Source organism: Atlantibacter subterraneus (assembly GCF_007570865.1).
GTDB classification, from domain to species: Bacteria; Pseudomonadota; Gammaproteobacteria; order Enterobacterales; family Enterobacteriaceae; genus Atlantibacter; species Atlantibacter subterraneus.
Map to the genome: position 1 here is coordinate 1 of NZ_VLPS01000010.1, position 115,343 is coordinate 115,343.

Below are 115,343 nucleotides of genomic sequence, written 5' to 3' on the forward strand. Positions count from 1 at the left end.
AGAAGTGAAACGCCGTAGCGCCGATGGTAGTGTGGGGTCTCCCCATGCGAGAGTAGGGAACTGCCAGGCATCAAACAGGACAAAGGCCCAGTCGCAAGACTGGGCCTTTTGTCGTTTCAGATTTAATCTCTCCTAATCCGATAAACTCATTGCACCCACAGACACGGACTATCTTTAAAACGTCTGTTAAACCTGTAGGGGAGCTGTGGATGACTAAAAAAGAGTTCGACTATCAGCAGGATTTTTCGCAAATCGACTTTCGAAAGCACCCTGAGAAATATCAGGTTGGACGCGGCGAGCAAGGCGTACTGTTAGTGGAACCTTACAAAGGCGAAATCCTTCCCTGGTGGCGCTATAAAGATGAAGAATCAGCAGTCAAATCTGCGGAAAAAATCTACCAGCTCTTTGAAGCGTATCGTCAACAGGACGATTTTGTCGGAATGGATATGGCTCGTAAATTTATCCAGATGGGATATACCCGCGCGCGACGCTACGCCAATTATAAAGGCGGTAAAAAATACACCGAGGAGGGTGGCCTGCATGAGCGCGGCAACGATCCGGTAAAAGCGGCGGCCGCTGCGGTATTTAAAACCTGGTGGGATAAAATCCGTGCAGATGACGATTATTTAAAGCGCAAACGCGCGCATCAGGCGAAGTGGGGATAAACAACGATTACCGCGCAAGCTGCCATATGGAGTAGCCGGTCGCCGCGCCCGCCACATCCCAGGCAAAATCTTTCCAGCTCCAGCCACTCCCGGCTGGCCGACTGTCCCACAGCTCCTTCGATGCCCCAAGCCCCACCGAAAACATAAATCCAAATCCGGCACTGGCATCACGCGACCAACCCTGATGCTGCGCCATCTCATTACCGGCGGCGGACAGCATCGCGGAGGCGATAAAGTGCTGAGCCTTATCCTGCCCGCTCCATTGGTCATTCGCCATATGGCTACAGCCCGTCAGTAAAAAAAGCGTAATCAGTAAAACTCGGCGCATTAAATGACTCATAAAAAAGCCCTGCATGCAGGGCTATGATTCAAAGGATACGGCTGATTAAGCGATCGATTCGGATGCGTCGTAAACGACGGATCAGTTTACGCACCTTAACCGGATAATCGGCGATGCTTTCCAGATCCCGATAATGTTGAACCACAGTCGTATGGGTGCGGATCAACTCAAGCTCTTTATCGCGCTGTGCCGCCAGCTCATGTTTAGGATCGTGGATCAGAATTGCGTTTTCCAGATCCAGACGCCAGGCGCGTGGATTAAGATTGTTACCGGTCAGCAGCATCCACTCATCGTCGACCCACATCCCTTTCAAATGATAGGTATTGTCATCATCCTTCCACAGCCGTACGGTCAACTGCCCGGTATTCACGTAATACTGCAGACGGCTCAGGAAGCGGCGCAGGTTGATTTCGTATAAATAGGGCAATGCGCCAATAATTTTAAACGGCTGATCTTCCGGGATATAAAAGTCGTTTGCGGTTTTATCGCCGACGATGATTTCGACCTGTTTGCCATCGCGCAGTAGCTGAATGATGTTACGTACCAGAATGGCGGGCAGGTTGAAATAAGGCGTGCAAATCGTCAACTTCTGCTCGGCGCAGGGCATCAGATGGAAGATAGTTTTATTAAGCGGGCTGGATTTCCCCAGGCCTACCAGCGGCGTCACGGACAGCTGTTCGTTATCGGCATCGCCAGCGAAATGATACACCGCGTCGCGCAATTCCTGACGGAACAGCCGGACGTCATTTTTGATTTCCTGGCTTTTCGGACGTTCAGCCGTATCGAGCCGGTTCACCGCACGCCCCTGGATCAGATTATTGTTCACCCAGTCGTACATAATGTCGGCGAGGCGAGGGTTACGGATCGACTGATAGCGGTCGTAACGATACTTATCATGCTGATGCAGATAAACGTCGTTTAAACTCGCGCCGCTATATATGACGCTGTCGTCAATGATAAAGCCTTTAAAGTGCAAAACGCCAAGGGCTTCACGCGTATTAACAGGAATACCGTAAACCTGGATTTTAACGTCCGGGTTTTCCTGCGCCATACGGCAGTACCAGTCGGCATTGGTGTTAGAAGCGGCAGCGCCAATGCGGCCACGCTGTGCGCGGTGCCAGTCAACCAGCACGGAGACATCCAGCTCAGGACGCTGGCGCTTGGCTTCGTAGAGTGCTGAAAGAATGCCGTGCCCGCCATCATCTTGTTCAAGATAAAGGGCAATAATGCAGATGCGTTTCGTCGCGCTGGCGATCTTTTGCAGCAACGTGGTCCGGAAGTCGGCCGGAGAGAAATAAAACGCTACATCATCAACAGACTGAGAAAGCTTAGGTAGTTGGGCAAGGTGTTGTTGATGTTTGTTTCGTTTAAATTTAGACAACATCACAGTGCATATCTTCTCTATACAGTAGGTGGCCATCCCTGAGGGGCGGACGACGGTAGCGGTGGATAATAACATTACTGTTCAGGAATGTGAGTAACATTTCCAATACCTTACTCACGAATCCTGCGTTTTATTCAAGGCTAAGGTCAGTCCAACGATGCCATCTTCTAACTGGATGTCGACGTCAAAACCCAGTTTTCTCGCCAGCGCTACCATGCCTCGATTGTTGGGCATCGTAATGCCGTTCAGCCGCTCAAGACCATGATCTCGCGTATAAGCGATGAGTTTTTCAAGCAATTTTCGGCCTAATCCCAGGCCTTTGAGATCGGAACGAACCAGCACGGCAAACTCCGCATCCACGTTATCCGGATCGGAAATCGCACGCGTCACGCCCAGGATCTGTTCATGGCCTTCATGGGAAAATACCGCGACAAACGCCATTTCACGATCGTAGTCGATCTGGGTCATATTCGCTAAATCTTCATGGGTAAATTCATTGATCTCGCTGAAATAGCGATAGTAAAGATCTTCTTTGGTGACCTGGGAAATAAAGCGTCGCAGTTCCGGCTCATCCTCCGGTAGGATTGGCCTGAACAGGCAAGTTTGGCCGTTTTTAAGGATGACCGTTTCTTCAAGCTGATGAGGATAAGGGCGGATCGCCAGCCGCGCATCGGCATCGCCTTCAAAGGCTTCCAGCTCCAGCGTCACGTCCAGCGCGGTAAATTCGTTACCGGAAACCAGCAGTGGATGAATATCCAGCCGTTTGATTTCCGGGCAATCGACGATCAGGTTGGACACCTGAACCAGGAACTGACTCAACCCGGCAATATCCAGCGCCCGTAGCGCGCTACGCCCGCGGATAGTGCCGCTCTTGATTGCCTGAATCACCAGATAGCGTGCCAGATTCATGTTCAGCGGCGGCAGCGCGACGGCGGCCTGATCCTGACGCCACGCCATCCCGCCATCACCCAACATAATCAGCGGGCCGAATACCGGATCCTGCTCCACCACGACGCGCAGCTCCTGCGCCCCTGCACGGTTCGCCATGCTCTGCACCAGCAACCCGTGGATCCGCGCCTGAGGCCAGGTCATTTTCACCCGATCGAGAATAGCGTCAGCGGCCTGCTGGACTTCATTCGCCGTGCGCAGATAGAGCATCACCCCCTGAACTTCCGACTTATGGGGAATATCCGGTGAACGCAGCTTCAGCGCAACCGGATAACCAATCTGCTTAGCAATATGCACCGCTTCGGCGCTGTCGCTGGCTATCCAGGTCGGCAGGGTTTGCAAGCCATAGGCCTGAAGAATGGGTTGAACCTCGTGGGTGTCCAGATGCGTCGCGCCATCCTCCAGCGCCTGAGTAATCAACTGGTGCACTTCAGCGGTATTGGCGGTGAGGTTTGCCGGTAACGACGGCGTTTCACGCAGCTGCTTCTGGTTACGGCGGTACTCCACCATATGCATAAACGCCGTGACCGTACCTTCCGGCGTGCGATAGGTAGGAATACCGGCATCGCTGAACCAGCGACGCGCTTCCTGTGAAGAAAATTCACCGCACCAGTTAGTCAGCAGTGTCACGTAGCGTCCACGCGGATGACGCGCCAGCAACTCGATAATCGCTCGCGCGCTTTCGCTGCCCGGTGCGGCGGCGCTGGGGGAGTGGATAATCATCAGCGCGTCAAAATCCTGGCTATCGAGCAGAATTTCCAGCGTCTGGACATAGCGCTGAGTAGTAGCATCGTCGCGTAAATCCAGAGGATTGGCGGCGTTTACCCCCGCAGGTACCACGCCCGCGAGGCGGTTGATGATGTCTTCACTGAGGCTTGCCAGCTTGCCGTTTCGTAACCACAGCTCATCCAGCGCCAGGGCGGCAGGCGCTGCGCCGTTGCTGACAATCATCAGCCGCTCGCCGCGCAGCGGGCGCATATGGCTGAGCGTTTCGACAGCGGAAAACAGTTCATGGGTATCCTGCACGCGCAACAGGCCAGCACGCTGAATGGCGGCATCCCATGCGCCATCTAAACCGGTTTCTGCATTCAACAACTGGCGCGCTGATGGGCTGCGTCCGCTTTTAATAACCAGAATGGGTTTGTTACGTGAGGCGCTACGGGCGGCGGACACAAAGCGGCGGGCATCGCTGAGCTGTTCGAGGTACAGCAAAATCGCGCTGGTTTTGCTATCCCGCGAGAGATAGTCCAGCAGTTCATCGACATCAATATCCAGGCTGTCACCCAGCGCGATAAAATAGGAAAACCCCATTTCACGCTGCTGCGCCCAGTCCAGAATAGTATTGGACACCGCCGCCGACTGCGACACAAACGCCAGTTTACCCTTACGGATCGGCACCGGGGAAAAGCTGGCGTTAAGCCCTTGCCAGGGCGCAAGCAGGCCCAGACTGTTCGGACCCAGAATCCGCATTTGCCAGCGGTTGGCGCACGCCAGCAGCGCGGCCTGCTGCTCTTTCGGGGAGGAGAGAATGATGCAGGTCTTGCAGCCTTTTTCGCCGAGGGCGTTGAGCAACGCTTCGTTACGGCTGGGGTTGGTGCAAATCACCGCCAGATCGGGCGCGAATGGCAGGCTGGCGACGTCCGGCCAGGTCATCACGCCGCACACCGCTTTATAGGCGGGCGTAACGGGCAGCACCGGTCCGGAAAAACCGCCTGACAAGAGGTTCCTCATCATCAGGTAGCCCGCCCTGTCGGGCTTTACGGACGCGCCAATGACGGCGATGGATTTCGGTCGAAGTAGCGCTTCCAGCCCACGTTGACTCATATCATTCTCCCCGAGGATGTGAATGAATGATTTTAAACGCTTTCGGTCTCGGTTGCTGTGACGTTTCCCTGATGATGGGGTTTCCCCGCCAGATAACGCTCGCGGAACAGCGTGAAGTGGTCGGCCAGCCCTTGCGCCGCTGGCGTATCACCCGCCAGCTCAAGCAGTGCGATGGCGACTTCGGCGGTGCAATACTGTCCGTCGCCGTGCGCTTCACGCAGCCGGTATGCCGAGGTCTTGCTGAGATCGACCGAAATCACCGGCAACGCATCCAGATACGGGCTTTTGCGAAACATTTTACGCGCTTCGGTCCAGGTGCCGTCGAGCATAATAAACAGCGGCGGTTTGCCCGAGGAAGGCGGAGCGAACAGCACTTCCCGCTGCGGATCGGCGTAGGATGCCGGGAATACCACCATCGGCTGATATGCCGGATCGTTAACCAGCTCAATCAGCGCCTGCGGCGGTTCAGTGCGCGACCACTGAAAGGCGGCAGTATCCGGCAAAACATCGGCAATCAGACGCCCGGTATTACTGGGTTTCATCGGCTCGGTATCAAACATTACCAGGCAAAAACGGCTACGCGCGGTAGCGGGCTGTAATGTTTCGCACAGACACTGTTTCAACGGCAGCAAGCAGCGCTGGCAGCGGCGGATGCGGTTGCCTCGGGCAAGAAACGGACGGGTGGCGCGCGCCAGGCGTTCAGCGCGCAGTCGAAGGACGGCGTTTTCAGTCATCAGGGGAATTAATGTAAAAACGCTATTCTAGCGTAGATAGCAAAACGGGGCACCCGGAAGATGCCCCGTCGGCGGGAGGTTACAGGTTTTCGTTAAGCCAGCTATCGAACGGCGCTTTCGGCATCGCGCCGTTGAGCATATCCACCATCTGACCATTTTTGAAAACCATGATGGTCGGAATGCTGCGGATGCGAAAACGCGCGCTGAGCGCGGGTTCTGCTTCGGTATTCACTTTCAGAAAGCGTACCTGGCCGCTACGCTCTTCGGCAACATCTTCAAATATCGGCGCGAAGTTTTTGCACGGGCCGCACCAGGGTGCCCAAAAATCCACGACGACCGGCAGGTCATCCTGAAGATATTTATCCAGCGTCTGGCTGGTAGCGTTAATCACTTCGCCATCAAACAGCTCATGGCTACAACGGCCACATTTTGCCCCGTCATTAATACGGTTGTCAGGTATGCGATTTACGGCCTGACAGGAGGCACAAACGGTATTCATAACTAACCTCTAAAGTGCGGCGTCGGGATGTCGACGGGATAAAACTGTTTCGTAGATGTTAAATATTATCGGTTATTCATTGGATATCGACAACGAGATAACTCCAATGAATATGATAGTTCCTGACTTTTGACCGAAGTTGATGGCGAAGCGGCGTCACATCGGGTAATCTGCGCGCCACGCGGCAGCCAGGTGGAGAAGAGCATGAGCGAAGAATTTAAAGGTAAAGGCGGCAAGGTCAAAGTGATGTATGTCCGCAGCGATGATGACAGCGGAAAACGCACCGAGAACCCGCGTACCGGGAAGGGGGGCGGACGCCCTGCGACGTCGGGTAAAGGCGATCGTCGTCCGCGTCGTGATGATAAGCCTGGCGCTGGCCGCGACCGGTACAGCGATCGTGACGACGCACCCTCATCGTCACCGTGGCGTACGGTTTCACGTCCGCCGCGCGACTATAACGATGACGGTTCCACACAGGCTGAACCTGCTGAAAAAGGCTACGTCGACCGGGAAGTGATCCGTCGCCAGCGCGCTGAAGAAACGCGCGTTTACGGTGAAAACGCCTGCCAGGCGCTGTTCCAGAGCCGCCCGGATTCCATCGTGCGCGCCTGGTTTATCCAGAGCGTCACGCCGCGTTTCAAAGAAGCGCTGCGCTGGATGGCGGCTAACCGTAAGGCCTATCACGTAGTAGATGATGCCGAACTGGCGAAAGCGTCGGGCACGGAGCATCACGGCGGCGTGTGCTTTATTATCAAAAAGCGCAACGGTATGAGCGTTGAAAGCTGGCTGGAAAATGCCGGTGAGGATGATTGCGTACTGGCGCTGGAAGATGTCGGCAACCCGCATAATCTGGGCGGCATTATGCGCAGCTGCGCGCATTTCGGCGTAAAAGGTTTGCTGGTGGAAGATGCCTCTCTGCTGGAGTCCGGCGCGGCAGTGCGTACTGCAGAAGGCGGTGCGGAGCACGTGCAGGCGATCAGCGGCGACAACTTCAGCGACGGTCTGGAGCGCTTCCGTAAAGCCGGTTACACCATTGTGACCACCTCCAGCCATAAAGGCACCGCGCTGTATCAGGCGCAATTGCCGAAGAAAATGGTGCTGGTGCTGGGCCAGGAGCGTGACGGGGTGTCTGATGCCACGTTCGACAATGCCGATATGCGTATCGCAATCCCCGGCTCAGGTAATGTTGAAAGCCTGAACGTGTCGGTCGCAACCGGCGTGCTGTTAGCCGAATGGTGGCGACAGAATAAAGCCTGATAATAAGAAGCCAGCGTATGCTGGCTTTTTTATGCCAGCTATTCCGGCAGCACCGGCGTCCAGTCGATGGGCGTTTCGCCGCGCTGCGCCAGATAGTCATTGGCTTTCACAAAATGGCCGCAGCCAAAAAAGCCGCGATGGGCAGAAAGCGGGGAGGGGTGTGGTGCCTGTAACACATAATGACGCTGCCTGTCGATCATCGCGCCTTTCTTCTGGGCATGCGAACCCCACAGCATAAACACCACGCCTTCGCGATGTTCGTTAATCAGCGAAATGACCTTATCAGTGAAAGTTTCCCAACCGAGTCGGGCATGGGAATGCGCCTGTCCTGCGCGCACGGTCAGCACGGTATTAAGCAGCATCACGCCCTGGCGCGCCCAGCTTTCCAGATAGCCATGCGACGGGCGGGCGAAACCGGGGATTGAGCCTTCCAGTTCTTTATACATATTAACCAGCGACGGCGGCGGTTGAATGCCGGGGCGAACGGAAAAGGCCAGACCGTGGGCCTGATTTGGTCCATGATAGGGGTCCTGCCCCAGAATCACGACTTTGACGTTCCCCAGTTCGGTAAACCGAAAGGCATTAAACACATCTTTAGCTGGCGGATAGATGGTCACGCCAGCGGCACGCTCATCCTCAACGGTTTTCAGCGTATTAATAAAGTAAGGTTGCTGCTTTTCATCGGCCAGCACGTCGTGCCAGGTGAGAGTAGTGGTCATTTCGCTCTCCTGCGAAGGGTGATGACATAGCTTAACGTCTTATTTGCACGACACAAAATCCCGCGCCGGTTTTGTTCCGGAAAGCTAAAAAATTTTGAAAATTTACAAACTTTTTAACTCGAGATATATCGCGTAAGTTGATGTAAAACAAATAAATGGCGTCATAGCCCTATTCGCCATATGATTTTTATTGATTTAAATCAAAGAATCCCGGCCAGGCGATTGGTATACAGTACAGTAACGCAACAAAGGTTTTACCAATGAGCCAATGCAGGCCCAACGAGAATCAACAAAATTTGCCCATAGGGAGAAATACAATGATTACTGGTATCCAGATTACTAAAGCGGCTAATGACGATCTTCTGAACTCTTTCTGGCTGCTGGACAGCGAAAAAGGCGAAGCGCGCTGCGTCTGCGCTAAAGCCGGTTTCGCTGAAGATGAAGTGGTTGCAGTGAACGCACTGGGTGAATTCGAATACCGTGAAATTCCGATGGAAATCAAACCGGAAGTGCGCGTGGAAGGCGGTCAGCACCTGAACGTTAACGTACTGCGTCGTGAAACCCTGGAAGATGCGGTTAAGCACCCGGAAAAATATCCGCAATTGACCATCCGCGTTTCCGGTTATGCGGTTCGCTTTAACTCTCTGACGCCGGAACAGCAGCGCGACGTGATCGCCCGTACCTTTACCGAAAGCCTGTAAGATTATTTATTCGGTAAACAAAAACGCCAGCTTTCGCTGGCGTTTTCTTATTCTGCATTATCGACTTTCGCTTCGCTCGGTTTACGACGCTTACCGATATTTTTCTTATCGCGATGACGGACTTTAACGCGCGGTTTTTCTTTTTCCTGCTCTTTCTTCTTCTCTTCGCGTTTTGCTAACGCTTTCTTCGACGGCTTGCCTTGCAGCTTCTCGCTTGGCGCGCGGGTAGTCGGACGCAGTTCGTCAATCACGCGGGATTTCAGCGGCTCATTCAGATAGCGGCCCACTTTACCCAACAGCAAGTGATCGTGCGCTTCGACCAGCGAGATCGCGGTGCCTTTACGGCCGGCGCGACCGGTACGGCCAATGCGATGCAGATAGGTATCGGCGGTGCGCGGCATATCAAAGTTGAATACGTGGCTCACGTCGGCGATATCGATACCGCGCGCAGCAACATCAGTGGCGACCAGTACGTTAACGCGTCCATCGGTCAGACGATTGATGGCTTCGTTACGTTTAGCCTGCACCATTTCGCCTTCAATAAAGCAGTTAGGGATGCCTGCGTCGCGCAGCCAGCCCGCCAGCTCATGCACGCGCTCGCGCTTGCGCACAAATACGATAGCGCGCGTGGTTTCTGGCTGCTTCAACAGATGCACCAGCAGCGCGGTTTTGTGCTGGATATCGTCGGCGCGATAGTACCACTGGTGGATTTTTTTGCGTTCGCGGGTGGACGGTGAAGCGGAAACTTCTTCCGGCTCGTTAAGCAGGCGCTCGGCAAAATTCTTAATTGCATCGCCTTCCAGCGTGGCGGAGAACAGCATGGTCTGGTTGCGCCAGCGCGTTTCCCCGGCAATATGTTCGATATCCTGGGCGAAACCCATGTCCAGCATGCGGTCGGCTTCATCCAGAATCAGGGTTTCCACGGCGCGGCAATCAAAGTTTTCTTCTTTAATATATTGCAGCAGACGGCCCGTGGTAGCGACCACGATATCCTGGTTTTCGCTGAATACTTCTGCGTGGTTCATATACGCCACGCCGCCGGTAATGGTCGCGATATCCAGATGGGTGTGCGCCGCCAGTTCACGCGCCTGTTCCGCCACCTGCATCGCCAGCTCGCGGGTCGGCGTGAGGATCAGAATGCGCGGTGGGCCGGATTTTTTACGAGGAAAGTCGAGTAAATGCTGCAACACCGGCAGCAAATATGCCGCCGTTTTACCGGTGCCTGTCGGCGCAGAACCGAGGACATCACGCCCTTCCAGGGCAGGCGGAATGGCGGCAGCCTGAATGGCGGTCGGGCGAGTGAAGCCTTTATCCTGAAGGGCTTTCAGCAGGCTTTCATCAAGTTCTAGTTCGGAAAAAGTGGTTACTGTCATTTTCTACCTCAGTGTGGGCCGCCGATTATAGACGTTAAGGCAGCAATGTTCATCACTTAGTATGGTTATGCTCTTTTCCAGGGGAATACTTTACCCTATGCTACAACGGTTTCCCTGCCAGGTTGTAATAATGCCAACGACTAAAACGCTTCTTCGCCGCGATGGTTTCACTTTTAAACAGTTCTTCGTTGCCCACGATCGTTGTGCAATGAAGGTCGGGACTGATGGGATTTTGCTGGGCGCGTGGGCGCCGGTGGCGGGCGTAAAACGCATTCTGGATATCGGCACCGGCAGCGGGCTGATCGCCCTGATGCTGGCCCAGCGCGCAAATGAGGCGCTTATCGACGCGGTTGAAATGGATCCTGATGCCGCCAGTCAGGCCGCTGAAAATGCGCAGGCTTCTCCCTGGGCCGGGCGCATCCATGTTCATCAGGCAGATTTTCTAACCTGGACGCCGGACGCCTCTCATCGCTACGACCTGATCGTCAGCAATCCGCCGTTTTATGATAAAGGCGTGGAGTGCGGCAGTTCGCAGCGTGAACTTGCCCGTTATAACACCTCGCTGGAACATGAAGCGCTGTTACGCGGCGCGGCGCAGTTGATTACCGAAGAGGGTTGTTTCTGCGTAGTGTTGCCGGAAGCCACGGGCTCCGCCTTTACGCAAAAGGCGCAGGAGATGGGCTGGCATATTCGCCTGAGAACCGATGTGTGCGATAACGATACCCGGCTGCCGCACCGCGTACTGCTGGCGTTTTCGCCGACGCCGGGCGAACTGTTTATCGACCGGCTGGCGATCCGCGGGCCAGACCAGCGTTACTCCGATGCCTGGTGCGGCCTGACCCAGGATTTCTATCTGTTTATGTGAACCAGCGGAGAGAGCACCGACGGGCCTGAATTCTCCTGTAAATCCGGATAATCCAGGGTGTAATGCAACCCGCGGCTCTCTTTACGCATCATCGCACAGCGCACAATCAGCTCCGCCACCTGCACCAGGTTGCGCAGTTCCAACAGATTATTCGACACGCGGAAGTTGGCGTAATACTCGTCAATTTCTTGCTGGAGCATGGTGATGCGGCGTAACGCCCGCTCCAGTCGGCGCGTGGTGCGCACAATCCCCACGTAATCCCACATAAACAGTCTGAGCTCGTGCCAGTTATGCTGAATGACCACCAGTTCATCCGGATCTTCAACCCGGCTTTCGTCCCAGGCGGGTAGGGATTTCGGCTGGCGGGCGAACGGCAGACGTTTTTGAATATCTTCCGCCGCCGACCAGCCGTAAACCAGGCACTCCAGCAGCGAGTTTGATGCCATACGGTTGGCACCATGCAGGCCGGTATAGGTGACTTCGCCAATGGCGTACAGCCCGTCAACGTCGGTGCGGCCATTTTCATCCACCATCACGCCACCGCAGGTATAGTGCGCCGCAGGCACGATGGGGACAGGATCGCGGGTCAAATCAAGCCCAAGGCCGAGCAGCTTTTCATAAATCATCGGGAAATGCTGACGAACAAATTCCGCAGGCTTGTGGCTGATATCAAGATACATGCAGTCCGCGCCTAAGCGTTTCATTTCATGATCGATAGCGCGCGCCACGATATCACGCGGAGCCAGTTCGGCCCGTTCATCGAAATCGGGCATAAAACGCGTACCGTCCGGGCGCTTAAGATAGGCACCTTCGCCGCGCAGTGCTTCGGTCAGCAGAAAATTGCGTGCCTGTGGATGGAACAGCGCGGTAGGGTGGAACTGGTTAAACTCAAGATTGGCGACCCGGCACCCGGCGCGCCACGCCATGGCGATGCCATCTCCGGAAGAAATATCCGGGTTAGTGGTGTACTGGTACACTTTCGATGCGCCACCCGTTGCCAGCACGACGGCTTTCGCGCGGCAGGTTTCCACCTCTTCTTTATTGCGGTTCCAGATCCACGCCCCAACCACCCGGCGGGTGCCCGGCAGGCCGATTTTATCGGAGACGATAAGATCCACGGCGTTGCTGCGTTCGATAACCCGGATATTGGGATGCGCCAGCGCTTTACCGACCAGCGTGGTTTCGACTTCTCTGCCGGTAGCGTCGGCGGCGTGCAGAATGCGGCGGTGGCTGTGTCCGCCCTCGCGGGTCAGGTGATAGTTTTCTTCACCGTTGGGCTGCACTTCGGTATCAAACAACACGCCCTGATCGATGAGCCACTGAACGCAGCGCCGCGCATTGCTGGCGACGAACTCCACTGCATCGCGATCGCAAATCCCGGCTCCGGCGATAAGCGTGTCTTCAACGTGGGAATCGATGCTGTCTGTTTCATCGAATACCGCCGCGATACCGCCCTGAGCGTAGAGCGTCGAGCCTTCACTGACCGGCCCTTTGCTCAATACGATAACCTGACAATTATCCGCCAGGCGAAGCGCCAAAGAGAGACCCGCCGCACCGCTGCCAATAATCAAAACGTCACAATTCATTTCGGATGATGTGTTCATGCTGTGTGTTTAATTTACTAAACATTGTTGGCCCAGCATAGCACTCGAATTTGTCATTTAGCACACTTTTTTTGCATAACGTTGCAATGGCTAAACAAAGTACGCCACCAGGTGAAGCATTAACCGCCCAACAAAATCCAGAAAATTATTTGCGAAGCAGATCGTTAGCCTAAGATTAAAGAGTGAAAAAAAGGTGTGCTTGCGTTACTCTGCTGGCGGATTAGCAAGCTTGAATTATCAGCGCTAGCCTTACAGAAGCGGACCACCAATGAATCAAAATCAACGGTCCTGAAAAAGCTGACACAAAACAAAGGCGTAACGGAACTTTACCGGTCTATGGAAATCCAATCTCCTGCTTGCTCACGATGTGCGGCGTTTAGGTGGTTTTGATTACGCGAGGAAATTAGGTTTGGGGAGATATTACCTCGGATGAGCGAGCAGTTAACGGATCAGGTCCTCGTTGAGCGGGTCCAGAAGGGAGATCAGAAATCGTTTAACTTACTGGTGGTTCGCTACCAGCATAAAGTGGCGAGCCTGGTTTCTCGCTATGTGCCATCGGGGGATGTGCCTGATGTGGTGCAGGAATCCTTTATTAAAGCTTATCGCGCTCTGGATTCCTTTCGCGGCGATAGCGCGTTTTATACCTGGCTGTATCGTATCGCCGTCAATACAGCAAAAAATTACCTGGTTGCTCAGGGGCGTCGTCCGCCGTCCAGCGACGTCGATGCAATTGACGCAGAAAATTTCGAAAGTGCGGGTGCACTGAAAGAAATTTCGAACCCTGAGAACTTAATGTTGTCTGAAGAACTGAAACAGATAGTTTTCCGTACCATAGAGTCACTCCCGGAAGATTTACGCATGGCAATTACGTTGCGGGAGCTGGATGGCCTGAGCTATGAAGAGATAGCCGCTATCATGGATTGCCCGGTCGGTACGGTACGTTCCCGCATTTTCCGTGCGCGGGAAGCTATTGATAATAAAGTTCAACCGCTTATCCGGCGTTGACGATAGCGGGATACTGGAAAAGGTATTAGGCATGCAGAAAGAAAAACTTTCCGCTTTAATGGATGGTGAGTCTCTGGATAGTGAAGTGCTGAGTGCGCTGTCTAACGACAAAGAACTTCAGCAGTCATGGGAGAGCTATCACCTCATTCGTGACACCCTGCGTGGTGATACGGGTGATGTGATTCACTTCGATATCTCTGCCTGCGTCATGGCGGCGATCGAAAACGAGCCTGTACATCGGACTACACCACTCATTCCAGAATCACAACCAGCTCCACAACAGTGGCAGGCTATGCCGTTCTGGAAAAAACTGCGCCCCTGGGCCAGCCAGATTACGCAGATCGGCGTTGCTGCTTGCGTTTCCCTGGCGGTTATCGTCGGCGTTCAGCAATACAACGCGCCGAGCGAAGCGACTGGGCAGCCTGAAACACCGGTGTTCAATACCCTTCCTATGATGGGGCAAGCCAGCCCGGTAAGTTTGGGCGTGCCGTCTGAAGCCACCGGCGGTACTGGCCAGCAGCAAGTTCAGGAGCAGCGTCGTCGTATTAATGCAATGCTTCAGGACTATGAGCTTCAGCGTCGCTTGCACGCGGAGCAGCTTCAGTTTGAACAGGCCCAGACTCAGCAAGCCGCTGTTCAGGTGCCAGGAACACAAACGTTAGGAACGCAACCGCAGTAATGAAGCAACTTTGGTGTGCTATGTCTTTAGTGGCTGGCAGCCTGATATTTTCTGCAAACGCCTCGGCAGATCCGTCGACCGAGGCGTTGTTGCAGCAAATGAATCAGGCCAGTCAGTCGCTTAATTACGAATTGGCTTTTATCAGTATCAATAAGCAGGGCGTTGAATCGCTGCGCTATCGTCACGCGCGCCTTGATAATAAGCCTATGGCTCAACTTCTTCAGATGGATGGCCCGCGCCGCGAAGTGGTCCAGCGCGGTAATGAAGTCAGCTATTTCGAGCCAGGCCTCGAACCCTTCACGCTGAATGGCGATTACATCGTTGATTCCTTGCCTTCTCTGGTCTATACCGACTTTAAACGCCTGGCAGCGTATTACGATTTTATCGCTGTCGGGAGAACCCGTATCGCCGATCGCCTGTGCGATGTGATTCGGGTAGTGGCACGGGACGGAACGCGTTACAGCTATATTGTCTGGCTGGATTCGCAAACCAAACTGCCAATGCGCGTCGATTTGCTGGATCGTGATGGCGAAACCCTGGAGCAGTTCCGGGTGGTTTCATTTACGGTTAACGACACGCCGGGTACTGTGATGCAGAATCTGGCCAAAGCCACCCTCCCGCCGCTGCTTTCTGTTCCCGGGACTGAAAAAGTCAACTTTAACTGGGCACCGACCTGGCTACCGCAGGGATTCAACGAAGTCTCCGGCAGCCGCAGACCGCTTCCTGGTGTGGATGTGCCAATCGAGTCGCGTTTATATACCGATGGCTTATTCAGTTTCTCAGTAAACGTGAATCGCGCGAGTGCCACCAGTTCCAGCCAGATGTTACGTACCGGACGCCGAACGGTAAGCTCCGATGTGCGTAATAACGCGGAAATCACCATCGTGGGTGAATTACCTCCGCAAACGGCTAAACGTATCGCAGACAGCGTCAAATTCAGGGCTTCTCCGCAATGATGAAAGAGTGGGCCACGGTGATTTCGTGGCAAAATGGCGAAGCGGTGGTCAGTTGTGATGTCAAATCTTCCTGTAGCAGCTGCGCATCCCGTGCCGGTTGCGGCAGCCGCATCCTGAATAAACTTGGCCCGCAGACCAGCCATTCGATCACTGTCCCCTGCGATCACCCTCTGGTTGCAGGGCAAAAAGTTGAACTTGGCATCGCCGAGGGGAGCCTCCTGGGCTCCGCGCTGGTCGTCTATATGTCTCCGTTGGTGGGCCTGTTTATTGTCGCGGGTCTGTTCCAGATGTTATTTCATACCGATCTGGCCGCGATGGCGGGCGCTATTTTAGGCGGCGTGGGCGGGTTCCTGCTGGCGAAAGGGCTGGCTCCGGCATTAAGTCGCCGTGAAAGCTGGCAGCCTGTTATTTTAAGCGTTGGATTACCCCCCGACGCGCTACGAATTGACACATCATCCTCAACCGACAATGTCTGACAGACATTGTCCGGTTCCAGTTTAATTTAACTCCTCCTGTTTCTGCTGCCCAAAACTAAATTTAGCTAACCGCCACAATGAGCCGGCTTTAATAATGGGGTTGTTGGGTAAAATAACTGCACGCTATAAAGCGATATCTTTGATTATATTGACATGATCTTTTTACATCATCATTGAGACTCCATATCAGATAATGATTTAGCGTGCTTAAGCGAGGCAGTGCATCGGTGATCGCGCAATTCGCAAAAATTAATTTCTACTACCAAAACAAGTAGGTGCCAATAATGAATCAGAAACTTTAATACCGTCATATTAATGACATATAACGCTTTTTGATTAATGAACGGCAGGAGGCCAGGCGTGTAATAAAAGGCCATTAATTTACCTTAGGAAGGTATTTGGCAAAAGCGAATGTCAGATATTATTATCAGAATGTAAATTTAAAAGATTTATTTAGTTAACGGGTACTATTTTTTAATTATCCCTATTTACAGTTTAATAAATTACGTTGAGAATTCGCGAAACCGCTCGGACGCACACGTTTTATTAAAACTAATAATAATCTATTCAAAAAACTTATCGCACCCAGCCAGGGGATATATGAGTGAATTTCTATTGTTAAATGAGGACGGGCTATGAGAATAAACAATCCTGTTACTCAACATGAATATCTGCTTCCCGATGATGCGACATTAATGTCCACCACCGATACCCAGAGTTACATCACTTACGCCAACTCCGCTTTTATCGACTCCAGCGGCTTTAGCGAGGCGGACCTGATGGGGCAGCCCCACAACCACATTCGCCACCCTGATATGCCGCCGGAAGCCTTTGCTGACCTGTGGTTTACTCTTAAACAGGGCGAGAGCTGGACCGGGCTGGTAAAAAACCGACGTAAAAATGGCGATCACTATTGGGTGCGCGCCAACGTGACGCCGGTTTACCGCCATGACGCGCTTACCGGTTATATCTCGGTGCGTAATGTCCCGACGCGTGAAGAGGTGCAGGCCGCCGAGCAGTTATACCAGGCCGTTAATGAGAAGCGTGCCGGGAGTCTGCGCTTTTTTAAAGGTCTGGTAGTACGCAGTAAATGGCTTAGTCCGCTGTCGCTATTCCAGAAAATATCCGTTGCCTGGCGGCTGGCACTGCCGCTACTGGCTTTCACGCTGGTGACGCTGTTACTGCCGTTGGTAGGGCTGCACGCCGGGTTACAGGCGCTGATTACCGTAGCCGCCGCTTTGGCAGCGGGCGGATTTATGCACGCCCAGGTGGCGCGCCCGCTGAAAATTATCGTCAGCCAGATGCAAAAAATCGTGTCGGGCCGCAAAGCCGAACACCAGCATTTCAACCGGGTGGATGAAATCGGCAAAATGATGCGCCTGGTTAACCAGGCCGGCCTGAACCTGCACTCTCTGGTAAACGACGTCAGCGTACAGGCCAGCGGGATCAGCGAAATCAGCCAGCAACTGGAAGTTAACAGCACCGCGCTGAATGAACGCACTGACGAAACGTCCGCTCAGCTCCAGCAAACCGCGGCGGCAATTGAAGAAATCACCAGCGCAGTGCAGCAGACGGCGGCGACGTCGGAAATGACGATTGCGATGGCGGAAAAAACCAGCGTTGTCGCCCAGCAAGGCGCGTCGGTGATGGAAGAGACCATCGACGTGATGAAGTCGATATCGAAAATCAGCGACCAGATTGTCGATATTATCGGCGTGATTGACAGTATTGCTTTCCAGACCAATATTCTGGCCCTTAATGCCGCCGTTGAAGCAGCGCGCGCAGGCACCTCGGGGAAAGGGTTTGCGGTAGTGGCTGCGGAAGTCCGTAATCTGGCGCAGCATTCCGCTTCCTCGGCGAAAGAGATCAAAACGCTGATTGAACGTAACGTACAAAGCGTGCGTTCCGGCGTGGAAATGGTCGAGCTGGCTGAAAAACACATCAGCGAAATGGCGGGGGAAATCCGTCAGATGTCGCAGCTGATTAAAGAAGTGGGCCACGCCACCGGCGAACAGACCATGGCGCTGGGGCTGATTAATGAATCGGTCTCGCAAATTGAAACCATGTCAAAAAATAACGCTGAAATGGTGCACCATTCTGCGCAAATCGCCAGCGATCTCAACCGGCGCGGCAATCGGCTGACCAGCGCTATCAACGTTTTTGGTGGGTAAGGCCCCTTTGACCCCGCGGCTAACGGACTGGCCGCGCGCTGGCTTAAGGTTACATTTTTCCTGCCATAATCCGCTTACGCCTTCACGGCAAATCATCCTATGCTGACGATTTGGCCGCTACAGTGTAATATGCACGCCAATGTACGGATTGGCCGCTGCCACAACGTGTTAGCCGTTATATCCATAAACTGACAATCGCTCTGCGTTAGGGTTAAAAAATCCTCATTTATGAAGAACATAAGAAACTTCTCTATCATTGCTCACATCGACCACGGTAAGTCGACGCTTTCTGACCGCATCATTCAGATTTGCGGTGGCCTTTCTGATCGTGAAATGGAAGCCCAGGTGCTCGATTCCATGGACCTGGAACGTGAGCGCGGGATCACCATCAAAGCGCAAAGCGTTACCCTCGATTTTAAATCTTCTGATGGCGAAACCTATCAGCTGAACTTTATCGACACGCCGGGCCACGTTGACTTCTCCTATGAAGTTTCTCGCTCTCTGGCCGCGTGTGAAGGCGCGCTGCTGGTGGTGGATGCCGGGCAGGGCGTAGAGGCCCAGACTCTGGCGAACTGCTATACCGCCATGGAAATGGATCTGGAAGTGGTGCCGGTTCTCAACAAAATTGACCTGCCTGCCGCTGACCCGGAACGCGTTGCCGAAGAGATTGAAGACATTGTCGGCATCGATGCGACCGACGCGGTACGCTGCTCGGCGAAAACCGGGGTGGGCGTTCAGGACGTGCTTGAGCGTCTGGTACGCGAAATCCCTGCACCGCAGGGCGATCCGGATGCCCCGCTGCAGGCGCTGATCATCGACTCCTGGTTTGACAACTACCTGGGCGTGGTATCACTGGTGCGTATTAAAAATGGTACCATGCGCAAAGGTGACAAAATCAAAGTGATGAGCACCGGACAGGTGTATAACGCCGATCGTCTGGGTATCTTCACCCCGAAACAGGTTGACCGTACCGAACTGAAATGCGGGGAAGTAGGTTGGCTGGTTTGCGCGATTAAAGACATCCTCGGCGCGCCGGTAGGCGATACCCTGACCCAGGCGCGTAACCCGGCAGATAAAGCGCTGCCTGGCTTTAAAAAGGTTAAGCCGCAGGTTTACGCCGGTCTGTTCCCGGTCAGCTCCGACGATTATGAAAACTTCCGTGACGCGCTGGGCAAACTGAGCCTGAACGACGCTTCCCTGTTCTACGAGCCGGAAAGCTCAACCGCGCTGGGCTTTGGCTTCCGCTGCGGCTTCCTGGGCCTGCTCCACATGGAGATTATCCAGGAGCGTCTGGAGCGCGAATACGATCTCGATCTGATCACCACTGCGCCAACGGTCGTCTATGAAGTGCAGACCACCAGCAAAGAAGTGATCTATGTCGACAGTCCGTCCAAACTGCCGCCGCTGAACAACATCGACGAACTGCGTGAGCCGATCGCCGAATGTCATATGCTGCTGCCGCAGGAGTATCTGGGCAACGTGATTACGCTGTGCGTTGAGAAACGCGGCGTGCAGACCAACATGGTTTATCACGGTAACCAGGTGGCGCTGACCTATGAAATTCCAATGGCCGAAGTGGTGCTGGATTTCTTTGACCGTCTGAAATCAACCTCGCGCGGCTATGCGTCGCTGGACTACAACTTCAAACGCTTCCAGGCTTCCAACATGGTGCGTGTAGATGTGCTGATTAACGGCGAGCGCGTCGACGCGCTGGCGCTGATCACCCACAACGACAATGCGCCGTACCGCGGTCGTGAACTGGTTGAGAAGATGAAGGAACTGATCCCGCGTCAGCAGTTTGATATCGCGATTCAGGCCGCGATCGGCAACCATATTATCGCCCGTTCTACCGTGAAACAGCTGCGTAAAAACGTACTGGCGAAATGCTACGGCGGTGACGTGAGCCGTAAGAAAAAGCTGCTGCAAAAACAAAAAGAAGGTAAGAAGCGCATGAAGCAGGTCGGCAACGTCGAACTGCCGCAGGAAGCGTTCCTCGCCATTCTGCATGTCGGTAAAGACGGCAAATAATCTAAGGAGTTGGCATGGCGAACATGTTTGCCCTGATCCTGGTTATCGCGACAGGCGTGACGGGTATCTTGTGGTGTCTGGATAAATTTATCTTTGCCCCGAAGCGTCGCGAGCGTCAGGCTGCGGCGCAGGCGGCAACCGGTGATGCGCTGGACAGCAAAACCCTGAAGAAAGTCGGCCCGAAACCGGGCTGGCTGGAAACAGGCGCATCGGTCTTCCCGGTGCTGGCGATTGTGCTGGTGGTCCGTTCATTCATCTATGAACCTTTCCAGATCCCCTCCGGTTCGATGATGCCGACGTTGCTGATTGGCGATTTTATTCTGGTGGAGAAATACGCTTACGGCCTGAAGGATCCGATCTATCAAAAAACATTGATTGAGACCGGGCATCCGAAGCGCGGCGACATCGCGGTGTTTAAGTATCCGGAAGATCCGCGTCTGGACTACATTAAGCGGGTCGTTGGCTTGCCGGGCGACCGCGTAAGCTACGATCCCGTTGCCAAAGAAGTCACTATTCAGCCGAACTGCAGTTCCGGCCAGGCCTGCGGTAACGCATTGCCGGTGACCTATTCCGCCGTTGAGCCGAGCGATTTTGTCCAGACGTTCTCTCGCCGTACCGGTGGCGAAGCCTCCAGCGGTTTCTTTGAGGTACCGAAGAACGAAACCAAAGATAACGGCATTCGCCTTACCGAGCGCAAAGAGAGCATTGGCGACGTGACCCATCGCATTCTGACGGTGCCGATTGCCCAGGACCAGTTGGGAATGTATTACCAACAGGCTGGCCAACCGCTGGCGACCTGGATCGTACCGCCGGGGCACTATTTCATGATGGGCGATAACCGCGATAACAGCGCCGACAGCCGTTACTGGGGTTTTGTGCCGGAAGCCAATCTGGTTGGCAGAGCCACCGCCATCTGGATGAGCTTTGAAAAACAGGAAGGCGAATGGCCGACCGGCGTCCGTCTGAACCGCATCGGCGGCATCCACTAAATTGTATTTATGGCCGGTTAGCGCTTCGTTAATCGGCCTTTTTACCCTTTCCGGTAATGACAAATATTCATTCCAGCCATAAATAACCCTGTAATCCACCTTCCCTTAAATTATTTAAGTGATAAATCCGCAATCACTAACGACATCCCCTGGCGTTGCGTATAGAATATTCCCCCGAAGATTTCAGGTTAGCCTTTGTAGAAAGGGCTACGGCACACGAAACAGCTTTGGTTTTTTCAGCTCTGTTCCGTGTGCTGCATAGTTGACGCATTTATTAATTGGTATCGCATGAATCCCATCGTAATTAACAGGCTGCAGCGTAAGCTGGGCTACACTTTTCTTCATCAGGAGTTATTGCAGCAGGCGTTAACCCATCGGAGTGCCAGCAGTAAGCACAACGAGCGTCTCGAATTTCTGGGTGACTCCATTTTAAGCTTTGTTATCGCCAACGCGCTTTATCATCGTTTTCCTCGCGTGGACGAGGGCGATATGAGCCGGATGCGCGCCACGCTGGTGCGCGGCAACACCCTGGCGGAAATCGCGCGCGAATTTGAACTGGGCGAGTGCCTGCGTTTAGGGCCGGGAGAGTTGAAGAGCGGCGGTTTTCGTCGTGAATCTATTCTGGCCGATACCGTTGAAGCGCTGATTGGCGGCGTGTTTCTCGACAGCGATATTCAGACGGTTGAGCGACTGATCCTCTCCTGGTATCAGACCCGTCTGGATGAAATCAGCCCGGGCGATAAACAAAAAGATCCAAAAACTCGCTTACAGGAATATTTGCAGGGACGTCATTTACCGCTGCCGTCGTATCTGGTGGTACAGGTGCGCGGTGAAGCACACGATCAGGAATTTACTATCCACTGCCAGGTCAGTGGCCTGAGTGAACCGGTGGTTGGCACAGGTTCCAGCCGTCGCAAGGCGGAGCAGGCCGCCGCCGAACAGGCGCTGAAAAAACTGGAGCTGGAATGAGCGACGAAAAAAGCTATTGCGGATTTATCGCCATCGTTGGGCGTCCCAACGTGGGCAAATCGACCCTGCTGAATAAACTGCTGGGCCAAAAGATTTCTATTACCTCACGCAAGGCGCAAACCACGCGCCACCGCATCGTGGGCATCCATACCGAAGGGGCGCATCAGGCGATTTATGTCGATACCCCTGGCCTGCATATGGAAGAAAAGCGCGCCATCAACCGTTTGATGAACAAAGCGGCCAGCAGCTCCATTGGCGATGTTGAGCTGATTATTTTCGTGGTGGAAGGCACTCGCTGGACGCCGGACGACGAAATGGTCCTCAACAAACTGCGCGACGGGAAAGCGCCGGTGATCCTGGCCGTGAACAAAGTGGATAACGTTCAGGAAAAAGCCGACCTGCTGCCGCACCTGCAGTTCCTGGCCAGCCAGATGAATTTCCTGGATATCGTGCCGATTTCTGCGGAAACCGGGATGAACGTGGATACCATCGCTGGCATCGTGCGTAAGCATTTGCCGGAAGCGGTTCATCACTTCCCGGAAGATTACATCACCGATCGTTCCCAGCGCTTTATGGCGTCGGAAATCATCCGTGAAAAACTGATGCGTTTCCTGGGCGCGGAGCTGCCGTACTCGGTAACGGTGGAAATCGAACGCTTCCAGACCAACGAGCGCGGCGGTTACGACATCAACGGCCTGATTCTGGTCGAGCGCGAAGGGCAGAAGAAGATGGTGATTGGCAACAAAGGGGCCAAAATCAAAACCATCGGTATCGAAGCCCGTAAAGACATGGAAGAGATGTTTGAAGCCAAAGTTCACCTCGAACTGTGGGTGAAAGTGAAATCCGGCTGGGCGGACGACGAGCGCGCGCTGCGTAGTCTCGGCTATGTCGACGATCTCTGAGTAACCGCCTGATGGAAGGCTGGCAACGCGCCTTTGTGCTGCACAGTCGCCCCTGGAGCGAAACCAGCCTGCTGCTTGACGTATTTAGCGAAGAGTCGGGGCGGGTTCGCCTGGTTGCTAAGGGTGCCCGCTCGCGGCGCTCTAACCTCAAAGGCACGCTCCAGCCATTTACCCCCCTGTTAATTCGTTTCGGTGGCCGCGGCGAGGTGAAAACCCTGCGCAGCGCCGAAGCGGTTTCGCTGGCGCTGCCTCTTTCCGGCATTGCGCTGTACAGCGGGCTCTACGTCAACGAGCTGCTGTGCCGCGTGCTGGAGCAGGAAACCCGCTTCTCCGAACTCTTCTTCGATTATCTGCACTGCATCCAGTCGCTGGCGGGCGCAAACGCTTCGCCGGAACCGGCGCTGCGCCGTTTTGAACTGGCGCTGCTCGGGCATCTTGGCTATGGCGTGGATTACCTGCACTGCGCCGGGAGCGGCGAGCCGGTTAGCCCGGAGATGACCTACCGCTATCGTGAAGAGAAAGGTTTTATCGCCAGCCTGGTGGTGGATAATCTCTCTTTCACCGGCCATGAGCTGGAGGCGCTGGCCAGCCGGGAGTTTCCCGATGCCGCCACGCTGCGCGCAGCGAAACGCTTTACCCGCATCGCGTTAAAACCCTATCTCGGCGGTAAACCGCTTAAGAGCCGGGAACTGTTCCGCCAGTTCGTGCCTAAAAAACCGACGTCCTCCTCATCTTCCGACGCGGAATAACCGCTACCCGTAGCCACACTTTCCTTCCCGGGTGTAAACTGCCGCCACTTTGTGCTGATTATCGAGGATTGTCATGGCTGAATTACTGTTAGGCGTCAATATCGACCATATCGCTACGCTGCGTAATGCACGCGGTACGGCTTACCCCGATCCGGTTCAGGCTGCGTTTATCGCCGAGCAAGCCGGCGCGGATGGCATTACGGTTCACCTGCGCGAGGATCGCCGTCATATCACCGATCGCGATGTGCGCGTGCTGCGTCAAACCCTCGATACCCGTATGAATCTGGAAATGGCGGTAACCGAAGAGATGCTGGCGATCGCCTGCGAAACCAAACCGCATTTCTGCTGCCTGGTGCCGGAAAAGCGTCAGGAAGTCACCACCGAAGGCGGGCTGGATGTTGCCGGTCAGCGCGAAAAAATGCGTGACGCCTGCAAACGTCTGGCCGACGCAAATATTCTGGTGTCGCTGTTTATCGATGCGGATATCGAGCAAATCGATGCGGCAGTGGATGTCGGCGCGCCTTATATCGAAATTCATACCGGCTGCTACGCCGATGCTAAAGACGACGCTACCCAGGCAAAAGAACTGGCGCGCATCGCTAAAGCGGCGACCTATGCGGCCAGCAAGGGCCTGAAGGTCAATGCCGGGCATGGCCTGACCTATCACAACGTCCAGCCGATTGCCGCGCTGCCGGAAATGCATGAGCTGAATATCGGCCATGCGATCATTGGCCGCGCGGTAATGAGCGGCCTGAAAGAAGCGGTGTCAGAAATGAAACGTCTGATGCTGGAAGCCCGTCGCTAATGGCGATTTTAGGGCTTGGCACCGATATCGTGGAAATCGCCCGCATTGAGGCGGTGATTTCCCGCTCGGGCGATCGGCTCGCGAAGCGCGTGCTAAGCGCTAACGAATGGGCGCAGTATCAGGCGCATCAACAGCCGGTGCGCTTTTTAGCCAAACGCTATGCGGTAAAAGAAGCCGCGGCTAAAGCATTTGGTACCGGCATTCGTAATGGCCTGGCGTTTAATCAGTTTGAAGTGTTTAACGATGAACTGGGTAAACCAGGGCTGCGCCTGTGGGATGAAGCGTTACAGCTGGCGCAGCGTATGGGCGTCGCAGCGGTGCACGTCACCCTGTCTGATGAGCGCCATTACGCCTGCGCGACGGTGATTATCGAAAGTTAAATTTTATCGGCGTGGTGAAGAACAACAAATTTATCCCACAGTTGTTCTTCACTCTCCGGGTGGGCCGGATCTTTCAAAATCGTATTGGGGATCGGGCAGACTTTCTGGCAGGTTGGGGTGTCATAATGCCCCACGCATTCGGTACACCGGTCGGTGTTGATCTGATAAATACTCTCACCCATTGAGATCGCTTCGTTCGGGCATTCCGGCTCGCACATGTCGCAGTTAATGCATTTTTTGGTGATTAAAAGAGCCATTTATTTCTTTACCGCTATATCTGATTCAGGCACGTATAACGCGCTGCAAGCCTCATCAACGAGACGCTAAATTATCAGATTGATTTACAAAGAGAATACATCATTGCAACAATGCCATATTGCTGCGTCAATGATGATGCTGAATGGCGGCACTTTAGCACATTCGCGAGGTTCGCCCAATACGAAGCGCCTGATTTCGGTCCGTAAAGTCAAACGAGGCGGTGAGAATCTCAGGTCATAATGCGCCAGGGTAATGGCGCATATTGTTACTTATTTAGCTTCGCCATACAGGATATTTGCCGCTTCATGCGGCCACTTTTGCAGAAGGCCGCAGTCATAGACTTCCGGGCCGAGTGCAAGAGTATAGTTGGCTTCCTTTTTGTCATTCATCGCACTACCCCAGACAATTTCAATTTCTGGTTTTTCTTCTTCGATGAAATTCTTTGAAAGATTATCGAAATGCACCGGGATAAACTTAGTATATTTCAAGTCAACGCTAACAGGTTCCTGCGATCTAAATAGATCTCTGCTCTGCGTTTTATTATTCACAAGCCCAATGAGTAAGAAATTGTCACTGAGTTTTCTTATTTGCACGTCAATGCTTTTTCCGCAAACCTGGTGGCTCTCTGCTTTGCCATCGCCCAATACCGGGATTTCAGCAGCATATGAAATACCGGTGGTGAATAATAAATACAAGAATAACAATGGATTATGCTTCATTTTCGCGTCCCTTATGAGTGGCCCAATGAGGGTCTCCTTTATTAAAATAGCCCGTAAGGCGTGGGGATTATATTATCCTGGGGGCTGCTGACAAGCATGTTGATGGATTGTTGTGCGTCAGGTAAAAGTTAACATCCAGTATCGGCGTTATTCTACTGACTGTTTCTGTTTTTAAAACATAAAAACTATTTATCATTTTTTAAATTATTATTTACTGCCACAGCTTAATTATCTGTGCATGCCTGCGCGGCAGTAGGCCGCGCAACCTGATTATTTACACCAGTTTCTTCACCAGCGCTTCACTGTGCCGAATACGCTCTGGCGCTTTTTCAAGGTCCTGCTGTACCAGAGCCATAAATAATAAATCGGTAAGCATCATTTGCGCGCTGGTCGAAGAGATAGCGGCACTGCGCGTCGCCTGTTCTTCTGCGATGGTATAAAGACAACGCGTCGCGCGCTGCTGTAAAGCGTTAGGGGTAAAACCCGTAATGGCGATGATTTTTGCTCCGGCGCGTAACGCTTCATCTGCCGCCAGATTTATTTCCCGCCGTTCCCCTGAGTAAGAAATCGCCAGCATAACGTCTTTTTCATCTAACGCCTGGACTGCCGCTAACAGGGCATGCATGTCCTGTTCCGCCACCACATTCAGGCCGATTTTCATCAGCTTCCAGGAAAAGTTTTTCGCTACCAGCCCGGATGCGCCGATCCCGGTTAAGACAATGCGCCTGGCATTGCGCAGTAGTTGTACGCACTCCGCCAGTTTGTCTTCGCTGTTAATATCCAGCGAGGCATGCATCGCCGCGATATTATCTTTGATCAGCTTTTCGCCAACCAGCAGCAGCGGGTCATCGCCCAGAATTTCATTATGCACCGGGATGGAGTGAGGGTTGGGATTGCCAGCCAGCGCATCGCTAATTGCCAGTTTCAGTGCAGGGTAGCCTTTATATCCCAGTTTCTGGGCGAATTTCACTACGCTTGACTGGCTGACGCCCGACGCTTCCGCCAGCTGTTGAGAGCTTAAGTGCCTGGCTCTGTCGGGATGAGTCAGGATGAATTCGGCCAGACGGCGATCGCTTTGCGCAAGGTTAGGATAACGCTGACGAATACGAATCAAACAGTTCATGAAAGACTCCGCAGGCTCGCGCCGCTCAGAAGAAGAGAAGGTCATTCACTCGCCTTAACGAATTATATATTCCATTATTACTTATTATTATGAATTAAATATTCTGAGGCGCAACCTGGATTATGGCTACGCCAGGCAAGCGGCGCAGCAGGTAACCGGAAAAATCAGGCGCTATCTGTTAGGCTAATAAGATGCAGTTACGTGACAGGCCCAGGAGCTAACAGTCCAGAGGAGCGAGGTTTGGCAAATAATGAACGTCGGGTAGTGTTTTTCGATCTGGACGGCACCCTGCATCAGCAGGATATGTTTGGCACATTTTTACGCTTTTTATTACGCCGCCAGCCGTTAAATTTGCTGATTGTCATCCCCTTATTGCCGGTCATTCTGATTGCGCTGGCAATCAAAGGGCGTGCGGCGCGCTGGCCCATGAGTTTGCTGCTGTGGGGATGTACCTTTGGGCACAGCGAAGCGCGCCTGAAGCAGCTTGAGCAGGAGTTCGTTGCCTGGTTCCGCGGCCAGGTGATCACCTTCCCGGTAGTACATGAACGCCTTACCGCCTATCTGGAAAGCTCGGACGCCGACGTCTGGTTGATTACCGGCTCGCCGCTGCCGCTGGTGGAGCAGGTTTATTTTGATACCCCCTGGCTGCCGAAAGTGAAAATCATCGCGAGCATGATCGACCGTCGCCACGGCGGTTGGGTGCTGACGCTGCGCTGCCTGGGCCATGAAAAAGTGGCGCAGCTTGAGCAGCAAATCGGTACGCCTCTGCGCCTGTACAGCGGTTACAGCGATTCGCGCCAGGATAACCCGCTGCTCTATTTCTGCCAGCACCGCTGGCGCGTGACCCCGCGCGGCGAGCTCCAGCAACTGGAATAATGCGCATCGGATTGCGTCTTGCGCATGCACGCCAACGGATTTTCGGTATAATGCGCCCGCTTTTTTTCGCCTGGAGTGCAGCGTGTCAGAGACTGAATTTTCCCATGAATACTGGATGCGCCATGCATTAACCCTGGCGCAGCGGGCCTGGGATGAAGGGGAAGTGCCGGTCGGCGCGGTACTGGTGCAGGATAATCGCGTCATCGGCGAAGGGTGGAACCGCCCCATTGGCCGCCACGATCCCACCGCCCATGCGGAAATCATGGCGTTGCGCCAGGGCGGCATGGTGTTGCAAAACTATCGTCTGTTAAATACCACGCTATATGTGACCCTTGAACCCTGCATCATGTGCGCCGGGGCGATGGTGCACAGCCGTATCGGCACTCTGGTGTTCGGCGCGCGTGACGCTAAAACCGGCGCAGTCGGATCGCTGATGAATATTCCAGCCCATCCGCAAATGAATCACCATATGCAGATTATTGAGGGGGTGCTTGCCCCAACGTGTTCGGCGTTGTTAAGCGAGTTCTTTCGGGTACGACGGCTTGAGAAAAAGGCCCAAAAGGAAGCATTGCGAAAGGATTAGCGGGCATCTCTCCCGGCAGCGCGACGGGGTAAGCCTCCGCGAGCTGGCGCTGCTGTTCGGCCAGCTTCTCTTTCTCCATTAAATATCCCACCAGGCTGATTTGATATTTACGGATGTTTTCCACATACGCGTAGGCTTCGTGACCGCGCGCGTAGCCGTAGGCGGTTTTCGTGTAGTACGGCTTCTGGCTGAGCAGCGGCAACCGCTGCTTCACATCGGCCCAGCTATCCGGATTGCCCTTCTGCTTCGCCGTCAGGGTGCGGGCGTCCAGCATATGGGCATAACCCATATTGTACGCCGCCAGCGCAAACCAGATGCGCTCCTCTTCGGGCACGCTTTCCGGCACTTTACCCATCATATCTTTTAAATAGCGCGCGCCGCCGCTGATACTTTGCTCCGGATCGAGCCGATCGGATAAGCCCAGACTCTGCGCCGTATTGCGGGTGAGCATCATCAGGCCGCGCACCCCGGTGGGCGAGGTGGCCTGCGGGTCCCAGTGGGATTCCTGGTAAGAGATGGCCGCCAGCAGTTTCCAGTCAATGTCCGTGGCGTATTTTTCAAACAGCGGCTGGAGGTCCGGCAGAATGCTGTCTACCGCCCGTAAAAAGCTGCGGGTATCGACATAATCAAAATCATCGCCATGCCCAAGGTATTTTTCTTCCAGCCGCGCCAGAGTGCCGTCTTCGGTGATCCGATCGAAGAAGTCGAGCAGGGCGGCGGACAGCGTGTTATCTCCATCGCGCAGGCTGAACCAGGTGACCGGCTGCTCGTCGGTGATATCCAGCGCCACCGCAATTTGCGGATGCACGCGCTGGAACAAATTAATCGCAACCGAATCGGCGACAGTGTAATCCAGCGTCCCGTCTGCGACTTTCCCCAGCAGGGCGTTACTGTTGCTGTGCTCATCCACGCGCCAGCTTAAATCGGGGTATTTACTCTCTTTGAGCGCCTGGAGATCGTTGGCGGCGACGTGTCCGGGCGCGATAGTAAGCTGCGTATCATTGATATCGGCCAGCGTCTTAGGCCGTGTATTGCCCACCCGGTACACCAGCTGTTGTGATACCGAATAATAAGTCGGGCCGGGCTGATAGTTTTTGCTACGCTCCTGGTTATAAACCAGGCCCGCGGCCAGGATATCGGCATTACCGTTATCCAGATCGTCGAACAGCTTGTTGATGGTGGGACGTACGGTAACTTGCAGCTTCACGCCCAGATAATCGGCAAAGCTTTGGGCGAGTTCATAATCCAGCCCCACCACTTTGTCATTCACCCGGTTATAAATTAGCGGGCTGGACAGGGTACTGACGCGTAATACTCCCCGAGCTTTAATCGCGGCGATACGATTCTCGGCTTTATCAAACCATGGAATGGAGGGCCAAAGCGCCACTGCCAGAAGCAAGGTAACGATGCCGATAAACAGATAATTAATCTTTAATTTTTTCAAATAGTTAATTCTCTGTGCTGGAAAATGTCTCAGCTAAATATCGTCATGAACGTGCGGTTTTTATTGTTGAATGAGCGGCATTTTGCTTAATAAAACCGCACGAGGCAACTTATTCACGCTTTCAATCACATTTATAGGCGCTATCGATTGACGATTTTATTTCTACGCAAACGGTTTCGTCGGCGTGCCGGATTCTTTATAATGACGCCCGTTTTCCCCCTTGCGCCCCTGTGAGCGCCGCTCACGCCCGAAGACGAGAGAGTTTTGATGATGGAAATTCTGCGTGGTTCGCCCGCTTTGTCGGCATTTCGTATTAACAAACTGCTGGCCCGCTTTAACGATGCTCACCTGCCGGTGAGTGACATTTACGCCGAGTATGTTCATTTTGCTGACATCACCGCTCCACTCACTGCTGAAGAACACGCGCAACTCGAACGCCTGTTAAAATATGGCCCGAATCTCAGCAGCCATGCGCCGTCAGGCCGCCTGATTGTGGTCACGCCGCGTCCCGGCACCATCTCCCCCTGGTCTTCCAAGGCCACCGACATTGCCCACAACTGCGGCCTGGCAAGCGTTAAGCGCCTTGAGCGCGGTGTGGCGTACTATGTCGAAGCCAGCACCCTGACCGAGGCCCAGTGGCAGCAGGTTGCCGCCGGGTTGCATGACCGTATGATGGAAACCGTGTTTACCTCGCTGGACCAGGCGGAGCAGCTGTTTGCCCATCATCAGCCTGCGCCGGTGCAGAGCGTCGATCTGCAAGGGCAGGGACGCGCCGCGCTGGAACAGGCCAACATTCGTCTCGGCCTGGCGCTGGCCGAAGATGAAATCGACTATTTGCAGGATGCGTTTACTAATCTGGGGCGTAACCCGAACGATATCGAACTGTATATGTTCGCTCAGGCCAACTCCGAACATTGCCGCCATAAAATCTTTAACGCCGACTGGGTGATTGACGGTGAACAGCAGCCGAAGTCGCTGTTCAAAATGATCAAAAATACCTTTGAGAAGACTCCGGACCACGTGCTGTCGGCTTATAAAGACAACGCGGCGGTAATGGAAGGTTCCGAAGTGGGGCGTTTCTTCGCGGACCACCAGGCCGGTAAATATGATTTCCACCAGGAAGCCGCGCATATCCTGATGAAGGTCGAAACCCATAACCACCCGACGGCGATTTCCCCATGGCCGGGGGCAGCCACCGGTTCAGGCGGTGAAATCCGCGATGAAGGCGCGACCGGGCGCGGTGCGAAACCGAAAGCGGGGCTGGTGGGTTTCTCGGTATCCAACCTGCGCATCCCGGGCTTTGAACAGCCGTGGGAAGAGGATTTTGGCAAGCCGGAGCGTATTGTCAGCGCGCTGGATATCATGACCGAAGGCCCGTTAGGCGGCGCGGCGTTCAACAACGAATTTGGCCGTCCGGCGCTGAACGGCTACTTCCGTACCTATGAAGAGCAGGTCAACAGCCACAACGGCGTTGAGCTGCGCGGCTACCACAAGCCGATCATGCTGGCGGGCGGCATTGGCAACATCCGCGCCGATCACGTTAAAAAAGGTGAAATACCGCCGGGCGCGAAGCTGATCGTACTGGGCGGCCCGGCGATGAATATCGGTCTGGGCGGCGGCGCGGCGTCATCGATGGCCTCCGGCCAGTCTGATGCCGATCTGGATTTCGCGTCGGTACAGCGTGACAACCCGGAAATGGAACGCCGCTGCCAGGAAGTGATCGACCGCTGCTGGCAGCTGGGCGACGCTAACCCGATCCTGTTTATTCATGACGTTGGCGCGGGCGGTCTGTCCAACGCCATGCCGGAGCTGGTCAGCGATGGCGGGCGCGGCGGGCGTTTCGAACTGCGCGATATTCTGAACGACGAGCCGGGCATGAGCCCGCTGGAAGTCTGGTGTAACGAATCCCAGGAGCGCTACGTGCTGGCGGTCGCACCAGAGCAGCTGGCGCTATTCGACGAGCTGTGCCGCCGCGAACGCGCGCCGTATGCGGTAATTGGCGAGGCCACCGAACAACAGCACCTGACGCTCAACGACAGCCACTTTGACAATCAGCCTATCGATATGCCGCTGGACGTGCTGCTGGGCAAAACCCCGAAAATGACCCGCAACGTCGAGCGCCTGCAGGCGACGGGCGAGGCGCTGGACTGCGCTGCTATCTCCATTGCCGATGCGGTTAACCGCGTGCTGCATCTGCCGACGGTGGCAGAGAAAACCTTCCTGGTGACCATCGGCGATCGTACCGTGACCGGTATGGTGGCGCGCGACCAGATGGTTGGCCCGTGGCAGATCCCGGTTGCGAACTGCGCGGTGACCACCGCCAGCCTCGACAGCTATTATGGCGAAGCGATGTCCCTCGGCGAACGTGCGCCGGTGGCGCTGCTGGACTTCGCCGCCTCCGGTCGCCTGGCGGTCGGGGAAGCGCTGACCAACATCGCGGCGACCCAGATTGGCGATATCAAACGCATCAAGCTGTCGGCGAACTGGATGGCCGCCGCAGGCCACCCTGGCGAAGACGCCGGCCTGTACGATGCGGTGAAAGCCGTGGGCGAAGAGCTATGTCCGCAGCTGGGCCTGACCATTCCGGTGGGCAAAGACTCGATGTCGATGAAAACCCGCTGGCAGGAAGGCAATGAAACCCGCGAAATGACCTCTCCGCTGTCGCTGGTGATAACCGCCTTTGCCCGCGTAGAGGATGTGCGCCATACGGTGACGCCGCAGCTTTCCACCGACGATAACGCCCTGTTGCTGATCGATCTGGGCGAAGGACATAACGCGCTGGGTGCCACCGCGCTGGCGCAGGTATACCGTCAACTGGGGGATAAACCAGCTGACGTGCGCGACCCGGCGAAGCTGAAAGGCTTCTACGACGCCATCCAGGCGTTGGTAGCGCAGCGTAAACTGCTGGCCTACCACGACCGTTCCGACGGCGGCCTGCTGGTAACGCTGGCGGAAATGGCCTTCACCGGCCACTGCGGCGTTGAGGCGGATATCGCCACGCTGGGCAACGATCGTCTGGCAGCGCTGTTCAACGAAGAGCTGGGTGCGGTGATCCAGGTGGCGGCAGCGGATCGCGCAGCGGTTGAGCAGATCCTGACAACCCACGGTCTGGGCGATTGCGTTCACTATCTGGGTAAAGCGGTAGCCGGGGATCGTTTCACCCTGACCGCCGACGGCCATGCGGTGTTCAGCGAAAGCCGCACCACGCTGCGTATGTGGTGGGCGGAAACCACCTGGCAGATGCAGCGCCTGCGTGATAACCCGACGTGTGCGGATCAGGAACACGACGCCAAAGCTAACGACAGCGATCCGGGTCTCAACGTAAAACTCAGCTTTGATATCGCGGAAGATATCGCCGCGCCGTTTATCGCCACCGGGGCGCGTCCGAAAGTGGCGGTGCTGCGCGAGCAGGGGGTTAACTCCCATGTGGAGATGGCGGCAGCGTTTTATCGCGCAGGCTTTGACGCCATCGACGTGCATATGAGCGACCTGCTGGCGGGCCGCACCGGACTGGGATCCTTCCAGGCGCTGGTGGCCTGTGGCGGTTTCTCCTACGGCGACGTGCTGGGTGCGGGCGAAGGCTGGGCGAAATCGATTCTGTTCAACACCCGCGTGCGCGACGAGTTCGAAACCTTCTTCCATCGCCCGCAAACGCTGGCATTGGGCGTCTGCAACGGTTGTCAGATGATGTCCAACCTGCGCGAAGTGATCCCGGGTAGCGACCTGTGGCCGCGCTTTGTGCGTAACCACTCAGACCGCTTCGAAGCGCGCTTCAGCCTGGTGGAAGTCACCTCCAGCCCGTCGCTGCTTCTGGACGGTATGGCCGGGTCGCGGATGCCGATTGCGGTTTCTCACGGCGAAGGCCGCGTGGAAGTGCGTGACGATGCCCACCTGGCGCAGCTGGAAAGCAAAGGCCTGGTGGCGCTGCGCTATGTGGATAACTTCGGTAAAGTTACTGAAACCTACCCGGCTAACCCGAACGGCTCGCCGAACGGGATCACCGCGGTTACCAGCGAAAGCGGTCGCGTAACGCTGATGATGCCGCATCCTGAGCGCGTCTTCCGTACCGTCAGCAATTCCTGGCATCCGGAAAACTGGGGAGAGGACAGCCCGTGGATGCGTATCTTCCGTAACGCACGCAAGCAGTTAGGTTAACGTTCGGCAGGTTGAACCCGTTCTAACTTCCCGTAACTGAAGCTGTCGCTAAACCGCGACAAAGCGGCAGATGAAGCGTCTCCAAATGGAGACGCTTATTTTTTTGATTTCTATAGTAATTTTATTTGGGGCCAGGGTGTGTTTCCTTTTGACGACAAATCTGATACGAAAGTACCAGTGCGGTTAAAAGTTGTAATCTCCTAAAAACATCTATTTATCAGTATCGTAAAATCTCATCTCGCTTTTTGGCACGATACCTGCATAATATAAGTCAGTGGCTCATTCACCTTCTTATGTCAGCCCCACGTGAGCGCTACATAAACCTCGAATGACGCACAAACAGGTGCCTGCCGTCCAACTATTGATAACAGCATTGCTTTATCTGACCCCGGGCGACACGTTGAGTAAGGCACCGCCTATTTCGTGACAAAGGCAGGGATTTTTCCCTGCCTTTGTTGTTTCTGCGTTTCGGGCTTTCCTGCACCCGCCGCGTCGGCTAGCATCCGGGTATCACTTCACGATACGAGAATCCTGGTGAAACGCTGGTCCCTTTTTCCCCGCTCGCTGCGTCAACTGGTCGTTATGGCCTTTTTACTGATCTTGCTGCCCTTGCTGGTGCTGGCCTGGCAGGCCTGGCAGAGCCTGAACGATCTCAGTGAACAGGCGGCGCGCACCAACCGTACCACTCTGATAGACGCGCGGCGCAGCGAAGCCATGACCAACGCTGCGCTGGAAATGGAGCGCAGCTATCGCCAGTATTGCGTGCTGGATGACGCCACCCTCGAAAAGGTCTATCAGGTTCAACGCCAGCGTTACGCGCAGATGCTCGAATCCCATGCATTGGTCCTGCCGGACAAAAGCCTTTATCAGCGGTTAAAAACCAATCTTGATGCGCTGGCGCAGCTGCAATGCAAAAACAGCGGCCTCGCCGATGCCGCTGACGATAATCTGGAAGCCTTCGCCAAAGCCAATACCGAACTGGTGCAAACCACCCGCAGCGTGGTGTTTTCCCGTGGGCAGCAGTTGCAGCAGGACATCGCTTCGCGTGGGCAATTTTTTGGCTGGCAGGCGATGATCCTGTTTTTGGTGAGCCTCGGTCTGGTGATGCTGTTTACCCGCATGATCATCGGCCCGGTTAAGGGCATTGAGCGAATGATTAACCGGCTGGGGGAAGGGGAATCGTTGGGCAATACGGCGATGTTCAAAGGCCCGCGCGAACTGCGTTCCGTAGGGCAGCGGGTGGTCTGGCTGAGCGAGCGCCTTTCCTGGCTTGAATCCCAGCGCCATCAGTTTTTACGCCACATCTCCCACGAACTGAAAACACCGCTCGCCAGCCTGCGTGAAGGCACCGATCTGTTGGCCGATCAGGTTGTAGGGCCGCTAACGCCAGAACAGCAGGAGGTGGTGCAGATCCTCGACGCCAGCAGCCGTAATCTGCAAAAACTGATCGAACAACTGCTTGATTACAACCGCAAACTGGCGGATGGCGTCATTGAACTGGAGAACGTTGAGCTGGAGCCCTTAATCGATATGGTTATCTCCGCCCACAGCCTCCCGGCCCGGGCAAAAATGATGCGTACCGATCTGGCACTGGAAGCCGCCGCCTGCCAGGCTGAACCTATGTTATTGATGAGCGTAATAGATAATCTCTATTCCAATGCGGTGCACTATGGGAGCGAATCCGGTAACATTTATCTTCGCAGCCGACAGGTCGGCAACCGGGTGCGGATTGATGTGGCCAACAGCGGCACGCCGATCCCCGCCGCTGAACGCGACATGATTTTTGAGCCATTCTTTCAGGGAAGCCATCAACGAAAAGGGGCGGTTAAAGGCAGTGGCCTGGGGCTGAGCATCGCCCAGGATTGTATTCGACGGATGCATGGAGAACTTCATCTGGTGGACGATAAGACCGCCGATGTCTGTTTCCGCATTGAATTGCCTGTCTGTGACCCGGAAAAATCGTCATCATGAATTTATTTTTTAGCAGCCTATGGCGGCGCGCGGCGTCGTCTTTGAATCCCGTTTTATTGCGGCCTGTGGCAGGCAGCACGCTGGCTGTTCTGCTGCTCAGCGGCTGCGTCCCGGACGCGATCCACAGCAAAATAGACAAACATCAGCATACCTACCCTGAACGCCAGGTGGCGGATTTCCTCTCTACAGATTGTCAGGAGATCTGGTCGCTGTCAGGACGTGACAGCGACAGCAATCCGCTGTACTGGCTGCGTGGAATAGACTGCGCGGAGCGTCTCGCTCCTGCCGACGCGCGCGCCGAAGCGCGGGCTTTACAGGACGATACCTGGCAGGCCACGTTCAAGCGCGGCATTCTGCTTTCCAGCGCCAAAATATCGCCTGGTGAACGCCGTCGTTATGTCACCCGTTTAGATGAACTCTCGGCAGATATCCCTGCGCAAATCCGTCCGCTGTATCAGGTGTGGCGAGACAACCAGGCTGCACAGTTGCAGCTGGCTGAAGAGCGCAGTCGCTACGCCAAACTGCAGCAAACCAGTGATAGCGAACTGGATACCCTGCGCGAACAGCAGCAGCACCTGCACAGCCAGCTGGCGCTGGTTACCCGGAAGCTGGAAAATCTGACCGATATCGAACGCCGGCTCTCTTCACGCAAAACGTCGGGTGGCGAACTGCCTGACGCCACGCATCCGGCGGCTGCACCAGATGATAAGGACCCCCCCGCCGATACGCAGGAGGCAAAACCATGACGCAACATAAACCGGCGCGCTTACTGCTGGTGGATGACGATCCCGGCCTGCTCAAGCTGTTAGGTTTACGCCTGACCAGCGAGGGCTACAGCGTGCAAACCGCCGAAAGCGGCGCGGAAGGCTTAAAAGTGCTGGGCCGTGAGCAGATCGATCTGGTGATCAGCGATTTGCGCATGGATGAGATGGACGGCATGGCGCTGTTCAGCGAGATCCAGAAAGTGCAGCCCGGTTTACCGGTGATCATCCTTACCGCTCACGGCTCGATCCCCGATGCGGTGGCGGCGACTCAGCAGGGCGTGTTCAGCTTCCTCACCAAACCGGTGGATAAAGACGCGCTGTATCAGGCCATTGACGACGCGCTGGCGCACAAGAGCGTCGGCGGTGATGACGAATGGCAAAACACCATTGTTACCCGCAGCCCCATTATGCTGCGCCTGCTGGAACAGGCGCGGATGGTGGCGCAATCTGACGTCAGCGTGCTGATCAACGGCCAGAGCGGGACGGGTAAAGAGGTGCTGGCACAAGCCATCCACAACGCCAGCCCGCGGGCCAAAAAAGCCTTTATCGCCATTAACTGCGGCGCGCTGCCGGAGCAACTGCTGGAGTCGGAACTGTTCGGCCATGCGCGCGGCGCGTTTACCGGCGCGGTGAGCAGCCGGGAGGGCCTGTTCCAGGCGGCGGAAGGCGGTACGCTATTTCTTGATGAGATTGGCGATATGCCGATCCCGTTGCAGGTCAAGCTGTTACGCGTATTGCAGGAGCGCAAGGTGCGCCCGCTCGGCAGCAACCGCGACATTGATATTGATGTGCGCATTATCTCCGCCACCCACCGGGATCTCCCCAAAGCGATGGCGCGCGGCGAATTCCGCGAGGATCTGTATTACCGCCTGAACGTGGTGAGCCTGAAAATCCCCGCGCTCAACGAACGGGCGGAAGATATTCCGCTGCTGGCAAACCATCTGCTGCGCCAGGCGGCGGATCGCCATAAACCTTTCGTGCGGCGCTTTTCCACCGAAGCCATGAAATACCTGATGGCGGCAAGCTGGCCCGGCAACGTGCGCCAACTAGTGAACGTGATTGAGCAGTGCGTGGCGCTGACCTCCGCGCCGGTGATCAGCGAAGCGCTGGTTGGCCAGGCGCTGGAAGGGGAGAACTCGGTGCTGCCGACCTTTGTCGAGGCGCGTAACCAGTTTGAACTCAACTACCTGCGCAAGATTTTGCAGATCACCAAAGGCAATGTGACCCACGCCGCGCGAATGGCCGGGCGCAACCGCACCGAGTTCTACAAACTGCTTGCCCGCCATGAACTCGATGCAAATGATTTTAAAGAGTAGTTTTGCTGCCAAACCGGCCTCAACATATGGTACGGTGAGCAACCGATTACGCGTAGATAACTGTGCCTCAGGCGAGATGAGTTAAGGGTTCACCATGAAAAAGATCGATGCAATTATTAAACCTTTCAAACTGGATGATGTGCGCGAGGCGCTGGCTGAAGTCGGCATCACCGGGATGACCGTGACCGAAGTGAAAGGTTTTGGCCGCCAGAAAGGGCACACCGAGCTGTATCGCGGCGCGGAATATATGGTGGATTTCCTGCCGAAGGTGAAAATTGAAATCGTGGTCACCGACGATATCGTCGATACCTGCGTGGATACCATTATCCGCACCGCCCAGACCGGCAAAATCGGCGACGGCAAAATCTTCGTATTTGATGTGGCGCGCGTGGTGCGTATCCGCACCGGCGAAGAAGACGACGCGGCAATCTGATTCACCGGCCTCTCCTGCAACGTTACCGGCAGGAGAGGAGACTTACTCTGCTTTCTCCGCTTCCCGCTGCTTACGCAAAAAATCCTGCCGCACCATTTCCAGCGCGCTTAACGCCGTATCCGGCGCAATGTTGTGCGTTTCCAGCAGCATAATTAAATCCACCGCCAGTTTGACGTCATCGGGGGCGTTCTCAAGGGACACGGTTTTCTCCTGTGGGTTAACGCGTTTGCCGCGCCAGCGCGCGCTCAATGCCAGCCAGCGCATGGCGACAGCGCGCCAGACGGCCATCGAGCGCCTCAATCTCTTTATGTAATCGCTGCTGCGCCTGTAGCGTTTCGACGTTACGTAACTGGGCTTCGCGCTGCTGCTTCATCGCCAGCAGGCGGCGCTCATATTCCTGATGCTGCAACAATTGCGCGTGACGGCGGCCCGCAGGCAGATGGGCGCTGTCATAGTGGCGCAACGACCATGTCGCCCCTTCGCGAGCCAACGCCTCCATCTGGGCAACAAGATGCTCCGCCAGCCAGGCGACTTGTTCAGTTTTTTGTTCCCGAACGTGCAGGGTTAAGGCGTCCAGGTTGTGCCAGCACTCCTGCAAATAATCATTGATAAGCGTAGAGCGGGTCTGGAAAAGCTGCTGGTCAAAGCGCGCCGACAGCGTGCGGTGCTGCGCCAGCGGTTCAAGGGTTTGACAAAGTTGCTGTAACTGCGTTTGTAGCGATTGTAATAATCGGTCGGTTTTCATTCGCTCTCCGCTGTGTGTCGTGCGCGCTGTGCTACAGTAGCCGACGTGACTCTGTGGAAGCGACTATGCAACGACTTATTTTAATCATCATTGGCTGGATTGCGGTAGTGCTCGCGACGCTTGGCGTGGTGCTCCCTTTGCTTCCCACAACCCCTTTTTTACTGCTGGCGGCCTGGTGCTTTGCTCGTTCTTCGCCGCGTTTTCACCACTGGCTGCTGTACCGCTCCTGGTTCGGCGGCTATCTGCGCTACTGGCAGCAGCATAAAGCGATGCCGCGCGGCGCTAAGCCCCGGGCGATTGCGTTTATTCTTGTTACATTTGCCGTGTCGCTATGGCTGGTAAAAATGTTCTGGGTGCGTATTTTGTTATTAACCATCCTCGGCTGCCTGCTGATCTTTATGTGGCGCATCCCGGTGATTGACGAAAAGCAACAAAACTCCTGAACCCGCATCTGAGTGGTTGCATTTCGATGGCTCAGCCAGTACATTCTGGCGTTTTCGGCAACAGACACGCCCTGGTTAACGCTTAAGCAAAACCGCGTTTGACCCCTTTGGCGTGCCTTGTGAGTCAACCCGTTTTAATCAGGCATGTAATTATGACCGCGACTGCACAGCAGCTTGAATTTCTTAAAGACAGTATTAAAAGCATCCAGGATTACCCGAAGCCGGGCATCCTGTTTCGTGACGTTACCAGCCTGCTGGAAGACCCCAAAGCTTACGCGTTAAGTATCGAACTGCTGACCGAGCGCTACAAAGATGCCGGTATCACCAAAGTTGTCGGTACTGAAGCGCGTGGTTTTCTGTTCGGCGCGCCGGTCGCGCTGGCGCTGGGCGTCGGTTTTGTCCCGGTACGCAAGCCGCGTAAACTGCCGCGCGAAACCATCGCAGAAAGCTATGAGCTGGAATACGGCACCGATCAGCTGGAAATCCACGTTGATGCGATCAAGCCCGGCGATAAAGTACTGGTAGTTGACGACCTGCTGGCCACCGGCGGCACCATTGATGCCACCGTGAAGCTGATCCGCCGCCTCGGCGGTGAAGTGAAAGACGCCGCGTTTATCATCAACCTGTTTGACCTCGGCGGCGAGCAGCGCCTGCAACAGGCGGGCATCGACTGCTTCAGCCTGGTTCCGTTCCCCGGTCATTGATATTCGCCCCCCGACAGCCTCGCCGTACAGGTGGGGCTGTGTTAGCATTACCCCTCTCTATTCACCATCCAGGCATTTCAGAGCCAGCCCATGAGTTATCAGGTCTTAGCCCGTAAATGGCGCCCACAAACCTTTGCAGACGTTGTCGGCCAGGAACATGTACTGACCGCGCTGGCGAACGGATTATCCCTCGGGCGTATCCACCACGCGTACTTGTTTTCCGGCACGCGCGGCGTCGGGAAAACCTCGATTGCCCGTCTGTTAGCCAAAGGGTTGAACTGCGAAACCGGCATTACGGCGACCCCGTGCGGCGTGTGCGATAACTGCCGCGAAATCGAGCAGGGGCGTTTTGTCGATTTAATCGAAATTGACGCCGCGTCGCGTACCAAGGTGGAAGACACCCGCGATCTGCTGGATAACGTGCAGTACGCGCCCGCGCGTGGCCGCTTCAAAGTTTATCTGATTGACGAAGTGCACATGCTCTCGCGCCACAGCTTCAACGCGCTGTTAAAGACGCTGGAAGAGCCGCCCGCGCACGTTAAATTCCTGCTGGCGACCACCGATCCGCAAAAGCTGCCGGTGACCATCCTGTCGCGCTGCCTGCAATTCCATCTCAAAGCGCTGGACGTTGAGCAGATCCGCGATCAGCTGGAACATATTCTCACCCAGGAAAAAATCGACCACGAATCCCGCGCCCTGCAACTGCTGGCGCGCGCGGCGGAAGGTAGCCTGCGCGACGCGTTAAGCCTGACCGACCAGGCCATCGCCAGCGGCGACGGGCAGGTCAGCACCGCGGCGGTGAGCGCCATGCTGGGTACGCTCGACGACGCCCAGGCGCTGGCGCTGATTGAAGCGTTGGCCCGCGCCGAAGGCGAAACCGTAATGCGCCTGATTAACGAGGCGCACTCGCGCGGCGTCGAGTGGGAAGCGCTGTTGGTGGAAATGCTCAGCCTGCTGCATCGCATCGCGATGGTCCAGCTTTCTCCCGCCGCTATCGGCAGCGATATGGCAAATATCGAACAGCGCCTGCGTGAGCTGGCGCGTACGCTGTCGCCAGCGGACGTGCAGCTCTACTACCAAACGCTGCTGATTGGCCGCAAAGAGCTGCCCTGGGCACCGGACCGCCGGATGGGCGTTGAGATGACGCTGCTGCGCGCGCTGGCATTTCATCCCCGCGCGCCGATAGCGGAGCCGCAACCGGTACAGACCGCGATCCCGGCGGTGGCGGCACAGCCTGTCGCCCGCGTGGAAGCACCGTCTCCGGTCGCACCGCAGCCGCCCGCATCGAACGTCCCGCTGCCCGACGCTACCAGCCATCTGCTGGAAGCCCGCAGCCGTTTGCAGAAAGCCCAGGAGGGCAGCAAAGCAAAAAAGAGTGAACCGGCAGCGCCAGGTACCGCGCGGCCGGTGAATAACTCCGCGCTCGAACGACTGGCATCGGTCACCGAACGGGTAAAAGCTAAACCGGCGAAAGCCCCGCAGGAGAGCGCGCCGGCCAAGCCGGAAGCCTACCGCTGGAAGGCGCAAAACGTGGTGGAAGTCACGCCGGAACCGGTCGCCACGCCGAAGGCGCTGAAAAAAGCGCTTGAGCACGAGAAAACCCCCGAGCTGGCCGCGAAGCTGGCCCAGGAATCTCTGGAGCGCGATGAGTGGGCGCGTGATGTAAGCTTATTAAAACTGCCGAAGCTGGTAGAGCAGGTGGCGCTGAACGCCTGGAAAGAGCAGGACGGGCCGAAAATTTGCCTGCACCTGCGCACCACCCAGCGTCATTTAAATTCGCCGGCGGCGCGGCAGACCATCAGCGAGGCGATGAGCCAGCTGTACGGTATGCCGATTGAACTGACTATCATTGAAGATGATAATCTCGCCCAGCGTACGCCGCTTGAGTGGCGTCAGGCGATTTATGAAGAGAAGCTGGCGCAGGCGCGCGAGTCGATCATCGCGGATGCCAACATCCAGACTCTGCGTCGTTTCTTCGATGCCGATCTGGATGAAGAGAGCATTCGCCCCCTTTGACGGGCAGGCCTTCTGCCTGTTGTAAACCCGGTATCGCTGAGCGGATAACGCCCGGCGAGCCCCTAAGTAAAGAGAGATGCATATGTTTGGAAAAGGCGGTCTGGGTAATCTGATGAAGCAAGCCCAGCAGATGCAGGAAAAAATGGCGCAGATGCAGGAAGAGATCGCGCAGCTGGAAGTGACCGGCGAATCCGGCGCGGGCCTGGTGAAAGTGACCATCAACGGCGCGCACAACTGCCGTCGCGTGGAAATCGATCCGAGCCTGCTGGAAGACGACAAAGACATGCTGGAAGATCTGGTTGCCGCTGCGTTCAACGATGCCGCGCGTCGTATCGAAGAAACCCAGAAAGAGAAAATGGCTTCTGTGTCTTCCGGTATGCAGCTGCCGCCAGGCTTTAAGATGCCGTTCTGATGCAAACCAGTCCTCTGCTGACCCAACTGATGGAAGCGCTGCGCTGCCTGCCGGGCGTAGGCCCGAAATCGGCGCAGCGTATGGCCTTCACGCTGTTACAGCGCGATCGCAGCGGCGGCATGCGTCTGGCGCAGGCGTTGACTCGCGCCATGTCGGAAATCGGCCACTGCGCCGACTGCCGCACCTTCACCGAGCAGGAGATCTGCCATATTTGCGCCAACCCGCGCCGTCGGGAAAATGGCCAAATCTGCGTAGTGGAAAGCCCGGCGGATATCTATGCGATTGAGCAGACCGGGCAGTTTTCCGGCCGCTACTTTGTGCTGATGGGCCATCTCTCTCCGCTGGACGGAATTGGCCCGCAGGACATCGGTCTGGATCGCCTTGAGCAGCGTCTGGAAACGGAATCGCTGAAAGAGGTGATCCTCGCCACCAACCCCACGGTGGAAGGCGAAGCCACGGCCAACTACATCGCGGAACTGTGCGGGCAGTACGGCGTTGACGCCAGCCGCATCGCCCACGGCGTGCCGGTCGGCGGCGAACTGGAAATGGTGGATGGCACCACGCTGTCTCACTCGCTGGTGGGCCGCCATAAGATTGTTTTTTAATCATTCGGAGCGTGTCTTCACACGCTCCGCTTGAAATTCCCTTCCGCTATCCCCATTTCTCCCTCAACGTTTTACCACCCCATTAAATGGCATTGTTGAGGTCGACTTAAATGAAAGGACAAGAAACCCGTGGTTTCCAGTCAGAAGTAAAACAGCTTCTGCACCTGATGATCCATTCCCTGTATTCCAACAAAGAAATTTTCCTGCGCGAGCTGATTTCCAACGCCTCCGATGCGGCAGACAAGCTGCGTTTCCGCGCGCTGTCTAACCCGGATCTGTACGCGGGGGACGGCGATCTGCGCGTGCGCGTTTCTTTTGACAAAGCCAATCGCACCCTGACTATTGCCGATAACGGCATCGGGATGACCCGCGATGAGGTGATCGATCACCTGGGTACCATCGCCAAATCCGGCACCAAAGCGTTCCTGGAAAGCATGGGCTCCGATCAGGCGAAAGACAGCCAGCTGATCGGCCAGTTCGGCGTGGGCTTCTACTCCGCGTTTATCGTGGCGGATAAAGTTACCGTGCGCACCCGCGCCGCAGGCGTTAGCGCTGAAGAGGGCGTGTTCTGGGAATCGGCGGGCGAAGGCGAATACACCGTTGCAGACATCAATAAAGCCGATCGCGGCACCGAAATCACCCTGCACCTGCGCGAAGGCGAGGACGAGTTCCTCGACGACTGGCGCGTGCGCTCGATCATCAGTAAGTACTCCGATCATATCGCGCTGCCGGTTGAAATCGAAAAGCACGAAGAGAAAGACGGCGAAACCATCGTCAGCTTCGAGAAAATCAACAAAGCGCAGGCGCTGTGGACCCGCAGCAAATCTGAAATCAGCGATGACGAGTACAAAGAGTTCTACAAACATATCGCCCATGACTTCACCGATCCGCTGATCTGGAGTCATAACCGCGTGGAAGGTAAGCAGGAGTACACCAGCCTGCTGTATGTGCCGTCCCAGGCACCGTGGGATATGTGGAACCGCGATCATAAGCACGGCCTGAAACTCTACGTGCAGCGCGTGTTTATCATGGATGACGCCGAGCAGTTCATGCCGAACTACCTGCGCTTTATCCGCGGCCTGATCGACTCCAACGACCTGCCGCTGAACGTATCGCGTGAAATCCTGCAAGACAGCACCGTGACCCGCAACCTGCGTAACGCGCTGACCAAACGCGCCCTGCAGACCCTGGAAAAACTGGCCAAAGACGACGCGGAAAAATACCAGACTTTCTGGAAGCAGTTCGGCCTGGTGCTGAAAGAAGGCCCGGCGGAAGACAACGCCAACCAGGAAACCATCGCCAAACTGCTGCGCTTTGCCTCCACCCATACCGATTCTTCCGAGCAGACCGTGTCGCTGGAAGAGTACGTGGCGCGGATGAAAGAAGGCCAGGAGAAGATCTACTACATCACTGCCGACAGCTACGCTGCGGCGAAGAGCAGCCCGCATCTGGAGTTGCTGCGTAAGAAAGGCATTGAAGTGCTGCTGCTTTCCGATCGCATCGACGAGTGGATGATGAGCTACCTGACCGAATTCGACGGCAAAAAATTCCAGTCTATCGCCAAAGCGGACGAGTCGCTGGACAAGCTGGCGGATGAAGTGGACGAGCAGACCAAAGAAGCGGAAAAAGCCCTTGAGCCGTTCGTTGAGCGCGTGAAAACGCTGCTGGGCGACCGCGTGAAAGAGGTGCGCTTTACCCACCGTCTGACCGACACCCCGGCGATTGTGACCACCGACAACGACGAAATGAGCACCCAGATGGCGAAGCTGTTTGCCGCTGCGGGCCAGGCGGTGCCGGAAGTGAAGTACATCTTCGAACTGAACCCGGACCACGTGCTGGTGAAACGCACGGCGGATACTCAGGATGAAGCGCGCTTTAAAGAGTGGGTAGAATTGCTGCTCGATCAGGCGCTGCTGGCCGAACGCGGCACCCTGGAAGATCCAAACTTGTTTATTCGCCGCATGAACCAGCTTCTGGTTTCGTAACGCCGATTTTTCCCCCTCTCGTTACGTTGAGAGGGGGAAATTCCCGTCATTCTGTGTTTTATTGCGCCTCCTCAGATGCTTGAAAGCATTCACCAGCCCCACGTTTCTTGTCGTAGTACTGCCTTTAGTGGTATGGTTTTGGCCTCGCAACTTCCAGTAATAATCAAATCGTATGGGGAATTACGCAATGCGTATTATTCTGCTCGGCGCTCCGGGCGCAGGAAAAGGTACTCAGGCACAGTTCATCATGGAGAAATACGGCATTCCGCAAATCTCCACCGGTGACATGTTACGCGCCGCGGTAAAATCCGGCTCTGAGCTGGGCAAACAGGCTAAAGACATCATGGACGCCGGCAAACTGGTGACCGATGAGCTGGTGATTGCCCTGGTAAAAGAGCGCATTGCTCAGGAAGATTGCCGCAACGGTTTCCTGCTCGACGGTTTCCCGCGCACCATTCCGCAGGCTGACGCCATGAAAGAAGCGGGCATCAAAGTGGATTACGTGCTTGAGTTCGATGTACCGGATGAGCTGATTGTTGACCGTATCATTGGCCGCCGCGTACACGCTGCATCTGGCCGCGTTTACCACGTCAAATTCAATCCGCCGAAAGTGGAAGGTAAAGACGACGTGACCGGCGAAGAGCTGACCACCCGTAAAGACGATCAGGAAGAAACCGTGCGTAAGCGCCTGGTGGAATACCATCAGATGACCGCGCCGCTGATCGGCTATTACCAGCAGGAAGCGCAGGCGGGCAACACCCAGTACGCGAAAGTTGACGGCACCAAAGCGGTCAGCGAAGTTCGCGCAGAACTGGAAAAAATCCTCGGTTAATTCCTCGCCGCATCATCCAGAGCCAGCGCTTTTCTTTCCCGAAGAAGGGAGTTGGCTCTCATATCAATAGATTTATCCTGCCAGCTTTTCAGCTACAATTATCAGCCATTTAGTCAGGTAAGGGCGGGTAATGCGTTTCGATAAAACAGGTATTTTACTGGTCAATCTCGGTACTCCGGATGCCCCGACGGCCCCGGCGGTTAAACGCTATCTACGCCAGTTCTTAAGCGACAAACGCGTTGTAGACACTTCTCCGCTGCTGTGGTGGCCGCTGCTGCGCGGTGTGATCCTGCCGCTGCGTTCGCCCCGCGTCGCCAAACTCTATCAATCGATCTGGATGGAAGAGGGCTCGCCGCTGCTGGTGTATAGCCGCCGCCAACAGCAGGCGCTATCGGCTCGCTTGCCCGATATTCCGGTGGTGCTGGGCATGAGCTACGGCAGACCGTCGCTGGATAGCGCTGTGGCGGAACTGGTGGAAAACGGCGTTACCAATATCATCGTGCTGCCGCTTTATCCGCAATATTCCTGTTCCACGGTGGCTGCCGTATGGGATGAGCTGGCGCGTATCCTCACGCTTTATCGCCGCATTCCGGGCGTGAATTTCATTCGCGACTATGCCGATCATCCGGCGTACATCAACGCGCTGGCGGGCACCGTGCGGCAATCCTTCGCGCAACACGGGGAACCGGATTTGCTGCTGATGTCCTATCACGGCATCCCGCAGCGATACGCCGATGAGGGCGACGACTATCCGCAGCGCTGCCGCGATACCACCCGCGAGCTGGTAGGCGCGCTGGAAATCGCACCGGAAAAAACCATGATGACCTTTCAGTCGCGCTTTGGCCGCGAGCCGTGGTTAACGCCGTACACCGACGAAACCCTGAAAATGTTGCCGGAAAAAGGCATCAAACATATTCAGGTGATGTGCCCGGGCTTTGCGGCGGACTGCCTGGAAACGCTGGAGGAGATCGCCGAGCAGAACCGCGAAATTTTCCTGGAAGCGGGCGGCGAGAAATATGAGTACATTCCGGCGCTGAACGACGATGCGGCACATATCGAAATGATGGTGCAACTGATCTCGCGCTATCGCTGATCGAGTTGCGTCAGCAGATACCGCGCCCCATCACGTAGCGCATCGTCAGCCGTTTTCATCATGCGCGAATAGTGCAGGAACGCATGTAACGTCCCCGGATACATTCGGTACTCACAAGGCTGACGGTGGGCCTGCAATGTGTGATACAGCGCCCGGCTATCATCAATCAGCGGGTCGTACTCCGCACTGGCGATAAAGCAAGGCGGTACGTCGCGAGCCAGATCGTTATTGAATATACAGTACCAGGGCGACTCCCGGTCCTGGTCAGTTCTCAGGTAAGCCTGCTCATAGGCGACCAAATCATTACGGGTTAATCCATCCCATTCCCCGCCATATAAACGTCGGCTGGCGGAATCCTGCAAGCCATAAAGGCCGTACCACAACAGCACGCTGGTTATCTTTCCATAACGAAGGCCGCGATCGCGTAGCCAGAGTGCGACAGATATCGCTAACAATGCCCCCGCTGAATCCCCGCCGAAGCTCATCTGAGACATATTGAGGGCGAACCGCTGGCCGTGACGATAAAAGAATTCGCAGACCGCGACGGTCTCCTCTATCGCCTGGGGATAATGTGCTTCCGGCGAGAGGGTATAGTCCACGCCAATCACCGCGCAGCGGGTGTAATGCGCCAGCAAACGCATGATCCGGTCATGCGTATCCAGATTGCCGAGTATAAATCCGCCGCCATGCAAGTAGATTAACGTGGCCGGGCTTTCGGGTTGTGGGTAATAAATGCGGGTATTCACAGAACCATAAGCGGTTGGCACAGATTGCGTCAGGGTATGCTGCATCGGCGGCGCATCCGCATTCCAGAATTGACGCTCCTGCTGATAATAGCGGCGCTGCACGGCGAGCGGCGAATCGCCAAGCCAGGGCGGCAAATCTGGCTGCTGATAAGCCACCACGGCGCGCATCTCATCGGAGATGCGTTCCAGAACCTGAATTTTGTTTTCCCGTTTCATGACATCCTCCTTGTGATTACGGGCTATTTTATGACCCGTGGGGTGGGAAACTGCGATCTGCGCCGTCACTATTGAACCTGCCCGGCAATGGCGGAGTGTGTTACCATTCTCCGCCTGATTAGCCACCGATCCACATCCCATGAAATTTCCCGGTAAACGTAAATCTAAACACTATTTTCCCGTCAGCCTGCGCGATCCGTTGCTGCTGCAACAGGCCCAGCCCGATAACGAAGCCAGCCCGTCATGGGTAGTGGGCATTGACCAGACGCTGGTGGATATCGAAGCGCGCGTCGATGATGCGTTTGTGGAACGTTATGGCTTAAGCCTTGGTCATTCGCTGGTGATTGAAGATGATGTAGCGGAAGCGCTTTATCAGGAACTGGTACGCGAAAACCTCATCACCCACCAGTTTGCCGGCGGCACCATCGGCAATACCATGCACAACTATTCGGTGCTGGCCGATGACCGTTCCGTGCTGCTGGGCGTGATGTGCAATAACATTACGCCGGGTAGCTACGCGTATCGCTATCTGTGCAACACGTCCAGCCGCACCGACCTGAACTATCTTCAGGGCGTGGACGGCGCAATTGGCCGCTGCTTTACGCTGATCAGCGAGCAGGGCGAACGTACTTTTGCCATCAGCCCTGGCCACATGAATCAACTGCGTCCGGAAAGCATTCCTGAAGCGGTGATCGCCGGGGCATCCGCGCTGGTACTGACCTCCTATCTGGTGCGCTGTAAGCCGGGCGAACCGATGCCGCAAGCCACCATGACCGCCATCGGTTACGCCAAAAAGCACAATGTGCCGGTGGTGTTGACCCTGGGCACCAAATACGTGATTGCCGATAACCCGCAATGGTGGCGTGACTTTCTGAAAGAGCACGTGTCGATTCTGGCGATGAACGAAGAAGAAGCGCTGGCGTTGACCGGGGAAAGCGATCCGCTGCTGGCGTCTAATAAGGCGCTGGACTGGGTCGATCTGGTGCTGTGTACTGCCGGACCGGTAGGCCTGTATATGGCCGGTTATACCGAGGAAGAGGCGAAGCGCAAAACCCAGCATCCCCTGCTGCCGGGGGCGATTGCCGAGTTCAACCAGTATGAGTTTAGCCGCGTGATGCGCTTGCAGGACTGCCAGCAGCCGCTGCGTATTTTCTCGCATATCGCGCCGTATATGGGCGGCCCGGAAAAAATCATGAACACCAATGGCGCAGGCGACGGCGCGCTGGCGGCATTGCTGCATGATATTACCGCCAATAACTACCATCGCAGCAACGTGCCGAACTCCAGCAAGCATAAATTTAACTGGCTGACCTACTCGTCGCTGGCCCAGGTGTGCAAATACGCCAACCGCGTGAGCTATCAGGTTTTAAACCAGCACTCCCCACGCCTGACGCGCGGCCTGCCGGAGCGTGAAGATAGCCTGGAAGAGGCATACTGGGAGCGGTAAGCGAGCGCCCAATAAAAAGGCGGGTCAGTGATGCTGACCCGCCTTTTTTATTGATGAAAGTGATTAACCGGAATTACCCCGTCACCGCCTCATCCAGCTGCGATTTACCCAACAGCGCCAGCATGGTGTTGGCGATTTCACGTTCGCCCATCACCACCTCATTAGCACCGCGTTCACTGATGTAGTCCACTTCATCATCGTAATGGGCGCGGGCGATAATCTCGATATCCGGGCATTTAGTGCGGGCGGTTGCCACGATCTCGCCCGCCTCGTAGCCGTTGGGAATGGTCAGCAGCAGCCAGCGTGCGCAGTCCAGATGCGCCAGGCTCAGGATCTCTTCGTTGGCGGCATTACCCAGAACAGCACGAATGCCGCGCGAGCGTAATTCATCTACCCGCGTGCGGGACGTTTCGACCACCACCAGCGGAATGCCTTGCTCCATCAGCTTCTCGCCCAGCAGGCTGCCGACGCGGCCATAGCCCACCAGCAGCGCATGGTTGCAAATATCCACCGGATGTTGCTGCTCTTCTTCCAGCGCCTCTTCAAGCGTCTGCTCTTCCAGGGTCTCGGTTTTATCGAGATATTTTTCAAGAATGGCGAACAGGATCGGGTTGAGCATAATCGACAGGATTGCCCCCGCCAGCACCAGATTCTGGCCCTCCTGCGGCAGCAGGTCGAGCGCCATGCCCAGGCCCGCCAGGATGAAAGCAAATTCGCCAATCTGCGCCAGGCTGGTAGAAATGGTTAATGCCGTGCGCTGCGAGTGACCAAACAACCGTACCAGGGCAAACGCCGCCAGTGATTTACCGAAGATAATGATGATAACCGTACCCAGCACCGCCAGCGGCTGCTGAATCAAAATCAGCGGGTCAAACAGCATGCCGACGGAAACAAAGAACAGCACCGCGAAGGCATCACGCAGCGGCAGCGTGTCGTGGGCGGCGCGATGGCTCAGTTCCGATTCGTTGAGCACCATCCCGGCGAAGAACGCGCCGAGGGCAAAGGAGACATCGAACAGTTCAACCGCACCAAAGGCAATGCCCAGCGCCAGCGCCAGCACCGACAGGGTAAACAGTTCGCGGGAACCGGTCGCCGCGCTGCGCGCCAGGATCCACGGTACGACGCGACGGCCTACCAGCATCATCAGGGCGATAAACGCCACCACTTTGCCGATGGTGATCCCCATATCCAGCGACAGAGAGGCCAGCCCGACGTTGCCTTTTTCCAGCATTCCTGCCACGGCGGGCAGCAACACCAGCGTCAATACCATCACCAAATCTTCGACAATCAGCCAGCCGATGGCGATTTGCCCGCGCTGGCTGTCGATTAACTGCCGTTCTTCAAGCGCCCGCAGCAGCACCACGGTACTGGCGGTGGAAAGACACAAACCAAACACGATGCCGGTCATAATTGACCAGCCAAGCGTCCAGGCAAGCCCCATCCCCAATAGCGTCGCCACCGCAATCTGCGCGATGGCGCCCGGGATGGCTATCGACTTTACCGCCATCAAATCCTTAATCGAGAAATGCAATCCCACGCCAAACATCAGCAGGATAACCCCAAGCTCCGCCAGCTCTGGCGCAAGTTTGGTGTCAGCCACAAAACCCGGCGTAAATGGCCCTGCTAAAACCCCAGCAAGCAAATATCCCACCAGCGGTGATATACGTAACCTGTTGGCCAGCATGCCCAGCAAAAAAGCGAGCACGAGGCCGCCGACAATGGTGGTGATAAGCGGGGTGGCGTGATGCATTCCGTCTCCTTTCGTATTCAGTGGCTCCCGACCTGGTTAAAACCAAGCCTCCTGTAAATAGTTTATGACAATTTCATACGTCTCGTTTATGAATAATTGTTGAATTTTGAAGAAAAATGGCATTTGGACGAGAAAACAGCACCAGAGAGTGGATTTCCGTCTTTATTGAGCATAAAGCGTGAGGATATGCGGGGTACAGCAGCGGCCAAAACAGGGCTTTGGCCGCATAACGTTACGCTTTGCGGCGTGTATCCGGCAGGAATACCGTCAGTATCCCCAAAAGCGGCAGGAAAGCGCAGATTTTATAAACCAGAAAAATACTGGTCTGGTCAGCGACGAAGCCAAGCACCGCTGCGCCAAGCCCTCCCATGCCGAAGGCGAAGCCGAAGAACAGCCCGGAAACCATGCCAATGCGCCCTGGCATCAGTTCCTGGGCATACACCAGAATGGCCGAAAACGCCGAGGCCAGAATGAAGCCGATGATGCCCGTTAATACTCCCGTCCACCATAAGTTTGCGTAAGGCAGGATCAGTGTAAAGGGCGCGACGCCGAGGATGGAACCCCAGATGACCAGTTTGCGACCAATCTTATCGCCCACTGGCCCGCCGATGACGGTGCCCGCCGCCACGGCGAACAAAAAGCCAAACAGGTGAAGCTGGGCGCTTTGCACCGACAGGCTGAACTTCTCCATCAGATAGAAGGTGAAGTAGCTGCTGATACTCGCCATATAAAAGTACTTCGAGAAAATCAGGATCAGCAGCACGCTAATCGCCTGAATCACCTGCGGGCGCGGCAGCGGATTTTCGATTTTCACCGCCGGGCGGCTTTTTGCCAGCCGATGCTGCGCGGCATACCAGCGGCTCACCTGCGCCAGCACCACAATCGCCAGCAGCGCGGCCAGCACAAACCAGCCCACATTGCCTTTGCCATAAGGCGCGATAATGATGGCCGCCAGCAGCGGGCCGAGAGAGCTGCCGAAGTTGCCGCCAACCTGGAACAGTGATTGAGCCAGGCCATGACGACCGCCGGAGGCCATACGCGCCACGCGCGAGGATTCCGGGTGGAACACCGACGAGCCGGTGCCGACCAGCGCCGCCGCCAGCAGGACCATCGGGAAACTGCCCGCCATCGCCAGCAGCACCAGCCCGCACAGGGTAAAGCACATACCAATCGGCAGCGACCAGGGCATCGGGTATTTATCGGTATAGTGACCGACCACCGGTTGCAGTAGCGACGAAGTGAGCTGGAAGGTCAGGGTTATCATGCCGATCTGCACAAAGCTCAGGGTAAATTCAGCCTGCAATAGCGGATACAGCGCCAGGATCAGCGACTGGATCATATCGTTTAATAAATGTGAAAGGCTGATTGCGCCTAAAATGCCGAACGACGTGCGGCTTTTTGGCGGCAAAGCCGGTTGCCCGGTTATCGACTGGGTTTGTTCACTCATGCCATAGATTCCAAAAATAACGGTTTTATTATTTGCGGATAACGCAGGTAATTATCCGTGAGGAGAATAGTTACCTTGCTAACATACAGCGCATCCCGGAACGAGGAAAGTCGCAAATCTGAAAAGGAAGTGGTATAGGGTGGCTTACCGCTATACTTTTTGCGTAAAAGTAATTTTAAAGGGAGCTTTGACATGGGGTTAGCCAAATCTGGCCTGGCACTGACATTGTTTATGGCCTTCGGGATGCTGAGCGCGCCCGCGCAGGCATACCAGCAAGATAAAACGTATAAAATCACCATCCTTCATACCAACGATCACCACGGCCATTTCTGGCGTAACGAATACGGCGAATATGGACTCGCCGCGCAGAAAACGCTGGTGGACAGCATTCGGCAGCAGGTCGCCGAACAGGGTGGCAGCGTGCTGTTACTTTCCGGCGGCGATATCAATACCGGAGTGCCGGAATCCGATTTACAGGACGCCGAGCCTGATTTCCGCGGGATGAATCTGATTGGCTACGACGCGATGGCCGTCGGCAATCATGAATTTGATAATCCGCTTACCGTTTTACGCCAGCAGGAAAAGTGGGCCAAATTCCCGTTCCTTTCCGCCAATATTTACCAGAAAAGCACCGGTGAACGGCTGTTTAAACCCTGGGCGCTGTTTAAGCGTCAGGATTTAAACATTGCGGTCATCGGCCTGACCACCGACGACACCGCGAAAATCGGCAATCCGGAATTCTTCACCGATATCGAATTCCGCAAACCGGCGGACGAAGCGAAGCTGGTGATCCAGGAATTACAGCAAACCGAAAAGCCGGATGTGATTATCGCCACTACCCATATGGGGCACTACGATAACGGCGAACACGGCTCCAACGCGCCGGGTGATGTGGAAATGGCGCGCAGCCTGCCGACAGGCGCGCTGGCAATGATTGTCGGCGGCCATTCGCAAAATCCGGTGTGTATGGCGGCGGAAAATAAAAAACAGCAGGACTACGTGCCGGGTACGCCGTGCGCGCCGGATCGCCAGAACGGCATCTGGATTGTACAGGCCCACGAATGGGGCAAATACGTAGGCCGCGCGGATTTTGAATTCCGCAACGGCGAGATGAAGCTGGTGAATTATCAGCTGATCCCGGTGAACCTGAAGAAAAAAGTCACCTGGGACAACGGCAAAAGCGAGCGCATTCTTTACACCCCGGAAATCGCCGAGAACCAGAAAATGCTCTCGCTGCTGTCGCCGTTCCAGAGCAAGGGCAAGGCGCAGCTTGAGGTGAACATTGGCAACGTCAACGGGCACCTGGAAGGAGACCGTAGCAAAGTTCGCTTTGTACAGACCAACCTCGGCCACCTGATCCTGGCGGCGCAGATGGCGCGTACCGAGGCTGACTTCGCGGTGATGAGCGGCGGTGGTATCCGCGACTCGATTGAGGCGGGCGACATTACCTATAAAGATGTGCTCAAGGTCCAGCCTTTCGGCAATACTCTGGTATATATCGATATGCCGGGCAAAGCCGTAGTGGAATATCTCACCGCCGTGGCGCAGAAAAAGCCGGATTCCGGGGCTTACCCGCAGTTTGCCAACGTGAGTTTTAGCGCCTCGGGCGGCACCCTGAGCGACTTGAAAATCAAAGGCGAGCCAGTGGATCCGAATAAAACCTACCGCATGGCGACGCTGAGCTTTAACGCCACGGGCGGCGACGGCTATCCACAAATCGATAACCAGCCGGGCTATGTGAATACCGGATTTATTGATGCGGAAGTGCTGAAGCAGTACATCCAACAGAACTCGCCGCTGGATGTGAATACTTACGAACCGAAAGGCGAAGTGAGCTGGAAATAGGGCTCAGCGAACCGGGGCGATGCAGCCCCGGTTTTTTTATGGGCGCTAATCGCGACGGGCGATATCCGCAAAGGTAGCGTTGAGTAGCGACGCCAGATCCCCGGCAGCCAGTTCGATATCCAGGCCGCGCTTGCCGCCGGAAATATAAATGCTCGGGAAATCCTGCGCGGGCGCGTCAATCAGCGTCGGCAGGCGTTTTTTCTGGCCTAACGGGCTGATGCCACCCACCAGATATCCGGTGGTGCGCTGCGCCACCATCGGGTCGGCCATATCCACTTTCTTGGCACCCAACGCTTTGGCAACTTTTTTCAAATCCAGCTGCGTGGCCACCGGGGTAACCGCCACCGCCAGCTGCTTGCCGTCGCCGTTCATTGATACCAACAGCGTTTTATAGACCTGGTCGGCATTGAGCCCCAGTTTGCGCACCGCCTCGTCGCCAAAATTGGTGTCGTGGGGATCGTGATCGTAGGCGTGAATTTTGAAAGGAATTTTGTTTTTTTCGAGCAGTTTGACCGCGGGTGTCATGGTAATTACCTGATTGTGGTTCAGTCATCAGAAAAGGTTAAAAGCTAAGGCAGCGGAAAAATAGAACAAAATTGCGCATCCGCTACGGGTTCTTCAGCAGGGCCGGCACATTGCCTTCGCCATACAGGTGCAGCGCGCCCACCGCCACCACGTAACGGCCTGGCGGGAGGTTATGAAGAAATTCGCACCATGCCTGGTTGCGCTGATGCATCAGCACGTCATAAAGATCGTGCGCGAAAGTATTGGGCAGAGAGACGTGGCTGTCGCGTGGCGGGTTACCGAGCCACCAGCCAATCATTAACTGCAACAGCCGTGCATTGGTGTGCCAGTGGGTGAGGGTGTCCTGCAGCAAACCCAGCCCCTGTTCAGGCAGCTGGCGCAGCAGGGCAATCTGGCTGTCTGCGCCTTCAAGCTCCATTACCCGGGTGTTATTGGCCTGAGCGGCCTGCAACAGCTGATAGTCGATGCCGTATTCCGGGCGCAGCCCGAGGCTTTGCGCCTGATGGGCCTGTAACATTAACGCCACCTGCCAGGCCGGCTGATGATCCAGACGCGCGAGGGGAATCGACAGCTCGCTGGCGATTTTTTCAATTTGCTCAAGGCTGGACGCATCCAGACGCTCAGCCAGCGGGCATTCAGACTGATCAAAGCCGAACGGCGAACCGCCTTCGCGGATATCCGCTTCGACGATCAAGGCATCGGCGCGACGCACCTTATCAACCAGGCGTGCTGAAAGCGGCGACATATCCCTGGTGCCCATATGGATGCTGCCGACCAGGTGAAGATAGCGTTTTCCGGGCAGCGTTATGTCGATGGCGGGCCAGGGATTGACGGGAGAAAAGCTCCCCAGCAGTGCGCGCAGACGATCGAACAAGCCCATAAATGCGTTCCCGGTAAAAGAACTCATGCTAACGCGCTGAACAGAAAGGTGCAAATAAGCCCGGGAAAGGCTCCCGGGCGAATCATCAGGCTTTGGGTTTAAAGCGCAACAAGCGGTTGGCGTTGCTGACCACGGTAATCGACGACAGCGCCATCGCCGCGCCGGCTACCACCGGGTTTAACAGCGTCCCGGTCAGCGGCCACAGAATACCGGCGGCAATCGGGATGCCCAGGGTGTTGTAGATAAACGCGCCCAGCAGGTTTTGCTTCATATTGCGCAGCGTGGCTTTGGAAATCGCCAGCGCATCGGCGACGCCCATCAGGCTATGGCGCATCAGCGTGATGGCGGCGGTTTCAATCGCCACGTCGCTGCCGCCGCCCATAGCGATACCCACATCCGCCTGGGCCAGCGCAGGGGCGTCGTTAATTCCATCGCCGACCATCGCGACCTGACGGCCTTCGCGTTGCAGTTTGGCAATCGCCTCCGCTTTGCCATCCGGCAGCACGCCCGCAATCACCTCATCAATACCCGCTTCTCTGGCGATGGCCTGAGCGGTGATGGCGTTATCGCCGGTTAACATCACCAGCCGGTAGCCCTCGCGATGCAGACGGGCCAGCGCGTCGCGGCTGTCTTCGCGCAGCGGATCGCGGATCGCCAGCAGCGCAGCGGCCTTACCGTCAATGGCGAGCAGCACCGGCGTCGCGCCTTGCTGGGCCTGGCGTTCAATTTCCGCATCCAGCTCACGGGTATCGACCTGCTGTTCATGCAGCAGCGCCTGGTTACCCAGCAACAGGGAATGGCCTTCGGTTTCGCCGCTGACGCCCAGCCCGCGCAGGGTTCGGAATCCGTTCACCGGCGGCAGCGACATCGACTCCGCTTTATCGAGGATGGCGCGCGCCAGCGGATGGCTGGAACCCTGTTCCAGCGCGGCGGCCAGACGCACTGCCTGCTGCTCGTCAACGCCCCCGGACGTCACCACGGCAACCACCTGCGGTTTGCCTTCGGTCAGCGTGCCGGTTTTATCGAACACCACCGTGTCGAGGGTGCTGGCGCGTTGCAGCGCATCGGCATCACGCACCAGCGCGCCAAACTCGGCGGCGCGGCCTACACCGGAGATAATCGACATCGGCGTGGCCAGGCCTAGCGCGCAAGGACAGGCGATAATCAGTACCGTGGTGGTGATCACCAGGGTATACACGATTTGCGGTGCCGGGCCGAAGAAGTACCAGATAGCGCCGCTGAGCAGCGCAATCAGCACCACGACCGGGACAAACACCGCGGAGATGCGGTCGGCGAGTTTGCCGATTTCCGGCTTACTGCTCTGGGCCTGGCGCACCATGCGAATAATGCGCGACAGAGTGGTATGGTTGCCGACGGCGCTGGCGCGGAACAAGACGCTGCCATCCTGCACCACGGTCCCGGCGTGGACGCTTTCGCTGACGCCTTTTTGCTGCGGTATCGGCTCGCCGGTCAGCATCGCTTCATCAAGCCAGGCTTCACCCTCGGTGATTTCGCCATCGACCGGAACGCGATCGCCGGTAGTCAGGCGCAGCGTCATGCCAGGCTGCACTTCCGCCAGTGGCAGCGTTTGCTCGCCGTTTTCGGTGACCACGCGCGCGGTGGGCGGTGTGAGATCAAGCAGCCGTTCCAGCGCTTTTGACGACCGCTGGCGCGCCCTGGCTTCCAGCATATGGCCGAGGTTAATCAAGCCGATAATCATGGCGCTGGCTTCGTAGTAAAGATGGCGTGCTTCCATCGGGAACCACTGCGGCCACAGGTTGACGCTCATCGAAAACAGCCAGGCGGCCCCGGTGCCGAGTGCCACCAGGGTATCCATGGTGGCGGTGCCGTTCATCAGGCTTTTCCAGGCGCTGCGGTAAAAGTGGCCGCCCGCGAAAATCATCACGCCCAGGGTGATCGCGCCGATAACCAGCCACAATGAGCGGTTATCCTCGGTGACCATCATATTGTCGCCGAACATGCCCCAGATCATCACCGGTACGCCCACGGCCAGCGCGAGGGCGGATTGCCAGCGAAAGCGTTTCATTGCCGCCTGGGCGGTTTGCTGCTGGCGCTCGCGGCGCTCGTTATCATCTTCAATCGCTTCAGCGCCGTATCCGGCTTTCTCAACCGCGCTGATTAACTCGCTTGCGGAAGCGCTACCCATCACTAACGCGGTGCGCTCCGCAAGATTCACCCGTGCCTGGGTCACGCCGGGCACGCCTGACAGCGCGTTTTGCACCCGGCTTACGCAACTGGCGCAGCTCATGCCGTCGATCAGCAGCTGTTGGCTGTCATCGTACGACGCGTCTGCCGGAAGCGAGGTAGGCGCCGCTGTCAGTGCTTCCGACGGGATTGATGACTCTGCCAGCGGATCAGCCTTTGGGTGGCTTAACTCCGCCCCGTATCCGGCTTCTTTTATGGTGTCGATTAACGCCTCGGCAGACGCGCTGCCGGTGACCTGAGCGGAAGTAATGGTGACTTCAGCGGTGTCAACATCAGGGCGTTTTTCCAGACTTTCTTTTACTCGTTTAACGCAATGGCCGCAGGACAGACCATCCAGGGTGAGATCAATCGTATGAGACATGGTGAAACTCCTTCTCGGTGAGCCAAAGCTGATTGGCTTTGGTGACGTTATAGAAGGGTAAACCTTCCATCAAGGGGAAGGTCAAGGGGGATCGTTTAGAAGCGAAAAACTATTGGATAGTGTCCACGAATACATTGCCCGGAAAGCAAAGTTGATATTAATCAGAGCGCATAAGAAAAGTTAAATTCAAGATAAATTTTTTTTATCAAAACCTATTTATGGCTGAAGACGGATTTTATTACGGCATGGAAGGCCGGCTGCAACGAGAGCTTCAAAAATACTTATTCCTCATTCAGTACCAGGCCTTGCTTCGGATGACACAGGTGACGTTATGTATTATGAGAGCGCTTTATGAGAATCCCCAAAACAGCGCGTTTAAGGTCATTAACGGATATTCCAGCGATAAACGCCGAAAAATGCCTGGCGAAAACGTGGTTTGATCAGCAAAGCATTCGCCAGCCCGGACGAAACGTTTATGAGCACAGTGTCATTGTTGGCAGCATTGCTCGGGAATTAATCCTTCGTTTCCCTCCGGCGCTGCGCAACACACTTTTTTTACCAGGCAGCGCACTGGTGGCTGCTTGTCACGACGTAGGAAAGCTCTCTCCAACATTTTATCTGCGCCTCCATATTGCACTTAATCTCCCTGTTACCTCACTGGAGCACGCCTTATTAACAGCGCTCGGCCTGAGCCCTCATCCTGACCAGATCCGTAACGTTGAGTCTCGCTGGAGCGGTCACCCCGGCATCAGCGCGTTGACCATTATGGCGATTACTGGCGATAAACAACTGAGCACTATTGTTGGGCAACATCATGGATGTCGAGCCACGGGCTTATCGGGGAATGCGCATGGGGAAATATTTGGCGGAGTAGTCTGGCAACAGGAGCGGCAGCGACTGGTGCAATCGCTACAGCGAATCTTTGGTGACGTATGGCCAGAAAACCTCTCATCGGGGCAACGCCTGCTGTTGGCTGGATTGACATCGGTGGCGGATTGGATTGGTTCTGGCCCGAAGTTCGACGACCCGACCGTCGACTGGCGGGAACCGCTCGTCGCTGCGCTGGAAGACGCCGGGCAAAATCCGCCACAGTTTGTGCCTGATCTGGAGTTCGGTGATTTATTTCATAATGCCAGCGGAGAGCCTTATCACCCTGACGAAGCGCAAACGCTGTTACATGCGACAGTGACCGGGCCAGGTATATATGTGCTGGAAGCGCCGATGGGTATGGGTAAAACAGAAGCGGCGCTGTACGCGGCGTATAAAATGCTGACGGCGGGCGAGGCGCGTGGCGTCTATTTCGCACTGCCGACGCAATTAACATCAGACAAAATTCATCAGCGCTTTGGTGCATATCTTGAATCAATTCTTGCGGCGGACAGCCCGCATCGTCAGGCGTTACTACTGCACGGTAAAGCATATTTGCATCAGGAAATGGGCGAAGAGGGTAAGCCCGGTGGTAGTTGGTTTACGTCAGGCAAGCGCGGGCTGCTGGCACCGTTTGCTGTTGGAACGCTGGACCAGGCTCTTTTAGCCGCCATGAATGTAAAACATGGCTTCGTACGCGCGTTCGGCCTGGCGGGCAAAGTGGTTATTCTGGATGAGATCCACAGCTACGACGCTTATACCGGAGTCATCGTTCAACGTCTGGTCGACATTCTGCGCGAGTTACGCTGTACAGTAATTATTCTTAGCGCCACGCTGACGCAAAGCCGACGCGAATCTCTGTTGAACAGCGGCCCCGGCGGACATAACACGCAGGCGTATCCTTTAATCAGCGCGCAAGCATACGGTAAACCTGATGTCGAAAGCCTGCCGTTAACTCCTCCTCCATCAAAACGGGTAGCGTTGGCCTTTTCTCAGACCGACGCCGCCATTGAAGAAGCGTTATGTCGCGCCGAGTTGGGGCAGCAAATCCTGTGGATTGAAAATACCGTAAACGATGCGCAAAACCTCTATGCCCGTCTCGCTGCGCGCTGCGCTGATATGGGGCTGGAATGCGGCCTGTTGCACTCGCGTTTTACCTCATGCGACCGGAATCAGAATGAGTCTCGCTGGGTCAGTCTTTACGGCAAAGAGGGCTGGGCAGAAAGAGTTGATAAAGGACGCGTGTTGATTGGTACACAAGTTCTTGAACAATCGATCGATATTGATGCCGATTTTCTGATCGCGCGTTTTGCTCCCACCGATATGTTGATGCAACGCCTCGGGCGTCTTTGGCGTCATGCACAAACGCCGCGCCCGGTTGGGGCGCGCTGCGAGGCATGGCTTTTAGCGCCTGAATGTTTTCCTGCACAGACCGATCCTTACCGGACATTTGCATCAAGCGCCTGGGTTTATGCCCCTTATTTATTGTGCCGCGCTCTTGAGGTCTGGCGGGAACGCGACGTTGTGGCGATCCCTACGGATATCCGTCCGATGCTGGAGGCAACTTACGCTGACCGGTCAGAGGAGGGAACCATGAAACAATGGAAAGATGAATTACTCAACGGAAAAAAAATGCGTTCAGGTTCCAGGCTGGGTGTGAACGCGCTGCAACAACTGGCGCGTCTGACGCTTTCCAGCGATGCGCAAACGCTGCCGGAAAGCAAAGCGCAGACGCGTTATAGCGAACAGGACGATCGCGCTTTTCTGCTGTTACAGGCGGTGGAATGCGATAAACACGCCAAAGTCACTCGAGTACAGTTACTGAACGGAGACTGGCTGGCGATCCCATGGCAGCGTAAACAGCTGAATGAACCTGAATGGCGTGAACTGGCGCTGCGGCTGGAAAATCAGCGAGTCTCGTTACGGTCATTTAAGTTTCCCCAAAAAGATGAAAGCGATCGGTTATGGAAACAGGGGCTGGAGCATCTCTTCTACGCCGGAAATCCGGCTCTGGAGGAATTGCCTGAAGTAATGGTGGCTATCGTTGAGGCATCAGGTGATTTACGTGGAGTAGACGGAGCGTTTCGAACCACGGCATATCGCTACAACTACCGGAGCGATAGGGGTTTAGGAATAACAAAGAAGGAGTGTTAGATGGAGGAGTCAGTTAACCGCTTTAATTTAATTGATGAGCCATGGATACCGGTGGCGGACGTTGGGCGCGTCAGCCTGAAGCGACTGTTCAGCGATGCAGAATTACGGGCGCTGGGCGGCAACGCTGCACAGAAAATCGCCCTGATAAAACTGTTTCAGGCTATTTGCCAGGCCGCAGCCACACCACAAGATGATATGCAATGGCAGACTCTTGGACCAAATGGCCTGTGTAGCGAGGTGCTGTCATATCTGGAGCGATGGCGCGATCGTTTCTGGCTCTATGGAGATAAACCCTTTCTGCAGATGCCTGCCATAGCGCGTGCGGAGCTGAAATCATATGGTGTCGTCTTGCCGGAAATCTCCACTGGCAATACCACAGTACTTACGCAGAGCCAGAGTGAAAAAATGCTGGACGATGGGGATAAAGCGCTATTGCTCGTCGTGCAAATGAGTATGGCATTGGGAGGGAAAAAAACCGACAACAGCGTGGTACTGACGCCAGGCTATCGCGGAAAAACCAATGATAAAGGCAAACCTGCAACGGGAAAGCCAGGTCCGGCGCTGGCGTTTATGGGGTTGATGCACAGCTTTTGTATAGGTACAACGCTGGCGGAAACCTGCTGGTTAAATCTATTTACCGCTGAAAACATCGCTGCATTAACCCAGTATCCATCCGGTCTGGGAACGGCTCCGTGGGAGCGCATGCCGGAAGGGGAAGATTGCGCCACTGCGCGCGAACTGAAGCAAAGCCTGATGGGGCGACTGGTGCCGGTTAGTCGTTTTTGCCTGCTGGCGCAAAACGGTCTGCACTACAGCGAAGGCATCAGCCACAGCAACTACAAAGAAGGGCTTTATGACCCTTCGACGCTGGTCAACAAAAAGGGTAAAGAGCTGAAAATGCAATGGGTCGATCCCGCCCGGCGACCCTGGCGTGAACTGCCTGCGCTGCTCTCTTTTATTAATGCTGAAAAACAGTCGGAGTATGAATGCGAGCAACTGCATGCTGGCATTGTAAAAGCACAGCTGGCAGTGGGTGAATTTGGCATTTGGTGTGGTGGGCTGCGGGTAAGTAGTAATGCGGGAGAACAATATGTTTCTGGTGCTGATGATGCGGTGGAGTCTACGTTTTGGCTCGATTCGGCAGTATTTAGCACGGTCTGGTTCAACCATTTTAATGCCGAGATGGAGGAGTTAGATAAGCTGGCCAGACGGTTATATGGCTGCGTCAGCGCGTGGTGTAGGGAAATGAAGTTGGAACCAAAAGATATTGCGGCACAAGCCACTGAAATGTTCTGGCAACTTTGCGAAAAACAAGCTCAGGCGCTGTTGGACGGTTCTGGCGATCCGGTCTCTCGCGCTCAGCTTCGTAAGCGTTTTGCAGGATATATCCATCAGGTATTCAACCATTATTGCCCGCGTGATACAGCCCGTCAGATGGAGGCATGGGCGAAAACCCGACCTAACACAGCAGACTATTCAAGGACCGTGTTATCTGAGAAGGAGAGCGTATGAGCACGACCGCGGAACCTATCAATCGTAATAAAAAATTTATCGATCACTTATTTAAACGTTGCCAGGAAGACAAAGGTTTCGCCGCAAGGTTGCGGCGCGCCAATAATCCGGCAACGGAATATCAGAGCTGGGAGGTTCTGGGCGCTTTTGGCGTCGATCTTGAGAAAAAGCATGAACGCCAGGCTTATGCCACGGTAGCTGCCGCGTTGGCAAACAGTCGTGCCCAGCAAAATGGTTCGCTGACGCTCGGAAAAGCCATTGCAATGAGCTTTCCAGATGGCAATGAAGACAAACAGGCCATAGCCCGACTGCGTCGACTGTTAGCCTGTGATTCCATCCCGGAAACCTGCCTGGTTTTACGACCATTACTGTCGCTGATCCAAAGCCGTGTCACACAAGCGCTGGATTATGAGCAATTGCTTGGCGATCTCTTGTGGTTCGGCGAGCGCACCCGGGCGCGTTGGGCGCAGCAATTCTATGCCCGGTCGGAGCAGAAGGAAGATAACCTATGACGCTCTACATTAGTGCGCTGAACCTCGACGCCAGAGCGCATCGACGACTTAATATCACTGACAATTACAGCCTGCACCGGGTGGTATACAGTCTGTTTGACGATGTGCGAAGCGAGCAACAAAAACAACGTTCAGTCGCCAGCGGCATCCAGTGGGTGGATAAAGGCGGCGATATGCGCGGGCGTAGAATTCTAATCATGGCGGACCGCGCGCCCGGGGAGCCTGAAGCTGGCGAGCTGGAAACAAAAATCCTGTCAGAAACCTTTCTTACGCATCCGTACTATCGCTTTTCCATTTGCCTGAATCCGACGCGACGCAATAAACATACCGGTAAACAAATACCGGTGATCGGTCGGGAAGCCATCTGCGCATGGTTTTGTCAACGAGCAGCCGGATGGGGATTTGATGTCCAACCGGGCCAGGTGCAAACAGAAAGCATCAACGTACAACAGATGAAAATAGCGGCAGGCAAAATCATCACGCTTCAGCAGGCCACATTAAGCGGGCGTCTGACCGTCACGCACCCGGAAATCTTTAAAAATAGCTTTATGCATGGCATTGGCCGAGGCCGCGCTTTTGGCTGTGGATTACTGCAAATTGTTCCTCTCCCCGAAATCACTTTTTTTGAATAAGACAAGGAATGCACAATGAAAAATTTAAAAAACACCCGTATCGAATTCCATATTCTGCAATCTTTCCCGGTTACTTGTTTAAACCGCGATGACGTCGGTGCGCCGAAAAGCGCGGTCGTTGGCGGAGTCACTCGCGCACGCGTCAGCTCGCAATGCTGGAAACGTCAGGTGCGCATGGCATTACCTGAATTTGGCGTCAGGCTTGGCATCAGAACCAAAAAAGTTAAAGAACTGTTAGAACCAGAATGTATCGCGCTGGGGGCGAGCGAAGATCAGGCGCAGACGTGCGCCCTAAAAATTGCAGAACTGTTAAGCGACGATACGCTGCTGTTTATCAGCAATGCAGAGGCCGCTGCTTTCGCTGCATATGCGCAAGAGAAAGCCTTCGACGCCGCCGCGATTAAAGATAAAGAACTGGCGAAGGTTGCCAAAAAAAATCTCAATGCAAATCTGGATGCATTGGATATTGCATTGTTTGGTCGCATGGTCGCCAAAGCGGCGGAAATGAATGTAGAAGCGGCGGCCTCGTTCAGCCATGCGATTTCTACGCACAAGGTCAGCAACGAAGTCGAGTTTTTCACCGCGTTAGATGATAAGCAGCAGGAGCCGGGATCGGCCCATATGGGCAGCCTGGAATTTAATGCCGCCACTTACTATCGCTATATCAGTCTTGACTTAGGCCAACTAGCGCAGACGCTTGGGCAAGATGATGAACCTGCCAGCGTAGAGCAGCTACAGCAGGCGGTTGCTGCTTTCACCAAGGCGCTATATGTAGCGCTGCCAGCCGCGCGACAGACCACACAGTCGGGCGCGAGCCCCTGGGAATTCGCGCGTGTGCTGGTACGTCAGGGGCAGCGTTTACAGGTGCCATTTGAAACTGCGGTTAAATGGAAAGAAGGCGGTTATTTGCAGTCCAGTATTGATGAACTGAATCACTATCTGGGTAAAAAAGAGAAACTCAGTGGCTCATTGTTTGGCAAACAGGGTGATTACCGTTGGGGCGATGATGAAAATTATTCTATCGACAACCTGATCCACGATTTGCAAAGCCATCTGGAGTAAACGATGAACGAGCGTTATCTGCTCCTCTGGCTCGAGGGGCCATTGCAAAGCTGGGGGCATGATTCCCGCTTTGGTCGTCGGGATACGCTGCCGTTTCCCACTATGTCTGGCGTATGCGGCATCCTTTGCGCTGCGCTGGGGGCTGGCGGTGAACAGCGCCAATTACTGACAAAATTGACTGGCGGACATTGGCAAACGCGGGCTTTTGCCCGCATGGATGAGCGTTATACGTTGCCGCCGTTGCGTGATTTTCAGATGGTCGGTAATGGTTATGATGAGAGCGATCCCTGGCAACTATTACTGATTCCAAAAACCAGCGAGGGCAAAAAAGCGGTAGGTGGCGGAACCAAAATGACCTATCGCTACTATCTTCAGGACTGCGCTTTTGCCGTAAGCATCGGTATGGAGGCTGAACTGGCGCAACGGCTTAATGATGCACTGTCTGCACCAGTCTGGGAGCTATCGCTCGGGCGAAAAAACTGTGCACCTACGGAATTTATTGGGCAGGGAATTTATGACAACGAAGCTTCTGCCTGGTTGCGTAGTGAACAACTGGCGGCAGAGAAGAAGCGCCTACGTAGTTTTGATGTGTTGCCCGGAGCGGATGGAGAAAACGGTGAAGTGTTGACGCTAAATGATGTCCCTATACAGTTTGGCGTGGATAAACGTTATCGCGACCGTCAAGTAACAATTATTCCGGTATAGGGAGTTTTTATGGCTAACGGACAGCGGCTATTTGTTAAAATTACCCGTGAATCGCTGCCTCAGGTAAAAGATAAATATCCATTTATTTACCTGGAGCGCGGAAGACTGGAAATTGATGGCAGTAGTCTCAAATGGCTCGATTCGGAAGGCAACGTGGTTCGTTTGCCCGTTGCCACAATAAACACGCTGCTACTTGGGCCAGGAACATCTATTACTCATGAGGCGGTTAAAACCGCCTCTGCAGCCAATTGTTCGTTATGTTGGGTCGGAGAAGATAGTTTGTTGTTTTACGCCGCTGGATTCCAGCCCACGGCAGACAGTCGTAACCTTCGACGTCAAATGGAATTGGCTTGTGATAAAAAGCGTTCGCTTGAGGTGGCACGCGCTATGTTTGCCAGGCGTTTTCCGGATGCTGAGTTGAATAATAAAAGCCTTAAGGAAATGATGGGCATGGAGGGTAGCCGGGTACGCGCGTTATATCAGGAAAAAGCGCAACAATATGGTGTCGGCTGGAAAGGCCGCCAGTTTACGCCGAATAAATTCGATCTGAGCGATACTACCAATCAAATTCTTACCTCCGCGAACGCCGCGCTCTATGGCATTTTGTGTTCCGCTGTTCATGCCATGGGCTACTCCCCACATGTCGGTTTTATTCACACCGGCTCGCCATTACCGTTTATTTATGATCTGGCCGATCTTTATAAGGCGGAGCTGAGTATTGATTTGGCATTTGCGCTGAATAAGGAGATGGCGGGGCAATATAACAAGCATCTGCTAGCGAAACGTTTTCGTGAACGGGTTATTGCAATGGATCTGCTTACCATTGTGGCGCGAGATATTACGCAATTGCTGGGTGAGAATAAAAAATGATTGTCGTGGTCGCTAACAATCTACCGCCCGCAGTCCGTGGGCGGATGAAGTTGTGGTTTGTTGAACCGCGGGCAAACGTTTATGTTTCCGGCGTCAAAGATGCAGTAGCTAATCACGTAGTGGATTATTTATTAAGTCATTGCTCCGCCGAAGCCGGAGGAATTATTTTTAAAAGCCTGCCATGCCCGCCTGGCTATGAAATTCGCACTATCGGATTACCTGATAAAAAACTTTGCGAAATATCCGGTCTACAACTGGTGATTGAAAAAATACTGGAGAGTAATTAACGCTATATCACAATCTATAGATTGTGATTGCCGTTCTTTAACAATATATTGGGGTCTTCTCCACGTACGTGGAGGTGTTTCCGATTTCAGGCGCGCAATGTCAGCCTTGCGGAAGTCTTCTCCACGTACGTGGAGGTGTTTCTCCGGCGTTTTTCACGCACGCCAGGTTTATTGAGTCTTCTCCACGTACGTGGAGGTGTTTCCGGCGTTGAAGTCGTGCTGTGGTCTGAAATCCAGTCTTCTCCACGTACGTGGAGGTGTTTCTGAAAATTCCTGCTTGCGCGGTGCGCCAAACGCGTCTTCTCCACGTACGTGGAGGTGTTTCCGGAGTATTCCCCGTTACCCACGGTTAGCGGAAGTCTTCTCCACGTACGTGGAGGTGTTTCCGGATAAGCAAGGCTACCAGCAGCTACCTATGGGTCTTCTCCACGTACGTGGAGGTGTTTCCCGCACGCTGTTCGTTCACCCATGCGTCCGTGTGTCTTCTCCACGTACGTGGAGGTGTTTCTCAGGATACGCGGCAGGTGATCAACAGCGCCTAGTCTTCTCCACGTACGTGGAGGTGTTTCCACGGTGCATGGCATCTTCCCGAAAGGCCAGAAGTCTTCTCCACGTACGTGGAGGTGTTTCTCCTGGCTGGTGTGCAACAGCGACAGGTGGAAGGTCTTCTCCACGTACGTGGAGGTGTTTCCGCGCTCGTCATCATCGATCACAAACAGGCGATGTCTTCTCCACGTACGTGGAGGCGTTTCTAACGGCATTGCGTCTAACGCAGTGCAACTTCAGTCTTCTCCACGTACGTGGAGGTGTTTCTCATGCCCACGCTGATGCGGTGCATGTGTTTTGGTCTTCTCCACGTACGTGGAGGTGTTTCCGGCGATGATTTCACGAGGTCCGGGCAGCCGAAGTCTTCTCCACGTACGTGGAGGTGTTTCTCTGGCAGTGATTACCTCTGACGATTTGAACGGGTCTTCTCCACGTACGTGGAGGTGTTTCTCTGGCAGCTTGAGCAGGGCTAGCAGTGGCAGAGTCTTCTCCACGTACGTGGAGGTGTTTCTGTTGAAGCAAGGATATTGGTCAAGGAGCAGTCGTCTTCTCCACGTACGTGGAGGTGTTTCCACTGACCGGGCTGGAAAACCGCGCGCAGCAGCGTCTTCTCCACGTACGTGGAGGTGTTTCCTGCCGACGCATACCTGCACGCCTCAGCAATGGGTCTTCTCCACGTACGTGGAGGTGTTTCTATGGCGAGCGCTGGTCCGTGGCCACGGTCGAGGTCTTCTCCACGTACGTGGAGGTGTTTCTCTACGCCATTCAGGCAAAATCCGCCGGTGAGTGTCTTCTCCACGTACGTGGAGGTGTTTCTCATTCCCGCCGCGAGGCAGTGGCATGGGCAAAGTCTTCTCCACGTACGTGGAGGTGTTTCTGCTCAGGCTGGCCGGGGCGGTGGTACGGTTAGGTCTTCTCCACGCACGTGGAGGTGTTTCTTTGAGAGTTCTATGGCCGACGTGCGCAAAGTCGTCTTCTCCACGCACGTGGAGGTGTTTCTAAAATAATCCCCATGCTCTTTACGGAAATAACGTCTTCTCCACGCACGTGGAGGTGTTTCCGCGACGACTATATCCGGATCCGCGATGAATACGTCTTTTCCACGCACGTGGAGGTGTTTCCCCGGTTCGACATATCCGCGTACAGTTCATAGTGTCTTCTCCACGCACGTGGAGGTGTTTCTCAGTGGGTGTTTCATTTCGTGACTATCAGCCTGTCTTCTCCACGCACGTGGAGGTGTTTCCGTCCAGTTGCAGACCAGCCCGGATAACTCCACGTCTTCTCCACGCACGTGGAGGTGTTTCCCCGCTGATTGATCGCACATTCTCCATCATGGTGTCTTCTCCACGCACGTGGAGGTGTTTCTCGCGTTGGTCTGCTTAACCTTGTAGATTTTGCGTCTTCTCCACGCACGTGGAGGTGTTTCCCTGGTAGCCTGGGTATTGTCGGTGGTTCGGCGGTCTTCTCCACGCACGTGGAGGTGTTTCTGCGCTGGACGGCATTCACCGCGTCTTTGCGCTGTCTTCTCCACGCACGTGGAGGTGTTTCTCTCATAGAGTTCATCCGAACCCTGCCTGTTAAGTCTTCTCCACGCACGTGGAGGTGTTTCTTACTGAACCCGAAAGAGGTCACTGTTACTGACGTCTTCTCCACGCACGTGGAGGTGTTTCTGTGGCGTTAAACACGCTACAAACCGCGCAAGCGTCTTCTCCACGCACGTGGAGGTGTTTCTCAGGACCTCATCAGCACGATTATTCTGTATAAGTCTTCTCCACGTACGTGGAGGTGTTTCTACAGTACGCCAGCGAACAAATTAAAAATTGTGGTCTTCTCCACGTACGTGGAGGTGTTTCCGGGAAGGAGTTTGGGGGCTGGACGCGCGTCAGGTCTTCTCCACGCACGTGGAGGTGTTTCCGCAGTACCGCACTGGCGCGCCTCGCCGCAGTAGTCTTCTCCACGCATGTGGAGGTGTTTCCACGCTCCCGCTGAACGGGATGGACGTCGTCGAGTCTTCTCCACGCACGTGGAGGTGTTTCCAGAAGCCTGCACCGTCGGCGACGACGGGACCGGTCTTCTCCACGCCCGTGGAGGTGTTTCCGGGTTCTTAAGGTTTACGGGAGAGTGCAGGCAGTCTTCTCCACGCCCGTGGAGGTGTTTCCGGGTTCTTAAGGTTTACGGGAGAGTGCAGGCAGTCTTCTCCACGCCCGTGGATGTGTTTCCTCGACTTGGTTACCAGCCCGGAACTGCTGGAGGTCTTCTCCACGCACGTGGAGGTGTTTCCCTGCCGCGCGTTGTGGGTGCGGGCATTGTTTAGTCTTCTCCACGTACAGTGGAGGTGTTTCCCGCCCGGCGGCATTGGCCACACGCCCGGCAAGGTCTTCTCCACGCACGTGAAAGTGTTTTAGTCAGTTTCTTATTCCCGAATCTTCCACTAAAGTTTTCTTCGCGCGTGTAATAGTGTTTTGCGTGAGAATGAACCAAATAACACGCTGCATATTTATCGCTGACAGAGATGAATATGTTTCTTTACTCCTCGATTTTTTTTCTGTGCTCCAGTATAAACTATCCAAACCTTCCACCCAAAGGAAGGTTCCGGAGGACACAATGAACATAAGTGATGTCGCAAAAAAAACCGGTTTAACCAGCAAAGCGATTCGTTTTTACGAAGAGAAAGGGTTGGTCACGCCGCCGCTGCGCAGTGAAAACGGCTACCGCAGCTACACCCAAAGCCATCTTGATGAACTGACCTTATTGCGCCAGGCGCGTCAGGTGGGGTTTAACCTGGAAGAGTGTAAAGAGCTGGTGCACTTGTTCAACGACCCCGGGCGTCGTAGCGCGGATGTGAAAGCGCGTACCCTACAAAAGGTGGCGGAGATTGAAAAGCATATCGTCGAGCTTAACGATATGCGCGCGCAGCTGCTGGCGCTGGCGGAATCCTGCCCAGGCGATGACAGTGCCGATTGCCCTATCATGGATAATCTTTCTGGCTGCTGCCATCGCCGCGCGAAATCCCAGCAATAAAAAACCTGCCGACGCAGCGCGTGGGCAGGTTTTATCCACCACAATTTACTGAGAAGAAGGGCGAACCCGCAGCGTAATCCCTTCAACGGCAATCACCTCAACTCGCGTTCCGGCCGGGATGTCCTCATGAGCCATCACTGGCCATGTGCCGTCACCCACTCGCATATGCCCGCGCCCGTTAACTAACGCAGTATCCAGTATAAAGCGTTGACCGATAAGCTGCTGGCCGCGTTGGTTTAATACCGCATCGGCACGCGGCTGGGGTTTGCGCGCCAGCCAGCGTGACCACAGCAACGCGGCAATAACCGTTAATACCGCAAAACAGAGCCCTTGCCACTCCCAGCCAAGCGGAAACAGCCACACCAGCAGCCCGGTGATCACTGCCGCCACGCCGCTCCACAGTAAATAACCGCTTCCCCCGAGCATTTCTGCGGCCAACAGCAGGCCGCCAAGGCTCAGCCAGAAGGTATGAGGATGCACCAGGAAAAAGGCCATCATGGGCGTTTACGCTCGCTGCTTTCTTTCACCAGTTCGCTAATGCCGGCAATTGAACCCATCAGACTGGTGGCATCCAGCGGCATCAGCACCACTTTACTGTTATTGGCAGCGCCGATTTGCTGGAGCGCATCGGTGTATTTTTGTGCGACAAAGTAGTTCACCGCCTGAATATCCCCGGCGGCGATAGCCTCTGAAACCATTTTCGTTGCGCGGGCTTCTGCTTCTGCTGAACGTTCGCGCGCTTCAGCCTGCAAGAATGCCGACTCGCGCTCCCCTTCGGCTTTCAGGATCTGCGATTGTTTATCGCCTTCAGCCTTGAGGATCTCCGCCTGACGCACGCCTTCCGCTTCCAGAATGTAAGCGCGCTTGGTACGTTCCGCTTTCATCTGCGCGTTCATAGATGAGATCAGTTCAGCCGGTGGGCGGACATCGCGGATTTCAATACGCGTAATCTTAATCCCCCACGGATTGGTGGCTTCATCGACAATATGCAGCAAGCGCGTATTAATGCTGTCACGCTGGGAAAGCATCTCGTCGAGTTCCATTGAACCCAAAACGGTACGAATGTTGGTCATCGTGAGGTTGATGATGGCGTGTTCAAGGTTACTCACTTCATACGCCGCTTTCGGCGCATCGATAACCTGAATAAAACAGACCGCATCGATGGTAACGTTGGCGTTATCTTTGGAAATAACTTCCTGAGAAGGAATATCCAGCACCTGTTCCATCATATTGATTTTACGGCCAATACGGTCCATGAACGGCACCACCAGGCTTAACCCTGGCTGGAGCGTTTTGGTATAGCGCCCGAAGCGTTCTACAGTCCACTGATATCCCTGAGGGACGATTTTTACGCCAGCACCCACAATCACGAGTGCAACGAAGATTAATACCGGGATCACAATAAGCATCAAAAAACCTCCTGTGTTTTGGTGCGAGTCTTGACGTCTTGCCACATGTCCGTGACAGGCGGCCAATGGCCATCATCCCCGCTTAAGATTAATAAAGCAACGAACAGAGGTGTAGGCCAGTGGGATAGGGGAAGAGCAGATAAAAAAAAGCCCCACGGGTAGGGGCGGACAAAATGCAAAAAAGCAAAGAGTAGAACTATGGCTTAAGTGATAGGGCAGACTCTCTTAAAAGATTACTGTGCCAATAGTCTTTCAAGAGTGTCCGGACAGCGAACACTCCTTTTTGTTTTTGACTGTCGGCAAAAGCCGCCAGGTGGCACGCAATAAAGGGATTCGCTGATGCTCCAGCTCTTTATGCTGCGCATTGTGGAAGGTTACAACCCCACCATTCCACCAGGGTTATGAAACGACACCACTCTCAATCAGCATCGACAGCTATGAATGCTTTGATGGTTAAACTCTACACTATGACATCATAAAGTAAAAGTTAATTTTTCACTAAAGTCATTGTAAAAGACTATACTAAGTCAGTTGTGAGTTAATAATGCGATTGCTGCGGAAAGCTAAAAGTAAAGTCAGCAATATACTGCTCGCCCGCCTGGTTAATCGCTTGCGAAAGTGCCTGGTAATAGCGCTCCGGGCCTAACGCGTCGATTTGCTTTAACTGTTCCCGGATAGGTGCGCAAAACAGCGCGGCGTTACCGGCTTCCACGCGTTTATTATTAGGAGGTAGTTCACCCGTGATGGCCTTAAACCAGGTGCGCACCGAGCCTTTAAGGGTGTTCGGCACTTTAGCGAGATCGTCGTGGCCGGTTAATATTTGCAATGTAGGGAAGCGGTTGTTTTTTACCGCCTCCCCAAGACGCGCATAAAATTGGGTAAATATTTCCGGTGAGCCCAGATCGGCAATTTTAGGCTTAGTGGTGATGCGATTTCTGTTCCCCGCTTTGCGTACCGGGGCAGGCTGGGCAGAACCCGACGTGGCGCTGTCCATTTGCAGATCGAACAGCAGATTGCAGTGCTCGCGGCGCTCTTTCACATTGGGGAATTTAGCGATAAACGCGTTGATAAACTCTTTGGTTCCAAAGTTAGCCAGTTGATGGTTATTCAGCCACTGGCCGCGTGCAAAATCATTGGGAGAAATAAACCAGGCAGGCGTCTCGGTAAAGCGTCTGGATTTACCTTTGGCGTCAAACTCAACAAATTCTGAGCCTTCATTAAACGCAAAACGGCAGTTTTTAAAACTGGTGATAGTCGTATTAACAATCAATGCGTCATTAACAAATTTGACCACTTCTGGGCTGATGACAAAAGCGGTTTGTTCTTCAGATCGGATAACATTCATTAAAGCCTGTACGTCTGGTACTCCAGGCTTTAATGAGTGAAATTCAAGAAATAAATGGTGCATTTTTATGTCTTCCCGGGCATTTTTTAGCACAGCGTAGCAGATCAAAACGTTAACAACCAGTGAGCCAAAAGTCAGTCAGCAGAATGTTTTTATAACGGGGGATTCCCCGGCTGCAAGACTTATGTAAAGCATAACAAAATGCCAGCCTGATGGCTGGCATTAATCTGTGCTGATATGGGCAGTTTAGCCGTATCAATACAGCAGAGAATAAAGCTGACGACGATATTTAGACGCCAGCTGATCGCCAGTACCCAGCGCCGCCAGGATCTCCTGCAGCATTTTGCGTACCTGGCCATCGCCCGCACCAAGATCCGATTTCAGATGGGACCATAGCAATTCAAGGGCTTCTTCATTACGCCCAACCTGATGCAGTTGCAGCGCCAGCTGTGCGGCAAGCTGCGCGTCCTGCGGGTTTTGCGCCACCTGCTGCTGGAGCTGTTGGATCTCAGGCGTATCGGCTGCCTGGCGAAGTAAATCGATTTGCGCCATCAGCCCCTGATAGCGGGTGTCCTGATCCTGTAGCGGAATGGTTTTCAGCACCGCTTCGGCGTCTTCGCTGCGCTGCAGCGCGATTTGGGTTTGCGCCAGCAGCAGGCCGATTTCGCTGTTCTGGCCGGAGATCTGCCAGGCGTCTTTCAGCAGCGGCAGCGCTTCAGCGTGTTTGCCTTCTTCAATCAGCGCCATCGCTTCCTGAGCTTTCAACTCTTCTTCGCGCGGCAGGACTTTATCGAGCAGGGCGCGAACCGCTTCTTCCGGCTGCGGGCCCTGGAAGCCATCCACCGGCTGGCCCTGCTGGAACAGATACACCGTCGGGATGGCGCGCAGGCCAAACTGCGCGGCGACGCGCTGCTCGGCATCGCAATCCACTTTAGCGAGGATAAACTGGCCGTGGTACTGGTTCGCCAGCTTCTCCAGCATCGGCGTCAGTTGCTCGCAGTGCGGGCTGCGCGGCGACCAGAAGTAGAACAGCACCGGCGTGGTCATTGACTGCTCAATCACCTGGTGCAGGTTCGATTCGTTAATATCAAAAATTGATTCCAGGGACATGTGTCACCCTCTTTTGTCGATTTGTTTTTTTACATGGGGGCAGAAGGCGGGGCTTCAACTCAGCCCTGCAAAATTTTGTCCATCACTCGCCCCGGCAACAGGCGTTTTAGCAGCCCGACGGCGTAGGTCACCAGCGTCACCGGATAACGCAGTTTAGGGCGTTCGCTCTCAAAAGCATGGCGCACTTTTGCGACTACCGCCTCCGGCCCCAGGGTAAACCGCGCGGCGATGCCGGGGTTTTCCACCGGTTTATCGGACTGGGTTTGGTTAACGTTGTCGGTAAAGCGGGTGCGGATAGGGCCAGGTTCGATCAGGCTAACTTTGATCCCACTGTAGCGCAGCTCCATACGCAGCGCGTCGGACCAGGCTTCCAGCGCATATTTGCTGGCGGCATAGGCCCCGCGCCCGGGCGTGGAGATCAGCCCCATCACCGAACTGGTGTTAACGATGCGTCCTTCATTGTGCGGCAGCATGGCGGGCAGCAGCAGCATGGTCAGCTGGTGCGCGCCGAAAAAGTTGGTGGAAAACTGCTGCTCCATCTGGGTGCGGCTGATGGTGGTGAGCGGCCCATAAACCCCGTAGCCGCCATTATTGAAAATGCCGTACAACCGGTTGTTGGTCAGGGTGATCACCTGCGCGGCAGCGGCCTCGACGCTTTGCGGATCGTCGAGATCGAGCAATACCCCGGTAAAGCCGAGCGCATTCATCTGATCGACATCGGCAGGTTTACGGCAGGCGGCGAGCACCCGGTAGCCGAGACGCTGTAATTCGTGGGCGCTGGCCAGGCCAATCCCGCTGGAACATCCTGTTATTAAGACTGATTTTTGCATAACTTTACCCGCTCATGCCCCCGATGGGTTATGAGTCGTGTTTAACTAAAGGAGCCAGTCGCGTTTCCATCCAGTCCGCGATAAACGGCTGTGCGTCACGATTGGGGTGAATACCGTCGTCCTGCATCCATTGCGGTTTGAGATACACCTCCTCCATAAAAAATGGCAGGAGCGGGATATCAAACTCTTTGGCAAGGTCAGGGTAGATGGCGCTGAACGCTTCATTGTAGCGGCGTCCATAATTGGCGGGCAGGCGAATCTGCATAATCAGCGGTTCGGCATCTGCCGACTTCACCTGAGTAATAATCTGGCGCAGGGTAGACGCGATGGCGTTCGGCTGGAAGCCGCGCAAACCGTCGTTGCCGCCCAGCTCCACCAGTACCCAGCGTGGCTGGTGCTGTTTCAGCAGCGTCGGCAACCGTGACAGGCCCTGCGCGGCGGTGTCGCCGCTGATGCTGGCGTTGACGACGTTAACGTCGCGCGACTGCCACTTGTCATTCAGCAGCGCGGGCCAGGCGGCGTTGGCCGACATCCGGTAGCCGGCGCTCAGGCTATCGCCCAAAATTAATAACGTGTCCGCTGCGGCGGCGCGAAATGTCATTAAAGCCAGTAACAGGAAAGGCCAATGCCAGCGGAAAACATTATTGAAGTTCATCATCTTAAGAAGTCCGTCGGTCAGGGGGAACACCAGCTTTCCATCCTTACCGGAGTTGAGCTGGTTGTCAAACCGGCCCAGACCATCGCGCTGATTGGCGAGTCGGGTTCCGGTAAATCCACGCTGCTGGCAATCCTGGCAGGGCTTGACGATGGCAGCAGCGGCGAAGTACACCTGCTGGGCCAGCCGCTGCACAGTATGGACGAAGAGGCGCGCGCCCGGCTGCGCGCCAGCCAGGTAGGATTTGTGTTCCAGTCGTTTATGTTAATCCCCACGCTCAACGCGCTGGAAAACGTCGAGCTTCCGGCGCTGCTGCGCGGCGAAAATGACAAAACCGGGCGCGAGCAGGCCAAAGCGCTGCTCGAACAGCTTGGCCTCGGCAAACGTCTCGACCATCTTCCGGTCCAGCTTTCCGGCGGCGAGCAGCAGCGCGTGGCGCTGGCACGCGCCTTTAACGGCCGCCCGACGGTGCTGTTCGCCGATGAACCCACCGGCAACCTCGACAGGCACACCGGCGATCGCATTGCCGATTTGCTGTTTTCCCTGAATCGCGATTACGCCACCACTCTAATTCTGGTGACTCACGATGAACAGCTGGCGGCGCGCTGTGACCGGCGGTTGCGGCTGTGTGAAGGCCAACTGGTGGAGGAAGCATGATTGCGCGTTGGTTCTGGCGCGAATGGCGCTCGCCGTCGCTGCTGATTGTCTGGCTGGCGCTGAGCCTGGCGGTGGCCTGCGTGCTGGCGCTCGGCAATATCAGCGACCGGATGGAAAAAGGCCTGAGCCAGCAAAGCCGGGAGTTTATGGCGGGGGACCGCGCGCTGCGCAGCGCCCGCGCGGTCGATCCCGCCTGGCTTGCCGAAGCTGAAAAAGACGGGCTGCGGGTCAGCCGCCAGCTCAGCTTCGCCACCATGACCTTTGCGGGCGATACGCCGCAGCTGGCGGACGTCAAAGCGGTGGACGGCCTGTACCCGATGTATGGCGATCTGCAAACCGATCCGCCGGGCTTAAAACCTGAACCAGGCAGCGTGCTGCTGGCCCCGCGCCTGATGGCGCTGCTGAATTTAAAACCGGGCGATACCCTCGACGTTGGCGACGCCACATTTACCATCGCCGGTACGGTGGTTCAGGAGCCTGACAGCGGGTTTAATCCGTTCCAGATGGCACCGCGCCTGATGATGAACCTGGCGGACGTGGAAAAAACCGGCGCGGTTCAGCCGGGCAGCCGCATCACCTGGCGCTATAAATTCGCCGGTCAGCCAGCCCAGATTGCCCAGTACGAGTCCTGGCTGTTGCCGAAGCTTAAGCCGGAGCATCGCTGGACCGGCATGGAGCAGGACGACGGCGCGCTGGGCAAATCGCTACAGCGCTCCCAGCAGTTTTTACTGCTCTCGGCTTTACTGACGCTGCTGCTGGCGGTGGGCGCGGTGGCGGTGGCGATGGGCGACTATTGCCGTAGCCGCTACGATCTGGTGGCGATCCTCAAAACCCTCGGGGCAGGGCGGGCGCAGTTGCGTAAGCTGATTATCGGCCAGTGGCTGATGGTGCTGGCGCTCAGCGCGATAACGGGCGGCGTGGTAGGGCTGGCGTTTGAAAAAGTGCTGATGCACCTGCTGAAACCGGTACTGCCTGCGGAGCTGCCAGCCGCCAGCCTGTGGCCGTGGCTCTGGGCGGTGGGCGCGATGGTGGTGATCTCAATGCTGGTCGGTCTGCGGCCTTACCGGCTGCTGCTGGCGACCCAGCCGCTGCGCGTGTTGCGCCGCGATGTGGTGGCCAACGTCTGGCCGCTGAAATACTATTTGCCCGCCATTGTGATAGTGGTTGTGGCGCTGCTGGCCTGGCTGATGGGCGGCAAAATGCTGCTTTGGGCGGTGCTGGCGGGTACGGTGGTGATGGCGGCGCTCTGCGCGCTGGTTGGTTGGGCATTGTTGCAAGTTTTAAAACGCCTGACGCTGCGCCAGTTGCCGGTTCGCCTGGCGGTGAATCGCCTGCTGCGCCAGCCCTGGGCGACGCTCAGCCAACTGGCGGCGTTTTCGCTGTCGTTTATGCTGCTGGCCCTGCTGCTGGTGCTGCGCGGCGATCTGCTGGATCGCTGGCAGCAACAGCTGCCGCCGGAAAGCCCGAACTACTTCCTGATCAACATCGCGCCGGAACAGGTAAGTGAAGTGAAGGGATTTCTGGCGGAGCACCAGATAATCCCCGAGTCGTTCTACCCAATCGTGCGGGCGCGGTTAACCCAGATTAAAGGCGAGCCGACGGTCAGCAGCCAGGATGAGTCCCTCAACCGCGAGCTCAATCTTACCTGGCAGGACCATCGTCCTTCTCATAATCCGATCGTTGCCGGAAGCTGGCCGCCGAAAGCGGGCGAAGTCTCAATGGAAGAGGAGCTGGCGAAGCGGCTCAACGTCAGGCTCGGCGATACGCTGACCTTTACCGGCGATACCCAGGACTTCAGCGCCAAAGTCACCAGCCTGCGCCACGTGGACTGGGAAAGCCTGCGCCCGAACTTCTTCTTTATCTTCCCGCCCGGCGCGCTGGACGGTCAGCCGCAGAGCTGGCTGACCAGCTTCCGCGCCAACGGCGATACCGGGATGATCGCTCAGCTTAACCGCGAATTCCCGACGGTGAGCCTGCTGGATATCGGCGCGATTTTGCGTCAGGTCGGGCAGGTGCTCCAGCAGGTTAGCCGGGCGCTGGAGGTGATGGTAGTACTGGTGACCGCCTGTGGCATCCTGCTGCTGCTGGCACAGGTGCAGGTGGGGATGCGCCAGCGCCATCAGGAACTGGTGGTGTATCGAACCCTGGGGGCGGAAAAGCGCCTGCTGCGCACTACGCTGTGGTGCGAGTTCGCTATGCTGGGGCTGGTGTCCGGGTTAGTGGCGGCTATCGGCGCGGAAACCGCGCTGGGCTTCCTGCAAACCCGGGTATTTGACTTCCCCTGGGAACCCGACTGGCGGCTGTGGGTAGTGCTACCGGTGTGCGGCGCGCTGCTGCTGTCCGCCTGCGGCGGCTGGCTGGGCGTGCGCCTGCTGAAGGGTAAAGCGCTGTTCCGCCAGTTTACCGCGCAGTAACGCCGCCGCGCCTGTCGTCAAGCCAGGCCGCCACGCTGTGATAATCGCCGCGAAAGCAAATTTTCGCGGCTTTTTTCTCCAGCTGATAGCGGTACATCGGATCGTAATAACTCTCCAACAACGGCAGCAGCCACGCGAAATGGCCGTCAGTGTCGCCGCTGCGCTGTTGTTCTTCCAGCGCAAGACGCTGGCGCTCTGCGAACAGGGCATAACGCTCCAGCCCAAGCCGACGGCGGATGGCGTACAGGCCGTGATGCAGATAGTCGGCATAGGCCCGCCAGCCCTGTTCTTCGCCATACGCGGCGCAATAGGCCTGCTGCATATCGATAAAGTATTCGCTGCGCAAGCGCGCCAGACGGTGATCCATCGGCTCCTCCACCACGGCGACTGGCGCAAGGTTCATCTGCTCACGCAGCCGCTGCGGCAAATGGTTAGCGCCAATCATCTGTCCTTCATCTTCCAGCAGCCAGAAAGCGTGGCGATGATGTTGCCAGGTTAACTGGTTACGTAACAGCGTCGCGGCCAGCGCGTTCTCAAAACTGGCCTGGGAAAGCTGCGGCGCGAGGGTGCGGCCAAACGACGATCCGCGATGATGCGCCAGGCCTTCCAGGTCGACGCCCAGCGGTTGCGCCTTGACCAGCCCGGTTTTGCCGCTGCCGGTAAAGCCGCCGACCAGCATCATCGGCAATGTCGAAAGACTGTCTATTGCCTCAATCGCCGCCTGGCGTAGCTGCTTATAGCCGCCTTCCACCCGAGGATATTCCACACCCGCTTCGCGTAGCCACTGCTGGGTGATTTTGCTGCGCAGCCCGCCGCGCGCGCAGCATAGATAGCCGTTCGGATAGCGCAAACAGGCTTCCCGCCAGGCTTCAATCCGCGCAGTGCGCGTATCACCAGCCACTAATTGATGGCCTAACGCCAGCGCTGCCTTCTGGCCCTGCTGCTTATAACAGGTACCTACCGCCGCACGTTCAGCGTCATTCATCAGCGGCAGGTTGATAGCGCCGGGCACAGCGCCCTGGCTAAACTCCACCGGTGCGCGGACGTCGATAATCGGAATATCGTTAGCCAGCAGCATCCGCCAGTCGCGGGTATCAGGAGTGTTAGTTACAACATACTTCATGGCAGGGCCTTTTCAGTGCGAAAACCTGGGCATTGTACCCCTGGGATCGCAAGGTGAGTAAGCGCTACATGCGGCAGAAAAAGGCAGGGCGTCTTGCGACGCCCTGATTCGGATTATACAGCAGAGTTTAACGTAATTTTACCTGCGCCCAGGCGATGCCGCTGGCGTATTCCGGCGGCAGCAGCGGGACCAGCGCTTCCAGCGAGGCGTCCAGCCTGCCGGTGTCGGTATCCGATAAATTCAGATGCCCAACCTTGCGCCCTGGCCGTACTTCTTTGTCATACCAGTGCAGATGCACCAGCGGCAGTTGCAGCCAGGCCTCATTCAGATCGCTGCCGATCAGGTTCACCATCACCGAGGTGCTGGCGATCGCCGGCTGCGGCATCGGCAGATTGAGGATCGCCCGTAGGTGCAGTTCGAACTGGCTGATGGACGCGCCGTTCTGCGTCCAGTGGCCGCTGTTGTGTACGCGCGGGGCCAGTTCGTTAATCAGCAATCCGCCGGGGGTAATAAAACACTCCATCGCCATCACGCCGACGTAGCCCAGCTCGTGCATGATCGCGCCGAGCATGTTTTCAGCCTGCTGCTGCTGGTCGATATTGCTGTGCGGGAACGCCACGCTGGTACGCAGGATACCGTCCTGGTGCAGGTTGTGGGTCAGCGGATAAAATACCGTCTCGCCGTTGTGGCTACGTGCGCCGACCAGCGACACTTCACCGGAAAAGTTGATACCCTGCTCGACGATGCATTCGCCGTAGCACGCCTGCGGCAACTGCGCGGTGTCATCGGCGCGCAAACGCCACTGGCCGCGTCCGTCATAGCCGCCGGTGCGGCGTTTGACGATCGCCAGCTCGCCGAGCGTCTCAAAAACTGCAGGCCATTCGCTTTCGCTGGATAACAGCTGCCACGGCGCGGTGGGCAAATCGAGTTTGTCGAACAGCTGCTTTTGGGTCAGGCGGTCGGCAATTATGGGGAACACATCGCGGTTAACGAATGCCGGGTGACGCGCCAGTTCGCGGGTTAACGCGGTTTCCGGCCAGCGCTCGATTTCTGCGGTGATCACGCTTTGCTGAAACGGCACGGCCTCCGGCTCGGCGTCCAGTCCCACCGGCCAGACCGCAATGCCCAGCGGCTCGCCGGCCTGGCGTAGCATACGGCCTAGCTGACCGTTACCCAACACGCACACTTGTTTCATGCCGCACCCCGTGGGTCCGGATTATCCAGCACCTCGTCGGTTTGCGCTTTGCGCCATGCCGCCAGACGCGCCAGCAGCGCATCGTCATGCTGGGCGAGGATCTGCGCCGCCAGCAGTGCGGCGTTTGCAGCACCCGCTTTGCCAATCGCCAGCGTCCCTACCGGAATGCCGCGCGGCATTTGCACGATAGAGTAGAGGCTGTCCACGCCGCTCAGGGCCGCGCTTTGCACCGGCACGCCTAAAACCGGCACCAGGGTTTTCGCGGCGATCATGCCCGGCAGATGCGCCGCACCGCCTGCGCCAGCAATAATCACCTGATAACCGTTGTGCTGCGCGGATTCAGCAAAGCTGAAAAGCTTATCAGGCGTGCGGTGAGCGGAAACCACTTCAACATGGTGAGGAACATCAAGGGCATCAAGAATTTCAGCGGCATGCTGCATGGTGGCCCAGTCGCTTTTAGACCCCATCACAATGGCGATACGCGCCGGATTTTGGCTTAAAGACATGCGTCTTAAAACTCCTGTGAGTGCGAAAACAAGGTGCTTGTCGTTCAGAAGGGCTCAAAGAATAACATGGAAAAACCGCAAGGAAAACGGTTGCGTCGGCGCGGGTATGGGGTTTTTAGCCGTGACGCGCCCGCACAATTTCAATATATCGTGTTTTTTGTCTACGCTTGAAACACGCCAACGCAGCGTACTGTCCTTCTATATCTGAAATTCAAATGACATTCCTTTACGCCATCAGCCAGGGCCGCGCTGTTTTCAGCAACGTTTGTTTCCACTGAGAGGTTAAGAATGAAATTCAATCGGATAGCTGTAGGTCTCGCACTGGCTGGTTTTCTGGCTTCTTATTCACTCCCCGGCCTGGCCCAGGAAGCCCCAAAAGAGGCAGCCGCCGCCACGCAACAGGCAAATAACGCGCTGTTTAATCAACTCCCTTTCTCTGATACCCAGGATTTTACCGACGCCCATAAAGGGTTTATTGCGCCCATTCCCCAGGAAGTGATCAAAGGTGAGCAGGGTAACGTCATCTGGGATCCGACGCAGTATTCCTTTATTAAAGAAGGGGATAAAGCGCCGGATTCCGTCAACCCCAGCCTCTGGCGACAGGCGCAGCTGATTAATATCAGCGGGCTGTTTGAAGTAACCGAAGGGGTTTATCAGATCCGTAACCTTGATCTGTCGAACATGACCATTATCGAGGGGAAAGAGGGGATCACCGTGGTCGACCCGCTGGTATCAGCGGAAACCGCCAAAGTGGGGATGGATCTGTATTATAAAAATCGCGGCACCAAACCGGTGGTGGCGGTGATCTACACCCACAGCCACGTTGACCATTACGGCGGTGTGCGTGGCGTAATCGACGAAGCGGACGTCAAAGCCGGAAAAGTGAAAATCTACGCCCCGGCGGGCTTTATGGAAGAGGCGGTCTCGGAGAATATCATGGCGGGCAACGTCATGAGCCGCCGCGCCAGCTATATGTACGGCAACCTGCTCAAGCCTGATGTGAAAGGCCAGGTCGGTGCCGGGCTGGGCACTACCACTTCCGCCGGTACGGTGACGCTGATTGCCCCAACCAATTACATTACGGAAACCGGCCAGAAAGAGGTGATTGATGGGCTAACGTACGACTTCCTGATGGCTCCGGGCTCCGAAGCCCCATCAGAAATGCTGTGGTATATCGAAGAGAAAAAACTGATCGAAACCGCCGAGGACGTCACCCATACGCTGCACAACACCTATTCCCTGCGCGGGGCGAAAATCCGCCAGCCTCTTCCCTGGTCGAAATACATTAACGAGGCGCTGAATCTGTGGGGCGACAAAGCGGAAATCATTCTCGCTCAGCACCACTGGCCGACCTGGGGCAACGATAATGTGGTTAAGCTGCTGAAGAGCCAGCGCGATTTGTATCGTTACATCAACGACCAGACGCTGCGCATGGCTAACCAGGGCCTGACGCGTGATGAAATCGCCGCTAATTTCAAGCTTCCCCCTTCGCTGGCCAATACCTGGGCTAACCGGGGTTACTACGGGTCGGTGAGCCACGACGTCAAAGCCACCTACGTGCTCTATCTCGGCTGGTTTGACGGCAACCCGGCAACCCTGGATGAACTGCCGCCGGAAGAGGGCGCGAAAAAATACGTTGAATACATGGGCGGCGCAGATGCCGTTCTGCAAAAGGCGCAGCAGGATTTCGACCAGGGCAACTACCGTTGGGTGGCTCAGGTGGTCAGTAAAGTGGTGTTTGCCGATCCGAATAACCAGGCTGCCCGTAACCTGGAAGCCGATGCGCTGGAACAGCTGGGATATCAGGCCGAATCAGGACCGTGGCGTAACTTCTACCTGACCGGCGCACAGGAACTGCGTAACGGCGTGCAAAAACTGCCAACGCCCAACACCGCCAGTCCGGATACGGTACGCGCCATGACGCCGGAAATGTTCTTCGATTATCTGGCCGTACACATTAATGGTGAGAAAGCGGCGGACGCCAAAGCCGTGCTTAATTTCGATTTCGGTAGCGATGGCGGTAAATATAAGGTTGAACTGGAAAATGGCGTACTTAACCATTCCGCCAATATGGAAGACGCAAATGCGGACGCAACGATTTCGCTTTCCCGCGATGCGTTAAACCGCATTGTGCTGAAAGAAGAGACGCTGAAAGAAGCCACCGATAAGGGCGACGTGAAAATTACCGGCAATGCCGAAAAGCTAAATGAGCTGCTGGGATATATGGATAATTTCGAGTTCTGGTTCAATATTGTAACGCCGTAAAGCGTTCGCGAACGGGCGAAATTATTCGCCCGTTTTTTTGCCTGAAGGGATCTGCATCGCAATGAAACCGGTTAATAATGAGCAGCGGCTTGTCGCTACGCAAGAAATAGCCTGGGCCCGCCGGGAGGATATGGTGTATCGGGGGCTGGTGACCAGCATCCCATGGATGGCACTGGTCAATCTCTGCTTCGCAGTCATGGTCTATTTCCGCAATATATTGTTTAACCAGATAGATGCGCAGTATTCCGTTGCGCCGCAGCTGGCAAGGATGATGGATATTTCCATGCTGGGTATTTGTCTGCTTTCTTTAAGTTTGATTGTTGCAGCATGGCGAAAATTCCGTTGGCTAAGTGGCCTATTAATTCTGCTCAGCCTTATCTGGTCCGTCAGTTGCTTTTACTTTATTGTCCACTGGCGTTTACCTTTTTCATGGCCGCTAATTACCATTTTAATGCTGACCGCACTGTCGGCTCTGTACTTTTATCCACGCGGGTTACTGGCGTATTTACTTCCGCTGTGGATCACTCTGCCGCTGGCAAGCTATTTCCGTAATCAGGGTTTCAGTATTAATTTTTTCGCTGTCTGGGCGATATTCACTTTAATACTGGTCTGTGGCTACTTTGTTCTGCGACGCTGGTTTGATGAAGCATGGCGACGTAATCAACAGAATAAAATACTTATTGCTCGCCTGGACGCATTAGCACATCAGGACGTTTTGACAGGAACCGCGAATCGTCGTGCGCTGGAAATCCTTCTCAACCAGGCATCCGGACAAAACGCGGCCTTTTCGTTGATGATGCTGGATGTCGATTATTTCAAACGCTACAACGATCGTTACGGACACCAGGCGGGAGATGAATGTCTTGCGCGCGTGGCGCAGGCGCTGAAAAACGCGGTACGTTCTCCGGACGATATGGTTGCTCGCTATGGCGGCGAGGAATTCGCTATTGTGCTGTTTGATGCGACAGATAACGCCTGTGAGGATGTGGCGCGACGTATTCAGCAGGCTTTATTACAGGCGGCCATTCCCCATGAAGATTCCAGCGTCAGTAAGTTTGTGACCGTCAGTACGGGGATTGCTGCATATCGCGCAGGTCAGAATGCACAAAATATGCTGGCGAAAGCCGATGAAGCGTTATATCGGGCAAAAGAAAAGGGCAGAAATGGTTGGTCCCGTTAAGAGGGATTTCTCTCTGGCAGGAGCATGCCGATTCTTTAAGGGTGTTAATTACATCGCCTGCGAATAAATAGCGGGACAGGGAAATGGGATATTGAATTACATGGATGAGTCTTATCTCAGACGGAATACCACTCCGGTTAACCGGAGTGGTTTGCAGAATAGATTATTTTTTCTTATATATATTCGCCGTGCCATGGATCTTATTGTCGGTATTGGCAGAGGTAATTACCACCACGTCTGCCCCTTTTTCCTCTGCTTTATCAAGAAGTTCTTTCTTAGCATCAGAAGCGGAGAGCTCTCCGGAGGTCGAGATACTGCCAATTTTCTCATACTGAGATTCGACTTTATGGAAGTCATTTTTTTCCATTATTTCAGCGGCAAAAGCGTTGGAAGCAAACAGAACGGCGGAGCCCAGCAGAATAGCAGTCGTCTTTTTCATAAATGAATTCCTTGCAGAATTGAAATGCTATCAACGGTAAACCCGCCTGAGTAAGCGGGTATTAATAGCATGGTAGACAACCTCTGAAAAAACCATCTGCTGGCGTATTACTTTTTATCGCTGTTTATTGTGCATAAAGGCTGCAAGGTTATATACCCGTCAATACGGGAAAAACAGTAACTCGATATCGGTGTGACTGACTTTTATCATCGAACCTTCATGATGCCATGCGCCGAGTACATAGCGGCGGGCAGGATGGTGCTCAATGTCGAGTTCATGGATCGCCGGACGATGCGTATGCCCGTGGATCAGATGATGAACGTGGTGGCGGGTCATCACATCGATTACGGCCTGCGGATTGACGTCCATGATCGCCTCGGATTTGGTTTGATTGGACGCTTTGCTGCCGGCGCGCATTTTAGCGGCGATACGCTGGCGAATAAACAACGGCAGAGCGAGAAACAGCGTTTGCAGCCAGGGTTGATGCACTTTGGCGCGAAACCGCAGATAGCCGATATCGTCGGTACACAACGTGTCACCGTGCATAATCAGAATACGTTTGCCGTACAGGGTGAGCACTTGCTCTTCAGGCAGCAGGATCATACCGCTCTGGCGCGCAAAACGCTTGCCGACCAGAAAATCACGATTGCCATGGATGAAATAGCAGGGAACACCACTATCTACCAGTGCTTTTATCGCGCTGGCGATTTTTGCGTGCAGCGGATTGGGATCGTCATCGCCGATCCAGGCTTCAAACAGGTCGCCAAGAATGTACAATGCGTCCGCTGCGCGCGCTTCGCCCGCCAACAAACGCAGAAAACCGGCGGTAATCGCCGGTTCTTCGGTACTTAAATGGAGATCTGCGATAAACAGCGTCGCCACAGATTACTCGCTGACGGTCACGCGCTCGATGATGACGTCTTCTTTTGGAACGTCCTGATGCATGCCGCTGCGGCCAGTGGCGACCGCTTTGATTTTATCGACCACATCCATGCCTTCAGACACTTCAGCAAACACGCAATAACCCCAACCCTGCAGGCTTTCACCGCTGAAGTTCAGGAAGTCGTTATCCACCACGTTGATAAAGAACTGTGCGGTTGCGGAGTGCGGTGCCTGGGTACGCGCCATGGCGAGGGTGCCACGGGTGTTTTTCAGGCCGTTGTTAGCTTCGTTCTGAATAGGATCTTTGGTCGGTTTCTGGCGCATGCCCGGTTCGAAACCGCCGCCCTGTACCATAAAGCCATTGATTACGCGGTGGAAAATGGTGTTGTCGTAGAAACCTTCGCGGCAATAGTCCAGGAAGTTTTTAACCGTTGCCGGGGCTTTATCATCAAAAGTTTTGATTACGATATCGCCGTGATTGGTATGAAAAGTAACCATGCTTGCATCCTGTTCTGTTTAATGGGTGCTGTAACCTGCTGTTCAGGCCACACCGAGGAGGTTGTTATAGCATAACTCACCGGGAACGATCACCTTGCAAAGTGTGCTCCTTCCGGTTTGAATTTTGGGTTAATATACTTTTTTACCTGTAACCACACACTGACACGGAATCGCCTGATGTTAAAAATCTTCAATACCCTTAGCCGCCAGAAAGAGGAATTTAAACCAATACATGCCGGGGAAGTCGGGATGTACGTGTGTGGTATCACGGTTTACGACCTCTGTCATATTGGCCATGGGCGGACCTTTGTGGCGTTTGACGTGGTAGCGCGTTATCTGCGTTTCTTAGGCTACAAGTTAAAGTACGTACGGAACATCACCGATATTGATGACAAGATCATCAAGCGCGCCAATGAGAACGGCGAGAACTTTACCGCGCTGGTGGACCGCATGATTGTTGAAATGCATAAGGATTTCGACGCGCTGAATATTCTGCGCCCGGATAACGAGCCGCGCGCCACCCAGCATATTCATGAAATCATCGAAATTGTTGAACGACTGATTGCCCGGGAACACGCCTATGTGGCGTCCAACGGCGATGTGATGTTCGCAGTAGAAACCGATGACGATTACGGCCTACTGTCACGCCAGGATCTGGACCAGTTGCAGGCAGGCGCGCGGGTTGAAGTGGCAGATGTGAAACGCAACCCAATGGATTTCGTGCTGTGGAAAATGTCCAAGCCGGGCGAGCCGAGCTGGCCGTCTCCGTGGGGCGAAGGGCGTCCGGGCTGGCATATCGAATGTTCCGCCATGAACTGCAAACAGCTGGGCAGCCACTTTGATATTCACGGTGGCGGTTCGGATCTGATGTTCCCGCATCATGAAAATGAAATCGCCCAGTCTACCTGCGCCCATGATGGCGAATACGTGAACTACTGGATGCACTCCGGCATGGTGATGGTTGACCGCGAAAAGATGTCTAAATCGCTGGGCAACTTCTTTACCGTGCGCGACGTGTTGAAATTCTACGATCCGGAAACCATTCGCTACTTCCTGATGTCGGGTCACTATCGCAGCCAGTTGAACTACAGTGAAGAAAACCTCAAGCAGGCGCGTTCCGCGCTGGAGCGTTTGTACACCGCGCTGCGCGGCACCGACATTAACGCCCAGGCGGCAGGCGGCGAAGCCTTTGAGGCCCGTTTTGTCGAAGCGATGGATGACGATTTCAACACGCCGGAAGCCTATTCGGTGCTGTTTGATATGGCGCGTGAAGTTAACCGCCTGAAGTCCGTGGACGCGGCGGCAGCCAACCAGATGGCGGCGCATCTGCGTAAGCTTTCTGGCGTGCTGGGCCTGCTGGAGCAGGACCCGGAGCAATTCCTGCAAAGCGGCGCTCAGGCGGATGACGGCGAAGTGGCGGAAATTGAAGCGCTGATCCAGCAGCGTCTGGATGCCCGTAAAGCCAAAGACTGGGCGGCGGCGGATGCAGCCCGCGACCGGTTGAACGAGATGGGCATCGTGCTGGAAGATGGGCCGCAGGGCACCACCTGGCGCAGGAAGTAATCCACTAATACGAATAATAAAGCGGCGAAAGCCGCTTTTTTTTGCCCGTGATTTAGCGGCGGCGCAAGCGCCAGAGCACCAAAGCCATCAGCACGCCCGGCAGCCATACCCACAGCAGTTCAGAAAGGATGACCTGATGCCCTTCGGGAGTCAGGTATTTTCGCAGGGCGAAGGGGGCGACTTTAATCACCTGCCATGGCGCGAAAAAACGTTCATCCGACCAGGGCCACAGCCAGCCCACGCCTTTCCCTCCGGTGGTGACTGAATCCAGCAGGCTGTGCGACAGCAGCGATACCGTTAAAAACAACCAGCAGCGCACCAGCCCGGTTTGAAACCATCGTCGGGCAATCAGCACACACAGCAGCGGCACCACAAATGCGAACAGCAGCGAGTGAGTAAATCCGCGATGACCAAAAACATTGCCGTATTCCACGCCGAGGCGGAACGAAAGCACATCCGCATCAGGCAACATGGCGAGCGCAATGCCCGTTAATAGCAGACGGGGCGGAATGATTTTACTGCCCAGGCCGAGCCCAAGGCAGAGCGGAACGGCGGCGTGGGTAACAATGGTTGGCATAACAACTTCCACGGTAAAAGGTTGCGGCAAACTATAGCTCAGCGCAGGTCCATCGGGAGCAGGAGGTTATCTGAAACCAGAGGGGGAAGGGTGCCAGGATGACGCGCGGACTTGGCGTTTGATCACATTTTTAAACTTTTTTATTTGTCCTAAAAACAGTGTCTTAGAAACGAATCCCGGTTATCGACTTGCGATGTGCCCACAGACTGCCAGTCTTAAATCAGTCACTTAACGCAGCATTGCAACATAAACAGGAGGTTACATGGCACGTTTTCAGCAGAAAGTGGTGGTGATCACTGGCGCAGGGTCCGGGATTGGCGAAGGGGCGGCGACGCGCTTCTCCAGTGAGGGAGCCAGCGTTGTGCTGGTGGGCCGTACGCCGGAAAAACTGGAAAAAGTGGCGGCTAAATTACCGCAGGGTAAGCATCTGGTAGTGCCATGCGATGTATCGAAAGCCGATGAAGTTGAAAATCTGGCACAGCGCGTGGTGGATGAGTATGGCCGCGTGGATGTGCTGGTGAATAACGCGGGCGTGATCGTGCAGGGCCGCATTGATAAAATTACGTTGAATGACTGGGAAACCGTGATGGGTACCGACCTGAACGGCGTGTTCTACTGCACCCACTATTTCATGCCGGAGTTACTGAAGACCAAAGGCAATGTCGTGAATATCTCTTCTGTTTCCGGCCTGGGTGGAGACTGGGGGATGAGCGTATATAACGCCGCTAAAGGCGCTATCACCAACTTTACCCGCGCGCTGGCGATGGATTATGGTGCCGACGGCGTGCGGGTTAACGCCATTTGCCCTGGCTTTACCTTTACCGAACTGACTGAGGATATGAAGCAGAATGAGCCGCTGCTGCAAAAATTCTATGAGCGCATTCCGCTTAAACGCGCCGGAGAGCCGGAAGATATCGCCGATGCTATCGCGTTTATCGCCAGCGATGATGCCCGCTACATTACTGGCGTAAATCTGCCAGTCGACGGTGGCCTGACGGCATCGAACGGGCAGCCACCGCAGGCGTAATGCATCAGGCGGAACCGCGGACAACCAGCTGGCCGGACAGCGTAATCCGCTGGACCGGTAAATCGGCGGTTTTTAGCTTGCGAAGCAATAACTGCGCCGCTTGCCGCCCAGTTTCTTCACTGGCAGAAGAGACATAGGTGAACGACGGCGTAGTTAAATTAATCATCAAATCTTCAAAGCCGATCAGCGACACCTGCTGGGTAAGAAACACATCTTTACCCACGGTGCGCCCTACCTGGTTGATGGCGTCTATACAGCCGATTATGGCGTTGGGCGAATGGCAAAGCAGGGCAGTGATTTTGTTATTGCTTTCCAGCAGCTCTCGTACCACGGCGCTGGCGGCCTGAGTATCCTCCCGGCAGGCAGGGGTAAAGTCTTCACGGGGCAATAACCCATATTGCGTGAGCGCGGACCGGTAGCCGGAAAGCCGTTCGTGACGAATTAAACAGCGCGCATCGCCGCCAATATAAGCAATGCTACGATGGCCACGCTCAATCAGATAACGCGTGGCAAGGCTTCCGGCCTGGCGATTGTCGCGCATCACCAGATCCCGCTCGCAATTGAGGGGCGATTGTGAGACCACCACCATCGGCAAAGGGCTTTCGCTAATCGCTGCGGGTACACTGTCGGTTTTGGATTCCGCGTCTAAATAAATCACGCCTGCAACGCCCTGACGGGTAAACGCCAACAGGCACTGTTCGAGACGTTCAATATTGCCCTGCGGCTGAGCCAGCACCACCATAAAGCCTTGCTGTTCCAGTTCGTGGACAATGCTCGACGTCACGCGAACAGCGAAGGGATCGTTAAAGTCATGAAGAATAAGGCCGATGAGATTAGAGGTATTGGCGCGGAGATTCGCGGCGGCCACGTTATGGACATAGCCCAGATCGTCGATGGCGGCCTGCACCTTTTCGATGGTAGCCTGAGATATTTTCCCTTTCTGGCGTAACACCAATGAGACGGTAGAAACTGAAACTTCTGCCCGCTTTGCCACATCAATAATGCTGACCTTTTTCATCGCTCTCCTGATAAGTCCTTTTTTCTGCGGAATAACAACGCCTCCCGTAACATACAGGAGGCGCAGCAGAAAATCGCGATCACTTACCAATCATAGTGGAAATGGTTTGAGCGATAAATTGCGCCCGCGCACCAAATATCACCTGTACGCCGCTGTCTCCCACAAAGACCACACCGCGAGCGCCCACGCTGTTTAAACCATCGCGATCGACCAGCGAAGCTTTATCCACTTCCAGACGCAGGCGGGTAATGCATGAACCCACGCTGTCGATATTTTCCGGGCCGCCCAGCAGGTTAATGATATCGGTCGCCAGTTCGGTGTCGGTTTTGTCATCGGCATTCACTGCAATTTCCGCACGGCCCGGCGTTTTCACATCGAAGCGACGGATCACGTAGCGGAAAGTGAAGTAATAGATCAGACCCATCGGCACGCCGACGATGACAGCATTCAGGAAATTGGTTTGATAGCCGTTAAACGACGGCAAAATCCCGAATGAAATGTAATCGATGAGCCCAGCCGAGAACGATTTGGCGATATGCGCATGCAGCAAATACATGCACATATAGGATAACCCGGCCATCACTGCATTAAATACATACAGGATCGGTGCCACAAATATAAAGGTGAACTCAACCGGCTCGGTAATGCCGGTTAAAAAGCAGGTCAGGGCCGCAGAGAACAGGATGCCGGAGGCGATCTTTTTGTTTTTGGTATTGGCTTCGTGATACATGGCCAGACAGGCGGCGGGTAGCGCGAATAACATCAGCGGGAATTCGCCCTGCATAAACTTGCCTGCGTTATGGTAGGTATCGCTGCTGAAGCTTTTCACGCCTTCTTCCAGCATTTTGAACCAGATTGTCTGATCGCCGTGGATCACCTGGCCGGTGGCGGTAGTGTAATCGCCAAAGGAATACCAGAACGACGGATACCAGATATGGTGTAAGCCGAGTGGGATTAGCGCACGCTCGACCAGGCCAAAGATAAAGGTGGACGCCGCCTGATTATCGCCGTTAACCACTAATGACAGCGCATCAATTCCCGCCTGGATATGCTGCCAGACGTAGGGCAGGGCGAGGCCGAGGATAAACGATAAAAACGCCGTAGCGATGGCGACAAAACGTTTACCCGAGAAGAAACCTAAAAACTCCGGCAATTGCATGGTATGGAAACGGTTATAGCACCACGCGGCCAGGATGCCGCAAATCAGACCGCCAAAAACACCCATCTGCAACGTGGGGATACCCACGACCATGGCGTATTTACCGCCGCTGGCCGCCATTTCTGGCGTAATGCCCAGTACAGTACCGATAGTAATATTCGTGATGAACACCGATACCGCCGCGGACAGCGCCGCGATCCCGGATTCTGACGCTAATCCTACCGCAGAACCAATAGCAAACAGCATGGGGAGATTGTCGAAGATGACTCCTCCGGCATTCATCATTAACGGCAAATGGAACTTATCACCAAACGCCAGCAGTAAACCCGCCGCAGGCAACAGCGATATAGGCAGCATTAATGCGCGGCCTATCATGGATAGCTTTGAAAGCGACTTAACCAACCCTGACATCAGACTCATGCTGATTCCCCCAAGTAGACCAGGCTTATGCCCTGTTTTATGTAAGTAGAACGTTTTAGTAGAACGTTCTACTCATGATGATGCAGGTTGAACCAGACTCGCAACAGAAAGTTAACCTCTGGTCACAAGAAATTCTTATTCTTTGAAGTGGGTCAGAAAATGCCTGTAACGAACGGCTGTGAGCGCGCGCGGTTCAGCTATCCCGCGTTTGACGGTTCATTAAAGGTGCGTAAATATACGCAGTATTCATAGATTATATTGACGATAAAAACGAATAAATAAGATTAGCTCCTGTTAATTATAATTGGTGGGCATATATCAATAAATATCAATATTCTCCTTAAATAAATCATAGTGGCAGCTAAAAAAGCTGGGATTGTTTTGTGAGTGGTTTTTATTGGATAATGAGCGGCCATCACGGTGTGAAGTCAACACTATTTATTTTCATTTAAAGAAAACCTGGCAGTTGTACTCTGCACGTAAATTATCATGAGGTTATATTGTGGCTTATATTAATCAATCCAATAAATACAACAGAACAATAATGCCAGCTTTATCTGTCACGGTTTTGTTATGGCTGAGCGGTTGTCAGAGTCATGAGCCCGAAACGGTATCGAACGTTACTCCTGCGCCGCAGCAGCAAAGCAACTCCACGCCGCTGCCATCAGCGCAAATTGCGCCAGCCGAAGCATCATTAACGGATCCCGCAATTAATACAGACACACCTTCATCCGGGACCGCCACGGTTTGCCAGCATGAACTGGCGGCATTATCAAAAATAAACCCTGCCAAATATGCTGCGCATAAAGCCATTTTCGATAACCTTCTGAAAAGCGCCTCTTTATATTCAACCGTACGTGAAGATGTTAATGCTCAAACGAAAGACACCATGGACACGTTATACAAATATAAGACCCAGAAAATTTGCAACGATATTGAGCAGGCCATTCATGAATCTTTAGTGAGCCGGGGAGAAAGCGTTAAATGAACAGATTTAAATTAGCACCGCTTTTTTTTTTATACTTCCGTTAGCGGCCAGCGCTATCGCGGCGCAACCCAGCGATGAGTCCAGTACGCTTAAATCCCTGGACAGCATCACGGCACAGTCGAGCGGCGTTCCCGCGTTATTACTGGCGAAGCCCGTTGATTTACCGGCACCCGTGGTGACGCCGTCCGGCAAAGCTAAAAAACCTTATCGCAAAAACGTATCCCATCCCGTAAATCCTCCTTCGCAAAAAGCGCCGCAAGCTGATGCAGCCTGGACGCAGGAGAAAGCGGCGTTACTGAAAGCCGCCGCAGAAAACCGTAATCAGATCGAACAGTTGCAGGCTCAGCTTAACGCCGCAAATAACCGAGCAGTGAGCGGAGTAGATCAGGAAGCGCTAAAACAGGCAGAAGCCTGGAAAACTCAGCTTGCCGAAATGAAAAAAAACCAGTCGGCGCAAGCCGCGCAACTGGCGCAGACCCAGCAACAGTTGATGCTAAGCGAGAAAGTGGCGCAGGGCTTGAAAGATCAGCTGGCCATGCTGAGTGTCGCAAAAGGTGATAACACTCAGCAAATCAGCCAGTTACAGATAGCGCTACAGGAGAGCCAGAAACGGGCGGCGGAAGACCAGAAACAGATCGCCGGGCTAACCAGCGGCCAGGCGGCGAAAGCGAAGGTGCTGGCGGATCTTCAGCAGCAGCTGGCTCTGAGCCAGAAACAGTTCCAGGAAGCGAAAGCGCAGATCGTGACGCTTTCAGGCGCGCAGGATCAAAAAGTCCAGCAGATGCAAAAAGCGTTGCAGGAGAGCCAGAAACACATGGCGGACGACCAGAAACAGATCGCCGGGCTTGTCAGCGACCAGGCGGCGAAAGCGAAGGCGCTGGCGGATCTTCAGCAGCAGCTGGCTCTGAGCCAGAAACAGTCACAGGAAGCTAAAGCGCAGATCGCGACACTTTCAGACGCGCAGGATCAAAAAGTCCAGCAGATGCAGAAAGCGTTGCAGGAGAGCCAGAAACAGGCGGCAGACGACCAGAAACAGATCGCCGGGCTAACCAGTGAACAGGCGCTTAGCAAAAAAGCAGCGACGGAAACGCAAAAAGTGCTGACTGAAAGCCAGAGTAAAATCAAAGCCCTGGAAAAACAGCTTGTAGATTCCGCTCTTGCGCAAAGCGTCAAAGATAAGTCATTACAGGAGGCGCAGCAGAAGCTGGCAGATAACCAGAAACAGAGCGAGGCGCTTACAGCGAAGTGGCAGGAAGCCAGCAAGCAACTGGAGGCGCAGGCAAAACAGCTGGCAGACCTGCAAAAAGCGCAGCCTGAGGTCGCAAAAACTGGCAAACCGCAGACTAAAAATGAAATCCGCGACTATGCGCTGGGTGCATTCTGGGCGCAGGAAATCATCGGTATGATGAAGAACAAAGAGGGGGATGGTTACCGTATCGCTAAACAGCAGGTTCTGAACGGCATGACCGATGAACTCAACAATCAGCTTAAGCTGTCTAAAGAAGATCTGGTCAGCGTCCTGAAAGAGTTGGATCAAAGTTCACAGGCGAAAGAAAAAAGTTTAGCGACCGAAGCGATGTCGCAAGGCAACGAATACCTGACTCAGTTCAGTAAGAAAGCTGGCGTAAAGCGCGCCTCGCTGGGCTATTACTACCTCATCGCTGATAAGGGCGTCGGGAAAATCGCCAGCAGCGACACGGTTGCCGTCACGATGCGCGAAAGCCTCACCAACGGAAAAGTCATCAGCGATATGACTAAAAAGGGAACAGTGCTGGCGCTGCCGTTGAGCCAGTTTCCGCCATTGTTCAAATCCGCGATTTCACAGGTCAACAACCGCGGTGAGCTTCGCATCGTTGTGCCGCCTGAACTGGCTTATGGCGAAAAAGGCAGCTTGCCGGAGATTCCGCCAAACTCCACGATGATCTACGACATCAAAATAATCGACGTGACCCACAACCCGCCGAAGAAAAAAGCCTGATATGTCCGGGTGTAAAAAGGGCCGCGATTGCGGCCCTTCGTTGATTACACAGTAACAGTTACGCTATTGCCATCAAAGCTCACCGTCTGACCCGCAACGATTTTACAGCGCTTACGGGTTTCAACAGCGCCGTCTACTTTCACCAATCCTTCGCCGATGGCGATTTTGGCCTGTGCGCCGCTTTCGCTCCAGCCTTCCAGCTTCAGCAAATCACACAGCTCAACGTGCGGGTGTTTACCAAGAGAAAATGTCGCCATGTTACACGCCCTCCACGTCGTGATACTCTTCGCATGCCTGAAGCGTATTCTGAATAAGCGTAGCCACAGTCATCGGCCCCACGCCGCCAGGCACCGGCGTGATATAAGACGCTCGCGCGGCGGCTTCTTCAAAAACAACATCGCCGACAACTTTGCCATTTTCGAGCCGGTTGATGCCGACATCAATGACAATCGCGCCTTCTTTGATCCACTCGCCTGGTATAAAGCCAGGTTTACCTACTGCCACGATCAGCAGATCGGCGTTTTCAACGTGCTGGCGCAGGTTTTTGGTGAAGCGGTGAGTCACGGTGGTGGTGCAGCCGGAGAGCAGCAGTTCCATGCTCATCGGGCGGCCGACAATATTGGATGCGCCAATGACAACCGCGTTAAGCCCATAAAGATCGATATTATAGCGCTCAAGTAGCGTCACAATGCCGCGTGGGGTACAAGGGCGCAGACGTGGCGCACGCTGGCACAAACGGCCCACGTTGTAAGGATGGAACCCGTCGACGTCTTTATCAGGCGCGATACGCTCAAGCACTTTCACGTTGTCGATGCCCGCAGGCAGCGGCAACTGGACCAGAATACCGTCGATAGTCTTGTCGGCATTTAATTTATCGATAAGCGCCAGCAGCTCTGCTTCGGTGGTGGTTTCTGGCAGATCGAATGAGCGAGAAAGGAATCCAACTTCTTCACACGCTTTGCGCTTGCTGCCGACATAAATTTGCGAGGCGGGGTTCTGGCCAACCAACACTACCGCAAGCCCTGGCGCACGTTTTCCGGCATCCAGGCGCGCTTTTACTTTTTGCGCAACCTCAAGCCGTACCTGCTGCGCAATCGTTTTACCGTCAATAATCTTTGCTGCCATCAGAGAGAGGATTCCATCTGTAGTCTAAAAGGAGAGGGGATGTTGATATTTTGTCAGAAGCGCGGCGTGCTGTCAGTCACCAATAGCGGTTTATGCTTAAAAGGCAGGCAGACGGCGGAAAAGCCATTGACTCACAAAGCACTCACCGTATAATTCCACGCGTTTCGCAGCGCCTTGTTTTTTATTACAGGAAGCCTGCTTAAATGCCTTTAAGGCGCCCTTAGCTCAGTTGGATAGAGCAACGGCCTTCTAAGCCGTGGGTCGCAGGTTCGAATCCTGCAGGGCGCGCCATCTTAAGTTCTCCTGACATCTATTTAAGTCTGCAAAACCCCAATAAATCAGCATTAACAGGCACTTTAAGGTGTCTCAACGTTTTTTCTCGTCTAATGAATTCTATACCAGTTCGGGGGTACATTTGGGGGGGTTCTTGTTCAATGAAGGAGATACCCCCAAATGAAACTGACCGCCCGGCAGGTTGATACTTCTAAGCCAAAAGATAAGCCCTATAAATTATCTGATGGTGGGGGGGCTGTACTTGTTGGTTAATCCCAACGGTTCCGGCCACGCTTTTGGGTTAGATTACTTCAGCTCAAGCAGGCTTATCACATGGGCAATATCCGCGATATCGCCTGCTGACAACGGTTGCAGAGGACGAGGCAGGCAATCCGTGGCGGTAAGCCCAAGCACACCAGCGGCAGCGGCAATAACGCGAATACTTCCGCCATGTTTACGGAACAGCGACCACAACGGCTCAAGGCGGGTTGTCAGGGCAGTAACGCGTTCATTATCGTTTGCCGCCGCTGCTTCAGTGATTTGTTTCGCCATCTCAGGGAACAGACCGCCACACACGGAATACCAGACTTCACAGCCAGCGTTTAATCCCAGCCCCGCATAAGCATCGCCACTGATACCGATTGTTACGCCAGGGCGCAGATGTTGACGTAACGCATTCACCCGCTCAGTCGCTGCAGCCGGACTATCCGGTACACCAGGGATCTTGACCGAGCGAACCCCCTCAAGTGATGAGAGACGACCGTGGAGTTCATCCGTAAAGGTAAAATGGGTAGTGCCCGGATTATCATAGATACACACCGGTACAGACACGTGCCGGGTAACGGTCTCGAATAGTGAGAAGACCTCTTCGTTACGGAGTGACTGGTAGCTGACCGCCGGGAGTAACAGGGCATTCGCGCCAGCTGCCTGTGCATCATCTGCCAGATGCAGAATGGCATCGGTACTGGTCGCCCCCACGCACACCATCATTGGGATATCCCCGGCATGCTGTTTTGCCAGAGTTGCTACGCGCTTGCGCTGCTCCCGGGTCAGATAGGCGTAGCTTCCGGTTGACCCCAGGATGCCCATAGAATCAACGCGAGCTTCTGTAAGGCGGGAAAGAATATGGCTAAAGCCCTTTTCATCCACGCCGCTGACGTTGACTGGGGTTAATGGAAACGCCGACAAGCCGGTAAACATAAATGTTTCTCCTGAAGGATATTACTGGTGTTGTTCTTCGATGAGAGCAACGTCAAACCACAGACCGGGCATCATTTTTTCAAGGCCGTCAGTCAGCATCTTCCCGGCTTCGTGAAGCGTCTCCAGCGGCATCTGTGGGAGACTCTCCAGAATGAACCACATTTGCTGAGCTTCCACGCCCAAGCGGGTTCTGATCCCCTGTCGCCAGTTCCAGCGACGGCAAGTCACGCCGATATCATCACACCAGATAACCTCGCCTTGTGAAGGATATTCAATGGCCGTTTCACCCTCTTTGACAGTATCAAAAGGCTCTGTTCCTTTTGCCACAGCCAGACGTGGTGAACCCTGATAGGCAGAGATATTCTCTCCACCAACTGGTACGGCATAGCGGAGGCTGACGGCATTATAAAGATCAACGATGGGATCGAGCGCTGGCATCGTTCCGTCACGTAATACCCGCTTACGTAACGCATCAGCTGAGCAAGGGGTGCGTTTCGGTTTAGCACCAAACTTTTGAAAAACGTCAGCCCATGCGGCGAGATGAGATTCCGCCCATTCCGGTTTACCGGCCAGAACTGCTTCACAGGCTTTTCGCAGTGCCGTTTCTCCAGTGTCGGGATTCAGCACTGGCGCAGCTTTTACGTAGATACTAAGTGCCCGGAAACCTGGAGCAATACGATAAATTTCAGGGGCAATTGACGGGGAAACTGTTAACACGTGATAATCCTGTAGTGACCATTTTATCCCATGATAATGACCGATGACCAAAAAAGTCAATTTAATGACCGATGAGAAAGCATCCTGAGTATTTCACGGTATGCCAGTAGGGCTTGTCTCATCACAAGTAAGTTCATAAGGAGTTGTTCAATGGATAATCAGCCTCTGAGTTTTATTAAAGACAAATTTACTGTCACAACCGATCCCGCCTTTTTTCAACTGGAAGCCATTCACGATTACCTCTCTCAATCGTCCTGGGCGCCTGGCATTGATGCTGAAACGGTCAGGATATCCGTCCAGAACAGCCTTTGTTTTGCTCTTCTGGATGGAACAAGACAAATCGGATTCGCCCGGCTGGTCACAGACTATGCCACTTTTGGTTATTTGTGTGACGTCTACGTGCTAAATGATTATCAGAAGAGTGGTCTCGGCCGTTGGCTGATTGAATGCTGTCACGCCCATCCGCTGATGTCACGTCTGCGACGGATAATGCTGGTCACTGACAGCGCGCCCTGGCTATATCAGAAGCTGGGGTATGCCCCTCTGAACCGGAAAGATTTTGTCTGGCAAATCAATCGACAAGACATTTATCGTAAAGCCGGGCAAAAATAAGAATACCGCGTCCGGCGGCACCTTGCTTTCTGGATGCCCATCCTGGAGTGAGTGACCAGACTTTATTGGTTTGGCAATTGTGCTCTGCGTATTTCGGTATGTTTAAAACAGTGGCGTATTGAATCCATCACGCGTTCGCAGACGGGGGGAAGTTCACAATCGGCCAATCGCAAAATCCCCAGGGTTAATGTCAGTGCCAGTGGTGGAGACACATGAAGCTTCACAACATTACCCGTTTCAACAGCACGTATCATAGAAATATCAGTCGCTGCGAGGATGGCGTCACTGGAATCCAGGAGATGGCGAACGAGCTGAAAGTCGTTACTCATTACGCGGAAATGTTGGTACAGGCCAGAGTGTAAGTCATAAAGACTTTCCATATGCTCCACAACCGCAGGATCAAAATAACCGGCAGCAATCACCATCGGCCATGCTTTGATCATTGCGATATCAATATCTGTTGTTTTCGCCAGAGGATGTTGACTGCTGGCATACCATGCAAAACCGCAGGTAAACAGGCTTTCAACCACTAAATCTTGTTGATAGCGCGCAATACTTGCATCACCGACAAAGAAGTCAATTTGTCGGGTGCGTAGCAAATTCAGCAGCGGTGCGGAGGTATCCACGCTGAAGTTAATCTGCACTTCCGGCAAATCGCGCAGCAGTTTATCCAGTAAAGGGCAAATGAGTTCATCCATGAGTGAAGAGCCCATACCCAATGCGACCCGTCCTGATTTCCCTGATTGCATCATCTGTAAGTGACGTTTTCCTTCATTCTCATTCATCACTATCCGGCGGGCAGTGGCTTCCCATGCAAGCGCATACGGCGTTGGCCGCAGGCGACGATCGCTGCGCGTAAACAAGGGCACATTTAACTGTTCTTCCAGTGCGCGAATGCTGCGTGAAAAGGCTGGCTGGCTCAGATGCACTTCTTCCGCAGCGGCACTCAATGAGGGATTGTCCAGCAAAGCGATAAAGTGTTTCAGCTGACGGGTATTCATGACGGCCCCACTTGCAATTTATGCATGGAATTGGCGATTAATCTGCATTTCACGAAAGTTAAACAAATAAGTAACATTTAGCTAAATTTTGTTCAACGGGAAAATATGATGCAAAGCATAGACCTCGCTAACCCCCGGCCAGTAGTAGCGGTGATCTGCGATCGAATCAGTTATTTCCAGCATCCAGTGCATGCGGTGCCGGAAACCTATCTCCGGGCGTTACATGAAGCGGCAAATGTGATGCCAGTGTTATTGCCTGTCAGCCCGGAGATGCTTGATTTACCGACGTTATTATCAACGGTGGATGGTGTCATGTTGCCAGGTAGCCCGTCGAATGTCGCCGCGGAGCGCTATCAGGCCGAACCGCTACCGGAGCAGACGCTGAAGGATATTTATCGCGATGAAACCGTTTTTTCATTACTTCCCCAGGTGATAGAGCAGGGCATCCCTCTGTTAGCTATCTGTCGGGGTTTTCAGGAGCTCAATGTATTTTTTGGCGGAACTCTCCATCGTGCCGTCCATGAGCGGCCTAATGCGCTGGATCATCGGGAAGGCTGCCACGATCGTCCTTTAACTTGCTGGTATGAAGACAGTCATTTCGTCGAGATTATGCCCTGCGGGTTGCTTTCGACGCTGACAAGAGCGCCACACGTTAGCGTTAACTCACTTCATCATCAGGGTGTCAGTACGCTGGGGCAGGGATTGCGCATCGAGGCTCTTGCGCCAGATGGACTGATTGAAGCATTTACCGCTTCGGACTCTCCCGGCCTGGTACTGGGGCTGCAGTGGCACCCTGAAATGTCACTGGGGCACAGCCCATTAGCACAGCAGATCTTCTCTCACTACGGCGATGCCTGCCGACAACGTCAGCAATTTCGCTCTTCCCTTAATTTTTCTGGAGATAATAAAAATGAATCAATCCGCCCAGTCGCTGTTTAGCCGGAGTTACGCCGAAGCGCGACAAGCGTTTATCGCTGCTGCTCATGGTCGCGAGTTACACGTTGATAGTTATCTCCTGGATTTACCCGGCAGTGAAGGAGAGATGCTGGCAACGGATGTGGTTCTGGATGGGCCGGAAGACGCCGCAAACCTTATTATTACTATCAGTGGCGTGCATGGCGTGGAGGGCTATCCCGGCTCGGCGATACAGCGCGGGTTGCTGGAAATGGGGCCGCTTGAGCAAGCGAATACCGCCGTGCTGCATGTTCATGCGATTAACCCGTGGGGATTTTCCTGGTCGCACCGTACCACCCAGGAAAACGTCGATCTTAACCGCAATTTCGTCGATTTTTCAGCACCGCTCCCGGTTAACGATCGTTATTCTGATATTCATAATTTACTGTTGCCGGCAAGTTGGCCGCCGCCTGCTGAAAGTGAAGAACAGTTACGGGCGCTGGCGAAAGTCTGGGGCGATAAAGGATACCAGTGCGCGGTAAGCCTTGGACAATACCGTTTCCCCGATGGGCTACATTATGGGGGCGACAAACCCACCTGGAGTAATGAAACGTTTCGTACTATTTTGCGGCGTTACGCAACTCGCTGTCAGCGTATTGGCTCGCTTGATATTCATACCGGGCTCGGGCCATACGGCTACGGCGAACGTATTTTTGGCTGTGAATTCGAAGATGCCTCTCTGTTACGCGCCCGGGACTGGTGGGGAGATACCATTACCTCAGTCAATACAGGCAGCTCGACCAGTGTTCCACTGACGGGGCCGATTCAGGCGGCGTTGTTTCGCGAGTGTGAGCAGGCGGAACAAACGAATATCTGCCTGGAATATGGGACATACCCACAAGTACAAACCGTACTGGCAATGCGTGGGGCACACTGGTTAACCCGCTTTGGTAGTGATGATCCACGGCAATGCGCAGCGCTCCGCCAGAGTCTGAAGGACGCATTCAATCCCCAGGATCCGTGGTGGCAGAATGAGATTTGGACCCAGGGAAAACGCGTTTTCCTGCAGGCCGTCGCGGGCATTAACCGCCACCCATCATGAGACATTCCTGGAGAACAGCATGAGCCAAACTATCGAAAGCCAGGTTACGCAGCCTGTTCACTGGCGGGTCATTGCTGCTGCGGTGGCTGGCAACGCTTTTGAAGTTTATGACTTCGTCATTTATGCCTATTTTGCCGTGTATATAGGCCAGGCATTTTTTCCCGTTACCGGGGACTATGGCAGTTTATTGGTAGCCACTGCCACCTTCGGCGTCGGATTTTTTACCCGGCCATTGGGCGCATTGTTTATCGGGAGTTATGCCGACCGGGTGGGGCGTAAACCGGCAATGATTTTGACAGTAACGCTTATTACCCTGGGTACGCTTGGGATTGCCGCCACGCCGGGTTACGCGACGATCGGTATGGCCGCACCGGTCATCATCGTATTGTGCCGACTGATACAGGGTGTGGCCCTTGGCGGAGAAGTGGGGCCGGCAGCCTCGCTACTGATTGAATCGGCACCAGCCGATAAACGCGGACGTTATGCCTGCTGGCAAATTGCCAGCCAGGGCATAGCGGTCACCGTTGGCGGTTTGTTTGGCGTGATCATTACTTCATCTATGTCTGCAGAGAATTTGCAAAGCTGGGGATGGCGTTTACCGTTTATCTTCAGTCTGCTTATGGTGCCGCTAACGATCTATATCCGCCGTAATTTGCCGGAAACGCTTCATGAGTCGGTAAAAAAAGAGAAGAGCACTGCCAACATATTGAAAGGCATGTGGCGCGAGAACCGCAGCTTACTGCTGATTGGCCTGGGGATCATGATGGTGGTCAGTGTCACCTCACAGTTAATAAACTACATGACGTCCTATGCCATTAAAACGCTGCATCTGCATCCGAGCGTTGCACAAACCAGTATTTTGATTGCCGGGCTCATTTCTTTTTTCGGAGCACTGGCAGCCGGGCGGCTGTGTGACAGATATGGCCGTAAAAAAGTATTGATATTGCCGGTACTGGCATTGAGCGTAGTAGTAATACCGTTATTCACCTGGCTGCATGAGGCACCGGATGCGGCACGCTTGCTGACGGTGACGTTTGTGGTCTCTACACTGATTACGTTTCCCACCACCGCATTATTGGTTGTGGTGCCGGAGATGTTGCCGGGCAAGTTCCGCAGTACGGGCACCTCACTGATTTACGCACTCGGTTCGGCATTGTTTGGCGGGAGTACGCATTTTATTTTGACTGCCTTACTTGCATGGACCAATCATCCTGTCGCGCCGGCCTATTACGTGCTGTTTGCTACGGCGATAAGCCTGTGCGCAATGTCACTTTTACCGGAATCACGTCGTCCCGAAGAAAGCGCACAGCCTGGCCATTATTTGTCGAGCAGCCGTGATTAAACCAGGCCGAATAACTCAGTAACCCGAACACCCGCGGCTCATTATGCATAACGCATAGTGAGCCTTTTTACGTCGTTTTTCCCACGTACTGACTTTAAGGCTGTGCGGGCAAATTATTAATTTGCCCCTTTCTTTATTTATCTGTCACTGGACCAACAATAGCGTCTGATGGCCGATTTAAATATCAAACTGAATCAAGCAATTATAATGTTCAGATCTTTAGGGAAATTCATCTTCTTAATCTTTTTGTCTGGATCTGTGGTTACCAGACAATCAATCTCTTTCCAGTGCGCGACATGGGATGTGGCCCGGCTGTCTAATTTATGGCCGTCCGCAAGCACAATAGAGTTGTTGCTTTGTTTGATCATCTGGCGAGCAACGGCGGCTTCATTGATGTCCTGATCCATAATGCCTGATTCAGGGCTTACAGCACCGGCACCGATAACCGCGTAATCGGCATAAAATGAGCTAATGGCCTGAAGCGTGACCGGGCCGACGCATTCCATTTTTGAAAGACCAAACTGCCCACCAATCAGGATCAAGTCAGTAGTGGAACTATCGTGGAATAAATTGGCGATCACAGGAGAATTAGTGAACACGGTAAGCTGCGGTATCGAACTGATTATTCTGGCAAACTCAAGCGTTGTCGTTCCAAAATCAATGAAGAGTGAATCCCCTGGCTTGATGAGTTTTGCTGCAGCGACAGCGATATTCTTTTTATCGTCTTCAGCTAATTTCGCTCGTTGATTGAATTCCAGTTCAAATCCGAACTGCGCACTGACAGCCCCACCATGAATCTTCTTGATATGGCGTAATTCTTCCAGTTTATTGAGATCCCGGCGAATGGTTTCCTGCGAAACTCCAAACTCATCCGCCAGTTCATTAACAAAGACCTGTCCGCTATCTTTCAGTTTTTCAAGAATAATGTTGCGGCGTTCGGAGCCATTTGAGTAATCCATTGTTCTACCTGCTATCGCACGTTAGGGGGGATCTTTTTTCATCAGTACAGCGCCCGGAAGCACTGTTGTTTTTATGTTGTTTTTTTGTGGAAATGATTATTGCATTCGAAAATGGGTATTACAACCTGAGCGCCGGGACTTTATGACTCTGTTGTACCGGATTGTTTTGATATCATTTTGATTTTACAGGGTAAATTTAATTTTTTCATCGTACTTCCAACCTCATGAACGCGTAAAAAACAGGCTCTAAAGTTTAGTTTTAAGGTCCTGATAAAACATGATTCACGTCACATTTATTTGTTTATATGTGTAATTTGTGTTGCTTTAATGTGTTTTTATGGTGGTATATTGTGAATGAAACGATGTTATCAACAAACAAGCCACAGTGAAGTTTAGAGGTTCTATGCTCAACCAACGTTATGCAGCAATCGATCAGGGTACGACGGGGACGCGTGTTGTTGTATTCGGTGAGGACGGGAAACATTTTTCTCCGGCTGCAATCGCACATAAGCAGCTCACACCGAATCCTGGCTGGGTTGAGCATGATCCCATGGAGATCCTGCGTAACATTCGTTCCTGCCTGAATCATTGCGGGGTAGTGGATGCAATTGGTCTGGCTCATCAGGGCGAAAGTATTGTGGCCTGGGATGCAAAATCTGGCCAACCGCTTTATAACGCCATCATCTGGCAGGATCAAAGAACCGATTCTGTGATCCGCAAAATGCGCGCGGAAGGTGTCGAAGAACGCGTGCGTGCAAAAACCGGTCTTCCTCTGGACACCTATTTTTCAGCCAGCAAATTTGGCTGGATCATGCGTAACGTGCCAGGGGCGGTAGAACTGGCGAAACGTGGAAGCTTGCGCCTCGGTACCATGGACGCTTTTTTTATGTTCCACCTGTGCGGCACACACGTCACGGATTACAACTCTGCCTCGCGAACGTCATTATTTAATATCCATTCCCTCGAATGGGATGCAGAGCTGTGCGCTCTGTTCGGCGTACCCATCGAAGCTCTTCCTGAAGTCCGGGATAATGTTGGTCATTTTGGTGATGTCCGATATGAAAGCACCACTGCCCCCCTGACTGCTTGTATCGTGGATCAGTTTGCCGGGACTTACGGTCATGGCTGTCGCGAACCGGGACAAATGAAAATCACATTTGGTACCGGGGCGTTCCTGCAGTCCATTACGGGAACTGACGTTCCCGATGCCAAAGGCTCTGGATTACTGCCAACCTTGTGCTGGAAGATGCCCGATGAAAAACCCGTATATGGGCTTGATGGCGGCGTCTATAACGCAGCATCGGCAATTAATTGGGCAGGTAAAATCGGCTTGTTTTCAGAAATTGAAGAGTTCAGCGATTTCCCGGATGAACCTGCAATTGCAAGGGGACTGGCGTTTGTTCCTGCTCTGTCTGGCCTGGGCTGCCCGTACTGGGATCGTTCTGCGGCAGGCGTATGGGCGGGTTTGTCTCTTGAAACCGAAAGAAAAGATATGCTTCAGTCGATACTCGAAGGGATCGCGGTACGGTCTGCTGAAGTCATCTTTGCAATGGATAAAGTAAGGCCTATCGGCGAAACGATTTCAATCGATGGAGGGCTATCTTCAAATACCTATTTCAAAGAGTTTCTCGCAACGTTAATCCAGAAGCGAATTATATCTCCGGCTAACAGAGAAATAACTGCACAAGGAGTGGCATTACTTGCACGCAAGGGTCTGGGGTTAAATTACCCAATGAAGTTAAGAAATCAAAATACAATGACAGAACCTGGAAAACGCGATCTTCGTCCTTATTTTGAAAAATATAAAGACATTATCTCGCGTTCCCGTAACCTGCGCGGTGATTAAGTGAGGCAAGTATGTCGGAAATCGGCACTATTATTATTTATATTATTATGGCAGGCGCATTAGTCGGTGCTATTGCATCGGTAATTCGGCCTGAGAGTGGTCTGGGGAAAGAGTTCGTAAATGGTATACATTCTATCGGACCGGTATTTTTAGCTCAGGCAGGGATTATGGCTGCAATCCCCATTATCTCCTACGCTATTACCAATACCATTGGACCCCTTTTCCAGTCGATGGGTTCAGACGTATCTATCGCTGCATTATCTGTTATAGCGGTAGATATGGGGGGCTATCAACTTGCGGATGTAATTGCCTCTAATCGCGACCAGTGGATCACCGCGATGTTAATCGGTTATACGTCTGGAGCAAGTATTGTGTATCTGATTCCAGTTGGGCTAATTATGCTTAATCGGCAGGATCATAAATACCTTGCGCTTGGAGCAATGGCGGGTTTGGTCAGCATCCCTTTTGGCGTGTTAATTTCGTTAATGTTTATCACCCTGAATAATATTCCTGTGCGCGATGTCATTTCAACGTCATCACCGGCGAATCATTATTTAACGATTGATTTTTTAAATGCACTCCAGCTATTAGCACCTTTGTTTGCATTCTGCTTCTTACTGGCAATTGGGCTTAAATATAAAACTGAATTGATGGTTAGTTGCTTCCTTGCCTTTGGGCGTCTGTGTGACGCATTTATAAAGCTGGTACTGGCAGCATGTATCGTTCAGCACTTCACCGGGGTGTTTACCAAAGTGTTTGGCGGGTGGGTTTTTGACCCTCTGTTTGCTGATGAAAAAGAGCTGTATCGGGCAATTGAAATCGCGGGATATATTGGCATTATGCTGGCTGGCACATTCCCGGTATGTTATCTGTTCCAGAAACACTGTCAGCGCCCGATGAAGTTTATTGGCAGAAAGCTAAAACTTACCGATACGGGTGCACTGGGGATCGTTATGGTGCTGGCAAATATTATTGCTGTGTTCCATTTATTTAAATCCATGAGAGCACGGGATAAGGTTTTATGCGTGGCATTCGGCATCTGTGCGCAGGCGACATTGGGCGATCACCTTGCTTTTACGGCTAATTTCCAGCCAACGCTGGTCATTCCCATCATGCTGGGTAAATTCCTTGCCGGCGTGATTGCAATAGGCATTGCGATTTATATTTCTGTTCCGGCAGCGCAAAGGATGGAAAAGATTGATGATGAGCGTGAAAGCGCCGTCACAGGTCAGAATATTCTCACGGCTGAATCCGTTCCCTGATTAACCCAAATTTATTTGTCATAAACTGGAGTTGAAAAATGCGTAAGATTTTCCTGGCATGTCCTTATAGCCACGCGGATAAGGATGTTGTGCATGGCCGTTTTCTGGCATGTAACAAAGTGGCTGCTCAGATTATTGAAGCCGGACATGTCGTGTTTAGTCAGGTGAGTATGTCACATCCTGTCAATCTGGAACTACAGAAAACAGAGAAAGCCAATATCGGCAAATTATGGGCCCCGGTCGATGCCGTTTTTCTGGATATGATGCAAGAACTCATTATTCTTGATTTGGAAGGTTGGGATAAAAGCGCCGGCATCCAGCGTGAAATTGAATTCTATAAAGCCCGGGGGCAGCGCGTGAGTTTATGGTCTGACGTTGAATCTGAATTTGCCTGAGTAAATAAAGGTTAACCTGGTTCTTCTGATATAAAGTGTGCAACAGCCCCCCTGCTGCCAGAATCATGAAGAAAAATAACAATGCATAAAAAAGCCAGCTTTCGCTGGCTTTTTGACTTAACGGGTTGTGACAATAATTTCGTCTTTATTGGTAATACCGCTTATATCTATATCTTTTAGCAGGATGCGTCGCTCTGGTAAACAACGGTGTTTACCTTTATAAATAATGTCGTTTCCATGTTTAACAATAATCTCACCCTTAAAATAACGCGTTACGCGAACGTTGAGCGTTGTTTTATTGGCTGGCTTTGACAGGGAAATCATATTCGGTGCGGTGATTTTAAATAAATCATCATGCACCACAGGCACGCTGAATGATTTAGCGGTACTGGCAGCCAGTGAATCCGCGACGTTCAGACCCACACGTAAGCCCTCCTGATAGCACTGGTCGCCCATATCTGCCGGGTGCGTCATGTTACCGACAACAAAGAAAGCGGGATCGGAGCACTGGCCAAACTGGTCGAATAAGGGTCTACCCGATTCCGGTTCAAACGCTAAATGGCTGTTACGGATCAGGGTGTATTCCCCGGTAAAGCGTCCAGTAAAAATAATACTGTCGCAGGCAATCTGGTTGCTTTTCCCGTCCGCATCGCGAAACTCCACGCTTTCAACCCGATCTTTCCCGTTGATGCTGGTGATGTGCGATCCCAGATAAACATCCACGCCGAGCAGTTTTGCATAGAGAACACTTGGCCTGAATGCAAGCGGCCGTGAATGCTCATCAATCAAGGCGAGTGCTTTGATTCCTGCATTTCTGAGCGTCCAGATGGCAGAAAAGCTGACTAATTCTGAGCCGACAATAACGGGCCGGATCCCGGGTTTAAGTTTACGCAGATAGATAAATTGCTGGAGTGCGCCAGCTGTAAGCACGCCCTGAGGTCTTAATCCTGATACCAACCGGGGATGCCGTGGGGTTTCTCGCACGCCGGTAGCGATAATAACGCGTTTCGCTTTCAGTGTTTCAATACCGTTGTCTGAGGATATTTCAATCTCACCTCCGGCTTTAATGCTGGTTACCGTTGTCGAGGTGCGAATTTCACAGGAGCCGGCGACTTTACTGAGGATCTTGTTTGCCCAGACATGCCCATTCATTGGGCGCAGGAAAGTCTGGATGCCAAACGTAGGGTGTCGGCAATGGCGCGGTACGCCACCGGCTTCTTTCTCACGCTCAACAAGAAGGATATGGGTCACGCCTTTTTTCAGCAGTGAACGTGCAGCTGCCAGGCCTGAAGGGCCGGCACCGATAATAATGACGTCATAAACCTGGTTCATTCGACCTTCCCAACCACAAGGGTGTTGTCAAGACGCGTTCCTACAATCTCTGCCACATGGTTGCTGCAGAAAAATCCATTACATCGGCCCATCATGACCCGGGTCCGACGACGTAAACCACCAATGCACTCCGGAGGAACAGCCGAGTCGAAAACAGCTTCCAGTTCGCGGCGAGTGACCAGCTCACAGTGGCAGATGACGCCACCGTTGCCTTTGCAGGAATAATCTCGCTGCTCGTATTCAGAAAGCATGGGCATGTGTGGCCATGACAGCGTGGTGGGAGGAGACAATTCAAAAAGCTTGCTGAAATTCCGCTGGTACAGCTCCTCAACATATGCCGCAATCCCCAGCGCTGCCGTCAGGCCTGTGGAGCGAATGCCCCCCACGCTTATCCACTGGTCGTTTGGATAATCATAAATGCGGTACTCTTTTTTCTCGGTTGCAGGTCTAAGCCCCGCATACGTCGCCGTCACCGAAAAATGCGTTAAAGAGGGAAGCATCAGGCTGCCTTTCTCGATGAGGCTTTTAAGCACCTCTTCATTAACTTCAGCATGCTCCCGATCCTGCTGTTCTTCTGCTGTCGGGCCAAGGATCATATTGCCGAAGATAGTCCGGCACAGCAGAACGCCTTTGGTGGTGGGCGTCGGTACGGGAAGGATAATGGCATTGATCTGCGCGGCTGCGGCTTTATCGTAAACCAGGAACTGGCCCTTGCGTGGGCGTATTTCAAAGTCTGGCTGACGCCAGAGCCCGTCGATTAAATCCCCATGATTGCCCGCACAGTTAATAACCAGCCTGGTGCGCACTGCACCTTGAGTGGTTTCTAGCTCCCACCCCTCTTCATAACGTGTCGCCTTGGTTACGCCACAGTTGAACCTGTATTTGCCACCATGCTGGACAGCCTGGGTGACATACGCGAGAGGCGAACTCCACGGGTCAATAACATATTCGCCAGGTACATAAACACCGCCGAGCGCACCTTTAGCCAGGTTCGGTTCACGGTTATAGACGTCTTCAGCATCTATCTGGGTAACATCAAGCACGCCGTTATCATGAGCTTGCTTGACGATACCGGGCAGGGCTGCCAGCTGTTCTTCTGTCCATGCGACAACGATAGCGGTGGTTTTGAGAAGGGGCAGGTTCATCCGGTGGTGGATGTCCATGTATTCCTGATACCCGGCCTGCATACATTGCAGTTCCAGGCTTCCAGTCGGGGCATCAAAGCCAGTATGAAGAATAGCGCTGTTGGCTTTACTTGCTCCCGAAAGAATGTCACCGCCTTTTTCAAGAAGCAGTACTTTGCTCCCCATCAAGGTAAAACGACGGAACATGGCGCAACCAACCACCCCGCCACCAATGACAACGACATCAACATCTTCAATTAACTGAGTCATGTGATTTTCTCTACTACAAGGTATAGCAGTATAAAACCACACAAACCACACAATTACAACATCAAAACAACATCATTATCACACCCAATGTGCAACCTTATAGCTACATCGATCGCCCCATACCCTGTGATTTTTGGAAGTTAAACTCTGAGAGTATGGCTATTCATCTCGTTAAGCCCGCAAAACCACAAAACAACCACATCCAACACAACTTGCTGAGTGATGATCCAGTATTTCTCGGCCGCCTTAACGTTTCAGCTTTAAAAACAATGAAATACGTTATGCGATATAAAATGTATTGATAAGTAGCGCAAATAAATACTATTTTTCAAATTCCTCTCATCAATGTTTGCTACTTTCTCTGACCACTAACCTGTATCTTAAGAGCTTCTTAACACTGACCAGCCTGCGTTTGAGTACCTGTAGAGTATGCGGATAAATAACCATGAATGATGGAAAGAGACAGTCTGATTTGCCTGACGTTGATGAAAAACATCTCTTAGATTTACTCCATCACAATTCCGATTGGGTCTGGGAAGTGGATGCGCAGGGGCGGTACACCTGGGTTTCGGGGGTGGTACATGATTTGTTGGGCTATGAGCCGGGCTATGTCATAGGCCGTACTCCCTTTGATTTTATGCCCCCGGGGGAAGCGGAACGCGTTGCGGGCGCTTTCGGCGAAATCGTTTCTCAGCAGCGTGCGTTTTCCGGGCTGGTTAATCGCAATATGCGCGCCGATGGCCAGATTGTGGTGCTGGAAACCAGCGGCATTCCGCTGTTTAACGATCGGGGCGAATTAACCGGCTATCGCGGCATTGACAGAAATATTTCTAACCTTGGCGAACGCGTACTGCAGCTCGAAACTATCTATGATACGACGCCCGTTGCCCTGTGCATGCTGGACCTGGACGGACGGCTGGTCATGTCGAATAAGGCCATGAATGGCTTACTGAATATTTCGCCGGAAGAAGCGGCTGGCAGCCTGCTGGGGCATTTAATGCCAGACGTATGGCAACAGTTTCAGGATGATTTCTTTCTTGCGGAATCCGGCGTAATAATTCCAGGGCGCGAGATTATCTGGCGCGATCGTTGTTACGACACTCAACCGGTCGCCTTATACAATGCCAGCAACCGCGTAGTGGGGCTGTCGGTGACCTGGGTGGATATAACGGCACGTCGTGAAGCGGAGCAGAAACTGGCAAGCGCCAACCAGGTGCTACAGCAGTATGCCCAGCGCGACCATTTAACCGGCCTGTATAATCGCCGTTACATGGATGAGCGTCTGATGAATGAAATTAACCAGGCCGTCGAGGACGGTTTCCCGCTGTCAGTGTGCCTGGCGGATATCGATTATTTTAAGCGTTATAACGATAACTATGGTCATCAGTCCGGCGATAACTGCCTGCGCGCCGTTGCCAAAGCCCTGGTGTCATCAAGGCGGCGTCCTGAAGATAACGTCAGTCGCTACGGTGGCGAAGAGTTTCTGGTGATTTTGCCCCGCACAGACCAGGCGCAAGCCCTGGCGGAAGCGGAGCGCCTGCGTGAAAACATCAATGCGCTAATGTTGCCGCACGTTGCCAGCCCGACCCATTATCTCACCATCAGCATTGGCGTGGCGACGCTGTACGCCTGTGAATCGCTGTCGCCGGATACGCCGCTGCATATGATAGCCAGCGGCCTGATCCATCAGGCGGATACGGCGCTGTATGCCGCAAAAAATCGCGGGCGTAATCAGGTGGTGGCGATGCCGGAAAACGCCTCATAACGCCCGATAGGTTCGCTGCGGGCGGCCCACTTTGCCATAAATAATCTCCGCCACAATCTGCTGTCGACTGGCGGCGAACTCCAGATAACGCCGGGCGGTGGTGCGGCTCAGTTTCAGCGCATCAGCCACCGTTTCAGCGGTATGCCGCGCCAGCGGGTCGGCAAACAGTTGCTGTACTTTTGCCAGCGTTAGCGCATCAATCCCCGGCGGCAGCGCTTCTTTTTGCTCCCCTCGCGCATAGGCATTGAACATATCGTCGATTTGCCGCTGGCTGGCGCTGGCATGACTGGCAAGTAGCGCCCTGCGCTGCTGAAAGCGATGAAGGGTTTGCCCAAGCCGCTCATACGCGATGGGCTTGACCAGATAGTCAAACACGCCACAGCGCACGGCCTCTGAAACGGTATCCATATCGCTTGCCGCTGTGGTAAACACCACTCCGCCGGTGTAGCGGGCCTGGGAGAGCTCGTGCAGCAACGTGACGCCTTTGCCGTCGGGTAAGTAATTATCCAGCAGGATAAGCGCCGGTTTGAAACGAGCAATCATTTCCCGGGCCTGCGCCAGATTACCCGCCAGCCATACCGTCCCGCAGCCGGGAAAATGGCGGATAAACTCGGCATGCATTTCCGCCAGCGGCGTTTCGTCCTCAACTATTAAAATCGTCAGAGATTGTTCCATCACTCTTTTTCACTTTCGGTATAAAAACGGAAAACAAAGCGCCGCATGGCTGATTATCTTCAACGGTAATCACGCCACCATAGCGATTAACAAAACTGGCGATCAGATACAGCCCGATACCGTGTTCGCCCTGCGCATCAGTTTTGGTGCTTACGCCCTGTTGGAAAAGGGTCTGGCGCAGCGTCTCCGGCACGCCGCACCCCTGGTCCGCCACCTCAATAATCACATCATCGCCTTCATCGCTCAGATACAGTTCCACCGTTTTATCGCCCTGAGGATTATTCAGACAGGCTTCAAAGGCGTTATCCAGCAGGTTGCCGACGATGGCGGCGAATTCCGTACTGTCCATATCCTGGGGGAGATGATGCAGTACGCAGCCGGGTACAAGATTTAGCGATAATCCCAGTTCTCGCGCCCGCTGACATTTGCCAAATAGCAATCCCGCGACCTGACGATCGTCAACGGCATCACGCAGGCTGTCGATCAGCTGTTGCTGAGCCTGAGACTCGCCTTGCACCATTGCCAGCACCCGATCGTACTCTTTCATTTGCAGCAGACCATTGAGCGTAGACATCCAGTTGAGATGCTCATGACGCAGCGTTCTCAGGCTTTCAACGTACTGTTTAATTTGCGTCAGCTGAGCATTCAGTGCACTGATTTCATCCTTGCTGCGAAAGCTGATGATCGCGCCTAATAGCGCGTGCTGATAGCGGATCACGCCGCGATTGGCGATAACGCTTAACCCGTTAAACGTACACATCGCATCCTGGCGCTGTTCCTCAATGCTCCCGGTAAAAAAATCGCAAGGGCTTACCACATCACCGATATAGCGCCCCAGCCACTGGCGGCCCGGAGACGCCAAACCCAGCATTTTACGCGCATTACGGTTGATCGCCGTGATAAGCCCATCAGGATCGACGGCGATCAGCCCTTCGAATACCGAACCAAACAGCGCCTCTTGTTGACGCACTACCCTGGCGATTTGCTGCGGTTCCATACCGAGCATCTGGCGACGAATATGCGTGGCGAATAACCACGACAGCAGCATTAAAATAATCAGGATAACCACAAATACGCCGGCCAGCGGCAGCAGAAAATCCA

The 115,343-nt window shown here is 54.3% G+C and carries 103 protein-coding genes, 1 tRNA gene, 2 pseudogenes, 1 CRISPR repeat array and 1 other annotated feature (1 of these 108 running past the window's edge); of the genes and pseudogenes, 60 read left to right on the top strand and 46 right to left on the bottom strand.

The genetic code is table 11. From position 1 onward, the window contains the following. Positions 1–209: 209 nt before the first annotated feature. Positions 210–665: a DUF4385 domain-containing protein gene (locus FND52_RS19215; RefSeq protein WP_144132695.1), complete on the top strand. Its 456-nt coding sequence runs from the start codon at positions 210–212 to the stop codon at positions 663–665. A 7-nt stretch (positions 666–672) separates the two neighbouring features. Here FND52_RS19215 and FND52_RS19220 read toward each other — a convergent pair whose 3' ends face one another. The 5 genes from FND52_RS19220 to trxC form a co-directional block, all read right to left on the bottom strand. Then, positions 673–993: a YfiM family lipoprotein gene (locus FND52_RS19220; RefSeq protein WP_144132938.1), complete on the bottom strand. Its 321-nt coding sequence runs from the start codon at positions 991–993 to the stop codon at positions 673–675. A 40-nt stretch (positions 994–1,033) separates the two neighbouring features. Continuing rightward, a complete protein-coding gene (pssA, locus tag FND52_RS19225; protein WP_144132940.1) occupies positions 1,034–2,389 on the bottom strand; it encodes a CDP-diacylglycerol--serine O-phosphatidyltransferase in 1,356 nt (451 codons plus the stop codon). A 114-nt stretch (positions 2,390–2,503) separates the two neighbouring features. Then, the gene (locus FND52_RS19230; protein ID WP_144132696.1) at positions 2,504–5,161 is read right to left on the bottom strand and encodes a bifunctional acetate--CoA ligase family protein/GNAT family N-acetyltransferase; all 2,658 of its coding nucleotides are present in this window, start codon (positions 5,159–5,161) and stop codon (positions 2,504–2,506) included. 32 nt (positions 5,162–5,193) lie between these two features. After that, complete coding sequence (locus FND52_RS19235; protein ID WP_144132697.1) at positions 5,194–5,895, bottom strand: tRNA-uridine aminocarboxypropyltransferase; 702 nt, start codon at positions 5,893–5,895, stop codon at positions 5,194–5,196. A 79-nt stretch (positions 5,896–5,974) separates the two neighbouring features. Beyond that, positions 5,975–6,394, bottom strand: a complete 420-nt coding sequence (trxC, locus tag FND52_RS19240; protein ID WP_125293975.1) for a thioredoxin TrxC — start codon at positions 6,392–6,394, stop codon at positions 5,975–5,977. Between the two features lie 204 nt (positions 6,395–6,598). On the opposite strand from trxC, the gene FND52_RS19245 reads away from it, so the two are divergent. Next, a complete protein-coding gene (locus tag FND52_RS19245; RefSeq protein ID WP_125293974.1) occupies positions 6,599–7,651 on the top strand; it encodes a tRNA/rRNA methyltransferase in 1,053 nt (350 codons plus the stop codon). 38 nt (positions 7,652–7,689) lie between these two features. Here the strand turns inward: FND52_RS19245 and ung are convergent, their stop codons facing one another. Then, entirely contained in the window at positions 7,690–8,370 is a 681-nt protein-coding gene (gene ung / locus FND52_RS19250; RefSeq protein WP_125293973.1) for a uracil-DNA glycosylase, read from the bottom strand. Positions 8,371–8,687: 317 nt separating this feature from the next. Between ung and grcA the strand changes: the two genes are divergently transcribed. Next, a complete protein-coding gene (gene grcA / locus FND52_RS19255) occupies positions 8,688–9,071 on the top strand; it encodes an autonomous glycyl radical cofactor GrcA (RefSeq protein WP_125293972.1) in 384 nt (127 codons plus the stop codon). Positions 9,072–9,118: 47 nt separating this feature from the next. On the opposite strand, the gene srmB is transcribed toward grcA, so the two are convergent. Continuing rightward, positions 9,119–10,444 carry an ATP-dependent RNA helicase SrmB gene (gene srmB / locus FND52_RS19260; protein ID WP_125293971.1) on the bottom strand — a complete coding sequence of 442 codons (1,326 nt, stop codon included), beginning with the start codon at positions 10,442–10,444 and terminating at the stop codon, positions 9,119–9,121. 130 nt (positions 10,445–10,574) lie between these two features. Here srmB and trmN point away from each other — a divergent pair, with 130 nt between their 5' ends. Next, positions 10,575–11,309: a tRNA(1)(Val) (adenine(37)-N(6))-methyltransferase TrmN gene (gene trmN, locus FND52_RS19265; RefSeq protein ID WP_125293970.1), complete on the top strand. Its 735-nt coding sequence runs from the start codon at positions 10,575–10,577 to the stop codon at positions 11,307–11,309. On the opposite strand, the gene nadB is transcribed toward trmN, so the two are convergent. After that, on the bottom strand, positions 11,294–12,913 hold the full coding sequence (gene nadB, locus FND52_RS19270; RefSeq protein WP_144132699.1) for an L-aspartate oxidase: 1,620 nt from the start codon (positions 12,911–12,913) through the stop codon (positions 11,294–11,296). The genes trmN and nadB overlap by 16 nt on opposite strands. Positions 12,914–13,342: 429 nt before the next feature. Here nadB and rpoE point away from each other — a divergent pair, with 429 nt between their 5' ends. The 12 genes from rpoE (at position 13,343) to acpS (ending at position 25,022) form a co-directional block, all read left to right on the top strand. Further along, entirely contained in the window at positions 13,343–13,918 is a 576-nt protein-coding gene (rpoE, locus tag FND52_RS19280) for an RNA polymerase sigma factor RpoE (protein ID WP_002438107.1), read from the top strand. Positions 13,919–13,949: 31 nt separating this feature from the next. Continuing rightward, positions 13,950–14,597 (top strand): anti-sigma-E factor RseA, encoded by a 648-nt coding sequence (gene rseA / locus FND52_RS19285; protein WP_144132701.1) that lies wholly within the window; start codon positions 13,950–13,952, stop codon positions 14,595–14,597. Next, entirely contained in the window at positions 14,597–15,553 is a 957-nt protein-coding gene (rseB, locus tag FND52_RS19290) for a sigma-E factor regulatory protein RseB (protein WP_125293967.1), read from the top strand. Before rseA ends, rseB begins: the two co-directional genes overlap by 1 nt. Next, a complete protein-coding gene (gene rseC / locus FND52_RS19295) occupies positions 15,550–16,029 on the top strand; it encodes a SoxR-reducing system protein RseC (RefSeq protein WP_144132703.1) in 480 nt (159 codons plus the stop codon). The genes rseB and rseC overlap by 4 nt, the downstream gene beginning before the upstream one ends. Before the next feature lie 635 nt (positions 16,030–16,664). Beyond that, a complete protein-coding gene (locus FND52_RS19300) occupies positions 16,665–18,200 on the top strand; it encodes a methyl-accepting chemotaxis protein (protein WP_144132705.1) in 1,536 nt (511 codons plus the stop codon). 228 nt (positions 18,201–18,428) lie between these two features. Further along, positions 18,429–20,228 carry a translation elongation factor 4 gene (gene lepA, locus FND52_RS19305; protein ID WP_125293964.1) on the top strand — a complete coding sequence of 600 codons (1,800 nt, stop codon included), beginning with the start codon at positions 18,429–18,431 and terminating at the stop codon, positions 20,226–20,228. Between the two features lie 14 nt (positions 20,229–20,242). After that, a complete protein-coding gene (gene lepB, locus FND52_RS19310; RefSeq protein ID WP_125293963.1) occupies positions 20,243–21,217 on the top strand; it encodes a signal peptidase I in 975 nt (324 codons plus the stop codon). Positions 21,218–21,505: 288 nt separating this feature from the next. Continuing rightward, positions 21,506–22,186 carry a ribonuclease III gene (gene rnc / locus FND52_RS19315; protein WP_125293962.1) on the top strand — a complete coding sequence of 227 codons (681 nt, stop codon included), beginning with the start codon at positions 21,506–21,508 and terminating at the stop codon, positions 22,184–22,186. Next, entirely contained in the window at positions 22,183–23,088 is a 906-nt protein-coding gene (era, locus tag FND52_RS19320) for a GTPase Era (protein ID WP_125293961.1), read from the top strand. Before rnc ends, era begins: the two co-directional genes overlap by 4 nt. 11 nt (positions 23,089–23,099) lie before the next feature. Beyond that, complete coding sequence (gene recO, locus FND52_RS19325; protein WP_125293960.1) at positions 23,100–23,837, top strand: DNA repair protein RecO; 738 nt, start codon at positions 23,100–23,102, stop codon at positions 23,835–23,837. A gap of 73 nt (positions 23,838–23,910) precedes the next feature. Beyond that, positions 23,911–24,642 (top strand): pyridoxine 5'-phosphate synthase, encoded by a 732-nt coding sequence (pdxJ, locus tag FND52_RS19330; protein ID WP_144132707.1) that lies wholly within the window; start codon positions 23,911–23,913, stop codon positions 24,640–24,642. Beyond that, the gene (gene acpS / locus FND52_RS19335; protein WP_125293958.1) at positions 24,642–25,022 is read left to right on the top strand and encodes a holo-ACP synthase; all 381 of its coding nucleotides are present in this window, start codon (positions 24,642–24,644) and stop codon (positions 25,020–25,022) included. The genes pdxJ and acpS overlap by 1 nt, the downstream gene beginning before the upstream one ends. Here acpS and FND52_RS19340 read toward each other — a convergent pair. The 3 genes from FND52_RS19340 to FND52_RS19350 all read right to left on the bottom strand — a co-directional run bounded on the left by FND52_RS19340 (position 25,019) and on the right by FND52_RS19350 (position 27,122). Beyond that, positions 25,019–25,279: a YfhL family 4Fe-4S dicluster ferredoxin gene (locus FND52_RS19340; protein WP_125293957.1), complete on the bottom strand. Its 261-nt coding sequence runs from the start codon at positions 25,277–25,279 to the stop codon at positions 25,019–25,021. The genes acpS and FND52_RS19340 overlap by 4 nt on opposite strands. A gap of 270 nt (positions 25,280–25,549) precedes the next feature. Beyond that, a complete protein-coding gene (locus FND52_RS19345) occupies positions 25,550–25,999 on the bottom strand; it encodes a hypothetical protein (RefSeq protein ID WP_144132709.1) in 450 nt (149 codons plus the stop codon). A gap of 274 nt (positions 26,000–26,273) precedes the next feature. Further along, entirely contained in the window at positions 26,274–27,122 is an 849-nt protein-coding gene (locus FND52_RS19350) for a MurR/RpiR family transcriptional regulator (RefSeq protein WP_125293955.1), read from the bottom strand. Between the two features lie 240 nt (positions 27,123–27,362). Here FND52_RS19350 and yfhb point away from each other — a divergent pair, with 240 nt between their 5' ends. Together yfhb and tadA are read left to right on the top strand one after the other, a co-directional pair. Next, the gene (yfhb, locus tag FND52_RS19355) at positions 27,363–27,998 is read left to right on the top strand and encodes a phosphatidylglycerophosphatase C (protein WP_125293954.1); all 636 of its coding nucleotides are present in this window, start codon (positions 27,363–27,365) and stop codon (positions 27,996–27,998) included. Positions 27,999–28,080: 82 nt separating this feature from the next. Further along, positions 28,081–28,581, top strand: a complete 501-nt coding sequence (gene tadA / locus FND52_RS19360; RefSeq protein WP_125293953.1) for a tRNA adenosine(34) deaminase TadA — start codon at positions 28,081–28,083, stop codon at positions 28,579–28,581. Here the strand turns inward: tadA and mltF are convergent. After that, entirely contained in the window at positions 28,475–30,025 is a 1,551-nt protein-coding gene (gene mltF / locus FND52_RS19365; protein ID WP_144132711.1) for a membrane-bound lytic murein transglycosylase MltF, read from the bottom strand. The two genes, tadA and mltF, sit on opposite strands and share 107 nt — an antisense overlap. A 152-nt stretch (positions 30,026–30,177) precedes the next feature. Then, positions 30,178–30,270 (bottom strand): annotated as a pseudogene (locus FND52_RS21980) (hypothetical protein); the annotation flags it as partial. 22 nt (positions 30,271–30,292) lie between these two features. On the opposite strand from FND52_RS21980, the gene purL reads away from it, so the two are divergent. The 5 genes from purL (at position 30,293) to glnB (ending at position 38,664) form a co-directional block, all read left to right on the top strand. Then, positions 30,293–34,180, top strand: a complete 3,888-nt coding sequence (gene purL, locus FND52_RS19370) for a phosphoribosylformylglycinamidine synthase (RefSeq protein WP_144132713.1) — start codon at positions 30,293–30,295, stop codon at positions 34,178–34,180. Positions 34,181–34,714: 534 nt separating this feature from the next. Continuing rightward, positions 34,715–36,151: a sensor histidine kinase gene (locus FND52_RS19375; protein ID WP_144132715.1), complete on the top strand. Its 1,437-nt coding sequence runs from the start codon at positions 34,715–34,717 to the stop codon at positions 36,149–36,151. Next, on the top strand, positions 36,148–36,897 hold the full coding sequence (gene qseG, locus FND52_RS19380; protein WP_144132717.1) for a two-component system QseEF-associated lipoprotein QseG: 750 nt from the start codon (positions 36,148–36,150) through the stop codon (positions 36,895–36,897). Before FND52_RS19375 ends, qseG begins: the two co-directional genes overlap by 4 nt. Next, a complete protein-coding gene (glrR, locus tag FND52_RS19385) occupies positions 36,894–38,231 on the top strand; it encodes a two-component system response regulator GlrR (RefSeq protein ID WP_125293948.1) in 1,338 nt (445 codons plus the stop codon). The genes qseG and glrR overlap by 4 nt, the downstream gene beginning before the upstream one ends. A gap of 94 nt (positions 38,232–38,325) precedes the next feature. Further along, on the top strand, positions 38,326–38,664 hold the full coding sequence (glnB, locus tag FND52_RS19390; RefSeq protein WP_002438074.1) for a nitrogen regulatory protein P-II: 339 nt from the start codon (positions 38,326–38,328) through the stop codon (positions 38,662–38,664). Between the two features lie 42 nt (positions 38,665–38,706). On the opposite strand, the gene rsmS is transcribed toward glnB, so the two are convergent. Together rsmS and priC are read right to left on the bottom strand one after the other, a co-directional pair. Beyond that, positions 38,707–38,865 (bottom strand): pleiotropic regulatory protein RsmS, encoded by a 159-nt coding sequence (gene rsmS, locus FND52_RS19395; protein ID WP_125293947.1) that lies wholly within the window; start codon positions 38,863–38,865, stop codon positions 38,707–38,709. Positions 38,866–38,881: 16 nt separating this feature from the next. Continuing rightward, complete coding sequence (priC, locus tag FND52_RS19400; RefSeq protein WP_144132719.1) at positions 38,882–39,409, bottom strand: primosomal replication protein PriC; 528 nt, start codon at positions 39,407–39,409, stop codon at positions 38,882–38,884. A 65-nt stretch (positions 39,410–39,474) separates the two neighbouring features. Between priC and FND52_RS19405 the strand changes: the two genes are divergently transcribed. The 8 genes from FND52_RS19405 (at position 39,475) to hemH (ending at position 47,499) form a co-directional block, all read left to right on the top strand. Continuing rightward, positions 39,475–39,852 (top strand): DUF454 family protein, encoded by a 378-nt coding sequence (locus FND52_RS19405; protein WP_125293945.1) that lies wholly within the window; start codon positions 39,475–39,477, stop codon positions 39,850–39,852. Between the two features lie 152 nt (positions 39,853–40,004). Further along, positions 40,005–40,556, top strand: a complete 552-nt coding sequence (gene apt, locus FND52_RS19410; protein WP_125293944.1) for an adenine phosphoribosyltransferase — start codon at positions 40,005–40,007, stop codon at positions 40,554–40,556. A 90-nt stretch (positions 40,557–40,646) separates the two neighbouring features. Beyond that, positions 40,647–42,572, top strand: a complete 1,926-nt coding sequence (gene dnaX, locus FND52_RS19415) for a DNA polymerase III subunit gamma/tau (protein ID WP_144132721.1) — start codon at positions 40,647–40,649, stop codon at positions 42,570–42,572. Continuing rightward, positions 41,905–41,969, top strand: a sequence feature (DnaX frameshifting element). (Overlaps the previous gene by 65 nt.) An 82-nt stretch (positions 42,573–42,654) precedes the next feature. After that, the gene (locus FND52_RS19420; RefSeq protein WP_125293942.1) at positions 42,655–42,984 is read left to right on the top strand and encodes a YbaB/EbfC family nucleoid-associated protein; all 330 of its coding nucleotides are present in this window, start codon (positions 42,655–42,657) and stop codon (positions 42,982–42,984) included. Beyond that, positions 42,984–43,589 (top strand): recombination mediator RecR, encoded by a 606-nt coding sequence (recR, locus tag FND52_RS19425; protein ID WP_125293941.1) that lies wholly within the window; start codon positions 42,984–42,986, stop codon positions 43,587–43,589. The genes FND52_RS19420 and recR overlap by 1 nt, the downstream gene beginning before the upstream one ends. 110 nt (positions 43,590–43,699) lie before the next feature. Beyond that, the gene (gene htpG, locus FND52_RS19430; protein ID WP_144132723.1) at positions 43,700–45,574 is read left to right on the top strand and encodes a molecular chaperone HtpG; all 1,875 of its coding nucleotides are present in this window, start codon (positions 43,700–43,702) and stop codon (positions 45,572–45,574) included. A gap of 187 nt (positions 45,575–45,761) precedes the next feature. Then, positions 45,762–46,406 (top strand): adenylate kinase, encoded by a 645-nt coding sequence (adk, locus tag FND52_RS19435; RefSeq protein WP_125293939.1) that lies wholly within the window; start codon positions 45,762–45,764, stop codon positions 46,404–46,406. A gap of 130 nt (positions 46,407–46,536) precedes the next feature. Continuing rightward, positions 46,537–47,499, top strand: coding sequence for a ferrochelatase (gene hemH, locus FND52_RS19440; RefSeq protein WP_144132725.1), 963 nt, complete (start codon positions 46,537–46,539; stop codon positions 47,497–47,499). On the opposite strand, the gene aes is transcribed toward hemH, so the two are convergent. Continuing rightward, entirely contained in the window at positions 47,490–48,461 is a 972-nt protein-coding gene (gene aes, locus FND52_RS19445) for an acetyl esterase (RefSeq protein ID WP_144132727.1), read from the bottom strand. The genes hemH and aes overlap by 10 nt on opposite strands. A 139-nt stretch (positions 48,462–48,600) precedes the next feature. Between aes and FND52_RS19450 the strand changes: the two genes are divergently transcribed. Then, positions 48,601–49,908 (top strand): inosine/guanosine kinase, encoded by a 1,308-nt coding sequence (locus FND52_RS19450; protein WP_125293937.1) that lies wholly within the window; start codon positions 48,601–48,603, stop codon positions 49,906–49,908. Between the two features lie 73 nt (positions 49,909–49,981). Here FND52_RS19450 and ybaL read toward each other — a convergent pair whose 3' ends face one another. Continuing rightward, the gene (gene ybaL / locus FND52_RS19455; protein WP_144132729.1) at positions 49,982–51,658 is read right to left on the bottom strand and encodes a YbaL family putative K(+) efflux transporter; all 1,677 of its coding nucleotides are present in this window, start codon (positions 51,656–51,658) and stop codon (positions 49,982–49,984) included. A 232-nt stretch (positions 51,659–51,890) separates the two neighbouring features. Further along, positions 51,891–53,105, bottom strand: a complete 1,215-nt coding sequence (locus FND52_RS19460) for an MFS transporter (protein WP_144132731.1) — start codon at positions 53,103–53,105, stop codon at positions 51,891–51,893. Positions 53,106–53,297: 192 nt separating this feature from the next. Between FND52_RS19460 and ushA the strand changes: the two genes are divergently transcribed. Next, positions 53,298–54,950 (top strand): bifunctional UDP-sugar hydrolase/5'-nucleotidase UshA, encoded by a 1,653-nt coding sequence (ushA, locus tag FND52_RS19465; protein ID WP_144132733.1) that lies wholly within the window; start codon positions 53,298–53,300, stop codon positions 54,948–54,950. 45 nt (positions 54,951–54,995) lie between these two features. Here ushA and ybaK read toward each other — a convergent pair whose 3' ends face one another. From ybaK to copA, 3 genes are all read right to left on the bottom strand, one after another. Further along, complete coding sequence (ybaK, locus tag FND52_RS19470; RefSeq protein WP_125293933.1) at positions 54,996–55,475, bottom strand: Cys-tRNA(Pro)/Cys-tRNA(Cys) deacylase YbaK; 480 nt, start codon at positions 55,473–55,475, stop codon at positions 54,996–54,998. Between the two features lie 82 nt (positions 55,476–55,557). Further along, a complete protein-coding gene (locus tag FND52_RS19475) occupies positions 55,558–56,355 on the bottom strand; it encodes a TraB/GumN family protein (protein ID WP_144132736.1) in 798 nt (265 codons plus the stop codon). An 85-nt stretch (positions 56,356–56,440) separates the two neighbouring features. Beyond that, positions 56,441–58,942, bottom strand: coding sequence for a copper-exporting P-type ATPase CopA (gene copA, locus FND52_RS19480; RefSeq protein ID WP_144132738.1), 2,502 nt, complete (start codon positions 58,940–58,942; stop codon positions 56,441–56,443). Positions 58,943–59,293: 351 nt separating this feature from the next. Between copA and cas3 the strand changes: the two genes are divergently transcribed. The 9 genes from cas3 (at position 59,294) to cueR (ending at position 71,110) form a co-directional block, all read left to right on the top strand. Beyond that, on the top strand, positions 59,294–61,963 hold the full coding sequence (gene cas3 / locus FND52_RS19485; RefSeq protein ID WP_144132740.1) for a CRISPR-associated helicase Cas3': 2,670 nt from the start codon (positions 59,294–59,296) through the stop codon (positions 61,961–61,963). Continuing rightward, positions 61,964–63,475, top strand: a complete 1,512-nt coding sequence (gene casA / locus FND52_RS19490) for a type I-E CRISPR-associated protein Cse1/CasA (RefSeq protein ID WP_144132742.1) — start codon at positions 61,964–61,966, stop codon at positions 63,473–63,475. It begins immediately after the preceding gene. Beyond that, positions 63,472–63,987, top strand: coding sequence for a type I-E CRISPR-associated protein Cse2/CasB (gene casB, locus FND52_RS19495; RefSeq protein WP_144132744.1), 516 nt, complete (start codon positions 63,472–63,474; stop codon positions 63,985–63,987). The genes casA and casB overlap by 4 nt, the downstream gene beginning before the upstream one ends. Continuing rightward, entirely contained in the window at positions 63,984–64,619 is a 636-nt protein-coding gene (gene cas6e, locus FND52_RS19500) for a type I-E CRISPR-associated protein Cas6/Cse3/CasE (RefSeq protein ID WP_144132746.1), read from the top strand. Before casB ends, cas6e begins: the two co-directional genes overlap by 4 nt. Before the next feature lie 15 nt (positions 64,620–64,634). Beyond that, entirely contained in the window at positions 64,635–65,681 is a 1,047-nt protein-coding gene (gene cas7e, locus FND52_RS19505) for a type I-E CRISPR-associated protein Cas7/Cse4/CasC (protein WP_144132748.1), read from the top strand. Between the two features lie 3 nt (positions 65,682–65,684). Further along, complete coding sequence (gene cas5e, locus FND52_RS19510; RefSeq protein WP_144132750.1) at positions 65,685–66,386, top strand: type I-E CRISPR-associated protein Cas5/CasD; 702 nt, start codon at positions 65,685–65,687, stop codon at positions 66,384–66,386. Positions 66,387–66,395: 9 nt separating this feature from the next. After that, a complete protein-coding gene (gene cas1e / locus FND52_RS19515; RefSeq protein ID WP_144132752.1) occupies positions 66,396–67,256 on the top strand; it encodes a type I-E CRISPR-associated endonuclease Cas1e in 861 nt (286 codons plus the stop codon). After that, entirely contained in the window at positions 67,253–67,543 is a 291-nt protein-coding gene (cas2e, locus tag FND52_RS19520) for a type I-E CRISPR-associated endoribonuclease Cas2e (RefSeq protein ID WP_144132753.1), read from the top strand. Before cas1e ends, cas2e begins: the two co-directional genes overlap by 4 nt. 53 nt (positions 67,544–67,596) lie before the next feature. Beyond that, positions 67,597–70,308: a CRISPR direct-repeat array (repeat unit 28 nt; unit sequence GTCTTCTCCACGTACGTGGAGGTGTTTC). A gap of 385 nt (positions 70,309–70,693) precedes the next feature. Continuing rightward, positions 70,694–71,110, top strand: coding sequence for a Cu(I)-responsive transcriptional regulator (gene cueR, locus FND52_RS19525; protein WP_125293924.1), 417 nt, complete (start codon positions 70,694–70,696; stop codon positions 71,108–71,110). A gap of 45 nt (positions 71,111–71,155) precedes the next feature. Here the strand turns inward: cueR and FND52_RS19530 are convergent, their stop codons facing one another. From FND52_RS19530 to tesA, 6 genes are all read right to left on the bottom strand, one after another. Further along, the gene (locus tag FND52_RS19530) at positions 71,156–71,608 is read right to left on the bottom strand and encodes an NfeD family protein (protein WP_144132755.1); all 453 of its coding nucleotides are present in this window, start codon (positions 71,606–71,608) and stop codon (positions 71,156–71,158) included. Next, positions 71,605–72,519: an SPFH domain-containing protein gene (locus FND52_RS19535; RefSeq protein ID WP_125293922.1), complete on the bottom strand. Its 915-nt coding sequence runs from the start codon at positions 72,517–72,519 to the stop codon at positions 71,605–71,607. The genes FND52_RS19530 and FND52_RS19535 overlap by 4 nt, the downstream gene beginning before the upstream one ends. 538 nt (positions 72,520–73,057) lie before the next feature. Next, entirely contained in the window at positions 73,058–73,864 is an 807-nt protein-coding gene (locus tag FND52_RS19540; protein ID WP_341872499.1) for a hypothetical protein, read from the bottom strand. Positions 73,865–74,119: 255 nt separating this feature from the next. Further along, the gene (locus FND52_RS19545; protein ID WP_144132759.1) at positions 74,120–74,974 is read right to left on the bottom strand and encodes a co-chaperone YbbN; all 855 of its coding nucleotides are present in this window, start codon (positions 74,972–74,974) and stop codon (positions 74,120–74,122) included. Between the two features lie 59 nt (positions 74,975–75,033). Then, the gene (locus FND52_RS19550) at positions 75,034–75,804 is read right to left on the bottom strand and encodes an SDR family oxidoreductase (protein WP_144132761.1); all 771 of its coding nucleotides are present in this window, start codon (positions 75,802–75,804) and stop codon (positions 75,034–75,036) included. 28 nt (positions 75,805–75,832) lie between these two features. Then, positions 75,833–76,462 (bottom strand): multifunctional acyl-CoA thioesterase I/protease I/lysophospholipase L1, encoded by a 630-nt coding sequence (gene tesA, locus FND52_RS19555; protein WP_125293918.1) that lies wholly within the window; start codon positions 76,460–76,462, stop codon positions 75,833–75,835. On the opposite strand from tesA, the gene ybbA reads away from it, so the two are divergent. Continuing rightward, positions 76,430–77,116 (top strand): putative ABC transporter ATP-binding protein YbbA, encoded by a 687-nt coding sequence (gene ybbA / locus FND52_RS19560; RefSeq protein WP_144132763.1) that lies wholly within the window; start codon positions 76,430–76,432, stop codon positions 77,114–77,116. The two genes, tesA and ybbA, sit on opposite strands and share 33 nt — an antisense overlap. Continuing rightward, a complete protein-coding gene (gene ybbP / locus FND52_RS19565) occupies positions 77,113–79,530 on the top strand; it encodes a putative ABC transporter permease subunit YbbP (protein ID WP_144132765.1) in 2,418 nt (805 codons plus the stop codon). The genes ybbA and ybbP overlap by 4 nt, the downstream gene beginning before the upstream one ends. Here ybbP and mnmH read toward each other — a convergent pair. The 3 genes from mnmH to purE all read right to left on the bottom strand — a co-directional run bounded on the left by mnmH (position 79,517) and on the right by purE (position 82,354). After that, positions 79,517–80,653, bottom strand: a complete 1,137-nt coding sequence (mnmH, locus tag FND52_RS19570; RefSeq protein WP_144132767.1) for a tRNA 2-selenouridine(34) synthase MnmH — start codon at positions 80,651–80,653, stop codon at positions 79,517–79,519. The two genes, ybbP and mnmH, sit on opposite strands and share 14 nt — an antisense overlap. Before the next feature lie 127 nt (positions 80,654–80,780). Beyond that, complete coding sequence (gene purK / locus FND52_RS19575; protein ID WP_144132769.1) at positions 80,781–81,848, bottom strand: 5-(carboxyamino)imidazole ribonucleotide synthase; 1,068 nt, start codon at positions 81,846–81,848, stop codon at positions 80,781–80,783. Then, entirely contained in the window at positions 81,845–82,354 is a 510-nt protein-coding gene (purE, locus tag FND52_RS19580; RefSeq protein ID WP_144132771.1) for a 5-(carboxyamino)imidazole ribonucleotide mutase, read from the bottom strand. The genes purK and purE overlap by 4 nt, the downstream gene beginning before the upstream one ends. A gap of 288 nt (positions 82,355–82,642) precedes the next feature. On the opposite strand from purE, the gene FND52_RS19585 reads away from it, so the two are divergent. Together FND52_RS19585 and FND52_RS19590 are read left to right on the top strand one after the other, a co-directional pair. Then, positions 82,643–84,619 carry an alkyl/aryl-sulfatase gene (locus FND52_RS19585; protein ID WP_144132773.1) on the top strand — a complete coding sequence of 659 codons (1,977 nt, stop codon included), beginning with the start codon at positions 82,643–82,645 and terminating at the stop codon, positions 84,617–84,619. A 61-nt stretch (positions 84,620–84,680) separates the two neighbouring features. Continuing rightward, the gene (locus tag FND52_RS19590) at positions 84,681–85,799 is read left to right on the top strand and encodes a GGDEF domain-containing protein (protein WP_244290592.1); all 1,119 of its coding nucleotides are present in this window, start codon (positions 84,681–84,683) and stop codon (positions 85,797–85,799) included. 163 nt (positions 85,800–85,962) lie between these two features. Here the strand turns inward: FND52_RS19590 and yahO are convergent, their stop codons facing one another. From yahO to ppiB, 3 genes are all read right to left on the bottom strand, one after another. Continuing rightward, on the bottom strand, positions 85,963–86,238 hold the full coding sequence (gene yahO, locus FND52_RS19595) for a DUF1471 family periplasmic protein YahO (RefSeq protein WP_125293911.1): 276 nt from the start codon (positions 86,236–86,238) through the stop codon (positions 85,963–85,965). 159 nt (positions 86,239–86,397) lie between these two features. Next, positions 86,398–87,120, bottom strand: coding sequence for a UDP-2,3-diacylglucosamine diphosphatase (gene lpxH, locus FND52_RS19600; protein WP_144132775.1), 723 nt, complete (start codon positions 87,118–87,120; stop codon positions 86,398–86,400). A gap of 3 nt (positions 87,121–87,123) precedes the next feature. Further along, a complete protein-coding gene (gene ppiB, locus FND52_RS19605; protein WP_144132777.1) occupies positions 87,124–87,618 on the bottom strand; it encodes a peptidylprolyl isomerase B in 495 nt (164 codons plus the stop codon). A gap of 177 nt (positions 87,619–87,795) precedes the next feature. Between ppiB and cysS the strand changes: the two genes are divergently transcribed. Continuing rightward, positions 87,796–89,181, top strand: a complete 1,386-nt coding sequence (gene cysS / locus FND52_RS19610; protein ID WP_144132779.1) for a cysteine--tRNA ligase — start codon at positions 87,796–87,798, stop codon at positions 89,179–89,181. A 52-nt stretch (positions 89,182–89,233) separates the two neighbouring features. Here cysS and FND52_RS19615 read toward each other — a convergent pair whose 3' ends face one another. Next, complete coding sequence (locus FND52_RS19615; RefSeq protein ID WP_144132781.1) at positions 89,234–89,758, bottom strand: metal-dependent hydrolase; 525 nt, start codon at positions 89,756–89,758, stop codon at positions 89,234–89,236. A 262-nt stretch (positions 89,759–90,020) separates the two neighbouring features. Between FND52_RS19615 and budC the strand changes: the two genes are divergently transcribed. Further along, positions 90,021–90,785, top strand: coding sequence for a meso-2,3-butanediol dehydrogenase (budC, locus tag FND52_RS19620; protein ID WP_144132783.1), 765 nt, complete (start codon positions 90,021–90,023; stop codon positions 90,783–90,785). Between the two features lie 4 nt (positions 90,786–90,789). Here budC and malI read toward each other — a convergent pair whose 3' ends face one another. Further along, the gene (gene malI / locus FND52_RS19625; RefSeq protein WP_125293905.1) at positions 90,790–91,803 is read right to left on the bottom strand and encodes a Mal regulon transcriptional regulator MalI; all 1,014 of its coding nucleotides are present in this window, start codon (positions 91,801–91,803) and stop codon (positions 90,790–90,792) included. Positions 91,804–91,882: 79 nt separating this feature from the next. Then, positions 91,883–93,382, bottom strand: a complete 1,500-nt coding sequence (locus tag FND52_RS19630) for a PTS transporter subunit EIIC (RefSeq protein WP_125293904.1) — start codon at positions 93,380–93,382, stop codon at positions 91,883–91,885. 502 nt (positions 93,383–93,884) lie between these two features. Here FND52_RS19630 and FND52_RS19635 point away from each other — a divergent pair. Together FND52_RS19635 and FND52_RS19640 are read left to right on the top strand one after the other, a co-directional pair. Then, the gene (locus tag FND52_RS19635) at positions 93,885–94,370 is read left to right on the top strand and encodes a hypothetical protein (protein ID WP_144132785.1); all 486 of its coding nucleotides are present in this window, start codon (positions 93,885–93,887) and stop codon (positions 94,368–94,370) included. A gap of 175 nt (positions 94,371–94,545) precedes the next feature. Further along, entirely contained in the window at positions 94,546–96,348 is a 1,803-nt protein-coding gene (locus FND52_RS19640) for an FKBP-type peptidyl-prolyl cis-trans isomerase (protein WP_144132787.1), read from the top strand. 44 nt (positions 96,349–96,392) lie between these two features. Here FND52_RS19640 and ybcJ read toward each other — a convergent pair whose 3' ends face one another. Next, positions 96,393–96,605 carry a ribosome-associated protein YbcJ gene (gene ybcJ, locus FND52_RS19645; RefSeq protein WP_144132789.1) on the bottom strand — a complete coding sequence of 71 codons (213 nt, stop codon included), beginning with the start codon at positions 96,603–96,605 and terminating at the stop codon, positions 96,393–96,395. A 1-nt stretch (position 96,606) separates the two neighbouring features. After that, the gene (gene folD, locus FND52_RS19650; protein ID WP_144132790.1) at positions 96,607–97,473 is read right to left on the bottom strand and encodes a bifunctional methylenetetrahydrofolate dehydrogenase/methenyltetrahydrofolate cyclohydrolase FolD; all 867 of its coding nucleotides are present in this window, start codon (positions 97,471–97,473) and stop codon (positions 96,607–96,609) included. A 214-nt stretch (positions 97,474–97,687) separates the two neighbouring features. Here folD and FND52_RS19655 point away from each other — a divergent pair. Continuing rightward, positions 97,688–97,764: transfer RNA gene (locus FND52_RS19655), tRNA-Arg, on the top strand. Between the two features lie 162 nt (positions 97,765–97,926). Then, positions 97,927–98,032, top strand: a pseudogene (locus FND52_RS19660) (Arm DNA-binding domain-containing protein); the annotation flags it as partial. A gap of 20 nt (positions 98,033–98,052) precedes the next feature. Here the strand turns inward: FND52_RS19660 and FND52_RS19665 are convergent. Continuing rightward, positions 98,053–98,946: a dihydrodipicolinate synthase family protein gene (locus FND52_RS19665; protein ID WP_144132794.1), complete on the bottom strand. Its 894-nt coding sequence runs from the start codon at positions 98,944–98,946 to the stop codon at positions 98,053–98,055. Positions 98,947–98,967: 21 nt separating this feature from the next. Then, entirely contained in the window at positions 98,968–99,663 is a 696-nt protein-coding gene (locus FND52_RS19670; RefSeq protein ID WP_125293899.1) for a B3/B4 domain-containing protein, read from the bottom strand. A 150-nt stretch (positions 99,664–99,813) separates the two neighbouring features. On the opposite strand from FND52_RS19670, the gene FND52_RS19675 reads away from it, so the two are divergent. Then, positions 99,814–100,275: a GNAT family N-acetyltransferase gene (locus tag FND52_RS19675; RefSeq protein ID WP_144132796.1), complete on the top strand. Its 462-nt coding sequence runs from the start codon at positions 99,814–99,816 to the stop codon at positions 100,273–100,275. A 62-nt stretch (positions 100,276–100,337) separates the two neighbouring features. On the opposite strand, the gene FND52_RS19680 is transcribed toward FND52_RS19675, so the two are convergent. Then, positions 100,338–101,276 (bottom strand): LysR family transcriptional regulator, encoded by a 939-nt coding sequence (locus FND52_RS19680; RefSeq protein WP_144132798.1) that lies wholly within the window; start codon positions 101,274–101,276, stop codon positions 100,338–100,340. A gap of 108 nt (positions 101,277–101,384) precedes the next feature. Between FND52_RS19680 and FND52_RS19685 the strand changes: the two genes are divergently transcribed. From FND52_RS19685 to FND52_RS19695, 3 genes are read left to right on the top strand one after another with little or no spacing between them, the layout of a single operon-like run. Beyond that, positions 101,385–102,215, top strand: a complete 831-nt coding sequence (locus FND52_RS19685) for a gamma-glutamyl-gamma-aminobutyrate hydrolase family protein (RefSeq protein WP_208737524.1) — start codon at positions 101,385–101,387, stop codon at positions 102,213–102,215. After that, positions 102,187–103,272 (top strand): M14 family metallopeptidase, encoded by a 1,086-nt coding sequence (locus tag FND52_RS19690; protein ID WP_144132803.1) that lies wholly within the window; start codon positions 102,187–102,189, stop codon positions 103,270–103,272. The genes FND52_RS19685 and FND52_RS19690 overlap by 29 nt, the downstream gene beginning before the upstream one ends. A 19-nt stretch (positions 103,273–103,291) precedes the next feature. After that, the gene (locus FND52_RS19695) at positions 103,292–104,614 is read left to right on the top strand and encodes an MFS transporter (protein WP_208737526.1); all 1,323 of its coding nucleotides are present in this window, start codon (positions 103,292–103,294) and stop codon (positions 104,612–104,614) included. A 194-nt stretch (positions 104,615–104,808) separates the two neighbouring features. Here FND52_RS19695 and FND52_RS19700 read toward each other — a convergent pair whose 3' ends face one another. Then, complete coding sequence (locus FND52_RS19700; protein ID WP_125293893.1) at positions 104,809–105,573, bottom strand: DeoR/GlpR family DNA-binding transcription regulator; 765 nt, start codon at positions 105,571–105,573, stop codon at positions 104,809–104,811. A gap of 403 nt (positions 105,574–105,976) precedes the next feature. Here FND52_RS19700 and FND52_RS19705 point away from each other — a divergent pair, with 403 nt between their 5' ends. The 3 genes from FND52_RS19705 to FND52_RS19715 are packed head-to-tail and all read left to right on the top strand — an operon-like array spanning position 105,977 to position 109,076. After that, positions 105,977–107,419 (top strand): glycerol kinase, encoded by a 1,443-nt coding sequence (locus FND52_RS19705; RefSeq protein ID WP_144132807.1) that lies wholly within the window; start codon positions 105,977–105,979, stop codon positions 107,417–107,419. 11 nt (positions 107,420–107,430) lie between these two features. Beyond that, the gene (eutH, locus tag FND52_RS19710; RefSeq protein WP_144132809.1) at positions 107,431–108,681 is read left to right on the top strand and encodes an ethanolamine utilization protein EutH; all 1,251 of its coding nucleotides are present in this window, start codon (positions 107,431–107,433) and stop codon (positions 108,679–108,681) included. Between the two features lie 38 nt (positions 108,682–108,719). Next, the gene (locus tag FND52_RS19715; protein ID WP_125293890.1) at positions 108,720–109,076 is read left to right on the top strand and encodes a DUF1937 family protein; all 357 of its coding nucleotides are present in this window, start codon (positions 108,720–108,722) and stop codon (positions 109,074–109,076) included. Between the two features lie 117 nt (positions 109,077–109,193). On the opposite strand, the gene FND52_RS19720 is transcribed toward FND52_RS19715, so the two are convergent. Both FND52_RS19720 and FND52_RS19725 read right to left on the bottom strand, forming a co-directional pair. Then, positions 109,194–110,408, bottom strand: a complete 1,215-nt coding sequence (locus tag FND52_RS19720) for an NAD(P)/FAD-dependent oxidoreductase (protein WP_144132811.1) — start codon at positions 110,406–110,408, stop codon at positions 109,194–109,196. Further along, the gene (locus FND52_RS19725) at positions 110,405–111,802 is read right to left on the bottom strand and encodes an NAD(P)/FAD-dependent oxidoreductase (RefSeq protein ID WP_144132813.1); all 1,398 of its coding nucleotides are present in this window, start codon (positions 111,800–111,802) and stop codon (positions 110,405–110,407) included. Before FND52_RS19725 ends, FND52_RS19720 begins: the two co-directional genes overlap by 4 nt. A 445-nt stretch (positions 111,803–112,247) precedes the next feature. Between FND52_RS19725 and FND52_RS19730 the strand changes: the two genes are divergently transcribed. Next, positions 112,248–113,567: a GGDEF domain-containing protein gene (locus FND52_RS19730; RefSeq protein ID WP_144132815.1), complete on the top strand. Its 1,320-nt coding sequence runs from the start codon at positions 112,248–112,250 to the stop codon at positions 113,565–113,567. Here FND52_RS19730 and dpiA read toward each other — a convergent pair. Continuing rightward, positions 113,562–114,242: a two-component response regulator DpiA gene (gene dpiA, locus FND52_RS19735; RefSeq protein ID WP_144132945.1), complete on the bottom strand. Its 681-nt coding sequence runs from the start codon at positions 114,240–114,242 to the stop codon at positions 113,562–113,564. The two genes, FND52_RS19730 and dpiA, sit on opposite strands and share 6 nt — an antisense overlap. Further along, positions 114,211–115,343, bottom strand: partial view of a sensor histidine kinase DpiB gene (gene dpiB, locus FND52_RS19740; protein ID WP_144132817.1) — the 3' portion only. 529 nt of this gene lie beyond the right edge of the window; only the last 1,133 of its 1,662 coding nucleotides appear in the window; its start codon lies off the right edge, out of view — the gene reads right to left on this strand; its stop codon occupies positions 114,211–114,213. Before dpiB ends, dpiA begins: the two co-directional genes overlap by 32 nt.

Coding starts and splice junctions, on each gene's coding strand:
- FND52_RS19215 (WP_144132695.1), top strand. CDS start 210: ATGACTAAAAAAGAGTTCGACTATCAGCAGGATTTTTCGCAAATCGAC.
- FND52_RS19220 (WP_144132938.1), bottom strand. CDS start 993: ATGCGCCGAGTTTTACTGATTACGCTTTTTTTACTGACGGGCTGTAGC.
- pssA (WP_144132940.1), bottom strand. CDS start 2,389: ATGTTGTCTAAATTTAAACGAAACAAACATCAACAACACCTTGCCCAA.
- FND52_RS19230 (WP_144132696.1), bottom strand. CDS start 5,161: ATGAGTCAACGTGGGCTGGAAGCGCTACTTCGACCGAAATCCATCGCC.
- FND52_RS19235 (WP_144132697.1), bottom strand. CDS start 5,895: ATGACTGAAAACGCCGTCCTTCGACTGCGCGCTGAACGCCTGGCGCGC.
- trxC (WP_125293975.1), bottom strand. CDS start 6,394: ATGAATACCGTTTGTGCCTCCTGTCAGGCCGTAAATCGCATACCTGAC.
- FND52_RS19245 (WP_125293974.1), top strand. CDS start 6,599: ATGAGCGAAGAATTTAAAGGTAAAGGCGGCAAGGTCAAAGTGATGTAT.
- ung (WP_125293973.1), bottom strand. CDS start 8,370: ATGACCACTACTCTCACCTGGCACGACGTGCTGGCCGATGAAAAGCAG.
- grcA (WP_125293972.1), top strand. CDS start 8,688: ATGATTACTGGTATCCAGATTACTAAAGCGGCTAATGACGATCTTCTG.
- srmB (WP_125293971.1), bottom strand. CDS start 10,444: ATGACAGTAACCACTTTTTCCGAACTAGAACTTGATGAAAGCCTGCTG.
- trmN (WP_125293970.1), top strand. CDS start 10,575: ATGCCAACGACTAAAACGCTTCTTCGCCGCGATGGTTTCACTTTTAAA.
- nadB (WP_144132699.1), bottom strand. CDS start 12,913: ATGAACACATCATCCGAAATGAATTGTGACGTTTTGATTATTGGCAGC.
- rpoE (WP_002438107.1), top strand. CDS start 13,343: ATGAGCGAGCAGTTAACGGATCAGGTCCTCGTTGAGCGGGTCCAGAAG.
- rseA (WP_144132701.1), top strand. CDS start 13,950: ATGCAGAAAGAAAAACTTTCCGCTTTAATGGATGGTGAGTCTCTGGAT.
- rseB (WP_125293967.1), top strand. CDS start 14,597: ATGAAGCAACTTTGGTGTGCTATGTCTTTAGTGGCTGGCAGCCTGATA.
- rseC (WP_144132703.1), top strand. CDS start 15,550: ATGATGAAAGAGTGGGCCACGGTGATTTCGTGGCAAAATGGCGAAGCG.
- FND52_RS19300 (WP_144132705.1), top strand. CDS start 16,665: ATGAGAATAAACAATCCTGTTACTCAACATGAATATCTGCTTCCCGAT.
- lepA (WP_125293964.1), top strand. CDS start 18,429: ATGAAGAACATAAGAAACTTCTCTATCATTGCTCACATCGACCACGGT.
- lepB (WP_125293963.1), top strand. CDS start 20,243: ATGGCGAACATGTTTGCCCTGATCCTGGTTATCGCGACAGGCGTGACG.
- rnc (WP_125293962.1), top strand. CDS start 21,506: ATGAATCCCATCGTAATTAACAGGCTGCAGCGTAAGCTGGGCTACACT.
- era (WP_125293961.1), top strand. CDS start 22,183: ATGAGCGACGAAAAAAGCTATTGCGGATTTATCGCCATCGTTGGGCGT.
- recO (WP_125293960.1), top strand. CDS start 23,100: ATGGAAGGCTGGCAACGCGCCTTTGTGCTGCACAGTCGCCCCTGGAGC.
- pdxJ (WP_144132707.1), top strand. CDS start 23,911: ATGGCTGAATTACTGTTAGGCGTCAATATCGACCATATCGCTACGCTG.
- acpS (WP_125293958.1), top strand. CDS start 24,642: ATGGCGATTTTAGGGCTTGGCACCGATATCGTGGAAATCGCCCGCATT.
- FND52_RS19340 (WP_125293957.1), bottom strand. CDS start 25,279: ATGGCTCTTTTAATCACCAAAAAATGCATTAACTGCGACATGTGCGAG.
- FND52_RS19345 (WP_144132709.1), bottom strand. CDS start 25,999: ATGAAGCATAATCCATTGTTATTCTTGTATTTATTATTCACCACCGGT.
- FND52_RS19350 (WP_125293955.1), bottom strand. CDS start 27,122: ATGAACTGTTTGATTCGTATTCGTCAGCGTTATCCTAACCTTGCGCAA.
- purL (WP_144132713.1), top strand. CDS start 30,293: ATGATGGAAATTCTGCGTGGTTCGCCCGCTTTGTCGGCATTTCGTATT.
- qseG (WP_144132717.1), top strand. CDS start 36,148: ATGAATTTATTTTTTAGCAGCCTATGGCGGCGCGCGGCGTCGTCTTTG.
- glrR (WP_125293948.1), top strand. CDS start 36,894: ATGACGCAACATAAACCGGCGCGCTTACTGCTGGTGGATGACGATCCC.
- glnB (WP_002438074.1), top strand. CDS start 38,326: ATGAAAAAGATCGATGCAATTATTAAACCTTTCAAACTGGATGATGTG.
- priC (WP_144132719.1), bottom strand. CDS start 39,409: ATGAAAACCGACCGATTATTACAATCGCTACAAACGCAGTTACAGCAA.
- FND52_RS19405 (WP_125293945.1), top strand. CDS start 39,475: ATGCAACGACTTATTTTAATCATCATTGGCTGGATTGCGGTAGTGCTC.
- apt (WP_125293944.1), top strand. CDS start 40,005: ATGACCGCGACTGCACAGCAGCTTGAATTTCTTAAAGACAGTATTAAA.
- dnaX (WP_144132721.1), top strand. CDS start 40,647: ATGAGTTATCAGGTCTTAGCCCGTAAATGGCGCCCACAAACCTTTGCA.
- FND52_RS19420 (WP_125293942.1), top strand. CDS start 42,655: ATGTTTGGAAAAGGCGGTCTGGGTAATCTGATGAAGCAAGCCCAGCAG.
- recR (WP_125293941.1), top strand. CDS start 42,984: ATGCAAACCAGTCCTCTGCTGACCCAACTGATGGAAGCGCTGCGCTGC.
- htpG (WP_144132723.1), top strand. CDS start 43,700: ATGAAAGGACAAGAAACCCGTGGTTTCCAGTCAGAAGTAAAACAGCTT.
- adk (WP_125293939.1), top strand. CDS start 45,762: ATGCGTATTATTCTGCTCGGCGCTCCGGGCGCAGGAAAAGGTACTCAG.
- hemH (WP_144132725.1), top strand. CDS start 46,537: ATGCGTTTCGATAAAACAGGTATTTTACTGGTCAATCTCGGTACTCCG.
- aes (WP_144132727.1), bottom strand. CDS start 48,461: ATGAAACGGGAAAACAAAATTCAGGTTCTGGAACGCATCTCCGATGAG.
- FND52_RS19450 (WP_125293937.1), top strand. CDS start 48,601: ATGAAATTTCCCGGTAAACGTAAATCTAAACACTATTTTCCCGTCAGC.
- ybaL (WP_144132729.1), bottom strand. CDS start 51,658: ATGCATCACGCCACCCCGCTTATCACCACCATTGTCGGCGGCCTCGTG.
- FND52_RS19460 (WP_144132731.1), bottom strand. CDS start 53,105: ATGAGTGAACAAACCCAGTCGATAACCGGGCAACCGGCTTTGCCGCCA.
- ushA (WP_144132733.1), top strand. CDS start 53,298: ATGGGGTTAGCCAAATCTGGCCTGGCACTGACATTGTTTATGGCCTTC.
- ybaK (WP_125293933.1), bottom strand. CDS start 55,475: ATGACACCCGCGGTCAAACTGCTCGAAAAAAACAAAATTCCTTTCAAA.
- FND52_RS19475 (WP_144132736.1), bottom strand. CDS start 56,355: ATGGGCTTGTTCGATCGTCTGCGCGCACTGCTGGGGAGCTTTTCTCCC.
- copA (WP_144132738.1), bottom strand. CDS start 58,942: ATGTCTCATACGATTGATCTCACCCTGGATGGTCTGTCCTGCGGCCAT.
- cas3 (WP_144132740.1), top strand. CDS start 59,294: ATGAGAATCCCCAAAACAGCGCGTTTAAGGTCATTAACGGATATTCCA.
- casA (WP_144132742.1), top strand. CDS start 61,964: ATGGAGGAGTCAGTTAACCGCTTTAATTTAATTGATGAGCCATGGATA.
- casB (WP_144132744.1), top strand. CDS start 63,472: ATGAGCACGACCGCGGAACCTATCAATCGTAATAAAAAATTTATCGAT.
- cas6e (WP_144132746.1), top strand. CDS start 63,984: ATGACGCTCTACATTAGTGCGCTGAACCTCGACGCCAGAGCGCATCGA.
- cas7e (WP_144132748.1), top strand. CDS start 64,635: ATGAAAAATTTAAAAAACACCCGTATCGAATTCCATATTCTGCAATCT.
- cas5e (WP_144132750.1), top strand. CDS start 65,685: ATGAACGAGCGTTATCTGCTCCTCTGGCTCGAGGGGCCATTGCAAAGC.
- cas1e (WP_144132752.1), top strand. CDS start 66,396: ATGGCTAACGGACAGCGGCTATTTGTTAAAATTACCCGTGAATCGCTG.
- cas2e (WP_144132753.1), top strand. CDS start 67,253: ATGATTGTCGTGGTCGCTAACAATCTACCGCCCGCAGTCCGTGGGCGG.
- cueR (WP_125293924.1), top strand. CDS start 70,694: ATGAACATAAGTGATGTCGCAAAAAAAACCGGTTTAACCAGCAAAGCG.
- FND52_RS19530 (WP_144132755.1), bottom strand. CDS start 71,608: ATGATGGCCTTTTTCCTGGTGCATCCTCATACCTTCTGGCTGAGCCTT.
- FND52_RS19535 (WP_125293922.1), bottom strand. CDS start 72,519: ATGCTTATTGTGATCCCGGTATTAATCTTCGTTGCACTCGTGATTGTG.
- FND52_RS19540 (WP_341872499.1), bottom strand. CDS start 73,864: ATGAATGTTATCCGATCTGAAGAACAAACCGCTTTTGTCATCAGCCCA.
- FND52_RS19545 (WP_144132759.1), bottom strand. CDS start 74,974: ATGTCCCTGGAATCAATTTTTGATATTAACGAATCGAACCTGCACCAG.
- FND52_RS19550 (WP_144132761.1), bottom strand. CDS start 75,804: ATGCAAAAATCAGTCTTAATAACAGGATGTTCCAGCGGGATTGGCCTG.
- ybbA (WP_144132763.1), top strand. CDS start 76,430: ATGCCAGCGGAAAACATTATTGAAGTTCATCATCTTAAGAAGTCCGTC.
- tesA (WP_125293918.1), bottom strand. CDS start 76,462: ATGATGAACTTCAATAATGTTTTCCGCTGGCATTGGCCTTTCCTGTTA.
- ybbP (WP_144132765.1), top strand. CDS start 77,113: ATGATTGCGCGTTGGTTCTGGCGCGAATGGCGCTCGCCGTCGCTGCTG.
- mnmH (WP_144132767.1), bottom strand. CDS start 80,653: ATGAAGTATGTTGTAACTAACACTCCTGATACCCGCGACTGGCGGATG.
- purK (WP_144132769.1), bottom strand. CDS start 81,848: ATGAAACAAGTGTGCGTGTTGGGTAACGGTCAGCTAGGCCGTATGCTA.
- purE (WP_144132771.1), bottom strand. CDS start 82,354: ATGTCTTTAAGCCAAAATCCGGCGCGTATCGCCATTGTGATGGGGTCT.
- FND52_RS19585 (WP_144132773.1), top strand. CDS start 82,643: ATGAAATTCAATCGGATAGCTGTAGGTCTCGCACTGGCTGGTTTTCTG.
- FND52_RS19590 (WP_244290592.1), top strand. CDS start 84,681: ATGAAACCGGTTAATAATGAGCAGCGGCTTGTCGCTACGCAAGAAATA.
- yahO (WP_125293911.1), bottom strand. CDS start 86,238: ATGAAAAAGACGACTGCTATTCTGCTGGGCTCCGCCGTTCTGTTTGCT.
- ppiB (WP_144132777.1), bottom strand. CDS start 87,618: ATGGTTACTTTTCATACCAATCACGGCGATATCGTAATCAAAACTTTT.
- cysS (WP_144132779.1), top strand. CDS start 87,796: ATGTTAAAAATCTTCAATACCCTTAGCCGCCAGAAAGAGGAATTTAAA.
- FND52_RS19615 (WP_144132781.1), bottom strand. CDS start 89,758: ATGCCAACCATTGTTACCCACGCCGCCGTTCCGCTCTGCCTTGGGCTC.
- budC (WP_144132783.1), top strand. CDS start 90,021: ATGGCACGTTTTCAGCAGAAAGTGGTGGTGATCACTGGCGCAGGGTCC.
- malI (WP_125293905.1), bottom strand. CDS start 91,803: ATGAAAAAGGTCAGCATTATTGATGTGGCAAAGCGGGCAGAAGTTTCA.
- FND52_RS19630 (WP_125293904.1), bottom strand. CDS start 93,382: ATGAGTCTGATGTCAGGGTTGGTTAAGTCGCTTTCAAAGCTATCCATG.
- ybcJ (WP_144132789.1), bottom strand. CDS start 96,605: ATGGCGACATTTTCTCTTGGTAAACACCCGCACGTTGAGCTGTGTGAT.
- folD (WP_144132790.1), bottom strand. CDS start 97,473: ATGGCAGCAAAGATTATTGACGGTAAAACGATTGCGCAGCAGGTACGG.
- FND52_RS19665 (WP_144132794.1), bottom strand. CDS start 98,946: ATGTTTACCGGCTTGTCGGCGTTTCCATTAACCCCAGTCAACGTCAGC.
- FND52_RS19675 (WP_144132796.1), top strand. CDS start 99,814: ATGGATAATCAGCCTCTGAGTTTTATTAAAGACAAATTTACTGTCACA.
- FND52_RS19680 (WP_144132798.1), bottom strand. CDS start 101,276: ATGAATACCCGTCAGCTGAAACACTTTATCGCTTTGCTGGACAATCCC.
- FND52_RS19685 (WP_208737524.1), top strand. CDS start 101,385: ATGCAAAGCATAGACCTCGCTAACCCCCGGCCAGTAGTAGCGGTGATC.
- FND52_RS19690 (WP_144132803.1), top strand. CDS start 102,187: ATGAATCAATCCGCCCAGTCGCTGTTTAGCCGGAGTTACGCCGAAGCG.
- FND52_RS19695 (WP_208737526.1), top strand. CDS start 103,292: ATGAGCCAAACTATCGAAAGCCAGGTTACGCAGCCTGTTCACTGGCGG.
- FND52_RS19700 (WP_125293893.1), bottom strand. CDS start 105,573: ATGGATTACTCAAATGGCTCCGAACGCCGCAACATTATTCTTGAAAAA.
- FND52_RS19705 (WP_144132807.1), top strand. CDS start 105,977: ATGCTCAACCAACGTTATGCAGCAATCGATCAGGGTACGACGGGGACG.
- eutH (WP_144132809.1), top strand. CDS start 107,431: ATGTCGGAAATCGGCACTATTATTATTTATATTATTATGGCAGGCGCA.
- FND52_RS19715 (WP_125293890.1), top strand. CDS start 108,720: ATGCGTAAGATTTTCCTGGCATGTCCTTATAGCCACGCGGATAAGGAT.
- FND52_RS19720 (WP_144132811.1), bottom strand. CDS start 110,408: ATGAACCAGGTTTATGACGTCATTATTATCGGTGCCGGCCCTTCAGGC.
- FND52_RS19725 (WP_144132813.1), bottom strand. CDS start 111,802: ATGACTCAGTTAATTGAAGATGTTGATGTCGTTGTCATTGGTGGCGGG.
- FND52_RS19730 (WP_144132815.1), top strand. CDS start 112,248: ATGAATGATGGAAAGAGACAGTCTGATTTGCCTGACGTTGATGAAAAA.
- dpiA (WP_144132945.1), bottom strand. CDS start 114,242: ATGGAACAATCTCTGACGATTTTAATAGTTGAGGACGAAACGCCGCTG.